The sequence below is a fragment of the Streptomyces sp. NPDC049970 genome (assembly GCF_040660235.1).
In the GTDB taxonomy this organism is placed as follows: Bacteria; Actinomycetota; Actinomycetes; order Streptomycetales; family Streptomycetaceae; genus Streptomyces.
Genome location: NZ_JBFALP010000003.1, coordinates 167999 through 282401, shown reverse-complemented (window position 1 = coordinate 282401; position 114403 = coordinate 167999). Strand labels below are relative to the sequence as shown.

The window sequence follows — 114403 nt, the reverse complement described above, 5'->3', positions numbered from 1 at the left end:
AGGGTTTGCAGTCCCACGGACCATCCCCGTTAGCCGTACCTCACCCGAGGAGCACCGTTGAGCACTGACAATCCCCTACGCGGATCCGGACTCAGATGGAGACGCGGAACCGGCCCGACCACCCGGTCGAAGGCGGTCGCGGGCCTCACCGCGCTGCTGCTGCCGCTCGCCGCGATGGTGGGCCTGGCCTCACCCGCCGAGGCCGCCACCTCCGCGACCGCCACCTACGTCAAGAAGTCGGACTGGGGCAGCGGCTTCGAGGGCCAGTGGACGGTGAAGAACACCGGCACCACCGCCCTCTCATCCTGGACGATCGAGTGGGACTTCCCCTCAGGCACCGCGGCCGGCTCCGCCTGGGACGCCACCGTCACCAGCTCCGGAAACCACTGGACCGCGAAGAACCTCGGCTGGAACGGCACCGTCGCCCCGGGCGCCAGTGTCAGTTTCGGCTTCAACGGCACCGGCACCGGCTCCCCCGCCGGCTGCAAGCTGAACGGCGCCTCCTGTGACGGCGGCGGCAGCGTCCCCGGCGACAACGCCCCGTCGAAGCCCGGCACCCCGACCGCGAGCAACGTGACGGACACCTCGGCGAAGCTCAGCTGGGCCGCCGCCACGGACGACAAGGGCATCAAGAACTACGACGTCCTGCGCGACGGCGCCAAGGTCGCGACCGTCACCACGACGACGTACACCGACAGCGGCCTCACCAAGGGCACCGACTACTCGTACACGGTGCAGGCCCGCGACACCGCCGACCAGACCGGCCCGGTCAGCGCCTCGGTGGCCGTGCGCACCACCGGGACCACCGACCCGGGCCCCGGCACCGGCGACAAGGTCAACCTCGGCTACTTCACCGAGTGGGGCGTCTACGGGCGCAACTACCACGTCAAGAACCTGGTGACCTCGGGCTCCGCCGCGAAGATCACGCACATCAACTACGCCTTCGGCAACGTCCAGAACGGCAAGTGCACCATCGGTGACTCCTACGCCGACTACGACAAGGCCTACACCGCCGACCAGTCGGTCGACGGCGTCGCCGACACGTGGGACCAGCCGCTGCGCGGCAACTTCAACCAGCTGCGCAAGCTGAAGGCCAAGTACCCGCACATCAAGGTCCTCTGGTCGTTCGGTGGCTGGACCTGGTCCGGTGGCTTCCCGCAGGCCGCCCAGAACCCCGCCGCCTTCGCCCAGTCCTGCTACGACCTGGTCGAGGACCCCCGCTGGGCCGATGTCTTCGACGGCATCGACATCGACTGGGAGTACCCCAACGCCTGTGGTCTCACCTGTGACACCAGCGGCCCGGCAGCACTGAAGAACGTCGCCTCCGCCCTGCGGACGAAGTTCGGCGCCAACAACCTGGTCACCGCGGCGATCACCGCGGACGGCTCGACGGGCGGCAAGATCGACGCGGCCGACTACGCCGGCGCCGCCCAGTCCATGAACTGGTACAACGTGATGACGTACGACTTCTTCGGCGCCTTCGCACCCAAGGGCCCGACGGCCCCGCACTCGCCGCTGACCTCGTACACCGGCATCCCGCAGGAGGGCTTCAACTCCGCCGCCGCCATCGCAAAGCTGAAGGCACAGGGCGTCCCGGCCTCGAAGCTGCTCCTGGGCATCGGCTTCTACGGCCGCGGCTGGACCGGCGTCACCCAGTCCGCCCCCGGCGGCACCGCGACCGGTGCGGCCCCGGGCACCTACGAGGCGGGCAACGAGGACTACAAGGTCCTCAAGAACACCTGCCCCGCCACCGGCACGATCGCCGGCACGGCGTACGCCCACTGCGGCACCAACTGGTGGAGCTACGACACCCCGGCGACGATCACGTCCAAGATGGCCTGGGCGAACAGCCAGGGTCTCGGCGGGGCGTTCTTCTGGGAGTTCAGCGGTGACACCGCGAACGGTGAGCTCGTGACCGCGATGGACAACGGCCTCAACTAGCGGCCCCGCAGGAGCCTCGAGCCACCCCCCACGAGGCCGCACCACCCCGGAAAAAGCGCCGGGGAGACAGGTCCGCCCCCTGTCTCCCCGGTTTTCGTATGCTCTGCGGCCCCTCAGAGCCCGGTACTCACCAGGACTCCGTCCGAGGGGACCGGCGACCGCCAGCTACAGCCCCTGCTCAGCCGTGTTCGGCCCTCCCCCGGACTCCGTCCGGGAGGACCCCCAACCAGCGAGCACCCCTGTTCAGGCCACATTGACTCGCTGGCCGGGCGGTGCCGCTTCCAGCCAGGCGAGGAAGCCGGTCAGGGCGTCCTCGCTCATCGCCAGCTCCAGGCGGGTACCCCGGTGGAGGCAGCCGAGCACGACGGAATCCGACAGGAGCGCCAGCTCCTCCTCGCCCTCGGGCAGCCGGCGCGCGACCACCTCGATGGCGGAGCGCTCCAGCCCGCGGCGCGGACGGGGCGAGTAGGAGAAGACCCGGAACCAGTCGACGCGGTCACCGCTGTACCGGGCGACGCCGTACACCCAGCCCTTGCCGGACGGGTCGGGCTCCGGCGGGATGTCCCAGCGCAGACTGCAGTCGAAGGTGCCGCCGGAGCGCTGGATCAGCCGCCTGCGCAGACCGAAGACGAACAGACCCACCGCGACCAGCACGACGACCAGGCCGCCCAGCCACAACGCGAGGACCATCTCCACCGACCTCCTCGCATCGTCGAGTAACGAACACCGAACCGAGCCATACCGGACCGCACCTGCATCGCCTCAGCCGCGACACGGTCTGGATCTCTCCAGCTCGGGCCGCGGCTGAGTCAAAAACTCCTCGTGGGGGCGCTCAGTGCGCCGCCACCGCACGCAGTCGCACGTCCGCGCGGCGCTCGGCGCCGGCGTCCGTGTCGGACTTCGCACGCTCCAGCGCGCGCTCGGCGCGCTGGACGTCGATCTCGTCGGCAAGCTCAGCGATCTCCGCAAGCAGCGAGAGCTTGTTGTCCGCGAACGAGATGAAACCGCCGTGCACAGCGGCGACGACAGTCCCGCCGTCGCTCGTACGGATCGTCACGGGGCCCGATTCCAGCACACCCAGGAGCGGCTGGTGACCGGGCATGACGCCGATGTCGCCGGACGTGGTACGTGCGACAACGAGGGTGGCCTCGCCGGACCAGACACTGCGGTCCGCGGCGACCAGCTCGACATGCAGCTCAGCAGCCAAGGGTGGCTCCTCGGGTCACCACCCGGCGGTCGTGCCGGGTGTCGGTTCGATTCTACGGGGCGTGGTGAGGGGGGCGGGACACACCCACCCCCCTCGGTGAGCCGGAGGCTCAGGAGACGCCGAGCTCCTTGGCGTTGGCCTTGAGGTCCTCGATGCCACCGCACATGAAGAACGCCTGCTCGGGGAAGTGGTCGTACTCCCCGTCACAGATCGCGTTGAACGCGGCGATCGACTCGTCGAGCGGGACGTCCGAACCGTCCAGGCCGGTGAACTGCTTGGCGGCGTGGGTGTTCTGCGACAGGAAGCGCTCGACGCGACGGGCACGGTGGACGACGAGCTTGTCCTCCTCGCCCAGCTCGTCGATACCGAGGATCGCGATGATGTCCTGGAGGTCCTTGTACTTCTGCAGGATCCCCTTGACGCGGCTGGCCGTGTCGTAGTGGTCCTGCGCGATGTAACGCGGGTCCAGGATGCGGGACGTGGAGTCCAGCGGGTCCACGGCCGGGTAGATGCCCTTCTCGGAGATCGGACGGGAGAGAACCGTCGTCGCGTCGAGGTGGGCGAACGTGGTGGCCGGGGCCGGGTCGGTCAGGTCGTCCGCGGGGACGTAGATCGCCTGCATCGAGGTGATCGAGTGACCACGCGTCGAGGTGATGCGCTCCTGGAGCACACCCATCTCGTCGGCCAGGGTCGGCTGGTAACCCACTGCGGACGGCATACGGCCGAGCAGCGTGGAGACCTCGGAACCGGCCTGCGTGAAGCGGAAGATGTTGTCGATGAAGAGCAGCACGTCCTGCTTCTGCACATCGCGGAAGTACTCCGCCATGGTCAGGGCGGACAGCGCGACCCGCAGACGGGTGCCCGGCGGCTCGTCCATCTGGCCGAAGACCAGCGCGGTCTTCTCCAGGACGCCCGAGTCGGTCATCTCGTCGATGAGGTCGTTGCCCTCACGGGTGCGCTCGCCGACACCGGCGAACACCGACACACCGTCGTGCAGCTTCGCCACACGCATGATCATTTCCTGGATGAGGACCGTCTTGCCGACGCCCGCACCACCGAACAGACCGATCTTGCCGCCCTTGACGTACGGGGTCAGCAGGTCGACGACCTTCAGGCCGGTCTCGAACATCTCGGTCTTGGACTCGAGCTGGTCGAAGGCCGGGGCCTTGCGGTGGATCGGCCAGCGCTCGGTGATCTGCGCCTCGGCCTCCGGCTCGTTCAGGATCTGGCCGAGGGTGTTGAACACCTTGCCCTTGGTGATGTCACCGACCGGGACGGTGATACCCGTGCCCGTGTTGGTCACCGGGGCCTGGCGGACCACACCGTCGGTGGGCTGCATCGAGATCGCGCGGACCATGCCGTCACCCAGGTGCTGGGCGACCTCGAGGGTCAGCGTCTTACGAGCGCCGGCCTCGGCCGGGTCGTCGACCTCGATGTGCAGGGCGTTGTAGATCTCCGGCATCGCGTCGACGGGGAACTCCACGTCGACGACCGGGCCGATGACCCGGGCGACGCGGCCCGTGGCAGCGGCCGTCTCAACTGTCGTCGTCATTACTTGTCACTCCCCGCGGACGCGTCGGCCAGCGCACCTGCACCGCCGACGATCTCGCTGATTTCCTGGGTGATTTCGGCCTGGCGGGCCGCGTTGGCAAGCCGGGAGAGACTCTTGATCAGGTCCCCGGCGTTGTCGGTCGCCGACTTCATCGCACGGCGGCGGGCGGCGTGCTCGGAAGCGGCGGCCTGCAGCAGTGCGTTGTAGATGCGGCTCTCGACGTAGCGCGGCAGAAGGGCGTCGAGGACGTCCTCGGCCGACGGCTCGAAGTCGAACAGCGGAAGGATCTCGCCCTTCTCGGTGCTCTCCTGCGCGACCTCGTCGAGCGAGAGCGGCAGCATCCGGCCGTCGACCGCGTTCTGCGTCATCATCGACACGAACTCCGTGAAGACGATGTGCAGCTCGTCGACGCCGCCCTCGGCCGTGTCCTTCTGGATGGACGCGATGAGGGGCTCGGCGATCTTCTTGGCATCCGAGTACTCGGGGCTGTCGGTGAACCCGGTCCACGACTCCGAGACCTTGCGCTCGCGGAAGCCGTAGTAGGCGACACCCTTGCGGCCGACGATGTAGGTGTCGACCTCCTTGCCCTCGGCCGCCAGCCGCTCCCTCAGCCGCTCCGCCGCCTTGATGGCGTTGGAGGAGTAGCCGCCGGCCAGACCGCGGTCGCTCGTGAGGAGCAGGACCGCCGCCCGGGCCGGGGACTCGGCCTCGGTGGTGAGCGGATGGTTGGTGTTCGAGCCGGTCGCCACCGCGGTCACCGCACGGGTGAGCTCGGTCGCGTACGGCATCGACGCCGTCACCTTGCGCTGCGCCTTGACGATGCGCGAGGCGGCGATCATCTCCATCGCCTTGGTGATCTTCTTGGTCGCGGTGACGGCTTGGATGCGGCGCTTGTAAACGCGAAGCTGAGCGCCCATCGATCAGCCCTCGCCCAGGAGCTTGCCGTCCGAGGTCTCGAACTGCTGCTTGAAGGCGGCGATCGCGTCGGCGATCGACTGCAGCGTGTCGTCGGACATCTTGCCGCCCTCGGCGATGCTGGTCAGGAGGTCCTTGCGCTCACGGCGCAGGTACTCCAGCAGCTCACCCTCGAAGCGGCGGATGTCCTCGACCGGGACGTCGTCCATCTTGCCCGTGGTGCCGGCCCAGACGGAGACGACCTGCTCCTCCATCGGGAACGGTGCGTACTGCGGCTGCTTCAGCAGCTCGACCATGCGCTTACCGCGCTCCAGCGACGCCTTGGAAGCCGCGTCCAGGTCGGAACCGAAGGCGGCGAACGCCTCCAGCTCGCGGAACTGGGCGAGGTCCACGCGCAGTCGGCCGGAGACCTGCTTCATGGCCTTGTGCTGGGCGGAGCCACCGACTCGGGAGACCGAGATACCGACGTTGAGCGCCGGACGCTGACCCGCGTTGAACAGGTCGGACTCCAGGAAGCACTGGCCGTCGGTGATGGAGATGACGTTGGTCGGGATGAACGCCGACACGTCGTTCGCCTTGGTCTCGACGATCGGGAGGCCCGTCATCGAACCGGCGCCCATGTCGTCGGAGAGCTTGGCGCAGCGCTCCAGCAGACGCGAGTGCAGGTAGAAGACGTCGCCCGGGTAGGCCTCGCGGCCCGGCGGACGGCGCAGCAGAAGCGACACGGCGCGGTAGGCGTCGGCCTGCTTCGAGAGGTCGTCGAAGATGATGAGGACGTGCTTGCCGTCGTACATCCAGTGCTGGCCGATGGCCGAACCGGTGTACGGCGCCAGGTACTTGAAGCCGGCCGGGTCGGACGCCGGGGCGGCGACGATCGTCGTGTACTCGAGCGCGCCGGCCTCTTCGAGGGCACCGCGCACGGAGGCGATGGTGGAGCCCTTCTGACCGATGGCGACGTAGATGCAGCGCACCTGCTTGTTCACGTCGCCCGAGCGCCAGTTGTCGCGCTGGTTGATGATCGTGTCGACGGCCAGAGCGGTCTTACCCGTCTGGCGGTCGCCGATGATCAGCTGACGCTGGCCGCGGCCGATCGGCACCATGGCGTCGACGGCCTTGTAGCCGGTCTGCATCGGCTCGTGCACCGACTTGCGGACCATGACGCCAGGGGCCTGCAGCTCGAGGGCGCGACGGCCTTCGGTCGCGATCTCGCCGAGACCGTCGATCGGGTTGCCGAGCGGGTCGACGACGCGGCCGAGGTAGCCCTCGCCTACGCCGACGGAGAGCACCTCACCGGTGCGCTGCACCGGCTGGCCCTCCTCGATTCCGCTGAACTCGCCGAGGACGATCGCACCGATCTCGCGCTCCTCGAGGTTGAGGGCGAGACCGAGGGTTCCGTCCTCGAACTTCAGCAGCTCGTTCGCCATGGCGGAGGGAAGACCCTCCACCTTCGCGATGCCGTCGCCGGCAACGCTGACCGTTCCGACCTCCTCGCGCGAGGCCGCGTCCGGCTGGTACGACTGGACAAAGTTATCCAGTGCGTCCCGGATCTCCTCCGGCCGGATCGTGAGCTCCGCCATCTGGGTTCCCTGCTCTCCTTGTTGGGCCCGAAGTTTCTTAAGGGGGTCTGGGGGCGACCCCCAGGAATCTTCTGCAATTTCTGCACGGCCCAACCGGGCCGCTGTTCTTGCTCGTTCAGTTGGTGCTGTGCGGGCGCTGCGCGCTGTCAGCCGGCCATCCTGCGGGTGACCTCTTCGAGGCGCTCCGCGATCGTGCCGTTGATGACCTCGTCACCGACGCGCACCGAGATCCCGCCGAGGACCTCGGGGTCCACGTCCAGGTTCAGGTGCATCTGACGGCCGTAGATCTTCGCCAGCGCGGCGCCGAGGCGCTGCTTCTGGTGGTCGGACAGCGGCACCGCAGAGGTGACGACGGCGACCATGCGGTCCCGGCGCTCCGCGGCGAGCCTGGACAGGGAGTCGAGTCCCGTCTCCAGGCTACGTCCTCGGGGCTGGGTCACGAGGCGCGTGATCACGCGCTCGGTGACCGGCTGGGCCTTGCCGCCGAGCAGGCCGTGGAGCAGCCCGCTCTTGGCGGAGGCCGGAGCCGCCTTGTCGGTCAGGGCCGAGCGCAGTGCCACGTCGGAGGCGACGATCCGGCCGAACCGGAACAGCTCGTCCTCGACGTCGTCGAGCGCACCCGCGCGCTGGGCCGCGGTGAGGTCTGCGGTGTTCGCCAGTTCCTCGACCGAGTCGACCAGGTCACGCGACTGCGACCAGCGTGAGCGGACCATGCCGGAGACCAGGTCCACGGCTTCGCCGCCCACCTGACCGCGCAGCAGTCGTCCGGCCAGCTCGGCCTTGGCCTCGCCGCCCTGCGACGGGTCGGTGAGGACCCGGCGCAGCGACACCTCGCGGTGGAGCAGCGCGGTGACGGCTGCCAGCTCCTCGGCGAGCTTCGCCGCGTCGACCGACGTGGAGTCGGTCAGTGCGTCGAGACGCTCGCGTGCGGCAGCCAGTGCCTCGCGGCTTGCTCCGTTCATCGGACGGCCTCGGCCTTCGCCTCGAGCTCGTCGAGGAAACGGTCGACGGTGCCACTCTGCCGGGCGTGGTCCTCGAGGGACTCGCCGACGAGCTTGCCGGCCAGGGCGGTGGCGAGGGAGCCCACGTCCTGACGCAGCGCGGACGCCGCGGCCTTGCGGTCGGCCTCGATCTGGGTGTGGCCGGCGGCGATGATCTCCTCGCGCTGCCGCTGACCCTCCGCCCTCATCTCCTGGATGATGACGGCACCCTGCTCCTGCGCCTCCTGGCGCAGGCGGGCGGCCTCGTGACGGGCCTCGGCGAGCTGAGCCTTGTACTGCTCAAGAACGCTCTGGGCCTCGGTCTGGGCCGCATCGGCCTTCTCGATACCGCCTTCGATGGCCTCGCGGCGCTCTTCCAGAACCTTGTTGATGTTCGGGAGGAGCTTCTTGGCGAGGAAGCCGAAGACGATGGCGAAGGCGATCAGGCCGATGATGATCTCAGGGATCGCCGGGAGCAGCGGGTTCTGGATCTCTTCCTCGGCCGCCAGCTGTAGGGCGTTCACATCAATGCCTTTCGTCGCATCGGGCAGTCGGAATGCCGCGACTTAGTCGACCGGGTAGACGAAGGGCATGACGAGACCGATCAGGGCGAGCGCCTCACAGAGGACGAAGCCGAGGATCTGGTTCGAGCGGATCAGGCCGGCAGCCTCGGGCTGACGGGCCAGCGCCTGGGTGCCGTTACCGAAGATGATGCCGACGCCGACGCCGGGGCCGATCGCGGCCAGGCCGTAGCCGATGGAACCGAGGTTGCCCGTGATGTTGACGGCGGCGAGGGTCTCAAGAGCGGACATGCCGTTTCTTCCTTCTCTTTCAGAACCGGTGGGGGTTGGCCACCGGACGACTATCGGGGGTGGTGCCGGGCTGCTCAGTGCTCCTTGGCGAGAGCGCCCTGGATGTAGTTGCAGGCCAGAAGGACGAACACGTAGGCCTGCAGCGCCTGGATGAACAGTTCGAAGGCGGTCATCAGGATGGTCATCACGAACGAGACACCCGCGTACGCGATGCCGATGCCGTTCAGCAGGTACCAGCTGGCGATCGTGAAGATCAGCAGCAGCACGTGGCCGGCGAACATGTTGGCGAAGAGTCGCACGGCGTGGGTGAACGGCCGGATCAGGAGGTTCGACATGATCTCGATGAGCATGACGAACGGGAGAGCCGGGCCGATCGACGGGTCGTAGCCGGAGATGTTCTTCCAGCCGCCGACGAAGCCGTGCCGCTTGAAGGTCAGGCTGACCCACAGGATGTACACGATCGCGGCCAGCGCCACCGGGAACCCGATGACCGAGACCACCGGGAACTGGGCGAGCGGAATGATCGCCCAGAGGTTCATGATCCAGATGAAGAAGAACAGCGAGACCATGAGGGGCACGTACTTCTTGCCCTCGCGCTTGCCGAGCGTCTCGTACACCACACCGGTGCGGATGAAGTCGTAACCCGCCTCGGCGACCATCTGGAGCTTTCCGGGCACCACCTTCGGCTTGTTGAAAGCCGCCCAGAAGAAGCCGACGACGACAACGGTGCTCAGGACCGCCAGCAGCATCGGCTTGTTGATCTCGATGCCGCCGACGGTGAACATCGGCTCGAAAACAAAGGAGTGCAGGCCAGGAGCCGGGAAGCCGCATCCGTCGAAGATGTGGCAGTCGGTCTCGAAGGCGAGCACCGTCGTCGGGTCAGCACTCACCGCGGGCTCCTTCAGCGTGGCGCATAGGTACGGCAACCTCGTTGTGTCGGCGCGGCAAGCAGCCGCTGGTCGGCACTGGACTGGTGTTACGGATGGGGGGCGGCTCAGGCATTACGCCTCGAGATGCAGCAGGCGCCGATTTTGATGCCCTCGCCCGCAGTGCCGCAGTTGGCACCGGACGATAGCAGGGTCTCGAACGCTCGCTTATCCCGGCCCTACCCCTCACGTCGAGGACCCCATGTTCTCGGGCTTCCTGCCCGCGGACGAGTCCGGCTCGACGTAGAGGATCTTGGTCGTCATGTGAACACGGATCTGCGCCGCGACCCACACGAGCGTCGCGACCATCACCGATGCGGCGAAGGCCCGCGGGTTGAAGAGCGTCGTGTTCTTGAACGCGGCCACGAAGACGAAGAGCAGCAGGAGTTCGGTCGTGTAGAGCAGGAGCCCCATCGACTGGAACAGATGCGGCATGGACTTCGCGGTGCGCTGCAGAACACCGAGACCGATCCCCATGAAGAGGATCACCACCAGCGCCCCGGCCGCCGCGCCGATCGCTCCCTTGCCGCCGGCGAGCGCAGCGCTGACGGCAACGGTGACGACACCGGCGGCAGCAGTGGGCACGGCGGTGTGGAGGAGAGTCCGGACGTCGTTGGACGGCATGGCGGTTACTCCGCTTTGCAGGGGGTGGTCAGTGGTCGTCAGGGACGAGCGTAGGCCCGGTCCGAGTCGATGCTTCGGGCCAATGGACCGTGCTACTCAGGTCCTTCGGCTCCGTCACCGGGTTCGTGAACGGTATCACAAACTATTTGATGAGGTCTTTACTCAGAAAGTGTGCCAGCTGTCACACTTGAGAGTTACTTCGCGCGTGTGTGCAGAACATCACGGCGCATTGTCTGGTATTGGGCTTCCGCGTCCGATCCTCTAGCGCGACGAGTCGGCGCGGTCCCGATCCGGGAAGCGCGAACGGGGGCCGATCGCGGTCGCTCCGTTGACGCCGGACACACCGACCGCCGCCGGGGGCCGTTCAGGGGTCCGGGAGGCCATCTGCGAGTCCTCCGAACCGTGTTGGCCCTCCGGGGTGCCGTCGGCGTCCTCGTAGTCGTGGCCCGCGCGCCTGCGGCGCCGGTAGCGCGGCGGCACGAAGGCCTCCGCCCAGCGCGGGGCGCGCGGGGTGAAGCGCGGCATGAGCAGGAGGACCAGGCCGACGGCGCTCAGGCCGACGATGACCAGCACGATCCAGAGCGACGCGGAGTGCACGGAGTACCCGACGGCGCCGAACGCGATGAGCGCGGACCAGAAGTACATGATCAGCACGGACCTGCTGTGCGAGTGCCCGATCTCCAACAGCCGGTGGTGCAGGTGCCCGCGGTCGGCCGCGAACGGCGACTGGCCGTTCCAGGTGCGGCGCACGATGGCGAGGATCAGGTCCGCCGCCGGGATCGCGATGATCGTCAGGGGCAGCAGCAGCGGGATGAAGACCGGGAGCATCGCGTGGGTCGCCTGGCGCTCGCTGCCCTCGAAGAGCTTCATGGTGTCCGGGTCGACCTGACCGGTGACGGAGATCGCGCCGGCGGCCAGCACGAGACCGATCAGCATCGACCCGGAGTCCCCCATGAAGATCCGGGCGGGGTGCATGTTGTGCGGCAAGAAGCCGAGGCACATGCCCATCAGGATCGCGGCGAAGAGCGTCGCGGGGGCGGCTGCCTCGATCCCGTACCCGTACCAGAGGCGGTAGGTGTACAGGAAGAACGCCGCGGACGCGATGCACACCATGCCGGCGGCGAGGCCGTCCAGGCCGTCCACGAAGTTGACCGCGTTGATGGTGATCACGACCAGGGCGACCGTGAGCAGGGTGCCCTGCCACTGGGTGAGCGCGACCGTGCCGACACCGGGGATGGGCAGCCACAGGATCGTCAGGCCCTGGATGACCATGACCGCGGCGGCGATCATCTGTCCGCCGAGTTTGATCAGCGCGTCGATCTCGAACTTGTCGTCCAGGACGCCGATCAGCCAGATCATCGCCGCACCGGAGAGCAGCGCCCTGGGTTCGTTGGAGAGTTCGAAGACGCTGTTCAGGTTGAACAGGTGGTCCGCGACGATCAGCCCCGCGCACAGTCCGCCGAACATGGCGATGCCACCGAGCCGGGGTGTCGGTTCTCGGTGCACGTCACGCGCACGGATCGCGGGCATCGCCCCGATCGCGATGGCGAACTTACGCACAGGTCCGGTCAGCAGATAGGTAACCGCTGCCGTGACACAGAGCGTCAGCAGGTAATCACGCACGGGCTGCCCCACAGATTTCGCCGGCCGTCTCAGCCCCACACCCTAGTCTCAAGAGCGAGGACACCGAGCCACGGGTGTTGGTTGCACATACCCGCTTCACACCGCCTACCCGGGGTACGGCGGATTGCGAACGGCCAGTCCGCGCACCCCGGCCCGCAGCCGGCCCGCGTCGCCCTCCTCCCGCACGACGGCGCCGAACAGCGCCGCGATGCTCGCCATGTCGTCCTCGTCCATGCCCTGGGAGGTGACGGCGGCGGTGCCGAGCCGGAGCCCCCGCGTGTCCCCGTAGGGCAGGGCGCAGGTGTCCAGGACCATACCGGCCGCGGCGAGGCGCTCGCGGGCCGTGCGGCCGTCGACACCGAGCGGGGCGGGGTCCGCGACGACGATGTGGGTGTCCGTGCCGCCCGTGGTGATCTCGAAGCCCTCGGACTCCAGGGCGGCCGCCAGCACGCGGGCGTGGGCGACGACCCGATGGGCGTAGACCGCGTAACCGGGGGCCGCCGCCTCTCCGAACGCGACGGCCTTCGCCGCGACCGTGTGCATCTGTGCGCCGCCCTGGGTGAACGGGAACACCGCGCGGTCGATGCGCTCGGCCAGCTCGGCGCCGCAGAGGACCATCCCGCCGCGCGGTCCGCGCAGCACCTTGTGCGTGGTCGCGCACACCACGTCGGCGTACGGCACCGGGCTCGGCGCCGCTCCCCCGGCGATCAGCCCCATCGGGTGGGCGGCGTCCGCGATCAGATAGGCGCCCACCTCGTCGGCGATCTCCCTGAACTGCTCGTAGTCGGGGTGCCGGGGGTAGGAGATCGAGCCGCAGACGATCGCCTTGGGGCGCCGCGCCCTGGCCAGGGCGCGCACCTGCGCGTAGTCGATGAGCCCGCTGTCGGGGTCGACGCCGTATCCGGCGAACTCGAACCAGCGTCCGGAGAAGTTCCCCGGGGCGCCGTGGGTGAGGTGGCCGCCGTACGGGAGCCCCATGGCCAGCACCGTGTCGCCGGGGCGCAGCAGGGCGGCGTACGCGGCGAGGACCGCGGAGGAGCCGGAGTGCGGCTGGACGTTCGCGTGCTCGGCGCCGAACAGCGACGTGGCCCGCCGGATCGCGACGCGTTCGGCGGCGTCCGCCTGTTCGCAGCCGCCGTGGTGCCGGGCGCCGGGGTAGCCCTCGGCGTACTTGTTGGCGAGCGGGGAGCCGAGGGCCGCGAGGACGGCGGGCGAGGTGAAGTTCTCGGCGGCGATCAGCTGGAGGGTGCTCGACTGCCGGCCGGCCTCGGCCAGCAGGACGGCTCCGATCTCGGGGTCCTGGCGGAGCAGGGCACCGAAGTCCTGCGGCATGGCGGTGTCCTGCGGGGAGGGCGGTGACACGGCTGCGGGTGCGGCTGGAGTGGTGACCGGCATCTGACGGCTCCGGGCCTGAGGGAGGGGTGCACTGGCGTCAGATCCAATGTAGGCCCGCCCACGGCCGCCTGCCCGCTCCCGTGCGGGCCTCTACGCCGGTCGGCGCACCCGGCGCGGAGCGTGCGGGTGCGGACCGCGCGGGTGCGGTGGCGGGGGCTCCGGTCGGTGCGGTACGCGGACGGCTCAGTGCGGTGCGCGGACGCCGGTCAGCGCCGTCATCACCGGATCGAGCGCCTGGCTGATCTCGTCGCCGATGGAGCGGAAGAAGGTGATCGGGGCGCCGTACGGGTCGTACACCTCGTCCGCCTCCGCGGTGGGGGCCAGCAGCCAGCCGCGCAGGGCAGCCGCCGCGCGCACCAGGGCCCGGGCGCGCTCGACCACGCCCTCCTCCCGGGCGTCGGGGAGCGTCGCGGTGTCTATGGCCCGCACCAGCCGGGTGAACTCCTTGAGCGTGAAGGTGCGCAGGCCGGCCGAGTGGCCCATGGAGATCACCTGGGCACGGTGGTCCCGGGTGGCGGTGAGGACCAGGTCGGCGCGGATCACGTGCTCGTCGAGGAGCTCCCGGCCGACGAATCCGGAGGCGTCGGCGCCGAAGTCGGCGAGGACGACCTCGGCGTTGGCCTCCATGGGCGCGCCCTCGTGTCCCCAGGTGCCCGCGCTCTCCACGATGAGGCCGCCGCTCAGCGGATCGCCGAGGCGGTCCACGAGGGCATGGCGGGTCAGCCGCTCGGTGATGGGCGAGCGGCAGACGTTGCCGGTGCTGACGTGGAGGATGCGGAAAGTGTCGTGCCGCCCCGCTATGCCACGCCCCTCAGGGGCGGTCAATTGGCCACCTCGAGGTCGGGTACCACCTTGCGGAGCTCCTCGACCGTGAGAGCGCCGGCCCGCAGCAGCACAGGGATCTTCCCGGTGACGTCGACGATCGAGGACGGGACGATCCCGGGGGTCGGGCCGCCGTCGAGGTAGACGGAGACGCTGTCCCCGAGCATCTCCTGGGCGGCGTCGCAGTCCTCGGGAGAGGGGTGTCCGGTGAGGTTGGCGCTGGAGACGGCCATCGGACCGACCTCCGTGAGCAGCTCGATGGCGACCGGGTGCAGGGGCATGCGCACGGCGACGGTGCCGCGGGTGTCGCCGAGGTCCCACTGGAGCGAGGGCTGGTGCTTGGCGACGAGTGTGAGGGCGCCGGGCCAGAACGCGTCGACGAGCTCCCAGGCCTGCTCGGAGAAGTCGGTGACCAGGCCGTGCAGCGTGTTCGGGGAGCCGATCAGGACAGGGGTCGGCATGTTGCGGCCGCGGCCCTTGGCGTCGAGCAGGTCGGCGACCCCCTCGGAGCTGAAGGCGTCCGCACCGATTCCGTAGACGGTGTCGGTGGGCAGCACGACCAGCTCGCCGCGGCGGACGGCCGACGCGGCTTCACGCAGGCCGGTCGTACGGTCGGTCGCGTCGTTGCAGTCGTATCGCCGTGCCATCAGCCGGCCTCCTCGGACATGTACGGATGGGGGTCGCGCGGTGTGGGTGTCCCCGTGGTCACGGCATGGCCTTGCGGGCCGTCGCGAACCGGGGGCGCTTGTTGAGGTCGGGGTGGTCGGCGGCGTCGGCCCAGCCGCGTTCCTCGGTGAAGATCCACGGCACCTGGCCGCCCTGGGTGTCGGCGTGCTCGATGACGACGAGCCCGCCCGGGCGGAGCAGCCGGTGCGCGGTGCGCTCTATGCCACGGATGGTGTCGAGTCCGTCCTCGCCGGAGAAGAGCGCCATCTGCGGGTCGTGGTCGCGTGCCTCGGGCGCCACGTACTCCCACTCGGTGAGCGGGATGTAGGGCGGGTTGGAGATCACCAGGTCGACCTGGCCGTCGAGCTCGGGAAGGGCGCTCAGGGCGTCGCCGCGGTGGACGGTGACCCTGGACCCCTCGGCGTTCTTCCGGGTCCACCTCAGGGCGTCCTCCGAGAGCTCCACGGCGTGCACGCGCGAGCGCGGCACCTCCTGCGCCATGGCGAGCGCGATGGCGCCCGATCCGGTGCAGAGGTCGACGATCAGCGGTTCGACGACGTCCATCGCGCGGACCGCGTCTATCGCCCAGCCGACGACGGACTCGGTCTCCGGGCGGGGGACGAACACACCGGGGCCGACCTGGAGTTCCAGGTAGCGGAAGAAGGCGCGGCCGGTGATGTGCTGGAGCGGCTCGCGGGCCTCGCGGCGCGCGACGGTCTCCCAGTAGCGGGCGTCGAAGTCGGTGTCCGGCACGTGGTGCAGCTCGCCCCGCTTGACCCCGTGCACGAACGCGGCGAGTTCCTCGGCGTCGAATCGCGGTGAGGGGACACCGGCGTCGGCCAGCCGCTGGGTGGCCTGGGCCACCTCGGCGAGCAGCAGGTTCATCGCGGTTCTCCGTACGGGGTCACGGGCGGGGCGGGCGGTGGTGCTTACGCGGCGGCGAGCTTGGCGGCGGAGTCTGCGTCGACGCAGGCCTGGATGACCGCGTCGAGGTCACCGTCGAGCACCTGGTCCAAGTTGTACGCCTTGAAGCCGACGCGGTGGTCCGAGATCCGGTTTTCCGGGAAGTTGTACGTCCTGATCTTCTCGGAACGGTCCACGGTGCGCACCTGGCTGCGGCGCACGTCGGAGGCCTCCTGCTCGGCTGCCTCCTGGGCCGCGGCCAGCAGCCGGGACCGCAGGATGCGCATGGCCTGCTCCTTGTTCTGGAGCTGGCTCTTCTCGTTCTGGCAGGAGGCGACGACGCCGGTCGGCAGGTGCGTGATGCGGACGGCGGAGTCGGTCGTGTTGACGGACTGGCCGCCGGGGCCGGACGAGCGGTAGACGTCGATCCGCAGGTCGTTGGCGTGGATCTCCACGTCGACCTCCTCCGCCTCGGGCGTGACGAGCACTCCGGCGGCCGAGGTGTGGATACGGCCCTGGGACTCGGTGGAGGGCACGCGCTGCACGCGGTGCACGCCGCCCTCGTACTTCATCCGGGCCCACACGCCCTGGCCCGGCTCGGTGGCGCCGTTGCCGCCCTTGGTCTTCACCGCGACCTGGACGTCCTTGTAACCGCCGAGCTCGGACTCGGTGGAGTCGATGATCTCGGTCTTCCAGCCGACGCGCTCGGCGTAGCGCAGGTACATGCGCAGCAGATCGCCGGCGAAGAGGGCGGACTCGTCGCCGCCCGCTCCGGCCTTGATCTCCAGCAGCACGTCCTTGTCGTCGCTGGGGTCGCGCGGGACCAGCAGGAGCCGCAGCTTCTCGGTGATGTCCTCGCGCTGCTTCTCCAGGACCTTGACCTCGGCGACGAAGTCCGGGTCGTCGGCGGCGAACTCGCGGGCGGTCTCGATGTCGTCGCCGGTCTGCTTCCAGGACCGGTACGTGGAGACGATCGGGGTCAGCTCCGCGTAGCGCTTGTTGAGCTTGCGCGCGTTGGCCTGGTCGGCGTGCACCGACGGGTCGGCGAGCTTCTTCTCGAGATCGGCGTGCTCGCCGATCAGTTCCTCGACCGCCTCGAACATCTTCGGGCTCCTGGTTTCTGCGTCATACGTCTGCGGGCCTGCTGGACGGCGTGCTGCCGGTCGTGCGCCGCCGGGGCGCGTCCGGTGGCACAGCCGGAAAAACGCCGGTCCCGGCGCCCGTTGGAGGGCGTCGGGAACCGGCGCAGTGGCTCGCTACTTGCTGGCGGAGCCGGCAGCCTTGCCGAAGCGGGCCTCGAAGCGGGCCACACGGCCGCCGGTGTCGAGGATCTTCTGCTTGCCCGTGTAGAACGGGTGGCACTCGGAGCAGACGTCGGCGCGGATGGCGCCGCCGTCGAGGGTGCTCCGGGTGGTGAACGACGCACCACAGGTGCAGCTGACCTGCGTCTCGACGTACTGGGGGTGAATCTCGCGCTTCAAGGTGTCTCCTAGGTTCGGGAGGGCTCCGGGTCGTTCGCGCGGATTGCGCGTACGTGAACCGGGACCGACGTACCAGTCTGCCAGGACCGGCCGTATCTCCCAAAACGAGGACCCCGCCGTGTGTATTCCCGCGCGTCCGGGGAACGTTCCGCGACCGTTGTGTGACGGAAGGTGCGCGTGCGGCGGAATGTGCCCTACCGGACGACCTTTCCCGCCCCGCCCTTGTCACCCGCCGACTTCGCGGTGGCGGACGCCGGCACCGGCTTGTCCTGCTTCAGCGCCGCCCACACCTGCTGCCCGGCCTTCTTCTGGGGAAGCACGCGGTTGGGGTCCTGCGGGTCGTACTCCACCGGCAGCGTGACCATGTCGACGTTCTTCGAGCCGAGGCCCTTGAGTCCGTTCGCGAAGCCGGTGAGCTTCTTGACCGAGGCCAGTTCGGAGTCGGTGGTGACGGTCCTGGTCGCGGTGTCGGCAAGCCCGAAGAGCGTCTTCGGGTTCGAGAACACCCCGACGCTCTTCGCCTGGTCCATCAGGGCCTTCACGAAGGCCTGCTGGAGCTGGATGCGGCCGAGGTCGCTGCCGTCACCGACGGCGTGGCGGGTCCGGACGAGGCCGAGCGACTGCTCCCCGCTCAGCGTGTGGGGGCCGGGCTTCAGCGCGAGGTGGCTGTCGGGGTCGTCGATCGCCTGTGCGGTGGTGATCTTCACGCCGCCCAGCTCGTCGACCAGCTTCTTGAACCCGGTGAAGTCGACCTCGAGGTAGTGGTCCATGCGGATGCCGGACATCGCCTCGACGGTCTTCACGGCGCAGGCGGGCCCGCCCGCCTGGTAGGCCGAGTTGAACATGGTCTGACGCTCCGCGCCGACCTGCTCACCCGTCGTGTCGCTCGTGCAGGCGGGGCGGTCGACGAGGGTGTCACGCGGGATCGAGACCACGCTCGCGGAGGTGTGGCCCTCGTCGACGTGCACGACCATGGCGGTGTCCGCCCGCGCGGAGCCCTCGTCCTTGCCGTACTCCGAGTTGGCGCCGGAGCGGGAGTCGGAGCCCAGCACGAGGATGTCCTGCGAGCCGTCGTCCACGTCGTCGGGGCGGTCCGTGCCCAGGGCGGCGTTGATGTCGACGCCCTTCAGGTTCCCGTTGAGCGTGTAGTAGGCGTATCCGAGCCCGGATCCTCCGACGACCACGAGGGCGGCGGCGCTCCACAGGGCGACGGTCTTCACGCGGCGCCCTGTGGAGGGCGTCCTCCGGCGGCTGCCGGTGCCGCGTATTCGGCCGGTGCTCCTGCTCTGCTCGCTCATGGGGCTCCCTCGGTCGGCGGTGCTCCCTGGTCCCCTGCCAGGAGATTCAGTCGTGGCTGGCCGGCACTGCGCCGGAGCCGAAGCAGGGAAAAGGGTTGCATACACGCCCGGTCGCCCGACATGGGCGACCGGGCGGCGACGAGTGCCCGCCACGCACCGGGGCGGGGTCCGGGTCACACTTCCCACCTGCGGATTCACGGATCTCACCCCTGCCGCTTCACGGTGCCCGGCCGGTGGTTCCGTTGTGGGCAAGGTCTCCTCGTGCCATGCGATGCCGCGCCGGGCCCCGGACACGGGACCGGCCCCGGACCACATGGGTCCGGGGCCGGTCCGTGTACCCGCCGAGTGAGCCCGGTCAGCCGAGCAGGCTGTACGAACCCCAGCCGACGCCGAGCTTGACTCGTGCCGCAGTGGCGAACGGGACCGTGGCGGAGCCCGTGCTCTTGTAGGCCCAGAGCTCGCCCGCGGTGTCACGGACGATGAAGTCCGCACGGCCGTCGCCCGTCACGTCACCGGTGGTGGCGTACGCGGTGAAGTTCCAGCCGCTGCCGACCTTGACCCGCCCGGAGAACGGGGCGGACGCGGAGCCCGTGCCCTTGTACATCCAGAGCACCGCGCCGGCGTCACGGGCGATCAGGTCAGGCTTGCCGTCGCCGCTGTAGTCGCCCCTGCCGTACACCTGGTAGGTGCTCCAGCCGACGCCGACCCGGACCTTGGGCGCGAACGTGCCGTTGCCACGGCCCGCCCACATCCACAGCGCGCCCGCCGAGTCGTTCGCCGTCAGGTCGACGTAGCCGTCCCCCGTCACGTCGCCGGTGAGCGTGATGTTGCGCAGACTGCCCCAGCCCGGCCCGATCTTGTGGTCCTGGTATGCCTCGGCGGCACTGTCGTAACCCCACCAGTACAGCTCGCCCGCCGAGTTGCGGTAGACGTAGTCCTGGTAGAAGTCGCGGTTCACGTCGGCCTGACGCACCAGGTCGATGCCCTGCCAGTCGCCCACCGACTCACGGTCGCCGACCGAGGTGCCCCGCGAGTAGTAGTTGAAGCCCTCGCCGGTCGACGCGCGGGCGAACAGGTCCGCCCTGTCGTCGAAGTTGAGGTTGGCGTCGTCGATACGCGGGTTCACCTCACCCGCGAACGTGGCGGTCTTGGCGTACACCCCGTAGGCACCCGAGGCAACGCAGTCCGCCACGCCCCAGGAGACGACCCCGGCGATCCGGCCGTTGACCACGAGCGGGCCGCCGGAGTCGCCGTTGCAAGGGGAGACGGTGCCGGCGTCCTGGCCGGTGGCCGCCTGGCCCGCGCACACCATCTTCTCCGCCGTGTACTCGCCGCCGAAGTATCCGGAGCAGGCGGAGTCGGCCTGCACCGGCACGGATGCCTTGAGCAGGACGGGCGAGATGTCGTCACTGGTGGAGCTGGTGCGCCCCCAGCCGTAGACGGTCGCCGGCGTGCCGGTCTTGTAGCGCGCCGTGTCACCGGAGGCCGCGGGCTGAAGCGTCTGGTACGGGAGCGCGGAGCCCAGTGTCAGTACGGCGACGTCGTTGTCGAGGTAGGCGTCGTCGTAGTCGGGGTGGACCCACTGCCGCCAGACACCGGCCACCGTGCCTCCGTGGACGTCACCGGCCTCCGGAAGCCGGGTGGTGCCGCCGAGCACGGCTCCGTTGGACTTCCAGTCGAGCCCGTCCACACAGTGCGCGGCGGTGAGGACCTTCGCGGGGGCCACGAGCGTGCCACCGCAGAAGTAGCCCTCGTCGTCCGCCGTGTCGGTGGTGCCCTTGTCGTCGTAGTAGTGCAGCTGAACCATCCACGGGGCCTCGCCGAGCGTGGCGGCGGTACCTCCGATGATCTTCGGGTCGGCCGACCGTCCGGAAGCCTCGGGTGCGGGCGTGCTGACGGGTTCGCGGGAATCACCGGATTCGCCGCGGGACAGTTGCGCCGCCGAGCCCTTCACGGTGGCCAGGAGTTCCGCCTGCGACGCCGTCGTACGAGGCTGGACGCTCTGCTTCGCCGACGGCTGATGCGCGTCTGCCTGCGCTGGTGCGGCCGACAGGGCCGCGGTGCCCAGGGCGATCGCGGCAACGACCGCGGAGAAGGCCGTGGAGCCCTTCCGTCTGCCAGATGTCACTGAAAAGAATCCCTTCGATCGACCCGGCGCAACGCGATTGCGGCGCCGGGCAGTTGAACTCGAAGGGAGAGAAACTCCCACTGGAATCGCAACACAGTGGGCGTATAGAAAATACGTTCCCCCCCACAAACAGCCTGCTGATAGTACAACGTGAAACTGCCCTCGTCACCGGAGTGACGAGGGCAGTTCCACGAGCCTACTGACGCGGCGTCAGTCGTTGCTGTTGCCGTTACCCGGCGTCGTCTTCTGGATCTGGAGCAGGAACTCCGCGTTGGACTGTGTCTTCTTCATGCGGTCCAGGAGCAGTTCGATGGCCTGCTGCTGGTCGAGGGCGTGAAGCACCCGGCGCAGTTTCCAGACCACGGCCAACTCGTCGCTGCCCAGGAGGATCTCTTCCTTACGGGTGCTGGACGCGTCCACGTCCACCGCCGGGAAGATGCGCTTGTCCGAGAGCTTCCGGTCGAGCTTGAGCTCCATGTTGCCGGTGCCCTTGAACTCCTCGAAGATCACCTCGTCCATGCGCGAGCCGGTCTCGACGAGCGCGGTGGCCAGGATGGTCAGCGAGCCGCCGTCCTCGATGTTGCGCGCTGCACCGAAGAAGCGCTTCGGCGGGTAGAGCGCGGTCGAGTCGACACCACCGGACAGGATGCGGCCGGAAGCGGGCGCCGCCAGGTTGTAGGCGCGGCCCAGACGGGTGATCGAGTCCAGCAGGACCACGACGTCGTGGCCCAGCTCCACGAGGCGCTTCGCGCGCTCGATGGCGAGCTCGGCGACCGTGGTGTGGTCCTCGGCGGGACGGTCGAAGGTCGAGGAGATGACCTCGCCCTTCACCGACCGCTGCATGTCGGTGACCTCTTCCGGACGCTCGTCGACCAGGACGACCATCAGGTGGCACTCGGGGCTGTTGACCGTGATCGCGTTGGCGATGGCCTGCAGGATCATCGTCTTACCGGTCTTCGGCGGGGCCACGATCAGGCCTCGCTGGCCCTTGCCGATCGGGGCGACCATGTCGATGATCCGGGTGGTCAGGACGTTGGAGTCGGTCTCCAGGCGGAGCCGGTCCTGCGGGTACAGCGGCGTCAGCTTCTGGAACTCGGGACGGCCGCGGCCGGTCTCCGGCGCCATGCCGTTGACGGAGTCGAGGCGGACGAGCGCGTTGAACTTCTCGCGGCGCTCGCCGTCCTTGGGCTGGCGCACCGCACCGGTGACGTGGTCACCCTTGCGCAGGCCGTTCTTGCGGACCTGGGCGAGCGAGACGTACACGTCGTTCGGGCCCGGCAGGTAACCGGAGGTCCGGATGAACGCGTAGTTGTCGAGGATGTCCAGGATGCCCGCGACGGGGATCAGGACGTCGTCGTCGGCCACCTGCACGTCGGTCGCGAACTCGTCGCGGCCACGACGGCCGCGGCGGTCGCGGTAGCGGCCCCGGCGGCCGCGCCGGCCACCCTCGTCGTCGTAACCGTCGTCCTGCTGGCCGCCGCCCTGCTGGCCCTGGCCCTGGCCGCCCTGGTTCTGGCCCTGGCCGCCGCCGCCCTGCTGGCCCTGACGGCGTCCGCCGCCCTGCTGGCCCTGGTCGTCGCCCTTGCCGCGCCGGTCGCGCTGGCGGTCGCGGCGGTCACCGCGGTCGCCACGGTCCTGGCGGTCACCGCGCCGGCCGTCCTGGCGGTCGCCACGGCGGCCCTCAGCGGTGTCGGCGGCGGACTCGGCCTTGCCGTCGCCCTTCGCCTCGCCGCGCTCGTCTGCGCGGTCCTGGCGGCCCTCGCCCTTGGGCTCGGTCTTCTGCTCGGCCTGCGGCGCCGTCCTGGACTCGGCCTTGGTCTCGGGGCTGCCCGCCTGCGCGGTGGCACGGCGACGGCGACGCTCGCCCGTGGGCTGGTCGTCGTTGGCCGGCTGGCCGGGGATGTCGATCTGCTGCTGGGCGTCGGCCTTGTCGGCGGACGGCGCGGCTGCGGTCTCGTCACCCGTACGCGACTTGGACGTGGCACGCCGCTTCGGCTTGGTGCCGGCGTCCGCGTCGGCGGAGGGGGCGGCCTTGGAGGCGGGCGCGGAGGAACCTCCCGCCTGCGCCTCCTTGATGACCTCGATCAGCTGGCTCTTGCGCATCCGCGCAGTCCCCTTGATGCCGAGGCCGGACGCGACCTGCTGCAGCTCGGCCAGGACCATGCCATCGAGGCCGGTGCCGGAGCGGCGGCGCCGTGCGGTGGTGCCCGAGGCAGCACCTTCGGCGGGCACGGAGCTGTCGACGTTCTTGTCGGCAGTCACGCCCATCAGATCGGTGGTGTCGCTCACGAAGGGTCCTTCCCTGGAGCGGACGTCGGCCTTCTGGCTCGGCGACCGGTTGTGCTGTCCGACTGCGGTCTGTTGATCGTGTCGATCGCGGACCGTGCCGGGGCGGTGGTCCGCCGGGTACGGCGGAGAGACGAATGTGCGGGGTTCCGGCGCGAGATCCCCCTGCTCGGCCCACTCCTGGACGAGCGAGAGGGTGTCGTGCCGGTTCCGGAGCGTGCTCGAAAGCTCAGGCAGGCTGCTCAGGCAGTCGGGGAGGCTCCCGGAAGAGTGGTGGTCCCGGAAGGGGACACGAAGCAACGCGCCACGAAGACGTCGATTGCTGACTTGAGGTTAACACTACCGGCTCCAACAAACATTCCCCCTCTCATGCACCGGCAATCACGTGCGATTACGCGGCGAGCGGCAGCACGCTCGCACCCGTGGCGTCGAGAGCCAGCCGGTTGGCGGCCCAGCCCTCACCCGCCAGCCGGGCGACCTTGTCGGCCGAGCCCTCCTCCGTCAGCGCGAGCACGGTCGGCCCCGCACCGGAGATGACGGCGGGAACGCCGTCGGCGCGCAGCCTGTTCACCAGTTCCACGGTCTGTGGCATAGCGGGCCCCCGGTACTCCTGGTGGATCCGGTCCTCGGTGGCGGTGAGCAGCAGCTCGGGGCGCCGGGTCAGGGCCTCGACGAGGAGCGCCGCACGGCCGGCGTTCGCCGCCGCGTCCACATGGGGGACGGTGCGCGGCAGCAGGCCACGGGCGGTCTCGGTGAGCACCGGCGTGGCGGGTACGAAGACCACCGGGACCACGGAGTCGGCGGGATCCATCCTGATGGCCCTGGCCGCGCCGCCGTCCATCCAGGCGAGGGTGAATCCGCCGAGGAGACACGCGGCGACGTTGTCGGGGTGGCCCTCGATCTCGGTCGCCAGCTCCAGCAGCGCGGCGTCGTCGAGGCGCGCGTCGCCGCCCGTGGTCACGGCTCGGGCAGCGACGATCCCCGCGCAGATGGCGGCGGACGAGGAGCCGAGGCCACGGCCGTGCGGGATGCGGTTGGCGCAGACGATCTCCAGACCGCGCGGCTGTCCGCCGAGCAGGTCGAATGCGGTGCGCAGTGAGCGCACGAGCAGGTGGTTCTCGTCGCGGGGAAGCGTTTCGGCACCCTCACCCGCGATGTCGACGTGCAGCCCGGAGTCGGCGACCCGGACGACGACGTCGTCGTAGAGCCCCAGCGAGAGGCCGAGGGCGTCGAAGCCCGGGCCCAGGTTGGCGCTGGTTGCGGGGACGCGCACCCGGACGGCGGCGGCTCGGAACGCGGGACCGGCCATCGGTTGGACGACTCTTCCTGTACGGCGGCGGGGATGTTGTGCGGGGTGTTGCGGCAGACGTGGGGTGCCGTGGTGCGAGGAGTGGGGACCCGGCAGTCACGACGGCTGCGCACCGCGGCGCGAGCGGCGGGGCGGGTTGGGTACAGCTTATCGAAGTAGGGTTCCGTGGCGACACAGGGCGCACAGGAGGCGCACGATGCGTGTCGCACACCTCCCATGCGCTGTCCGTCCGGAGCGGGCGGCCCTGCTGTTACGCGAGGCCCAGCTTCTCCGCCGCGGCCACCGCGTCGACGGGGACGGTGACGGGCTGCGGGGCGCCCGCGACGGCCCAGTCGGGGTCCTTGAGACCGTTGCCCGTGACGGTGCAGACGATCTTCTGGCCGGGGTCGACCTTGCCCTCTTCGGCGGCCTTGAGCAGACCGGCCACCGAGGCGGCCGACGCCGGCTCGACGAAGACACCCTCCTGGGAGGCCAGGAGCCGGTAGGCGGACAGGATCTGACGGTCCGTCACCTCGTCGATGAAGCCGCCCGACTCGTCCCGGGCGTCGAGCGCGAACTGCCACGACGCGGGGTTGCCGATGCGGATCGCGGTGGCGATGGTGGCCGGGTCCTTGACGATCTCGCCCCGCACGATGGGTGCGGAACCGGACGCCTGGAAGCCCCACATGCGCGGGGAGCGCGTGGAGAGCGCGTCCTTCGCGTACTCCCTGTAGCCCCTCCAGTAGGCCGTGATGTTGCCCGCGTTGCCCACGGGCAGTACGTGGATGTCGGGGGCGTCGCCGAGCGCGTCGACGATTTCGAACGCCGCGGTCTTCTGCCCCTCGATCCGGACCGGGTTGACCGAATTGACGAGCGCCACCGGGTAGTTGTCCGACAGGCTGCGGGCCAGGTTCAGGCAGTCGTCGAAGTTGCCGTCGACCTGGAGGATCTTCGCGCCGTGGACGAGCGCCTGGCCCATCTTGCCGAGCGCGATCTTGCCCCGCGGCACGAGCACGGCGCAGACCATGCCCGCGCGCACCGCGTACGCGGCGGCGGAGGCGGAGGTGTTGCCGGTGGAGGCGCAGATGACGGCCTGCGCGCCCTCCTCCTTGGCGCGGGTGATCGCCATCGTCATGCCGCGGTCCTTGAACGACCCGGTGGGGTTGGCGCCCTCGACCTTGAGATGCACCTCGCAGCCGGTGCGCTCGGAGAGGACCTGCGCCGGGACGAGCGGCGTACCGCCCTCACGGAGTGTGACGACCGGCGTGGTGCTCGTGACCGGAAGCCGGTCCCGGTACTCCTCGATGATGCCGCGCCACTGGTGGGTGCCCTTGCTGGTCATGGGTCCTTACTCCCCTTCAACACGCATGATGCTGGCGACACCGCGCACGGTGTCCAGCTTGCGGAGCGCCTCGACGGTCCCGGAGAGGGCGGCGTCGTACGCGCGGTGGGTGACGACGACGAGGGACGCCTCGCCGTCCCCGCCCGCCCGTCGTCCGCCGCCACCCTGCTCGGTGGCGCCTTCGTCGCCGCTGCCCGAATATCGGCTCTGCTGTCGGACCGTATCGATGGATACGCCCTGTTCGGCGAAGACCGTCGCGACCTGGGCGAGTACGCCAGGCTTGTCGGCCACGTCGAGACTGATGTGGTAGCGCGTGACCACGTCGCCCATGGGGCTGACCGGCAGGCGCGTGTACGCGGACTCACCGGGGCCGGTGGTCGCTCCGATGATGTTGCGGCACACCGCGACGAGGTCGCCGAGTACCGCCGACGCGGTGGGGGCGCCGCCGGCGCCGGGGCCGTAGAACATCAGCTGCCCGGCGGCCTCGGCCTCGACGAAGACCGCGTTGTACGCCTCGCGGACCGAGGCCAGCGGGTGGCTGAGCGGGATCATCGCGGGGTGCACGCGGGCCGTGACGGATTTGCCGTCGGCGGCGCGCTCGCAGATCGCGAGGAGCTTGACGGTGCAGCCCATACGGCGCGCGGAGGCGATGTCGGCCGCAGTGACCTCGGTGATGCCCTCGCGGTGCACCTCGCCGATCCTCACCCGGGTGTGGAAGGCGATCCCGGCGAGGATCGCGGCCTTCGCGGCGGCGTCGAAGCCCTCGACGTCGGCCGTCGGGTCGGCCTCGGCGTATCCGAGGGCGGTGGCCTCGTCGAGTGCTTCGGAGTAGCCGGCTCCGCTGGTGTCCATCTTGTCGAGGATGAAGTTGGTCGTGCCGTTGACGATGCCGAGCACCCGGTTGACCTTGTCCCCCGCGAGGGACTCGCGCAGCGGACGCACCAGCGGGATGGCGCCCGCCACCGCCGCCTCGTAGTAGAGGTCCCTGCCGTTGCGCTCGGCCGCGGCGTGGAGGGCGGAGCCGTCCTCGGCGAGCAGCGCCTTGTTGGCCGAGACGACGCCCGCGCCGTGCTCGAAGGCGGTCGTGATGAGCGTGCGGGCCGGCTCGATACCGCCGATCACCTCGATGACGACGTCGATGTCCCCCCGTTTGACCAGGGCGGTCGCATCGGTGGTGATCAGTGCGGGGTCGATGCCCTCCCGCACCTTGGAGGGCCGGCGGACGGCCACACCGGCGAGCTCGACCGGCGCGCCGATGCGCGCGGCGAGGTCGTCGGCGTGCGTCGTCATGATGCGCGCCACCTCTGAGCCGACCACTCCACAGCCCAGCAGCGCCACCTTCAGCGGACGCGTACGCATCATCCGACCTCGTTTCTCATACTTCTGATGTGTGGACCAGTCTCACTCACCGGACGGGGGTTTCTGCCACCCGTCCGGATTTTGAGATGCGAATTTCATCAGCCGACATCGAGACGCAGGAGATCTTCCTCCGTCTCGCGCCGGACGATCACCCTCGCCTCCCCGTCACGGACAGCGACGACGGGCGGGCGGAGGGCGTGGTTGTAGTTGCTCGCCATGGAACGGCAGTACGCGCCTGTGGCGGGTACCGCGATCAGGTCGCCGGGGGCCAGGTCGGCGGGCAGGAACGCGTCCTTGACCACGATGTCACCGCTCTCGCAGTGCTTGCCGACCACGCGTACGAGCATCGGCTCGGCCTCGGAGGTGCGCGAGACGAGCGCGACGCTGTACTCGGCGTCGTACAGCGCGGTGCGGATGTTGTCCGACATCCCGCCGTCCACGCTGACGTACGTCCGCAGGCCCTCCAGGGGCTTGATCGTGCCGACCTCGTACAGCGTGAACGCGGTGGGGCCGACGATCGCCCGGCCCGGCTCGACGGAGATCCGCGGGGTGCGCAGCCCTGCGGACTCGCACTCCCGGGTCACGATGTCGCCCAGCGCCTTGGCGATCTCGTGCGGCTCGCGCGGGTCGTCCTCGGACGTGTACGCGATACCGAGGCCGCCGCCGAGGTCGATCTCGGGGAGCTCGACGCCGTGCTCGTCGCGTACCTCGGCGAGCAGCTGGACCACACGCCGCGCGGAGACCTCGAAGCCCGCCATGTCGAAGATCTGCGAGCCGATGTGCGAGTGGATGCCGATGAGCTCCAGGCCGTCCAGGGTGAGCGCCCTGCGGACCGCCTCGGCGGCCTGTCCGTCGGCCAGCGCGATGCCGAACTTCTGGTCCTCGTGCGCGGTGGCGATGAACTCGTGGGTGTGCGCCTCGACGCCGACCGTGACCCGGATCTGCACCCGCTGGCGGGTGCCGAGCCGCTGGGCGATGTGCGAGACGCGGACGATCTCCTGGAAGGAGTCGAGCACGATCCGCCCGACGCCGGCCTCGACAGCCCGCTCGATCTCGGCGACGGTCTTGTTGTTGCCGTGGAAGGCGATGCGCTCGGCGGGCATTCCGGCGCCCAGCGCGGTCGCCAGTTCACCGCCGGAGCACACGTCCAGGTTCAGGCCCTCCTCCGTGAGCCAGCGCACCACGGCGCGCGACAGGAACGCCTTGCCGGCGTAGAACACGTCGGCGTCCGGTCCGAAGGCGTCGGCCCAGGCGCGGCAGCGGGCCCGGAAGTCGCTCTCGTCGAGGAAGTACGCGGGAGTACCGAACTCCTCGGCCAGCCGGGCCACTTCGATCCCTCCGACGGTGAGCGCGCCGTCCGCGTCGCGGGTGACCGTACGGGACCAGACCTTCTCGTCCAGGACGTTCAGGTCGGTGGCCGGCGCCGTGTAGTGGCCCTCGGGAAGGACGTCGGCGTGGCGGGGACCGGCGGGGTGTGCGGATCGGCTCATCGTTCTGCTCTGCTCTCTCGGTTCTCAGAGGTGTTCGGGGGCGCTGACGCCGAGCAGGGACAGGCCGCCTGCGAGCACCGTCCCGGCGGCTTCGGCGAGAGCCTGCCGGGAGCGGTGGGCGGCCGAGGGTTTCTCGTCACCGACGGGGAGCGGCGGGCAGGCGTCGTGGAAGTCGAAGAAGGCGTGCGCGACGGTCTCGAGGTGCCGGGCGAGCCGGTCGGGCGCCTGGTGGCGGGCCGCGGCGGCGAGGACACCGGGGTGGTCGGCGATCGCCGCGTGCAGCGCGGGCGCGTCCACGTCGTCGGCGTACGCGGCGGAGAGGCCGAGCCGCGCCGCCTCCCGCGTGAGGGCGCGGGCACGGGCGTGGGCGTAGCGGACCAGGAAGAGCGGATTGGACTCCACCTGCACGAGGAGGCTGTCGCCGAGGGGTGCGCGGTCGTGTCCGGCGGGCCTCAGCAGGCCCCAGCGGGTGGCGTCGGCCCCCAGCCGCTCCAGCAGCTCGGCGGCCGTGGCCCCGGCGGGAACGGGCCGGGTCTCCGTCAGCGGGAAGGGGGGCCGCCCGTGCGCGTCAGCCTTCACACCGAGGCGCGCCCAGTCGGGGTCGGGCGCCTCCTCACAGGTGGTCCGCACCGGGGCGCCCCGCGCTCGCAGCAGCCTGCTCACCGAGTCGGCCAACACCGCGGCCCGGACCTCGCGCCGGTGGTGGAGCCGTTGGGGCTGCCCGGCGTACTCGGTGCCCCACCCGTACCGGAGGCCCTCGTCCAGCACCTGGCGTACGCGCGCGGAGCGGGCCGCCGCGTCTGCGGCGGCGGCGAGGGTGAAGTTCAGGAAGCCGGGTCCGGTGATCTCGACCCGCCCGATCCCGGGCGCGCCGACGACCCGGTCCCGCAGCAGCGCGGCGACCTCGCGGGCGGGGAGCTCGGCCGGGCCCGCCAGCTGGAGGGCGACGGCGCAGGCGTAGTCACCGGTGCCGCCGGGCCGTGTCCGCTCGACCCGTACGCCGACGGGCACGGGGGCGGACAGGGCACCCTCGTCGACCGCGCGGCGCACAGCGCGCACCACGGTTCGGGAGAGATCTGCGGGGGTCACGGGCCAAGCGTATGGGAGGAAGGGGGGCACTTCGCCAACCGGTTTCGCCATACGGGCAGCGAGCCTCCCGGACACCCGTCCGGCGGCGCGGCTCAGCGGGATCCGCTCGACCCGCGTCACACGGCGGCATCCGCACCCCCGCCGCGCTCCTGGACGCGGGCTCAGCCCGTCGCACTCCCGGCCGTCCCCGCGCCACGCCTGCCGTCGAGCGGCTCGGCACCCCTGCGCTCGGCGAGCCGCCGCACCATGCTCACCAGATCGCTCGGCTCGAACGGCTTCGCCAGGAAGGCGTCGACCCCGGCGGCGACCCCCGAGTCCACCTCGTGGGGCGTGCAGGCGCTCACCACGGCGACGGGAAGATGGCCGGTCCTCGGATCCGCGCGCAGCCGGAGGGCGGTCTGGATTCCGTCGAGCCGGGGCATCACCACGTCCAGCGTGATCACGTCCGGGCGGAACTCGTGCACCAGGTCCAGGCACTCGACGCCGTCGGCCGCGGTCACGACCTCGAAGCCCTCCAGCTCGAGATTGACCCTGATCAGCTGCCGGATGACCTTGTTGTCGTCCACAACAAGCACGCGGCCGTACGCCCCTGACACCCTTCGAGGGTAGGTCGAGCGGAGGAGCCGCGTCCGGGTTTTGCCCACTTCTGCCCGCCGGGGGGCGGCGGGGCAGCCGCTCGGCCCCGCTCCCCGAGCCCCCTCGCACGACTGCCGGGCCAGGCCCCGCACCGGGGCCGAACAGCGGGCCCGCACCGGTGCCGGCGACGCGGAAATACCGGTCCCGGACACCGGCCCGGAGCTGGTAGGGTTTCACTCGTCGCCGCCCAGTGCGGCGGTTTCGCCCCCGTAGCTCAGGGGATAGAGCATCGGCCTCCGGAGCCGGGTGCGCAGGTTCGAATCCTGCCGGGGGCACTTCGCAGGAAGTGCCGAAAAAGACCTTCTGACCAGTGGAAGCACTGAGCAGAGGGTCTTTTTTCCATGCCCCTGATGGAGTGTGCCGGCTGCCGTACATACGGGGACTTCCCTCGCGCCGAGGCCGGGCCGGAGTGGGGGCCGGTCGCCCGCGGATGGTGCCCCCGCCTCGTCACGTCGCGTGATCACGTCCGCCGCCCCCTCGTGGAAGTGGCACTCCCCCGCGTCAACCGTCCAGCCTCTGACACCGCACAGCTCCAGGGCCTCCACGGCCCCGCCGTCACCGGGACCTATGTGGAGCGCGGGATTCGGGTCGTCCGCCTGCCCTCTCCGATCTCGCGCGGGTACGCTGCCCGAAGGCAGCCGGCGGGCCGCGGCGGCGGGCAACTTCCTGTGGATACAGCCCCGTTGCTCCGATGGACGGCTCGCGGTCGGCATCGGCACACCTTCACCTCTCGATGGAGGGCCCATGTTGCGGGTGCACTTCACGTCCGAGGATCTGGCACGGGTCCGGGTGGCCCCGGGGCCGGACTTCCTCTGGGAGATCACCAACAGCGTGCAGACCCTCCAACGCCGTGACGGTGAAAGGGTGTTCGGGGCGTGGCGACGCTGGGCCCGGCCGAGGCTCTCGGGCGGTCGCACGCTGCTGGCGGGCCTGCTGCCGCCGCGCGGCTACTCCCCCGACTTCCTCACTCCCACCGCCGGTGACCGCACCACCCTGCAGGCCGCCCTCGACGTGCTGATGAGCACTCCGCACCCACGGCTGCGCACCGACCTGACCCAGTTGGCGAGCCCTCCGCGACCGCCCGACTGGGTACGTTCCCTGGCCGCGGGCGACGCCGATGCCCTGCGCGGGCTGGGTGACGCCCTCCACACCTACCAGCTGGAGGCGCTGGCCCCGTACTGGCCACGTGTCCAGGCACACATCGACGCGGACCGTGCCGTCCGGCTGTACAGCCTGCTGGACCGCGGCACCGAGGGGCTGCTGGACGGTCTCGGCCCGCAGTTCCGCTGGCGGCCCCCCGTCCTGGAGGTGGCCTATCCCGTCGAACAGCAACTGCGCCTGGAGGGACGGGGTCTGGTGCTCCAGCCGTCGTTCTTCTGCTGGCCCACGCCGACCACCCTCGCGGACGGAGCGCTGCCCCCCGTTCTCGTCTACCCCATCCAGCACGCCACGGACTGGGCCGGCCCCGCCCCCGGCACCGGCGCCGGGCAGGAGCTCGGCCCCCTGGGGCCGCTGATGGGACACACGCGGGCCGGGATTCTGCGCGCGAGCCTGACCGGCTGCTCCACCGTCGAGGCCGCCCGTCTCCTGCGGGTGACCCACCCCGCCGTGAGCCAGCACGTGAACGTCCTGCGCGCGGCCGGTCTGATCACGACGGTCCGCAGGGCCGGGCGGGCCTTCCACGTGGCGACCACCGAGGGCCGCGCGATGCTCGCCCTGGAGGAGCGCGCGCGACTGCGCTGAGGGCTACCGCCTCCCTTGTCCGGGAAGCGGGGGCACCGCCCCAGAAGCACGCACCGGACACTCCCGCCCCGAACAACTGCTCCAATCGGGTGACAGGACGACCTGGAGCTTGTGGCATATGCCTGGCCGTTCGTTACTTGGGGCGCGCCCAACCGATGGGCAGCCCGAATCGCTCGGGGCGCGTGGTGTCCGGGTGAGTTGTCACCCTTCACACGTGGGGAGGGTGCGGCCCTCCGGGATCGCGATGGGCACCCCGAGATGCTGGAACACCGGTCGGCACCGCTTCATGAGGGTGCCGGCTGGTTTCTTTGTGCACCGGACCGACCTCGGTGGCGTACGCCGGTGGGACGGCGGCGCGCGCCGCATCGCACCCTTTGCCCTTTGAATCACTTGATTGACCTCTTGTCAGAAATGCTTCCTTGTGGCGTACTTGAGGTAGCGAACCGGTGGGCCGCCCATCCCATGACCGGGGAATTCGGTAAAGGGCGGTGCCTGCCGGTTCTTCCTTTGTGCGCCTACAGGGGAACTCCGTCGACGGCACAGTTCAGCCGCCCACCCCGCAAGGGCCCTCCGCGACGGCCGGCCCGGCGATCCCCCGGTTCCGCCGTGTGCCCTCTGTCCCGTCCTTCAGCGAGGAGTCTCCTCATGCCCATCTCTCCGAATCAGGGATCCACCGGCGGTGGCACGCTGGTGACCATCACCGGCACGAACCTGTCCGGCACCACCGCCGTCACCTTCGGCGGCAAGCCGGCCACCAGCGTCACCAACGTCTCTCCGACGCAGGTCACCGCGGTCTCGCCGTCCGGCTCCGGCCCGGTAGGCGTGACCATCACGACCCCGGGCGGCACGAGCAACCCGGTTCCGTTCTTCTACGTCGGAGCACCGTTCAAGTCCTCGCTCGGGCCGACCTCCGGCCCACTGGCGGGCACCAACACGGTCACGATCAACGGTGTCGGGCTGGCGACGGCCACCAGCGTGGCCTTCGGAGCCAACACCGCCACGCCGACGGTCGTCTCCGACACCCAGCTCACCGTCACCGTGCCTGCCGGCGCAGTGGCGGGCCCCGTCGGAGTGAGTGTGACCACCGCCGGCGGGACCAACAACGGTCTGACCTACACCTACGTGGACGCTCCCACGGTGGCCACCGTCTCGCCGACCTCCGGGCCGACGTCCGGCGGTACGGGTGTGACCATCACCGGCACCAACCTCGGAAGTACCGAGTCAGTCACCTTCGACGGCAATCCGGCACCCTTCTCCGTGGTGAACTCCACCACGGTCTCGGCGGTGACCCCGCCCGGCGCCGCCGGCGCGGTCGACGTGGTGGTGACGAACGCGGCCGACTCCGACACGGCCACCGACGCGTTCACCTACGTCGCGGCTCCCGGTATCTGACCTCACCCAAGGGTGCCGCCCGGTCCTCACCGGGCGGCACCCTGCCCTGCCCCCGCTTCCGGCGGTGGCCCCGCTCCTACCGCCATCCGGCCATGCGATCCACCGATGGACGGACGGCCCGTCTCCGCCGATGCCCCGGGCGCGGCGGTCCTTCTCTCCCGCCCCGGACCGGAATCCGCGCCGCCCCGGGCCTCCCCCAGGCCGTCACAGGAGGATCCTCATGCCACCCACGATCAGCACCGTCAGTCCGTCGCAGGGGCCCACCACCGGGGGAACCACCGTCACCCTCACCGGGACCGGAATGACGGGGGCGACCGGCGTACGGTTCGGCAGCACCGGCGCCACGTCCTTCACGGTCAACTCCGCCACTCAGATCACGGCTGTAAGCCCGCCGCGCGCCGCCGGTGCGGCGGCGGTGACCATCCTCCATCCGACCGGCAACAGCAATTCGGTGACGTTCACCTACGTCGTGTCACAGGTGCCCGTGGTCACCGGGGTGTCGCCCAGCAGCGGTCCCACGTCGGGCGGTACCGGGGTCACTCTGACGGGCACCGGGTTCACCGGGGCCACGGCGGTCACCTTCGCCGCGGTCGCGGCAACCTCCTTCCTGGTGAACTCGGCCACCCAGATCACCGCTACGACGCCGTCCGGAAGTGCCGGCGCCGCCGTGGTGGCCGTCACGACTCCGGGAGGCACCAACGCCCCGGACGCCTTCTTCTTCTACGCAGCACCGCCCGCCCTCTCCAGCGCCTTCCCCAACGTGGGCCCGGCGGCCGGTGGCGTGGTGGTCACACTGACCGGGAGCAATCTGCTCAACGCCGGGGCCGTCCGCTTCGGCGCCACGGACGCCGCCTCCTTCACAGTGGTGTCCGCGACACAGATCACGGCCACCGCCCCACCGGGGACGGACAGTTCACCGATCACGGTGGTCACCCCGGGTGGCACCAGCAACCCCGTCGCCTTCACCTACGCCGCCCTGCCCACCCTGACGGCACTGGTGCCCACCAGTGGCCCGACCACAGCGGGCACCGTGGTCACTCTTGCGGGAACGAACCTCGCCACGGCCTCGGTCGTCAGATTCGGGGCCACAGCCGTCCCGTTCACCGTCGTGTCGGACACACAGGTCACAGCGGTCGCCCCCGCGGCCCCCGCAGGCCCGGTGGCGGTGACCGTCACCACGGCGGGTGGCACCAGCACCGGGCTGACCTACACACGGGTCGCCGTGCCTGGCATCTGACACCGGCGGCGGAGGACGGAACGCCGCGAGCACCCGACGCGTCCGATTGCTCCGCCCTCACTCAACTGCCGGACGAACCTTCCGGGCCACTGATCCATGCAGGTTACTTGCGGCGCAGCCTCCCTGGAAGGGAGCGACGTCGCCCTAGCGTGAGGGCGCGCGGCGCCCGCGCCCTGCGGGCCCGGCGACACAGCGAGGAGCCGAACCGTTGAGAATCACCCAGCACAGAGGGAAGTTGGTCGTCTCCACAGCCATCGCAGCCATGCTGGCGCTGGCCTCGCCCGCCTGGGCCGTACCGTCGAGCACCACGGTGACGGCCGTTCCGCAGTCCGCCGTGGTAGGTACCACGGTGCAACTGCAGGCGACGGTCGACTGCCCTGCCGACCCCACGGGCGGGCTCGGCGTGACGTTCTTCGACGGCAGCGACGAGCTCGGCACAGTGCCCGTGAACGCCAACGGTCAGGCCGGCTACAGCACCACGTTCACCGTCGTCGGCGCGCACACCATCACCGCCGCCTACAACGGCAACGCTGAGTGCGACGCATCCAACAACACCACGACCGCCCAGGTCACGGCAGCTCCGAATCCGCCCGGTCCAACCCCTGGCTTCTGCCTCCTCAGTTGCGGCGGACTGATCAACTTCACCGTCGGCGACATCACCAACAACATCAACACCTCCACGCACACATACGGGTCCCGGAGCCTCGGGCACCAGCGCTGATCGCGACCGCCCCTGCGGTCAAGGCCGAGGGGGCCGCCCAGGACCGGGCGGCCCCCTCAGCGGGTTGCCTCCCGAGCGTCCTGGTCATCCTTCTTGATCACCCTTGAGGTCCCGGCCGTCCGGGGGCTCCGGTCGACCGGGCGAGCCACCTGAGGGCGCTGTGAGCGCCCGTGGCCCGTTCGGTCCCGGCCGACGGCGCTCGTGCGCCGGCACGTCAGGCAGGGCGGACGGCGGGGCCCGACGGAGCAGAACTCGTCGAGGCCACGAACCCCGCCATGGCCACCGGAGGAGTGGGGCAAGGCCGCACCGTGGGGGCGCGGCCACACACGCGTGCGCCTGATCAGGGTCACGCGCCCGTTCAGTGCGCGACGGCCGGCCCCGGCCGGCGGGGACAGGTCCGCCGGTAAGCCTGAGCTTTCACCGCTTGCTTCCCCGCAGGCCGCCAATCACGCTGATTCCGCTCTCGCACACGAACGGGCACCCCCCACTGCCGCGCCCTCACGGGCCCGCACCCCCAGGAGCTCCCATGCGTAAGAGACTTGTGTCCTCGGCGATCGCGGCGCTGGCCGTGGCAGCACTTCTGCAGCCCGGCATGGCAACGGCGTCCACCGAGCCGTCCGCCACCCCCACCGTGTCCGTACTCGCCCACGACACGAAGGCCGGCACGGCCGTCCTCAGCGGGTTCGACGAGCCGGGCAGCCGGCTGAAGGTCGACGCGGGGCGCACCAAGAGCGCCCACTGGCTCCAGATCGCCTACCAGGTCCAGGAGACCGGGTACTGGTGCGGTCCGGCCGCGACGCGCATCGCCCTCTCCGCCCGGACGGCCCCGCCCAGTCAGGGGGATCTCGCCTGGCAGCTCGGCACCACCGAGGCGGGCACCGACCACATCGGCCAGGTGACCGGCGTACTCAACTCGAACCTGGGCGGGGGCTGGTACGAGACCAAGGAGATGCCGAACGATCCGCCCACCCAGGGCCAGCGTGACCTGCTCTGGAACGACATCGTGTTCGACATCGACCGCAACTACCCGCTGGTGGCCAACATCGTCGCCCCGCCCGGCAACCAGCCGCCCGGGTACCCGTCGGACCAGACGATCTACCACTACTTCACCGTCTTCGGCTACGACGAGGTGGACAGGACCGTCCTCATAGCCGACCCCGCCTCCTTCAGCGGCAACCAGATCTACTGGATCTCCTTCGACCAGCTCGCCACGCTGATCCCGCCGAAGGGCTACTCCGCGTGAATCCGCCTGCCCGCCGTCCCGTCCCGCCGCGCCTCCATCCCCCCAGGAGTTCCCTTTGAGTACGCACAACCCGACCCGCAGGGGTCTCATCAAGGCTCTCGGCGGAGTGACCGCGGCCACCGCCCTCGGCGCGGGAGGCGTCCTGGCTTCGGCGTCGGCGGCCCACGCGGCGGGCGACGGCTTCGGACTCCGCATCGTCGAGCGCGGCGAGAGCGACCCCCGCATGTGGTTCTACCGCTTCGCGACCGACGCCATCGGCTGGAACCCCGCCGTCAACGTCCTGCTTCCCGACGGCTACCACTCCGGCGGACGTTCCTACCCGGTCCTCTACCTGTTCCACGGCGGGGGCACGGGCCAGGACTTCATCACGTTCGACCGAATGGGCATCCGCGCGTGGACGGCCGGCAAGCCGGTCATCGTCGTGATGCCCGACGGCGGCCCGGCGGGCTGGTACTCGAACCCGGTCAGCTCGAACACCGGGGCCCGGAACTGGGAGACCTTCCACATCGCCCAGCTGATCCCGTGGATCGACGCCAACTTCCGTACGTACGCCGAGTACAACGGCCGGGCCGTCTCCGGCTTCTCCATGGGCGGCTTCGGGGCGCTCAAGTACGCGGCCAAGTACTACGGCCACTTCGCCTCGGTGAGCGCCCACTCCGGACCGGCCAGCCTGCGGCGGGACTTCGGCCTGGTCACCCACTGGGCCAACGTCTCCTCCGCGGCCGTGGAACTGGGCGGGGGCACGGTCTACGGAGCGCCACTCTGGGACGAGGCCAGGGTCACCGCCGACAACCCCGTGCAGCGCATCGAGAGCTACCGGAACAAGCGGGTCTTCATGGTCGCCGGCACCAGCCCCGACCCGGTCAACTGGTTCGACACGGTCAACGAGACGCAGGTACTGGCGGGCCAGCGGGAGTTCCGGGCCGGCCTCGGCGCGGCCGGGATCCCCCACGAGTGGCACGAGGTGCCCGGCGGGCACTTCGTACGGCCGGATCTGTTCCAGCGCGACCTGGACGGCATCGTCGCCCGGCTCCGAAAGGCCTAGCGGGGCCGTACGGGCAAGGGCTACGGGGAAGGAACCGCCCCCGTAGCCCAGGTGGTGCCCGGGCGCCCGAAGGACGACGTACGGGTCAGGCCCGCACGACCTGTACGTCGTACTCCGGGATCCAGGCGTTCCGGGTGACCAGGGCCATCCCTTCGGCCTGGGCCTGCGCGACGAGTATCCGGTCGAAGGGGTCGGTGTGCAGTATCGGCAGCCTGCCCGCCCGCACCCCGTGGGCGGCGGTGACCGGCACGCTGACGAGGGGCAGGTCGCGCACCTGCTCGGCCAGGTCCCCCGGGCCCTCGAACTCGCCGAGGAACTGCCTGACGGTGATCTCCCACGGCGACACCGCGCTGAGGTGGACGGCGGGCTCGCTGTCGATCAGGTCCTTGATCCGGTCGGACAGCTGCGGGGCGTCGGCCAGCCACCACATGACCACGCGGGTGTCGAGCAGGAACCTCACGAGCGGACCCCGAACGCTGCGGCGATGCTGGGGCGCGGGTCGTCGAAGGTGTCGGGGACACGGATGTGCCCCCGAAGCGAACCACGGCCCCGTCGACGCGCCGGCACCGGTGGGGACGGCACCTGCGGTACCGGTTCACCTGCCTCGCCGACGACGACGAGCCGACCGCCGATCACCCGCTTCAGCGTGCCCGTGAACCGGGGCCCGGCTTCCCCCACGGGACGCCGACGGCGACGGAACCTCTCCCTCAGCCACCTCATGACGCGCTCACCGGGCCGCCCGTGGGCAGGACCTGACTCCCGGCGGGGCGCAGCACCCCTGCCCCACCCGCGCCTCCCGTCCGCACGGTCACGGCGTCTCCGGCTTGCAGCCGCAGAGCGGGGCCTTCGTCCAGGGCCACGATGACGAAGAGCCCTCCCGAGGCGTACCGCTCACTCCGCACACCGCGCACCGTGCGCCAGGCTCCTCCTCCCACTCGTACGCTCTGACCGGCCCGGACGGTCACCGCCGCGACGTCGGTCTCCCCTTCGCCGGACACGGGGACGATGCCGGGAGCCAACAGCTCGGCCCACACCGTCTTCCCGATACCGGCCCGACGCTCGTCCACACCCCAACGGTGTGCCAGAGCCTCCACGAGCAGCAGCCCGCGCCCTGCCGTGTCCAGCGCACCGGACCGCCGCACCACCGGCCGCCCCTCCCCCGCGTCACTCACCTCCAGGCGCAGCAGCCCTCCCCGCTCCCGGCATCCGATACGTACACCGATCATCCGGTCGCCCGGTGCGGGGACCCGCAGCGCGTTCGTCACCAACTCGGAGAGCACCAACTCCGCTGTCTCTGCCACCGTCTGCTCCGCTCGCCACTCGCCGAGCCTGGCGCGCAGAACGGCTCGCGCTCTCGAAACGCTGCTGCGACTGCGCACCAGCCTGAAGGTGAGTTCGTGAACAGCGGAGGGCTCTGCCATGACGCTGACGCTCCTTGAGGATCCGCGATTTGGGGACCGCGAGCACCGTCCACCTGTGACGTTCGGTGACTCGACCAACACAGAATGCCTGCACACTTCGTACTGGCGCAACGTTGAATGCATTGCTGTCTCTCAATTCACCCCTTCGTGGGTTCCGAAGACACCGAGCACCGAATGCTGGTAGGGAGTGGTGCATGCCATCCGTCAAGCCATCCACCGTTCTCGGGCGCCAACTCGGCGACGAACTACGCCGTTTCCGCGAGCAGGCCGGGTTGTCCACAGCTGAGGCCGCCGAGGTCCTCGACTGCACCAAGGGCAAGATCAGCCGTATCGAGAACGGTCACGTGCCGGTTCGCACACCCGACCTCCTCGCCCTGATGCACGCCTACGCCGTTGTCGAGCTGGACGCACGTGAGCGGTTGGGGTCACTCGCCCGTACCGCCAACAGGCGTCGGCGCGAGGGTTGGTGGCATCAATACGGCTCGGTTCTCGCCGACACCTACCGCGACTACATCGAGATGGAGACGATCTGCGACAGCATCAGGACGTTCCAGGTACAGCTGGTGCCTGGGCTGCTCCAGACTCCGGAGTACGGACGGGCCGTGACAGTCGCCTCCCGGGCGTGGCAGACAGCGGAGGAGATCGACCAGTTCGTACAGGTGCGCCTGGCCAGGCAGCAACGCCTTTCCGGTGAGGACCCGTTGGAACTCTGGGCAGTCCTCGCGGAGGGGGTCCTTCACCAGCAGGTCGGCGGCAAGACCGTGATGCACGGCCAGTTGGAGCACCTGGCGGATCTCGCCGAACGGCCCAACATCACCATCCAGGTGCTGCCGTTCTCACGCGGTGCGCATCCGGGTATGTTCGGCCCGTACCTGTTGTTGAGCTTTCCGCGGGTGTCGGCGCTCGATCTCGTACTGACCGAGACTCCAACCGGCAACATCTGGATGGAACGGGAGTCCGAAGTCTCGCGATATCGCGATCTCTTCGACGACGCTCGCACCTCGGCGTTGCCGCCGACGGACTCACTCAGCCTGATCCGACACCTCACCAAGGAGTACAGACGATGACTCAGGAATGCCGCTTGCTGCCGGACATAGCCATTGCCGCCTGGCGTAGGAGCAGCTACAGCGGAGGGCAGGGCGAGTGCGTCGAGGTGGCCCGCAACCTCCCCCACCTCGTCCCCATCCGCGACAGCAAGCGCCCTGCCGGCCCCGTCATCACCTTCGGTCACGGCGCCTGGCGCGCGTTCGTCGATGAGCTTGCCTGATCTGCGCACCATCGCGCGCGGGTGGTCCCGGATGCTTCCCGGACCGCCCGTCGCATCACCTGCGGAGCGCGGTACGGGCCCCACGCGCTGCCGCGGTGGCAGCAGCGCTCGACATCCCGTCGCGCACCGCCAGCGCCCGGAAATGATGGCGTACCAGCGCCTGGTCGCCGAGCAACAGCGCGTCCGGGGTGTACCCAGGAGCGCCGAGGATGCTCCGTTCCAGGACCGGCAGGTAGTTCCAGCGCACCGCGGGATGCGCTGAGTGCGCGTAGTGGTAGAGGTCGCCGTACGGCAGCCATGTACCGCGTGCCAGCAGGGCCCAGGCCGCGTTGCGCGGGTACAGGCGGAGACAGCGCGCCGCCTCCACCACTGCGGGCGTGCCAGGAACGGTCTCGGCGTCCCACCAGCGGTGTTCGACGAGCAGAGACATCCAAGCGAGCTGCGGATACAGGAGCAGGCGCGGAACGGCATACCCGAACAGTGCCGCCTGCCAGCCCCCGGCCGCGGTGATCACCACGGGTACGGCGACGAAGCCGGCCAGACGCCACCATCGCCCCGTACCGTGCGAGACGTTGTCCGCGATACCACGCACCGTGGATGCGACGCCCCTGGGAGTCAGTGGGAAGACCAAGGCCCCGAGGAAGCGGGAGACTGTGACCCCGGTACACAGACCCGCATCGTGGAGTTCACGGAGGTTGGGATCGGCCCCGGCCACGGTCGCGTTGGGGTGGTGCTCCCGCACATGCCGCTGCCGACGGACCGGGACGGGTACGAAGCCCAACGGGACGTGGACTGCGGCCTCACACAGCACGGTGCCGACCCGGCCACTGCGCGTCAGCACACCGTGGACGGCGAAGTGACTGACCTCTTGCAGATGTCGCAACTTCACCGCACCGGCCGCAGCGGCGGCGGCCCATCCGATGGGGCCGCCTTTCGCGGCCACCAAGCACCAGCCGACCAGCTCGATCCAGTGCCCGGCCAGCAGCAGAGCCGGCGTGACGTTGTTGGCACGCTCGCGTTGCATTGTCCTGATGCCCCGCAGCGTCGTCGGGGTACGGCGGGAGCGCTGGGGACTGAACCACCAGCGGTCCGCCTGCCTTAACGCCATACCAGCCGCGATGACACCGAGTCCCATGACCACGCGTCGCCCCCAAGATGTCCGCTCGACGGACCGAAATCATGGTCGGGCCGTGGCCACCCGTGTGGACAACTCTCAGGTGACTGCGGGGCCCTTCATTGTCATCTCGATCCCGGATTCCTCCAGTACCTTCAGATTCTCGCTGTTCAGAGCGGCGAAGGCATTGACTTCATCAAGAAACACCTCACCGTTGTACTCGACGGGGCCGGCGCCGAGCAGCGTGGACGGATCGAGTTCGGCGGTGTACACCTTGGTGCCGTTGCCCTCCAGGACCGGCTGCCACTGTGCGCCGCCGGTCTGCATCCAGCTGCGGGCCGTCCCGCCCGGATTGCGGACCACAACGGGCTGCCCCGGTTCCACCCGCCCCACGCGCGACAGCACCGCGCGGGAGGCAGCGACACCCGATCCGCACGAAGGGGTCAGACCGGCACCACGTTCGAAGGTGCGGATGAACACCTCGGCCTCGGCGAGCGGACGTACGAAGGAGACGTTGGCGCCGATCGGGAAGGCCTCGGGCGTGTTGGCCACGCGTGTACCGGTGGCCACGAGCTCGGCCTCGTTGTAGGCGTCGTCGAGCACGGTGACCAGGTGCGAGTTCGGCACAGCGAGTGCGGAGACGTGACGCGTCGCGTGATAGGCGGCCAGCGCCTGGTCCACGACGGCACCCCGCGCTCCAGCCACGATCGGTTCGGCCGGGTCGAAGTCGACCGGAGGCAGCTCGACGGAGACCTGCCGGACACCGTGCGGGGTCGTATCGGCGGCGCGGACCGTAAAGGAGTACGGCCCGGTGTGCAGCACGACCTGTTCCGCCTGGTACCGGTCCAGGAGCAGCCGTCCCGCGCCGCGCATGCCGTTGCCGCACAGCAGGGACGGGGAACCGTCGGGGTTGTAGAAGTACGCCTGAGCGGTTCCGTCACCGTTGTCGGCGATGAAGTACACCCCGTCGCCGCCGAGCCCACGGCGACGGTCGCACAGCAGCTGAACAGCTCGAGGAACGTCCGCCTCGGCGAAGTGGTCGCCGGGCGCCCCCTCGACGACGAAGATGTCGTTGAGACTGCCGTGCGTCTTGGTGATCGAGAGCGCCATCGCGTTCCGTCCGTCGTGCCACCGGCCCTCCCGGCCGGAACCAGCTTGATCACGCCAGTCTAAGCGGTACGCCCCGCAGACGCTCAGGCCCCGCTCCCCGGTCCCCGCACGGCCGTCACAGCTGTGCGACGACGGCCCGGACAGCCCCCTCGTCCCAGTGCAGTCCTGTGATCATGGGGCGTACCTGAGCCTCGTAGGTGGTCAGGGCGAACGGGGCGGAGGTCGAGCCGTGGCCCCAGATCGACTCGAACCGGCCCGCCCAGCGCTCGACGCTCTTGAAGTACACGGATGAGCGGCCGCGAAGGTACTCGGCGTCGCCCTGCTCCTCCTCGACCAGCACGGCCGCCTTGGAGACGACGACGAAGTCGATCGCCTGGTCGGCCCGGAGCCGGTCACGGACGGCCAGCGCACACTGCACACCGAGGGAGCGGTGGTGATCGACCAACTGCAGCAGAGAGCGAGCGAAGTCGATCCGTGCCAGATCGTTCGTCCAGCAGATGAACAGCCTCTGCACACTCCCACCGGCCTCGATCAGCCGACGGTTCGCGGCCAGGTACTCACGCCGTACCGTCAGCAGATTCGGGTTGGTGGTCAGATCAGCAGCCAGGACACGCTGCGGCTGCGCCCCTGACTCGATGAGGACACTGAACAACATCACGGACAGGCGAGGAACCTCGGACGCGTACACCTGGAGGTGGCCGTCGGCGATCTCGCCGAAGTCCGCTATCAAGTCACGCTCCAGCCGCGAACGGATCATGGCGAAGTAGCGTGCGTCCGCCATATCTCGGTCATTCGCGCGGCGCAACTGGATGTAGATCCTGCGTAACCACATGTGATTGGCGATCATCAGTAGCAGCAGCACGGTCTCGACCGCGAGCACGATGTTGGTCAGGTGCTTCTGCTGCATCGCCCAGGCAACGACGGGAACGACGAGACCGACGATGCCGACCACAGCGTTGAGCACCTGCGAGGACAGAGCCTCGGCGACCCGGGTCCCCATGTCTCGGCGTGGTGGTGTCGTCATTCTCCGAAGCCCCTCTCGAACGACGGCCGATGCGGTCGCGGAACATGATCCCGGAGTTCCGGCATGCAGGACAAGAGCGCCTGTATCCGCCACACGAACCGCAAGGTCAGTTGACTCAGCAGTTCCGGCTCGGCCGTCAGTCGGACGTGCTCAGACCATGACGATGGGCGGCCGGGAACGGTCCAGGATTCGGCGCCGGAGGTTCGGGGCACCACTCGCGCGGCGGCTCCGCTTAGAACCAGGCGCCCCTGCCCGCACCGGCAAGTACCTCCAACGCTGCGTCGACCTCTTCACCCTCGAGTTCGCAGCGGGCACCACACGGGTCTACGTCCGGTCGACCGTCGAACCGTCCGTGACGCCCCCTCCTGCGGACAAGGCTTTTTGACCTGTGGCGCACGCTGTGAAGGCGCGGGACGCCTCGGGGCGCAGGATCCGGCCCGCGAGGTGCTCGCGACAGTGGTCCGGGCCGCACACAGCGCCGCGGCCCGCGTCGGCCGCCACGCCCTGCCAGGCGCGTGGCGGAGCCCGGGAGTCGTATCCAGCTCCCGGGCCCCTGGGGTTGCCACCCAATTGCGCTTGCCAGCGCGTTTAAGAGTGCGGATCAGTCGTCATACCGTCGCGTTCTGCCTTTGAACTACCGCGCCGTGGAAGAGGCGCAGGCCGGATTCGAACCAGCATTCAACGGTGTTCGTCCGCACTCGGTCGATCTGGCAGTCGGCGGCGATACTGAAGCTGGAGCGAGAGTCTGAGATTGATCGCGGCTGCCTCTGCCATGTTGGGCCACCCCGGCATGTGGTGCCGGGGGGAGGACTCGAACCTCCACCGTTACCGCGTCTTCAGGCTGAACGTCAGTTTCAGCTTGCGCTCATCACGCGAGGCGGATCAGTTCCGCCTCGCGCATGGTGCGCACCCCCACGACTTGGCGCGGGGGCGTTTTTGGGATGCCGCCTCGTGTCCGAGGCCGACGAGCTCGTGCACGGTCAGCCGAACAGGTAGCCGAACACCGCGTCTCCGACTCGCCGGTCGGTGATCTCGGCGCCGTTGGCCTCCTCGCGGGCGAACTTCACCGCGTGCTGGAGCTTCTCGACCCGCTCCACCAGCTCGTTCACCCGCCGCGCCGGAAGCGCACCGGAGAACTTCACGGTCGTCCAGTACCCGATGGGCACGTCCTCGTAGTAGACGTCGACCTGTGCCGGGTGCTTGTCGGTCGCTTCGGCCTTGACGTGGTTGCGCGGGACCTTCTTCGTCCGGATCGTGCGCACCGGGTCCGTCTTCCACCAGTCGGTCGACGGGTCGAGCGACCAGGACTCGGAGGCGTCCAGGACCGGGAGCTTCTTCACGAAGGTGTGGAGGTCGGTGAGCTGCTTCTCCAGGAAGAGCAGATAGCTGACCGGGACATCGCTCACGACCGTACGGCCGTCGACGGTGACGTCCGCGTGAGCCGAGCAGTTGGCCCAGTCCTTCGTCGCGGTCACGTCGAACAGCCGGGTGAGCGACGCGGACATCTCACGCAGCGCCTCTTCGGCCTTGATCTGTACCCGCGTGGACTCGGGCGGCAGTTGCTCGCCCTCCTCGTCCTTCGGCTGGTACGTACGCGAGATGCCGGCCAGCAGCGCGGGCTTCTGGACCTTGTGGTGGGCCGCGGTGATGTCTTGGAGCGACTTGCTCTTGACACCCTTCTCCACGGCGATGATCTGGTTGAGCTTCGTCACTTCGCCCCCTTCGAATGCCAGGAAGCTATCGCACACGGAGTCGATCTTGCATGCGATTAAAGGACGCTGCGGGCCAGCCGGTACCCCAGGTCGTCGATCGCGAACGTCGGGTGGCTCCGGCGGCGGACCGTGGCGCCGCAGCCGCGCTCGGACTCGGCCCAGCCGCCGCCCCGGAAGATGCGGTAGGCGCCGTAGACCTCCTCGTCGTAGACGTCCCAGCACCATTCCCAGACGTTGCCCAGCATGTCGTGCAGTCCCCACGCGTTGGGGGCCTTGCCCCCGACGTCACGGGCCCGGCCGCCGGAGTTGGCGTCGTACCAGGCGATGGCGTCGGTCTCGCCGTAGCGGTATCCGGTGGTGCCCGCCTTGCAGGCGTGCTGCCACTCCGCCTCGGTCGGCAGGCGGTAGCCGTCGGACGTGCGGTCCCAGGCCACCTCGCCGGTCGTCGCGTCACGGGTGTAGGCCGGGGCGAGTCCCGCGCGGGCCGAGGCCGCGTTGCAGGCCTCCACGGCGTCCGGCCAGCTGATGTTCGTGACGGGTTCGGCGCTGCTCGTGGCCGGGGCCGGACCCGTGCCGGTGACGGCACCGTGGAGTTCGGTGGTCACCGGGTACCGGCCGAGCAGGAAGGGCTGGAGTTCCGTCTGCCACCGGGTGCCCCGGCGGTCGTCGCGCAGGTCCACGGTGCCTGCCGGGACGGGGACCATGCAGGAGGCCATCGGGTCGTCGGTGAGCGTGTGCATGGTGGCCTCTCCGTCCGGGGGCGGCTTGGAGGCCACCGTGCACCCATCTTAGGGCTGCCGCCCGGCGCGGTCTGGGCGGCCACCCAGGCGATCGGCCCGCCGGTCGGTGCGTCAACCACCCTGGCTCGCAACAGGGTTCGCCTCAGTCGCGCTCCCCTGTCGGCGCCATGAGCTGTTCCCGCAGCACCCGCTCCGTGGGCGTGAGCGGCAGGTCCGGTCGTAGCCTCTCCGGGTGTCCTTCAGGCGGGCCGGACAGGGACGGAGGGGCCGACGCCCGCGTGGCCGTGGGCAGCAGGGGGCCGCCGAGAGGGAGCCCCAGCCACATCCAGCCGGCCGCCGTGAGCGAGGTGCGGATCTCGTGCAGGGCCCTGCTCACGTATCTCATGCGAGCTGTGCCTCCACGGTGGCGCGAGCCGTCGCGGGGGATTCCGGCCCGCTCCAGGACCAGAGCCTGGACACGGCGTTGAGGTCCAGGTCGTGCCCCTCGGTCCAGATGCGGGCGGCTGCCGTGAGGACGGACTGGCGGTCGGCCTCAGGGGTTCCGGCGCGGGACGGCAGGAGCGGGGTCACGGCGCCCGCGCCCAGGCGGAGCGAGCGGTGCCTCCGGGCGAAGGCGGTGAGTGTCTGGCGGGGGCCGACCTCGATCAGGAGGACGTCGTCGGCGGCCAGCAGCTCGTCGAGACCGTTGCGGAAGTAGACGGTGTCGGTGATCTGGCGGGCCCAGAAGCGCGGGCTGCGGGCCTCGTCGGGGCTCATCAGGGCCCCGGTGTAGCCGGAGTAGAGGGGCAGCCGCGGTTCGCGGAGGGGGATCCGGCGGTAGTCGGCCTCGACGGCGTCGGAGGCCGGGGCCATCGCCGGCGAGTGGAAGGGGCTGGTGGCCGGGACCGTGACGACCGTGTGCCCGTCCTCCTTGAGGCGGGTGGCGACGTCCGTGAGCGGACCCTTCGAACCCGCCAGCATCACCTGCTGGTTGGCGTTGACAGCGGCGACCGCGACATCGGCGGTCAGGTACGGCAGCACCTGCTCCTCGCTCGCGGCGACCGCCAGCATGCCGCCCGCCGGGATCTTCACGGCCTCCCTGACGCGGGCCATCACCATCGCGACCGCGTCACGCAGCGAGACGACTCCGGCGAACGTCGCCGCGACGAGTTCGCCGGCGCTGTGGCCGAGCAGGGCCGTCGGGCGGACGCCCCAGCTGAGGACGAGCCGGCCGAGCGCGTAGTCGACGGCGAAGAGGAGCGGCTGGGCACGGCGTACGTCGTCGATGCCGATGGCGGCGCGGGCCGGGTCGAGCCAGTCGGCGCGGATGCGGGGGCCCTCCTCGCCCATGTACGCGAGGGCCGCGTCGACGGCGGCGGTGAAGACGGGTTCGGTGCCGTAGAGGCCCGCCGCCATCCCGGCGTGCTGGGAGCCCTGGCCGGGGAAGAGCAGGGCGATCGGCCGGGGCCGTGAACCGTCGGTGGTGCGCGCCTGGTGGACCGCGCGGGAGGCCAGCGCGGAGACGCTGACGACGCCGCCGCGGACCGGGCCGGGGGCGGTGCCGCAGGGCACGGCGGTCGGCAGGGCGGGGTAGATCTCGCGGTGCACCCCGCCGAGCATCGGCAGGAGTCCGTCGCGTACCCGGATCTCGTCCTCCGCGTCCCGCCCCGACCAGAGGATCAGCCGGTGGCGGTCCGGGTCGGTGCCGCGCGGGTTCTGGTGCAGGGGGCGCAGGGGCGGGGCGGTGTCCTCGCGGGGCTCGGTGAGGTCGAGCACCCCGAGGACGGAGTCGCCGTCCGCGACGGCCTCGGCGGCACGTTTGACGGCGTACACGGTGATCGTCTGGGGATCGGGCTCACCGAAGCCGGCGACCAGGGCGAGGTCGGCCGTTCCCTCGTGGAGTTCCCGGTGGGCCCGGCGCAGTGCGCGGGCCGGGGTGGGTTCGGTGCGGACGGTGAAGCCCTCGTGCTCGGGGCGCAGGCCGGATTCGATCGCGGCGGCGCCGATGAGGACGACGGTACGGGCGGGGAGGTCCTCGGGGGCGCGTCCGAAGGCGCGCAGCACCGCCGATACGCCGGCGGCGGAGGCGACGACCCGTGCGTGCTGCCGGGGCGCGGAGCCGGGGCTGACGATCAGCCGGCGGACCACCGCACTCTGCGAGGTGAGCGACATGGTTCCTCCTGGTGGGCCGCGGCTCGGGCCCGGTCGGTGCGTGGCCGAGGGCGCTCCGGTGGTCCCCGGTGGGCCGGCGCGGTGTCGGATGCGTACGCCGCGGTGCTGAGCAGTGGGGTGGGGCGGGGTCCCTGTCCGGGCGCGGCCGGGAGTCCGGAGGTGCGGCGGCCGCCGTGGGCCCGTACGGGCTCGGCGCCCGCCGCTCCGGAGGGTGGTGACGGCCGCCCCGCCCCGGGGGGGACGGAAGGCGGAGCGGCCGCGGGGGGCCGGCTCAGGCCGCGGTGGCCTGGCCGGAGTTGATGAGCGCGAGGAGCGCACCCGGGGTCTCGGCGTCGACGACGGCGTCGTCCGGGATCTCGATGCCGTACTCGCGCTGGATCTGGCCGATGACCTGGAGCAGGGCGAGGGAGTCGTAGCCCAGTTCCATGAACGGCGTGTCGATGACGTCGCCGTCGAGGTCGACGCCCTCCTCCTCGCCGGCGCTCTCGCGCAGCATGCGGGTCAGGTCGGCCAGGGTCACTGTGGCGGTCGTGGTGCTCATGGTCGGTGCCGTCCTCTCGGTTGGGCGCATGGATGGTGTCGCCGTACTGGTGGTGCGTGGGGGCTCGTGGGGATCAGTGCGCGCGGCGTACGACAAGGGCCGCGTTGAAGCCGCCGTGACCTCGGGCGAGGACGAGCGCGTTGCGCAGGTGCGCCTCGCGTGCCTCGGTGACCAGGTCGACGGTGTGGGCGGGCGCGGCGGCGGTGACGTTCGCCGTGGGCGGGATGACGCCGTCGCGCAGGGAGAGCAGGGCGGTGGCCACGTCGAGGGCGGCGCCGCCGGCGAGCAGCCGTCCCGTCATCGTCTTGGGAGCGGTGACGGGGACCCCGTTCGGGCCGAACAGCTCGGTGAGGGCACGCGCCTCGGCCCGGTCGAGGTCGGGTACCCCGGAGGCGTCGGCGAAGACGACGTCGATGTCGTCGGCGGCGAGCCCGGCGTCGGCGAGGGCGTTCTCGGCGGCGCGGCGCAGGCCGGGCGGCCGGCCGGTGCCCGGCGCGGGGTCCAGGGTGGCGGCGTATCCGGCGATCTCGCCGTAGACCTTCGCGGCGCCGCGGGTGCGGGCCGAGTCCGCGTCCTCGACGAGCAGGATCGCGCCTCCCTCGCCGGGTACGTATCCGGCCGCCTCCTCGGAGAAGGGCAGATAGGCGCGGGCCGGGTCGTCGACGGTGCTCATCAGGCCGGAGGCGATCTGGGGGACCCAGCCCCAGGGGCAGATGGCCGCGTCGACGCCGCCGGAGATGACGGCCGGGAAGCCCTTGCGGACGTGGCGGCGGGCGTGGCCGAGGGAGTCGATGCCGCCGGCCTGTTCGGTGAGCAGGACTCCGCTGGGCCCGCGGAGCTTGTGGCGGATGGAGATCTGGCCGGTGTTGACGGCGTAGAACCAGGCGAAGGACTGGTAGGCGCTGACGTACTCCTTGCCCTTGCTCCAGAGGTTCTGCAGTTCGCGCTGGCCGAACTCGACGGCGCCTCCGGACGCGGCCGTGACCACGCCGATGCCGTACTCGGGCATGTCGGTGGTGTCGATGCCGGCGTCGGCCAGTGCCCAGTCGGCCGCCGTCAGCGCGAGGCGCGTCATGTGGTCGGTCTGCGGCATGAGCCTGCTGGGGATGTGGTCCTCGGCGACGTAGTCGGAGACCTCACCCGCGATCCGGGAGGGGTACTGGGTGGCGTCGAAGCGGGTGACGGGCCCGAGGCCGGACTCGCCGGCCAGAGTGGCCTTCCAGTAGTCCTCGGTTCCCAGGCCGTTCGGGGCGGTGATGCCCAGGCCGGTCACCACTGCGGTGGTCATGAGGTGCTCCTCTCCGGGCGGGCCAGCACCATGGCGCTCTGGAATCCGCCGAAGCCGCTGCCCACGCTGAGGACCACGTCGGTCTTCTTCTCGCGGGCGGTCAGCGGGATGTAGTCGAGGTCGAGCTCCGGGTCGGGCTCGTGGAGGTTCGCGGTGGGCGGCAGGATGCTGTGCTCCATCGCGAGTGCGCAGGCAGCGATCTCCAGGGAGCCGATGGCGCCCAGCGAGTGACCGATCATGGACTTGATGGAGCTGATCGGGGTGCGGTACGCGTGGTCGCCGAGGCTGCGCTTGAAGGCGCCGGTCTCGTGGCGGTCGTTCATCTTGGTTCCGGAGCCGTGGGCGTTGATGTAGTCGACGGTGTCCGGTGCGAGACGGGCCTCCGCGAGGGCCACGTCGATGGCCTCCGCCATCTCCAGGCCCTCGGGCTTGAGGCCGGTCATGTGGTAGGCGTTGCAGCGGGAGGCGAACCCGGCGATCTCGGCGTAGATGTGGGCGCCGCGCCGCCGCGCGCTCTCCAGCTCCTCCAGGACCAGGATCGCCGCGCCCTCGCCGAGGACCAGGCCGCTGCGGGTCCGGTCGAAGGGCCGGCAGGAGCTCTCCGGGGTGTCGTTGCGCGGGGTGGTGGCGTGGATGGCGTCGAAGCAGGCCGAGGTGATCGGCGAGATCGGGGCCTCCGTGGCGCCGGCGATCATGATGTCGGTGGTGCCCTCGCGGATGAGCTCCACGGCGTGCCCCAGCGAGTCGAGACCGGAGGTGCATCCGGTGGAGACGACCGCGGCGGGGCCCTCCGCTCCTGCCGCCAGGCCGACTTCGGCGGCGATGGAGCTGGGCACGAAGTGGCGGTACAGCTCGGGTACGGCGTACTCGTGGTCCACGTTCCACTTGCGACCGCCGTCGCTGACGACGGCGTACTCGCGCTCCAGGCTGGTGGTGCAGCCGACCGCGCTGCCCACCGCCGTGCCGACCCGGCCGGGGTCGACGGCGGAGAGGTCGATGCCGCTGTCGGCGAGTGCCTCACGGGTGGAGACCACGGCGAACTGGGAGGCCCGGTCGAGGCGGCGGATCTCCTGGTGGGAGAGGCCCGCGGCCAGTGCGTCGAAGTCGCACTCGGCGGCGACCTGCGAGCGGAACGGCGAGGGGTCGTAGAAGGAGATCCTGCGGGTGGCGGTGCGTCCCGCCGTCAGCAGGTCCCAGTACTCCTTGACACCGACCCCACCGGGGGCCACGACGCCCAGGCCGGTGATGGCGACTCTGCGCATGGTCTACCTGACCTTCGACGGGGCCGGATGCGGCTGTGCGCACCTGCCGGTTGGCACTGTGGGGGTCACTGTCGATCCCTTCGTCCATGTGACTGCTGAGCGTGTGACCGCTGGGCGGGCGACCGCCGAGCGTGTACTGCCGAGCGGGTGACCGCCTGGGGTGTGGCTGACGGCCGTTGGGCCGGTTTCGCGCTGTTCCGGGACGGGATACCGGCGGCCGGGGCGGTTCGGGGTGGGAACGCCCCCCGGCCGGCCGAACCGGTCGGCAGCCGGCTCGTAGCGGGCCGCCGTTTCCGATGCAGCCATGGAACGTCTGTGCCCTAGACCGGGACTCGCGTGCTCGTGGACCTGTCGAACCGCACCGCTATGTCGGGATATTGCCGTGCTTACGGGACGGTATTTCGGCCTTCTTCGCGCGCAGCATGGCCAGCGAACGGATCAGGGTCCGCCGTGTGTCACCCGGGTCGATGACGTCGTCGACGAGCCCGCGTTCGGCCGCGTAGTAGGGGTGCATCAGCTCGGTCCTGTACTCGTCGATGCGCTGCGCCCGCAAGGCCTCCGGATCGGCCGAGGCGGCGATCTCGCGGCGGAAGATGACGTTGGCGGCGCCCTCGGCCCCCATCACGGCGATCTCGTTGGTGGGCCAGGCGAACGCCAGGTCGGCGCCGATGGAACGGGAGTCCATGACGATGTACGCGCCGCCGTAGGCCTTGCGCAGGACGAGGGAGATCCGGGGCACGGTCGCGTTGCAGTACGCGTACAGCAGCTTGGCCCCGTGCCGGATGATGCCGTTGTGCTCCTGGTCGACGCCGGGCAGGAACCCGGGTACGTCGACGAGCGTGACCAGCGGGATGTTGAACGAGTCGCACGTCGAGACGAAGCGGGCGGCCTTCTCGCTCGCGTGGATGTCAAGGACCCCGGCCAGGGCCGCGGGCTGGTTGGCGACGATGCCGACCGGGTGGCCGTCGAGACGGGCCAGCGCGCACACGATGTTGGGGGCCCACGCCTCGTGGACCTCGAAGCTCTCGCCGTCGTCGACGATCTCCTCGATCACCGCGCGGACGTCGTAGCTGCGCCCCGGGTCGGCCGGCACCAGGTCGGCGAGGGCGTCGGTCCGGCGGTCGGCGGGGTCGTCGCAGGGCACGGCCGGGGGCATCTCGCGGTTGTTGGACGGCAGGAGCGCGATGAGGAAGCGCACGTCCTCGAGGCAGGTCTCCTCGTCGTCGTACGCGAAGTGGCTGACGCCGGAGACGCTCGCGTGCACGTCCGCGCCGCCCAGGCCGTTGTGGGTGATGCGCTCCCCGGTGACCGCCTGCACGACGTCGGGTCCGGTGATGAACATCTGGGCCGACTCGCGGACCATGAAGACGTAGTCGGTGAGCGCCGGCGAGTAGGCGGCGCCTCCCGCGCACGGGCCGAGCATCACACTGATCTGCGGGATGACGCCGGAGGCCGCGACATTGCGGCGGAAGATGCCCCCGTAGCCCGCCAGGGCCGTGACACCTTCCTGGATACGGGCGCCGGCCCCGTCGTTGAGGCTGACCAGCGGGGCGCCCGCGGCCTCCGCGAGGTCCATGACCTTGTGCACCTTCGCGGCGTGCGCCTCGCCGAGCGCGCCGGCGAAGACCCGGAAGTCGTGGGCGTAGGCGAAGACCGTGCGGCCGTGGACGAGGCCCCAGCCGATCACGACACCGTCGCCGTGGGGTTTGCGCGCCTCCAGGCCGAAGCCGGAGGCCCGGTGCCTGCGCAGCGGCTCGATCTCGGTGAACGTGTCCTCGTCGAAGAGGAGTCCGAGCCGCTCGTGGGCGGTGAGCTTGTTCTTCTCGTGCTGGCGCCGGGTGGCCGCCGGGTCGGGCCCGCGGCTCACCTCCTCCTTCAGCCGGCGCAGTTCGGCGGCGGCTCGTCGCAGGTCGGGGGCGGCCGGAGCGACCGTCAGGTCGTCGAGGATCGTCATTGGCCGAACGTAGGAACGCCGCCTAGAGACGGGCTGGAGAGCCCGTGGGAGGGCAGCGCGCCCCCCGGCCCGGCGGCGCTCAGCCGGAGGCCGGGACCGGGAGGTCGAGAGCCGGGTCGGCGGAGAGAACGGCCTGGTGGAGGCGCTGGAGCCGGGCCGAGGGCTCCAGCCCCAGCTCGTCGACGAGCGTCACGCGCAGCCGCTGGTACGCCTCGAGCGCGCGCCAGGCGCCGCCCGAGCGGTGCAGCGCGGTCATCAGCTGGGCGCAGAAGTTCTCGTGCATGGGGTGCCTGGCGACCAGGACGCGCAGTTCGGGCACGATCTCCGTGTGCCGGCCGAGTATGAGGTCGGCGTCGATACGGCGCTCCAGGGCGGCCATCCGGTCCTCCTCCATGCGGAGGACCTCGAGCTCCAGCACGGTCCCGATGCGTACGTCGACGAGCGCGCAGCCCTTCCACATCCCCAGGGCGCGGCCCAGCAGTTCGGAGGCGGCGTGGTGGTCGCCGGCCTCGTGCGCGGCCCGGCCGGAGGCGGCGAGCTGGCCGAACTCGTGGGCGTCGACCTGGCCCGGCTGCACCTGGAGCAGGTAGCCGCCGTGCTGGGTGATCAGGACGTCCTTGGCCTGGCGCGCGGGGTCGCCGTCGAGCGCGGCCGCGATCTTGCGGCGGAGCTGGAGGATGTAGGTCTGCAGGGTGGTGGCCGCGCTGCGCGGGATGTCCTCGCCCCAGATCTCCTCCATCAGCGTCGCGACGGTGACGACGCGGTCGGACTGCAGGGCGAGCAGGGACAGGATCTGGCGCGGCTTGGCCGCGGTGGGCACGATCGACACCCCGTTCTCACGGGCTGTCAGCGGTCCCAGGACTTTGATCTCCATGATGGCGCCCTCCCTTTCGTGCGCTGTGCGGCCGGCCCGACGGCGGGCCGGCACGGGCTGCGGAGTCTGGAGCGAGCCTGGCACCTGCGGCGATGCGCTCCCAGTGAGGTGGTCACGTGGGCGCACATGAAAATGTCATGCCCCGGTGGTGACACCGGCACTGTGCCGTGCGACTCGGTGGGCCGCAGAATCCTGGCACTCGGCAAACGGCCGGGGGGAACGACAGCACGAACCGCAGTGACACGGACCCTGGAGGGGGAACTCCATGAGCATCACCATGCACGACGCACCGGCCGGCCCGGCCGTCCAGTCGTCTTCCGATCACCGCCTGGCCCTGCTGACGGCTCGTGCGGGGCTGGAGCCCGAACTGGCCCAGCGCTACACGAGTGACCCGGTCTCCGTGCTGGCCGAGTTCGGCCTCACGGCGTCGGAGCCGGTCTACGGGGACGCGTCCGGATACGACGCGTACAGATACGCGACGCCCGGCGCACAGGGCAGAGGCCTGGTCATCGACCACCTGGACCGGCCTGGTGACGCCACGCTCTACGGGTGCTACAGCGGCATGGCGCCGCTGCCCGGGGAAGAGGCCGGGACGGCCCTTGCATGACCAGAACCGGGGGGACGGGCACGGAGCTGCCCGTGGGGTTCAAGAGACATCTGCGGGTGGAGGCGATCGAGGGGGACGCCGTCTACCTGCTGTCCGAACAGGGGACGACAGCCTTGCAGGGCCGTGAGGTTCAGGAGCTCGCGGTTCTGCTGGACGGCACCAGGACGCTGTCCGACGTGCTGCGGGACGCGTCGGCGACACTGCCGCCGGCCACCGCGGCCCGCATGATCGCGGAACTCGCCCGCGCCGATCTCATCGGCTACCACGACCCGGCCGCGGACGCGTCGACCGAGGCGTACTGGGAGTTCGCCGGCATCGACGGCCCGAGCGCCTCTGCCTCGTTCCGTACGACCCCGGTGGAGCTCGTCATCCTCGGCCGGGTGGACCCGGCAGCGGCACGGGCCGAGTGCCTGGCGGCCGGACTGCGGGTGACGGAGCCGAGACAGGGGGGCTCGGCCGCGCTCTCGCTCGTCCTGGTCGACGACTACCTGGACCCGCGCCTCGCCGGGGTCGACGCCCGGCACCGGGCCGTCGGCCGGGCCTGGCTGCCGGCCAAGCCGAGCGGCGCCGAGACCTGGGTGGGGCCGGTGTTCGGCACCCCGGACACCGCGTGCTGGGAGTGCCTGGCCCACCGCCTGCGCGGCCACCGCGCCTCCCGCGCGCCGGTCCTGCACGCCCTCGGCCTCGCCGGGACGGTCCAGGTCCCCGAGGTCTCCTTCGCCCCCGTGCGGGCGCTGGGGCTGCACACCGCGGTGCTGGAGGCGGCGAAGTGGGTGGCGGGCATGCGCTACGACGGGCAGCGGTCGGTCTGCCGGCTGGACGCCCGCACCCTGCACATCGAGCGCCACCGGGTGGACCGCCGCCCGCAGTGCGGCGTATGCGGGGACCCCGGACTCGTCGCGGACCGGGTACGAAGACCCTTCCGCCTGCGGTCGAGTCCGAAGACGCACACCGTGGGCGGCAACCACCGGGCGCAGAGCGCGGAGGCGGTGCTGGCCAGCTACCGGCACCTGGCCGACCCGGTCACCGGGATCGTGTCCGGCCTCGGTCCGGCGCCCGACTCCCCCGAGGGCCTGAACCGGTACGTCGCCGGGCGCAACATGGCCCTGGGCGACAGCCGTTCACTGGCCGGACTGCGCGGCGGCCTGCGGGGGCAGAGCGGCGGCAAGGGGACGACTCCGCAGGAGGCCGAGGTGGGCGCCCTGTGCGAGGCGCTGGAACGTTACTGCGGCACCCGCCAGGGCGATGAGCCCACCGTGCGCGGCACCCTGGCGGGGATCGGCGACACGGCCCTCCACCCCAACGAGTGCCAGCTGTTCGCGGACCGGCAGTTCCGGGACCGCGAGCGCTGGAACTCCGGGCAGTCGCGCTTCCAGCAGATACCCCCGCCCTTCGACCCGGAGGCGCCGGCCGACTGGACCCCGGTCTGGTCCCTCACCTCCGGCACCCAGCGGCTGCTGCCCACCTCCATGCTGTACTTCGGGCCGGGACCGGGCGGCGTGCCGGCCGCGCCGTGGGCCGACTCCAACGGCAACGCGGCGGGCAGCAGTCCGGAGGACGCCGTCGTCCAGGGCTTCCTGGAGGTGGTGGAGCGGGACGCGGTGGCCCTGTGGTGGTACAACCGGACCCGGCAGCCCGCCGTGGACCTGGACGCGTTCGACGAACCGTGGCTCGCCAGGACCCGGCAGGCCTACGCACAGCTCCACCGGGACATCTGGGTACTCGACCTCACCGCCGACTTCGGCATCCCCGTGATGGTCGCGCTGTCCCGGCGCACCCGGGGGGCGGCCCAGGGCATCTCCTTCGGGTTCGGGGCTCATTTCGATCCCCGGCTCGCTCTGCGCCGCGCGGTGACGGAGATGGCGCAACTGCTCCCACCGGGCGGGGAGTCGCCGCCCCGGGCGCATTCGACGGACCCGCAGCTGTCCGCCTGGTGGCGTGAAGCGACCGTGAAGAATCAGCCATACCTTTGCGCGGATCCAGCCGAAAGCGCGCGCACCCCCGGTTCCTACTCCTACGTGGCCAGGGCCGACCTGCGGGAGGACGTGGAGTGGGCCGAAACCCTCGTGCGGGAGAGGGGCCTGGAGATGCTGATTCTGGATCAAACCCGCCCCGACGTGGGACTTCCCGTAGCGAAGGTGATCATTCCGGGGATGCGTCACTTCTGGGCCCGATTCGCCCCCGGCCGCCTGTTCGACACACCGGTGAAACTCGGACGGCTCGAAAGGCCCCTCCGGTACGAAGAATTGAACCCCGTACCGCTGTTCGTCTGAATCCGGCTACCCCCTGCGTCCGCTGGCTCACGGAGAAGCGAAGACATAGCATGCGTCCGCCACTGTTGGTCCTTGGCGAGGAGGCGGCCATGCCGGCGAGGAACATCGCTCCGTTCTCACCCCGGTCGCAGGCGCCCGCGCCCCGGCTGGCCCGCGCGGTCATCGTCGTGGCCCTGCTCTGTTATAGCGCGATGACCGTGCTCAACGTCGTACGCACCCGGCCGCCGACGGGGCAGTTGGTCGCGTGCGTCACGCTCGTCCTGGCGGTGTTCGCCGTACAGCTGGCGGTCTCCTCACCGCAAGCCCGACGGTGGCCGACCGGCCGGAAAGCGCTTGTCCTTTCTGTACAAGTGGTACTCACCTTCACGCCACTCGTCTGGTTCGGCACCAACTGGGGGAGCATGGAGGGCCCGCTCGCCGCCTCGGTGCTGCTGACCCTCCCGGCCCGCTACGCCTGGCCGAGCTACGGGCTGCTGATCGCCTTCATCCCGGTCTACAACGTGCTGGCGGGGGCGACCGTCGACCTGGTCCTGTACTTCACGATCGCCGGCATACTCACGGGTCTCGTCATCTACGGCCTGACCCGCCTGACGGATCTGGTGCACGAGGTGCACGCCACCCGGGAGGAGCTGGCCAGGATGGCGGTGACCCAGGAGCGGCTGAGGTTCGCCCGGGACCTGCACGACCTGCTCGGTTACAGTCTTTCCGCGATCACGCTCAAGGGGGAGCTGATCCAGCGGCTCATCAGCAGCCGTCCGGACAAGGCGCGCGAGGAGACGGTCGCGGTGCTGCGGGTGGCGAGGCAGGCGCTGGCCGACGTGCGGCTGGTGTCCAGCGGTTACCGGGACATGTCGCTGGCCGAGGAGGCCGAGTCCGCGGGGGCGGTGCTCGCCGCCGCGGACATCCGTGCCGACGTCCGGGTGGAGTGCGGGCGACTGCACCCGGTGGTCGACACCGTGCTCGCCACGGCACTGCGCGAGGGGGTGACCAACATCCTGCGGCACAGCGGGGTACGCAACTGCACCATCACGGCGTCCACGGCGGAGGAAACGGTCCGTCTGGAGCTGACCAACGACCAGCCGCACGCGCAGCCCGACGTCTTCTCCGCGCGGTCCGGCGGAAGCGGACTGGAGAACCTGCGCTGCCGGTTCGACGCCGTGGGCGGCGGGCTCAGCGCGGGCCTGCGGGAGGACGGCTGCTTCCACCTGGAGGTGTGGGCGCCGGTCCAGCCGCGCAACCAGGAGGACGAGCTGCTGATCCTCGCGCCGGCGGCCTCCGAGAGAACCGCCGTGGCCTGACCACACCATCTGACCGGGGGTAATGATGCTGGATGTGAGAATCCTCCTCGCCGAGGATGTCCACATGATCCGTGGCGCACTCGTGGCGCTGCTCCAGCTGGAGCCGGATCTGCACGTCGTCGCGGCCGTGGACCGCGGCGACACGATCGTGGCCGCCGCGCTCGCGTCCAAGCCGGACGTGGCAGTGATCGACGTCGACCTCCCCGGCATCGACGGGCTCACGGCGGCAGCCGAGCTCCATGAACAGCTGCCCAGCTGCCGCACGTTGATACTCACCAGCCTCGGGCGGCCCGGAACCCTGCGGCGAGCCCTGTCGGCCCACGTCTCGGGCTTCCTGCTGAAGGACTCGCCGCCGGACCAACTGGCTCTGGCTGTACGGTCGGTGGCTACCGGACGCCGGGTCGTCGATCCGCAACTCGCCCTGACGGCCTGGGACTCGCCGGAGAATCCGCTCTCACCCCGGGAGCTGGAGGTGTTGCGGCTCGCCGCCCGCGGAGCCGACGCCGCCGAGATCGCCGGCTGCCTGTACCTGTCCAAGGGCACGGTCCGCAACTACCTGACGGCGATCGTCGGCAAGCTCGGCGCCCGCAACCGCATCGACGCGATCCGCATCGCGGAGGAGGCCGGCTGGCTGCCGTGACTCCGGCGGGGCGGTTCGGGCAGCACGGGGCGGGCCCAGCAGCGCGTCGAGCATGCCGGCGTCCAGGGTGGTGCCGACCGACAGGTCCGAGAGCTCACCGAAGCCGGTGTCGCACACCGCCACGCTGACGACGTACCCGTCCCCCGCGGGCCGGGTGACGAACTGCCACTCCCCGCCGGGCACGGGCGATCCGTCCGGCCGCACCAGGCGGCTGCTCGCGCCGTCGAGGGCGAAGCCGAACTCGGTGAAGCGGAAGCGCAGCCCCTGGCCGAGGGCCTTGCTGTAGGCCTCCTTGAGCGTCCAGAGCCGCACCATCGTGTCGTTGCGCGCCCCCTCACCGCCGGCGTCCAGCCGCTCCTTCTCGTACGGGGTGCAGGCCTGGCGCTCGGACCCGGTGTGCGCGAGCCGCCGGTCGGCACGCTCCACGTCGACGCCGATGCGGCCCCGGCGCGTGACGCCGACGACCATCATCTCCTCGGTGTGGCTCAGGCTCACGTCGATCTGGTCGCAGCCCCGTACGTACGGCCGCCCGCCCGGCTGGTACGCCAGGTCGACCAGGTCCGGAGCCGTGCCCAGCGCGGCGGCGGCGGCCTGCCGCAGGAACAGCCGGGAGGCGACGAACCGTTCCCGGATGCGCGGCTGGGTGATCGTCTGGTACCGGCGCCAGTCCCGGCCCAGCCGGCGGCGCAGTTCCGCCTCGGTGCCGTCCCCCGGCTGCCAGGCGGGCATCCTCGCGTACAGCACGACGCTGCCGGTGCGGGAGAGTTCCCCGTGGAGTCCGTCCCAGGGCCCGTCCGGGCCTTCGGCGAGCAGCAGGCGTCCCACCCGCGCTCCCACCTCAGGCTCCGGAGAGGGCCGCGGCCAGCGGCCCGGCGTCGAGAGCGGAGATCACCCCTGCCAGATCCACGGCGTCGCTCGCCGGACCCTGGCACACGGGCAGGCAGACGGGACCCCGGGGGCCGCCGCCCATCCGCCGCAGATACGGCGTGAGCACGGCCTGCGGGCCGATCTCGACGACGTGTGTGGGCGTCTGCTGGGCGAGCAGGCTGCGCGCCGCGTCGGCGAACCGGACGGGGGCGGTGATCTGCTCGGTCCAGTACGGGGCGTGCAGCGGCTCGGTGGCGAGCCGGCCGTGCACGGTCGAGTAGAAGGGCACCCGGGCGGCTCCGCCGGGCATCCGCCTGGCGATCGCCTCGAACTTGGCGACGACCGGTGTCATCAGCGGCGAGTGGAAGGCGTGCGACACGGCCAGGTGCCGGCAGCGGATCCCGCGCTCGTCGAGCCGGGCCTCGATGCGCTCCAGGGCCGTCCTGTCGCCCGAGAGCACGATCGCCTTGGCGGCGTTGATGGCGCTGATCCCGACGGCCGGCTCCGCCGCGACGAGTTCGGCGGCCTCGTACGGGGTGACGCAGGTGGCCATCATGCCGCCGCCGGGCGGCAGGTACTGCATGAAGGCGCCCCGCATCGACACCAGCTTCGCCGCGTCGGCCAGGGTGAGGGCCCCCGCCACGGTCGCGGCAGCGAACTCGCCGATGCCGTGGCCCAGGACGGCCACCGGCAGCACCCCGGCCTCCTCCAGGGTCCGGGCGAGGGCGTACTCGACGGCGAACAGGGCGGGCTGGGTCATCGCGGTGCGGTGGACGCCCGGGTCGTCGGCGAGGATCATCTGCACGACCGACTGCCTGGTCCACGGCGTGATCGCCGCGTCAGCCTCGTCCAGGAAGGCGCGGTAGCCGGTCGAGTTCAGGTAGAGCCCGGAGGTCATGCCCGGGTGCTGGGAGCCCTGGCCGGTGAAGACGAAGGCGGCGCGGACCTTGCTGCCGCCCCGGTTCACGTCCCGCATCGCCAGGAAGTCCGCGAGCTGCCGCAGGGTCGGGTACGCCCAGATGTCCTCGGGCTCGATCAGCGAACCGAACTCCTCCTCGATGTCGCCGTAGAGGCTGAGGGCGGCTACGGAGTCGAGGCCCTCAGCCGCGAGCGACACGGTGTCGTCCACCGGCCGGCCGAGGTAGTGGGCGACCCGTTCGGTGAGCCACTCGCGGTGGGCCACCGCGAAGTCGTCGTGCGGGCCCGGGGGTTGGTCCTGCATGGGAGTGCTCCCTGTCTGGCTCTGGGGCGGGGGCGCCCGGTGTGGTGGTCAGGCGAGCGGCGAGCTGTAGAGGTCGTAACTACGGCGGTTGTGCAGCCGGGCCATGGCCTCGTCCAGCACCAGCCGCTCGCAGCCGTCCGGGCGGTCGGGCAGGGGCAGCCCGAGCCGCCTGACGAGCCGGTACAGCACCGCGGTCACCCAGGCGGGAGAGGCCAGGAAGGAGTCGGTGCGCCCGGGGGGCGCGTGCCGCTGCTCGCGCCAGACCCCGAGCACGGCGGCCCCCGCGAGCACCAGGGTGTAGCGGTCCGCGAGGCCGAAGCTGTACGGACTCGACAGGGCCTCCCGGTCGCCCTCCGGCACCTTCTCGAAGGCCTTCTTCAGCTCGACGAGCTCCCCCGTCAGCGCCCTGGCCAGGAAGCGCAGCGACGGCCCGCCCTCCGCCTCCCCGCCCTGTCCTCCGGCCGATTCGAGCAGGTCGGTGCAGGCGACCAGGGTCGCGGCGAGCGGGTCGCCGTCACCGAGCAGCGCCGGCTGGGACAGGTCCAGCGGCGGCAGCGGCTCGTGCGGGCGGAACAGCGCGGGGGGCGGCTCGGGATCGGCGAACCACGCGTGCCGGGCGAAGTACGGCAGCTGCGGAAGGATGCTGACCTGGCGGCCCGCGCTCCCGGCGTGGCCGAGCGAGGTCACCGGCAGGTCCCGCCGCTGCTTCTGGAACATGCCGTACGCGCCGTCCTGGGCGAACGTCTCCTCGCCGAGGACCGAGGACATCTCGTCCATGCTCTCGGCCACCAGCTTGGGGGCCAGGTAGGCGGCGGCCGCCGCGTACGCGCTCATCTGGCGGGGCAGCAGGTGCAGCGCCCTGGTCGCGACCAGGGCGAGGCAGTCGATGACCAGCAGGTCGAGGAAGCCGCCGGTGATCACGTCACGTACGTGCTGCACGTCCAGGGAGGAACGGCCGTCGGCGCGGGTGCGGTCGGCGAACCGTGCGACGGTGCGCAGCGCGGTGTCCGCGCCGGCCAGGACGATGGACGGGATCAGCCCGCGAATGAGGAGCGAGGACCGCAGGGACAGCTCGTAGCCGTCGCCCACGGCACCGAGCACCGCGTCCGACGGCACGGGGCAGTCGGTGATCCGCAGCCCGCCGAACTCCGCGCTGCGCATCCCCGTCGTGGCGCGCCGGGCGAGGTCCTCCACGCGGCCGGCGGGCAGCTCGTCCCGGTCGAGCAGCAGGACCGTGTGGCTGCGGCCTCGCTCCGCGCCCTCGGTGCGGGCGAAGATGACCAGGCCGGTGGCCCGGGAGGCGTTGGCGATGGCGGACTTGCTGCCGTCGAGGACCATGCCGCCGGGGACGGACCGGGCGGTGAACTCGTCGCGGACGAAGTCGTTGCCGTGGGCGACCTCGTGCCGGGCGACGGCGACGCGCCGGCCCTCCAGGAGCAGTCTTGCGGCGTGCCTGCGCTGTTCGGGGCCGCCCGCGGTCCAGACGGGGGCGGAGGCGAAGAAGCAGTTGAGCCCGTAGCCGAAGCCGAGCGAGGCGTCGCGCCGGAAGACGGGGCGCAGGAGGCGGCCGAGCACGTCCATGCGCTCCAGCCGGCCTCCCACGTCCGCGGGGACGAACTCGGCGTTCAGGTCGAACTCGTCCAGTACCCGTTCGGCCTCGGGCAGCACCTCGCCCGCCGCGTCCGCGGCGAGCAGGCCGACCGTGCCGAGCGGGTTGGCGGTGTCGTCGAGGGGGCCGAACGCCTGCTCCAGAGCGTCGATCCGCTCCTCCGATGTGGTCATCGCTGCCTCCCCGCAGCGAGCAGTTCCTCGATCTCGGGCTCGATCCGCTGGTGCAGCGGGGTCAGTTCGCCGCGCAGGAACAGGCGTCGCATGGCGGCCCGTTCGACCTTGCCGCTGGTCGTCCTGCGCACCGTGCCGGGGCGTACGAGCACGACGCCCGAGGTCCGCACCTCGTACTCCTCGCCGAGCCGTCTCTGGACGGCGGTCGCCAGGGCTGCCAGGTCGATGTCGTACCGGCTCCGGGCGCGCAGCTCCTGGACGATGACGACGCGCTCGCGCTCCCCGGGCACCGCGAACGCGGTGGCTGCGCCGAAGAGGCCGCTGACCTGCTGGACGGCGCGTTCCAGGTCCTGCGGGTAGAGGTTGCGCCCGGCGACGACGATCATGTCCTTGAGCCGGCCGGTGACGTGGAGCAGGCCCTCGCTCAGGGCGCCGAGGTCACCGGTGCGGAGGTAGCCGCCGCCGCCTCCCTCGACACGGCAGTCGAAGGCCGCCGCGGTCTCGGCGGGGCGGGCCCAGTAGCCGGAGCCGATGCTCTCGCCCCGGACCCAGATCTCGCCGATCCGGCCGTCCGGCAGCGCACGGCGGGTCTCGGGGTCGACGATGCGCAGCTCCGCGGAGGCCGCGGGGCCGCAGTGCACGAGGGTGCGGGCCCGCCCGGCGGGGGCGGTGAGCACACCGGCCTCGAGCGCGGCGGCGTCGACGGTGCGGGTGGCCGCGGCCGGTGCGGTGGGGGTGCCGGAGACCAGGAGCGTCGCCTCGGCGAGCCCGTAGCAGGGGGTGAGCGCGCCCGGCCGCAGTCCGGCCGGGGCGAATCGCTCGGCGAAGGCGGAGAGCGTGTCCGGGGTGACGGGTTCGCCGCCGTTGACGGCGACCTCCCAGTGGGACAGGTCGAGACCCGCGAGCTGCGAGTCGTTGATCCGGCGGACGCAGAGCTCGTACGCGAAGTCGGGTGCTCCGCTGAGGGTCAGCCCGTAACGCGAGATCGTCTCCAGCCAGTTGGCGGGCCGCTTCACGAAGGAGCCCGGGGTCATGAGCACGGCCGTGCCGCCGAGCCACAGCGCGTGCAGGAGCTGGCCGACGAGCCCCATGTCGTGGTGCAGCGGCAGCCAGCCGCCGACCCGGATCCCCGGCCGGGTGCCGAGCGCCTCGGCGATGGCGCGCTGGTTGGCGAGCAGGCTCCGGTGGGTGATGACCACACCTCGCGGGTCGCGGGTGGACCCCGAGGTGTACTGCAGGTAGGCGACCGTGTCCGGGGCGGCCTCGAAGGGCTCGGCGGACGTGTCGGCGGTGGTCGCGGCGGGCCCGTCGGCCAGGAGGCAGACGACCTGGCCGTGGCCGGTGCGGGCGAGAAGCTGGGAGACCTCGGCGGCCTCCGCGGTGGAGGTGAGGACGCACGCGGCGGCGGAGTCCTTGACGATGCCCGCGACGCGGTCGTCGTGGTGGCCCCGGCCGCCGGGCGGGGCGACGGGGACGGCGACCGCTCCGGCGTACAGGCAGGCCAGGAAGCCGGTGACGAAGAGCGCGCGGGAGCGGTGGGCGAGCAGCACCCGCTCCCCCGGTTCCACGTGGCGGCGCAGGGCGGCGGCCAGGGTGCGGGCGGCACCGTCGAGTTCGCCGTACGTGACGCTCCGCGGGCTCAGGTCGCCGTCCTGCTCGGTGAGGAGGATGAGGGCCTCCCGGTCCGGCGTGCCGGCGGCCTGGGCCTGGATGTGTTCCGTAAAAGTCTGGTGACCGTTCACGCCTCCCCCTCCTGTGCCGTGGCGCCGTCCGACGGGACGGGCCATGGCGGGCTCTGCTGTCGGCGAGGCCGGGGTGTGCCCCTGTAGGGTTCCCCGGTCCCGCCCCCGGATATGCGGCGAACCGCGCTTCACGGCGCGGTCCAGGTGACCGTGGGCCGGTGGCCGCCGCGTTTGACGGTCCATCCCGCGTAGGCGGCCCGGGTCTCGGCGTCCGGTTCCCCGGAGCGCCGGGCCAGGGCGAGCAGTACGGCGGTGACGGCCGCCAGCTCCGCCTCGTCGGGCCGGCCGCGGACCACGGTGATACGCATCGGATTCGCCATGGCAACAGAGTGCGCGCACCTGCTCGAAGCGGGCTCGCGCCCGGGACGTGCGGGAGCCGAGGGCGGGATCCCGTCCTCGGCTCCGGCGGTTCTGGTCGGGTGCTGGTGGCGCTGGTCGCCGTCAGTTCAGGACGCGTTCGTAGGCCACGTGCCGGGTGCGCTCGACGACGACGTCCGCGGTCCGCCGCACCTGCTCGACGAGCGCGAGGCGTCCGCTGTCCGCCAGGGCGCGGTCGCAGTCCTCCGGGTCCTGCCACCACTGCAGACCGGTGTAGACGTCGGGGCGCAGGGTGGAGCGCAGCAGATCGCTGCCGCCGAAGCCGCCGAGCCGTGCGAAGTGCTCGCCGGACTCGGCGAAGTACCGCTCGAAGACCTCACGGTCGCCGAAGACCCTGGCCCGGGTCAGCAGGACGTTCGCCGCCCCGACCACGGCGTCGGCCCTGAGCACCCGCGCCACGCTGACGGCCTGGTCCACCTCGGTGTCGACCAGCGGGCCGAGCTGTCTGACGTGGGCCTGGAAGGTGTCGTCGTGGACGGTGTCCAGGAAGCCTCTCGTGGTCCGCCAGTGCCCGAGGTGGACGTACACCTCGGGGCGCTCGACGAGCTGGACGGTGACGAGGAAGTCGAAGTCCTCGCGTCTGCGCAGGTACTGGGAGTGGTCCCGGAACTCGCGCTCGAACCGCCCGGTGTCGCCCTTGACCTCGAACCTGTTGACCACGGTGAGAGGGGTGTCCTGACTACGACTGTGCACGCGCTTCCTCCGCGAACTGCTTGGCGTGATGCAAGGTGGTGGAACTGTTCGTGCCGAGGGACCTGCGCACCAGCGCCCGCGCCTCGGCAAGGGTGGCCTCGGGTCCCAGCGCGGTGCGTACGCCCTCCGGGTCCAGGGTCACGGTGTGCCACGAGGTGGCCCTGACGGTGCCGTCCCCGAGCGACTCGATCACCCAGCGGCCCGTGTGCCCGGCCATGGCGACCGGGACGCGGAGCTGCTTGTAGACGATGACGTCGCGGTCCTCGAAGCAGACCCGGACCGAGGTGGTGTTGTGCGTCGAGCCGTCCGGGCTGCGGGTGTCCATGTCCATGTGCTGGATGCCCGGTTCGTCCTCGGTGAGGTCGAGCCTGGCCACGTGCGGGAGGCGCTCGGGCCAGAGGTCGGCGCGGTCCAGGAAGGCGTAGACGTCGCCGGCCGCGCCGAAGACGGTCGCGGAGTCGCTGAAGGTGAAGTGGAGTTCCTCGCGGGCCTCGCCCAGTTCGGCGGTGTTCTTGAGGGCGAGGAGCTCGGCACGGCTGTTGCCGTCCACGGCCGCCTCGATGAGTTCCTCCGCCGCCGGGTCGCCGTCCACGGCGCGGTAGTCGTGGAGGAGCGTCACACGCGTGGTGCCGTCCTCCAGCTCCTGGACGCGCCACTCGCCGCCCATGGCCGCGACGGGTGCGGCGGTGACGACCTGGCGGAAGGTGATGGTGCGGGCGGCCGGGTCCAGGAAGCGGCGGGAGGTCCAGGTGCGGACCTTGTCGCCGGCGACGGCCCAGATGCGCAGGAGCTGGTCGCCGCCCTCGGCGGGGGCCTCCTCAAGCACCTCGACGTGCACGGTGGGGCCGAACACCTGGGGCCACTCGGCGACATCGGCCACCAGTGCGTAGACGGCGGCGGCGGAAGCCGCCACGGTGATGGAGTGCTCCGTGACATGGAGTGCTTCGGTCTCGGACGTAGCGGTCGGCGCCACGGCAAACCTTCCCTTCGAACGGTCCGCAGCAGGGCGGATCACAAGGCTGACATGAATTGCTCAAGCGGAACTGGAGAAACGGTGGACCCGCCCCGGGACGGCCGTCAGGCCGCCCAGGCGGGAGTCTCGAGTACGTCGACGACCGCGCAGCCCCAGCTGTAGCCGGCGCCCACGCTGACCAGGACGATCCGGTCGCCGGGGCGGGCCCGGCCGGAGGCCGTCAGGTGGTCGAGGCCGGCGAACTGGTCGCCGGCGCCGAGGTGTCCGACCGTCCGGTTCCACTCCCAGGTGGTGCGACCGGGGTCGATGCCGAACGGCTTGTGGTAGATGGAGTCCAGCCGGCGGCGGCCGAAGTGCGGGAGCACCACCCAGTCGGCGTCGCAGAGTTCGGACCCGGCGTCGGCCAGCGCCTGTTTGATGACGGTCTGCTGGCCGTTGTGGGCGCGGGTGATGGCGTACGAGATCCCGGTCCGGCCGACGAACGCGCGCTTGGCCGCCTCGAAGTCGACGGGCATCCGGTGGCCGAACGGGGCCGTGGTGAACGGGTCGTCGCCGCGGTGCAGCGGCTCCAGTTCGGGGTCCGCGTGCAGTGCGAGCGAGACCAGCCTGGCGAAGCCGCCGCGCCGGGAGAGGACGAGCGAGGTGGCACCGTCGGCGTACGGCGTGCCGGGGTCGGTGTTCCAGCGGTCGATGCCGGGGGCGCAGAAGCGGTCGGCGGTGGTGAGGAGGGCGTCGCTGTGGCCGTGGCCCGCCGTCAGGTAGGCGGTGGCCAGGTCGAGCGCGGCGAGCCCGCCGTTGGACATCTGCCGGATCTCGACGGCCTGGCAGGTGTTGCCGAGCGCCTCGCGCTGGATGTAGGAGGCGACCGGCCACAGGTCCTGCCCCTGGTGGTAGGTGTCCGCGTGCAGCAGCAGATCGACGTCCCCGCCGAGGGTGCCGGACCGCTCCAGCGCGGTCCTGGCGGCGGCCACGGCCATCTCCGCGGCGGATTCGTGGGGCGAGTACGCCACCGACTCCATGCCGGTGGCCGCGGCCACCCGGGGCGGGCAGGCCCCGGAGGCGACGGCGTCGGCGACCGGGATGCGGGAGGGGAGCCGGGTGGAGGTCCCCCGTATGTAGACGTCTTCCAGACGCACTGTCACTCCAAGAGGGGTCGCGGGCTCAGCCCGTGGCGGCGGCCAGCGGCGGGGCGTCCTCGACCCGTCCCGGCGGCCCGTCGAGCAGGACGTAGTGCACGGCGTCGAGGAGCGCGTGCCAGCTGGCCGCCGTGGTGTTGCCGTCCACGCCGACGGTGCCCCAGTGGCGCTGCCCGTCGCGGTAGGAGATGAGCACCCGGGCCGCGGCACCGCTTCCGGTCTCCCCGCTCAGCACCCGCACCCGGTAGTCGACGAGTTCGAGCCGGGCGAGGGCGGGGAAGCAGGGGTCGAGGGCGGTGTGCAGCGCGGTGTCCAGGGCGTTGACCGGGCCGTTTCCGTGGCCGGTCGCGGTGACGGGCCGGCCCTGCACGGTGAGCCGTACCGTGGCCTCGGTGCTGACCTCCCCGCCGCCTGCGCCGGAGACCCCGACGGACCACGACTCGACCTCGAAGGGCCTGGGTCCGCGGCCGCCCGCCAGCTCCTCGCGCAGCAGGAGTTCGAAGGACGCGTCGGCGGACTCGAAGCTGTAGCCGGCGTTCTCCAGCTCCTTCACCCGCGACGCGGCGCGGGCCACTTCGTCGGAGCCCGCTTCGAGGTCGTATCCCAGCTCCCGTGCCTTCAGCTCGATCGACGAGCGCCCGCCCATGTCGGAGACGAGGGTGCGCATCGTGTTGCCGACGAACTCCGGCGTGGTGTGCTGGTAGAGGTCGGGGTCCACGCGCAGCGCGGACGCGTGCAGTCCGGCCTTGTGGGTGAAGGCCGAGCCGCCGATGTAGGGCGCGGCGGCGCTGCCCGGCACCTGGGTCAGCTCGGTGACGGCCCGGCCGGTCGCGGCCAGCCCGCGCAGCTTCTCCAGCGGGACGACCTCCCGGCCGCGCTTGAGCACCAGGTTGGCGATCACAGTGAACAGGTCCGCGTTGCCGCAGCGTTCGCCGTAGCCGTGGGCGGTGCCCTGGGCGTGGACGGCTCCGGCGTCGATCGCGGCCATGGTGTTGGCGACGGCGCAGCCGGTGTCGTTGTGGCAGTGGATGCCGAGCGGCACGCCCGTCAGCGCGAGGGTCTCGGCGACCACGGCGCGCACCTCGTCGGGCAGCGAACCGCCGTTGGTGTCGCACAGGACGACGGTCTCGGCACCGGCCTCGGCCGCCGCGCGCACGACCGCGAGGGCGTACTCGCGGTTGAGCAGGTAGCCGTCGAAGTAGTGCTCGGCGTCGACGAAGACCCGCCGGCCCGCGTGCACCAGGTGTCGCACCGTGCCGCTGATCATGGCGAGGTTCTCGGCGAGCGTGGTGCGCAGGGCGTTGCGCACATGACCGGTGTGGCTCTTGGCCACGAGGGTCACCACCGGGGTCTCCGCCTCCAGCAGGGCACGCACCTGGGGGTCCAGGGAGGCGGGCACGCCGGGCCGCCGGGTGGCGCCGAAGGCGGCGAGCTCGGCGTGCTTCAGGCCGAGCTCGGTGCGCGCCCGGCGGAAGAACTCGGTGTCCTTCGGTACGGCGCCCGGCCAGCCGCCCTCGATGAACCCGACGCCGAGGTCGTCGAGCCGGCGTGCGACGGCGAGCTTGTCCTCGACCGTCAGCACCATGCCTTCCTGCTGGGTGCCGTCGCGCAGGGTCGTGTCGTAGAGCTGGAAGCTCTGCTCAGCCATCGCCGCTCCCTCTGTCTGGATGTCTGCCGGCCGGCCGGGCTGTCCCGGCGGCGGTGGCCGGCTTCTCCGGCTGTGGTCCCCAGGGTCGGGCGGACGCACGGAGGGCCGCTGGAGCCCAGGTCGACCCCGGCCCGCGGCACCGTCGCCGTCCCTCGCCCCGGACCCGGGCGGCGCCGGACGCACGTAGGCGGCCCCGGACGGCGTGGTGCCGTCCGGGGCCGCCGCCCGGTCACCGGTGCGGGGGCGCCGCGGGTCTCAGGAGACCTGGGCGGGCTCGGTGCCCTCCTCCTCGGCGGTCTCCTCGCGCAGCCTGCGGGGCACGGCGAAGAGCAGGAGGAACACCACCACGGTGACCCCGATGAACACCGTCAGCAGGGTCTGGAAACTGGCGGCGAAGGACGTGCCCGTCGCGTCCTTCTGGTAGCCGTCGAGCACGGTGGCGACCTCGGGGGCGCGGAGCGGCTCGGCGGTGCAGCTCGCCGGGACGATCGCGGCGTCCTTCTCACCGGCGCGGTCCACGGCGCAGGTGCGGTAGGCCGTGGCGACGCTCTCCGCCTCGCCGGGGGTGACCCCGGCGGTGGCGACGAGTTCCTTGCGCAGGTCGGGCAGCTGGTCGTCGACGCTCGTACCGGTGTTGCCCACCAGGCCGCCGAAGAAGACCACGCTGACCAGGGCGCCGCCGATCGCGAAGCCCAGCTGGGTGTTGGTGTTGACGAGACCGGAGGCGGAGCCCGCGTCCTTGTGGTCGACCTCGGAGGTCACGATGAGCGGCAGCGGGGTCGCCACCGTGCCGAAGCCCAGGCCGATCAGGAAGAGCGGGATCGCGATGTTCCAGGAGGTGACGTCGCTGCCGTACTCCCCGGCGACCCAGATGTACGCGGCGAGACCGGCGACCAGGACGACGGCGCCGGCCTGCATGGCCTTGCGGCCGAACTTCGGGACCAGGATCATCACGGACGTCGTGGCGGTCAGGAAGGCACCGATGCAGAACGGCAGGCTGGTGAGGCCGGCGCGCATCGGGGACCAGCCCTGGCCGATCTGCATGTAGAGCGTCCACCCGATCGTGAACATGCCCATGCCGGTGTAGAAGATCAGGTTGACCGCGAGGCCCGAGGAGAAGCTGCGGGTACGGAACAGGGCCAGCTCCACGAGCGGCGAACCGTCCTTGCGGGTCTTGCGCTTCTGCCACTGGACGAACCCGACGAGCACCGGGACCGACGCGATCATGGAGACGTAGCCCCAGGCCGGCCAGCCGAGCTCGCGGCCCTGGAGCAGCGGGTAGACGAGCATGACCAGGCCGACGGTGGCCAGGACGACCCCGATGGTGTCCAGCTTGAGCGCCTGGGGCGCCTTGGACTCGGTGATCACCTTGGAGCCGTAGACCAGGCCGAGCAGGCCGATGGGCACGTTGATGAGGAAGATCAGGCGCCAGTCGAGGCCGAACAGGTCCCACTGGACCATCAGGCCGCCGAGGGCGAGCCCGAGGGTGGCCGCGAGACCGCCGACCAGGCCGTGCAGGGCGAAGGCGGTGCCCCGCTCCTTGTTCGAGAAGGTGACGTGGATGATCGACAGCACCTGCGGGATCATGAGACCCGAGAAGGCGCCCTGCAGGACCCGGGACGCCACCAGCTGCCACGGCTCCTGGGCGAGACCGGCCGTCAGGGACATCGCCGTGAACCCGGCGACACCGATCATGAACATCTTCTTGCGGCCGTAGATGTCACCCAGCCGGCCGCCGAGGATCAGCATCAGGGCGAAGGCCAGCTGGTAGCCGACCAGGACCCACTGGATGGCCGAGTAGCCGGCTCCCAGCTCGCGCTGCATGGAGGGGGCCGCGACGTTGGCGATCGTGCCGTCGAGCAGATCCATGAACGCGGAGACGAGCAGCACCAGGAGCGCCGCCCAGCGCTTCGGATCCAGCTTCACCGAGCCGGCATCCGTCTGCTTCCCTTCCACCTCCGTCTCCACGGACGGAGCCTGCTCCGAGGAAATAGCCATGGTGTACCTCTCTGAATCTGGATGCACGGGGGGGTTGGATGTCCCGGAGGGATCCCCTGGGGGCCGGGAGCGGTGAGGTCACGGCCTGCGGCCGTGGGGGTCCACTCCGCAGGATTCCGGTTGCCGGTGGAGTACCGCTGGAGTGCGGCTGAACCGTGGTGCGGGAGCGGCGGGAGCGCTGGCGCGGGCCAGTTGGTGCGGGTGCCGCGCGGCTTCGTCGACGCGCAGTACGGGGGTGACGCAGGCCTCCGTCCCCTCGAAGCGCCGGGCCCAGGTGTCCCGGTCGTGGCGCAGGAACCGGTCGGCGAACGCCCGGCGCAGGGCCGGCCAGCCGTCGCGGTCCGTACGGTCCGGGAGGAGCGCGGGGTCGAGCCCCAGACCGTCCAGGAGGGCGGCGTAGAAGCGGTCCTCCAGGGCGCCGACGGCGACGTGGCCGCCGTCGGCGCAGGCGTAGCAGGTGTAGAACGGCGCGCCGCCGTCGAGCAGGTTGGAGCCGCGCTCGTGGCGCCACTGCCGGGCGTCCGCCATCGCGACGACCATGCCGAGGAGGCTGTTCACACCGTCCACGATCGACGCGTCGACGACCTGGCCGAACCCGGAGGCCCCGCGTTCGTGGAGCGCCGCGAGGACGCCCGCGACCAGGTACATCGCACCGCCGCCGAAGTCGCCCAGCAGGTTCACCGGAGGCACGGGGGGCCCGCCCGCCTGCCCGGTCGCGTACAACGCACCGGTCAGAGCGAGGTAGTTGATGTCGTGGCCGGGGGTGAGGGCGAGCGGGCCGTCCTGCCCCCAGCCGGTCATCCGGGCGTACACGAGCCGGGGGTTGCGCCGAAGGCAGACCTCGGGTCCGATGCCCAGGCGCTCGGCGACCCGCGGCCGGAACCCTTCGACGAGTACGTCGGCGCCGTCCACGAGCCGCAGCAGCTCCCCGGTACCCGCCGGGTCCTTCAGATCGAGGGCGACCGTCTCCCTGCCCCGGTCCAGCTCCCGGTGCCATTCGGCGAACGACCTTCGCCCGTCCGCCCGTTCGACCCTGAGCACCTCGGCTCCCAGGTCGGCGAACATCATGCAGGCGAAGGGGACGGGCCCGATCGCGGAGAGCTCGACGACCTTCAGGCCGTACAGCGGTCCGGCCGCGGTGGATGTGGTCATCGCTGCTCCTCCTGGTCACCGGTCGCGGGCTCGCAGGGTGGGCGTCCGGGCTCGCGTGCGGCACGAGGCGGGGCGGAGTGCGCGGCGCCGGCCGGCGGGTTCCAGCCCGCCTCGAGGGCCGGTCCGTAGCGTCCCGCCGCACAGCGTCAGCTGGACCGGCCCCCTCTCTCAGCCCTGGAGGAAACCCCGCATGAGTACGGCACTCACGCCCTTCCGCGTCGCGTTTCCCGAGGCGGACCTCGACGATCTGAGGGACCGTCTGGCACGCACCCGGTGGCCCGAGGCCGAGACGGTCGACGACTGGTCGCAGGGGGTCCCGCTGGACTACCTGCGGGACCTGGCGGAGCGCTGGCGCACGACCTACGACTGGCGCGCCACCGAGGCCCGGCTGAACGCCCTCCCCCAGTACCGGACCGAGATCGACGGCCTCGGCATCCACTTCCTGCACGTGCGCTCGCCGCATCCGCAGGCGGTTCCCCTGCTGCTGAGCCACGGCTGGCCCGGCTCCGTCGTCGAGTTCCTCGAACTGGTCGGGCCCCTGACCGACCCGGAGGACCCGGCCGACGCCTTCCACGTGGTAGCCCCGTCACTGCCGGGCTACGCGTTCAGCGACAGGCCCGCCGCGACGGGCTGGACCGTGGAGCGCACGGCCGACGCCTGGGCGCAGCTGATGGCGCGCCTGGGGTACGAGCGGTACGCGGCCCACGGCGTCGACTGGGGCTCCTTCCTCACCGGCGCGCTGGGCACGTCGGACGCGGCGCATCTGATGGGCATTCACCTGGTGATGCCGTTCGCCCGGCCGCCCCAGGAGCAGGTGGAGCTGGACGCCCGGGACCTGGCGGGTCTCGCGGCGCTCAAGGAGTTCCAGCTGTCCGAGGGCGGCTACTCGGCCGTGCAGTCCACCCGCCCGCAGACCCTGGGCTACGGGCTCACCGACTCACCGGTGGCCCAGCTGGCCTGGATGGTGGAGAAGTACCGGGCGTGGAGCGACCACGACGGGGACCTGGAGAAGGTGATCCCCGCCGAACGCCTGCTGGACGCGGTCACGCTGGCCTGGCTGGCGGGGACCGGGGCCTCCTCCTCGCGGATCTACTGGGAGAGCCACAACAAGATGGCGCTCGACCGGGTGGACGTCCCCACGGCCTGCTCGGTCTTCCCACGTGACGCGCGGATGCCGCGCGCCTGGTGCGAGCACAGGTTCACGGACCTGCGCCGGTGGACGGACCACGAGCGTGGCGGCCACTTCCCCGCGCTGGAGCAGCCGGAGCTGCTCGTGGACGAGCTGCGCTCCTTCTTCCGGCCGCTTCGCTGACCGTACGGCCGAGGAGGCACCGGCATGACTTCCTGCCCCGTCGGCGCTCACGGTGAGCTGCCCGACTTCCCCTTCCCGGGGTCCGGTTACGACGGCCCCGCCCCGCTCCTGGCGCGGCTCGCCGCCGAACGGCCCGTCCTGCGCGTCGACTGGGCCGGCGGCGGCCACGCCTGGCTGGTGACGCGCCACCAGGACGTGCGCGCCGTGCTGGAGGACACCCGCTTCAGCCGGGCGGCCTCGTACGCACCGGACGCGCCCAGGTTCGGCGGGCTGTTCCAGGCTCCGCCGGGGATGATCGTCTCGCTGGACCCGCCGGACCACACCCGGCTGAGGGACCTGGCCGCGCAGGCCTTCTCGCCGGAACGCGTCGAGTCGATGCGCCCCCGTGTCCGGGAGGTCGCGGGGAGGCTGCTGGACGCGCTGGAGAAGGAGGCGGACGCCGGACCCGTCGATCTGGTCGCCGGCTTCGCCGCTCCGCTGGCGATGACGGTCATCTGCGAACTGCTGGGTGTCCCGGAGGCGGACCGGGACCGCTTCCACTCCTGGGTACGCCGCTTCGCGGACGTCTCCGCTCCCGAGGACGAGTCCGCCGAGGGCGGCAGGCTACTCGGCGGCTACATCGCGGAACTGGTCGCGGCCCGGCTCCGCGAGCCCGCCGACGACGTGCTGTCGGCGCTGGCCGCGGCACGCGCGGGCGAGGACCGGCTGTCCTTCGACGAGCTCGTCGGCCTCGGATTCACCCTGCTCGGCGCAGGCTTCGACTCCTCGGCGGGCCAGATCGGCAACTTCGCCGCCATGCTGCTCGCCCGGCACCCCGAGGTGTGGCGCCGGCTGGGCGAGGAGCCAGGGGAGATCCCGGCCGCCGTCGAGGAGCTGCTGCGCATCGTCAACCTGAACGGCAACGACACCTCGGGCCTGCCCCGTATCGCCCTGGAGGACGTGGACATCGGGGGCACCACGGTGCCGGCAGGTGACGCGGTGTTCCTCGCCTTCGTCACGGCCAACCGGGACCCGGACGTCTTCCCGGGGGGCGCGAGGGCCGACTTCGGCCGTACGCACAATCCGCACCTCGCCTTCGGGCACGGCATCCACCGCTGCCTGGGAGCTCCGCTGGCCCGGCTCGAACTGGCCGTGGCCCTGGAGGAGATGACCCGCCGCTTCCCCGGGGCCGGCCTCGCCGTGCCGGAGGCCGAACTCCCCTGGCGCACGGGCGACGTCAACCACAACCTTTCCCGTCTTCCCCTCCACCTGCGAAGGAGCACCGCATGACCGCCGATCAGCTGCCGGCCACCAGCCGGGAGGTCCGGCTGGCCTCCTACCCCGAGGGCGATGTGACCCTCGACCACTTCGAGCTCGCCGAGTCCGAGCTCTCCGAGCCGGGCGTGGGCCAGGTCGTCGTCCGCAACGACTGGATGACGCTGGGTTCCGTCGCCCGGGACCAGATGAATCCGCACACCACGCTGCCGATCCCGGTGTTCCAGCCGGGGGTCGCCATGTGGGGCCGTACCGTCGGGACGGTCGTGCGCTCCAACAGCCCGGCCCTCGCCGTCGGGGACCTGGTGGAGCACTTCTCCGGCTGGCGCGACTACGCCGTGGGCACCGCCCACGAGTTCTTCAGGCGCGACCGCTCCCTGCTGCCGTCCTCCGAGTACTTCCTGTCCCAGGGGCCGACCGCCTGGCACGGCATGGCGGAGACCGCGCAGGTCACGGAGGGGGACGTCGTCTTCGTCTCCGGCGCCACGAACGGCGTCGGCGCCCTGGCCGGCCAGATCGCCAAGCTGCACGGCGCGGCGAAGGTCATCGGCAGCACCGGGTCCAAGGAGAAGATCGACTTCCTGGTGAAGGAGGTCGGCTTCGACGCGGCCTTCGACTACCACGACGGGCCGGTGGCCCAGCAGCTCGCCGAACTGGCGCCCGAGGGCGTGGACGTCGTCTTCGACAACGTCGGCGGCGAGCAGTTCGAGGCCGCCGTGCAGGTGGCCTCGCGCGGCGCGCGCATCGCCCTGTGCGGGGTGCTCGCCGGCCAGCACGGCGACGACGGCGGCAGCCCCCGGCTCCCCCTGATGTCGGCGATCACCAAGGACCTCACGCTGCGCGGCTTCGCCACCATGCACACCCCGGACCAGATCGACGGCTGGAACGCCCGCTTCGGGGCCTGGCTGGCGGACGGGAAGATCGTCTTCCCGCACACCGTCGTGGAGGGCGGGGTACCCGCGCTCCCCCAGGCGTTCGTGGACCTGCTGGACCGCCGCTACAGCGGCACCGTCCTGGTCAGGCTCGGCGCCTGACACCGCCCCTTCTCCTGGCCGGGTCCGGCGGTCGACGCCGCCGGACCGCCGCAGGTGCCCCGGGTCACGCGGACCCGGGGCACCTGCGGCGTTGCCGTGCGCCCCGGCCGGGCCCGTCGACGGACCCGACCCACCGCACCTTCCGGAAGAGGACAGCCATGGCGGCACCCGCCCCCGACGTACTGGACCACGTACAGCTCAACCGGGCTCTGCTGGCACGCCAGTTGCTCCTGCGGCGCTCGGACCTCGGCGCGGTCGAGGCGGTGGAGCACCTGGTCGGTATGCAGGCCCAGGCGCCCAACCCCCCGTACGTCGGGCTGTGGACCCGGCTGGCGGGGTTCCGGACCCTGGACCTGGCGGCCAGGGTGCAGAGCCGGGAGGTGGTGCGGCTGGCGCTGATGCGCGGGACCATCCACCTGGTGTCCGCCCGGGACTGCCTTCGTCTGCGGCCGGTGCTCGCCGAGTCGCTGGAGCGTTCGCTGAACGGCACCTTCGGCCGGAAGCTCGCGGGCCTCGACCTCGCCGAGGTCGTGGACCTGGGTGTGGAGGCCCTGGAGAAGGAGGCCATGACACTGGGCGCCCTCGGCACCCTGCTCGCCGAGCGGTGGCCCGAGCACGACGCATTCGCGCTGGCCAACGCCGTACGCGGTCTGGTGCCCCTGGTCCAGGTGCCGCCGCGCGGGCTGTGGGGTGAGAGCGGCCAGGCCGCCCACACCACGGCGGTGTCCTGGCTGGGCCGCGAGCCGGACGAGGTGCCGGACCCGGCGGCCGTGGTGGAGCGCTACCTCGCCGCCTTCGGTCCGGCCTCGGTGAAGGACATGCAGGTGTGGTCGGGCATGACCCGCCTGGCGTCCGTGGTCGGGCGGCTGGGCACCCGCCTGCGGGTCTTCCGGGGCACCGACGGGCGCAGGCTCTACGACCTGCCGGAGGCGCCGAGGCCGGGCCCGGGCACCCCGGCGCCGGTGCGCTTCCTGCCGGACTTCGACAACATCCTGCTGTCGCACGCCGACCGCTCCCGCATCATCACCGAGGAGCGGCGCCGACACGTCTTCACGCGGAACGGCCTGATCCGGCCCACCTTCCTGGTGGACGGTTTCGTCGCCGGGATGTGGCGCGTCGACCGGGAGCGCGGGGCGGCCCGGCTGGTCCTCCAGCCCTTCGCCCCGCTCACCCGCCCGGTGCGGGACCGGCTGACCGAGGAGGGGGGCCGGTTGCTCTCCTTCGCGGCGGCGGACAGCGCGTCGGCCGAGGTCGTCTTCGACGGGCACCCCTGAGCCCGGCCGGCGCGGGCCGCGGATGGTCCTGACCTCCACCGACCGGTCGGCGCGGGCCGCCGCACAGCGGCCGCCCCGACCGGGCCTCCCGGGCGCGGGGGTGTGCCGCCCGCGCGCTCCGCGTCCGCTCGACCGGCGCCCCAGCCCGGTTCGGTGTACTGACGGCCCGGCCCCCGCCGCCCCGTCGCCACCACCGGCCGAGAGAGGGAACTCCCATGTCGGACCAGCCTTTTGCCGATAGGACAGTCGTCGTCACCGGAGGAGGCACCGGCATCGGCCGGGCCTCCTCCCTGGCCTTCGCCGGCCTCGGCGCCCGTACCGTCATCATCACCGGCCGCCGCGAGGGCCGGCTCGCCGAAGTCGCCGCCCAGCACCCGGCGATCGTCCCCGTCACCGCCGACGTCACCACGGCGTCCGGGGCGGAGGCCGTCGCCGCCGCCGTCAAGGACCACGGGGGCGCGCTGGACGTCCTGGTGCACAACGCGGGGGTCTTCCGCTTCACGCCCCTCGCCGCCCTGGACCCCGACACCGCGCGGGAGGTCCTGGAGACCAACGTCCTCGGGCCCGTACTGCTGACCCGGGAGCTGCTCCCGCTGCTGAGCACGCCCGGTGGCAGCATCGTGCTGGTGTCCAGCAGGGGCGGGCACAACCCCGGCCCGGAGAGCTCGCTGTACTCGGCGAGCAAGGCGGCCGTGCACAGCTTCACCCGGAGCTGGGCGGCCGAACTGGCCCCGCGGGGCATCCGGGTCAACGCCGTCGCCCCCGGCTTCGTCCGCACGGAGGCCTACCTCGCCAACGGTCTCTCCCCCGAGCAGGTGGAGGGGCTCTTCGCCGGTGTCGCGCAGTCCGTGCCGCTCGGCCGGATCGCGGAGGCGGAGGAGATCGCCACCTGGGTGGCCCGGCTCGCCGAGCCCTCCGACTCCCTCGTCACCGGCCAGATCCTGACCCTGGACGGCGGAATGGACGTGGCCGCACGCTGAGCGCCGTACGTCTCCACCCGCGCACCGCAGGAACAGCCGCACAGCCGTGCGTCGCACCACCCGCGTGTCATCACCTTTACGGACCGGAGAGGATCGATCCCCTGTGACCATCAGTGACCTGGAGTCAGCTGCCCCCGCCGAGGCGGAGGCGGAGACGTTCCCGTACAAGCGCCAGTGCCCGTTCACTCCCCCGCGGGCCTACACCGAGATGGCCGAGAAGGACGTCTCGCAGGTCACGCTGGACGGTTCCGGCCTGCGCATATGGACGGTGACGGGCTATCAGACGATACGTGAGCTGCTCACCGACCCGCGTCTGAGCGCGTCCCGCAAGCACGACAACTTCCCCTTCTACTTCGTCGCGCCGCCGGAGTACCGCACGGAGACGTCCTTCATCGGTTACGACGGCCAGGCCCACAGCAGCACCCGCCGCAAGGCCGCGCTCACCTTCACCCACCGGCAGGTCCAGCGGCTGCGCCCGCGCATCGAGGAGATCGTCGACGACCACCTGGACCAGCTGCTGGCGATGGAGGCCCCGGCCGACTTCCACCGGGTGTTCTCCCTCGCCGTGCCGATGACCGTGATCTGCGAACTGCTCGGCATCCCGCAGGACCAGCACGAGTTCTTCATCAAGCACGGCACCGCGCTGCTCGGCGGGCACAGCTCGACCGAGGAGCGGCAGGCCGCCATCGTCGAGGTGAACGCGTACATCAGCGAGCTGATCCAGCTGAAGAAGAAGGAGCCGGGCGAGGACCTCCTCAGCCGGGCGATGGCCGACTACGAGGCGTCCGGCGAGGAGTACACCGACCGCGACCTGTTCAACATGGTCCGGCTCCTCATGAACGGCGGCCACGAGACGACCGCCAGCCAGATCTCGCTCGGCACCGCCTGCCTGCTGGAGAACCCGGACCAGCTGGAACTCCTGATCAACGACCCGTCCCTGGTCAAGCCCGCGGTGGAGGAGCTGGTGCGGTTCGCGACCATCGGCGACACCGCCGTGCCGCGCGTCGCGCTGGAGGACATCGAGGTCGCCGGCCAGACCATCCGCAAGGGCGACGGCATCCTCTGCCTGGGCCTGGCCGCCAACCGAGATCCGGAGGTCTTCCCCGAGCCGGAGAAGCTCGACATCCGGCGCGGCAGCCGCAAGCACCTCGGGTTCGGGCACGGCGTCCACCACTGCATCGGCGCGGACCTGGCCCGTCTCGAACTGGAGATCGTCTGGGGCAAGCTGTTCCAGCGCGTCCCGACGCTGAAGCTGGCCAAGCCGTTCCTGGAGATCCCCCGCAAGGAGGGCGCCGTGATCTACGGCCTGTGGGAGCTGCCGGTCACCTGGTGACCGGTACGCCGCCGGCCCGGTGCCGGCGGGGAGGACCGGGGCGGTGCCGTCGGATGGCGACGGCACCGCCCCTTCTTCGTGCCCGCCGGCCGCCGTGCCCGCCCGCCACCGGGCACGGCGGAACGCCCGGCCGGATCGTCCCGGCCGGGCGTTCGCCGTCGTGCGTGGCGCTTCGTGCTTCGTGCGTTGAGCGCCGTGCGCGCCTGCCTACGCGTCCGCGGGTACGTCCGGGCGCGGGGTCCGGCCCGGGCAGGAGGAGCGCTCGGCGGGCAGGACACCGTCGACCAGGTAGCGGTGGACCACGGCGTCCACGTGCGGGTTGCCCCCGAGCACGTACACCTCGTGCTCGCCGGAGTCCTCGACGGTGAGCAGGTGGTGCCCGAGCAGCTCGGCCATGGCCACACCGCCGTCGTAGTGGTCCATGGGGTCGCCGTCGGCCTGCACGATCAGTCCCGTCGGGTAGCCCTCGCGGGACAGCTCGGCCGGTTCCTCGGCGGCCTCGAAGGCCCGGAACGCCCCCACCCACGGCGAGGCCCGCAGGACCCCGAAGCCGTACGGGAACCGCTTCCGGAACTCGCGCATGTCCTGGTAGTAGACCTCCAGGTCGGCCGGCCAGGCGTGCTCCAGCGTGATGGCCTCCAGGACACCGATGCGCAGGTCGCCCTCGCTGTCAGCGGGCCGCCAGGTGCCCTGTTCGGCCAGGAGTTCCCGGCAGGCGTCAGGGTCGCCCTCCCCGGCCGCCCGGCGTACTCCGGCGACCAGGACCGCCAGCCCGGCCCAACGGCCCCGGTCGGCGGCCCGGTTGCCCACGGCACCGTCGAACAGGGTGCGCAGGCGTACGGCGTCCTCGGGCAGCGCCTCCAGGGCGGTCACCGCCTCCTCGACGGTGGTGAGGACCTGCTCCGCCGACGCGCCGATGTCGAAGCTGCCGTGCCGCTCGCCGGTCCAGCGGGCCCAGAGGTCGACGTTGCGCTGCACGGCGTCCCCCTGCTGGAGGAACTGCTCGCGCCAGGTCCAGTGCGGGCCGACGCAGGAGTCCAGCACCAGCCGGTCGAGGCCGCCGGGGAAGAGGCTGCCGTACACGGCGCCCACGTAGGCACCGTAGGCGTAGCCGACGAAGCTGATGCGCTCCTCGCCCAGCACCGCGCGGACCACGTCCATGTCGCGGGCGGTGTTACGGGTGCTGATGTGCGGGCGCAGCTCGCCGCCGCCCCGCGCGCAGGCCTCCTCGCGCCGCCGCATGTCCTCGGCGAGCCCGGCGAAGGCGGTGTCCGGCGGGCGGGAGTCGAACGGCTGGGCCGGTACGGCGACTTCCGCGTGCAGCCGGGTCGACTCCCCGATGCCGCGCGGGTCGAAGCCGATGAGGTCGTAGACCTCCTCCAACGGGGTTCCGGCGTACCGGTCGGGCAGCTCCCGGCCGCCGCCCCAGTCGCCGCCGGGGCCCCCGTTGAGGGCCAGCAGGATGCCGCGCCGCCGCACCGGGTCGGTGGCGCGGCGGCGGCTGAGGGCGAGCGTGATCCGCTCGCCCTCCGGGTCGGCGTAGTCGCGGGGGACCTCGATCGTCGCGTGCTCGACCTGGTCCTTGTCGGGTGCGGGCGACCATCGCGGCCGCTGTGTGTGGAAGTGGCTCACCACCGCAAACCTCCGTTCTCGTCAGGCCGCCACCTTCTCGGTGTGGCCTCGAGGAGTGCTGGATCGCTGTCGGACCGGCACGAACAGCGCGGCCACCAGCCCCGCGAAGGCGAAGACCCCGGCGCCGGTGAGGGCGAGGCCGTAGCCGGAGGCGAGCGCGTCGGTGCGGGCCGCTCCCTCCGCCGCTCGGGCGTCGATGCGGGCCGCGGACAGGGCGGCGAGGGTCACCAGGCCGACGGCGCTGCCGAGCTGGCGCGTGGTGTTGAGCAGCCCGGAGGCCAGACCGGCCTGGTGGGAGGGGAGCCCGGCCGTGGCCGCGTTGGTGGTGGCGTTGAGCACGGCGCCCATACCGAGGCCGAGCAGCGTGGCGGGCCCGAGCACGTCTCCGGTGTAGGTCGCGCCGGCGTCCACGGCGGAGAGCCAGAACAGCGCGGTGCCGGACAGCCCGAGGCCGGCGAGCAGGATGGGGCGCGGTCCGGTCCTGGGCACCAGGGAGGCGACGCCCCAGCCGCCGAGCGCGATGCCGAGCGAGAGGGGGAGGTAGCTCAGTCCCGTACGCAGCGGGCTGTAGTGCAGCACCTGCTGCAGCACCAGTGTGAAGAAGTAGAAGGTGCTGAAGAGCGCCGCGATGCCGAAGAAGGCCACCAGGTTGGCGGCGGCGACCGAGCGGTTGCGGAAGACGCCCAGCGGCACCAGGGGGTTGGCGGCGAATCGCGCCTGGATCACGAGGAAGGCGGCCAGCAGCACCCCGCCGCACAGCAGCGGGCCGAGCACCCGGACGGAGCCCCAGCCGTGCACGTGGGACTCGGCGACGCCGTAGACGGCGGCCATGAGGCCGAGGGTGACCGTGACCGCGCCGGGCAGGTCGAGCCCCCGCCCGGCGCCGGTCCGGCGGGGGCGGGTCTCCGGCACGACCCAGCGGACGGTGGCGAACAGGACGAGCCCGATCGGCGCGTTGACCAGGAAGATCCAGCGCCAGGAGAACCAGTGGATGATCACGCCGCCGGCCAGCACGCCGATCGCCCCGGCCGCCCCGGACACGGCGCTCCACCACCCGAACGCCCTTGCCCGAGCGGCCGGTTCGGTGAAGGTGGTGCCCAGCACGGTGAGCGTGGCGGGGGCCATGACGGCCGCTCCTAGGCCCTGGAAGGCGCGGGCGAGCACCAGGGTCACCGGCGCGTCGGCCGCTCCCCCGACCACGCTGGCCAGGGTGAACAGGGCCACGCCGAAGAGGAAGACGCGCCGCTGTCCGAAGAGGTCGGCCAGTCTGCCGCCGAGCAGCAGGAAGCCGCACACCGCCACCGTGTACGCGTTGTTGACCAGTTGCAGATTGTGCTCGTCGAAGTGCAGGTCGCGCGCGATGACGGGCAGCGCCACGTTCACCACCGAGGCGTCCAGCACGTTCATGAACTGGCCCAGGCAGCAGGCGGCGAGTACGAGGGGCAGCCGACGGCCGGCGCCGCCCCTGCCGGGTGGGGAAGCCGTGTCCCGTGTCCGTTCGGTCACTGTCATGCGGGCACGCTGCGCCGGTCCGATCGACCGGGGATCGACCTGCGGTAGCGGCCGGGTCGAGCCCGCCGGAGGGGGTCGAGAGGCGCTCCACCACGCCTGCAGGGAGCTGTCCCAGAGTCCGGTGCCGTACCTCCGCACGGCCGGCCGATATTCCACTAGGAGAGCTCGCCATGGCCAAGATCACCTACAAACATCCGAACGGAACCGTCACCGTCGTCGACGTCGAGGCCCCGAACACGGTCATGCGCGGTGCGAAACTCAACAACGTCGACGGCATCGAGGCCCAGTGCGGCGGCTCCGCCCAGTGCGGGACCTGCCACGTGTACGTCGACCCGGCGAACACCCTGCCGCTGCCCGAGATGGACTCCGTCGAGGACGACGTGCTGTACGGCACCGCCTGCGAGCGTTCGGACCTCAGCCGGCTGAGCTGCCAGCTGCCGGTCTCGGACGCGATCGACGGGCTGCTGGTCCACCTGCCCGAGGCGCAGAGCTGATGGCCGCCGACTCCGTCGTCGTGGCGGGCGCGGGCCAGGCGGGCTTCGAGACCGCCGCCGCACTGCGGAGCCGCGGGTTCCGGGGCCGTGTCACCCTGATCGGGGAGGAGCCGGACCGCCCGGGCCAACGGCCCCCGCTGTCCAAGGGCTACCTCGCGGGCACGGTCTCCGCCGAGGAGATCGCACTGCGTCCGCCGTCTTTCTACACCGACCAGGACATCGAGCTGATGACCGGTCACCGGGTCGCCGCGATCGACCGCGAACGGCGCACCGTGCGGCTGGAGTCGGGGCTGCGCCTGCCCTACGGCGCCCTCGTGCTCGCGACCGGTTGCCGGCCCCGCACGCTTCCGGTGCCCGGTGCGTTCCTGGCCGGTGTGCTGACGCTGCGCGACCTGGCGGACGCGGAGGAGCTGCGGCTGCGGCTGACCGGTCCCGCCCGCAGGATCGTCGTGGTCGGCGCGGGGTTCATCGGCCTGGAGGTCGCGGCCACCGCCAGGCGGCTCGGTCACGAGGTGACGGTCGTGGAGGCGCAGCCCCGGGCCCTGACCCGTGCGCTCACGCCCACCATGTCGGACCGTGTGGTCGCGGAGCACCGCGCCGCCGGGGTCCGTGTGCTGCTGGGCCGCGAGGTGTCGGCGCTGTACGGCGACGAGTCGGGCCGGGTCCAGGTGATGGAGCTGAACGGCGGCGAGCGGATCGCGGCCGAACTCGTCGTCGTGGGCATCGGCGTCGTGCCGCGCACCGAACTGGCGCTCGCCGCGGACCTGACGGTCGGCGACGGCGTCGTGGTCGACGACAGGCTGCGGACCGGCGACCCCGACATCTACGCACTCGGCGACTGCGCCCGCTTCCCCAGCCCCTACGCGGGCCGCCACGTCCGCCTGGAGTCGGTGCAGAACGCCACCGACCAGGCCCGGTGCGTGGCCGCCGCGATCTGCGGGGAGCCGGCGCCGTACACCGCGGTGCCCTGGTTCTGGTCCGAGCAGTACGCCCTGCGGCTCCAGATGGCCGGGCTCACCGCGGACCACGACGAGGCCGTGACCGTGGGCGACGTCGAGGGCGGGCGCTTCTCCGTCTTCTGCTTCCGCGCCGGGCGGCTGGTCGGCACCGAGTCGCTGAACCGCCCCGCCGACCACGGGATCTCCCGGCGGCTGCTGGCGGCGGGCACCGACCTGTCGCCCGACACGGTCCGCCGGCCGGGCTTCGACCTCAAGACCTTCACCCGTCCCCCCACACCTGTTCGGAGCAACGCACACACCCAGGAAAGGCAGACCGTCCATGTCTGAAACCACGACGGCACCCGGGGCCGACGGCGCCCGGCGGCGGGCTCCACGCCCGGCCGCACTCCGCCTGATCGGGATCTGGCTCGCCGTACTCTCCGTCCTGGCCGGGGCCGGCACCGCGACGGCCACCGCGGGTGAGGGGTCAGCCCGCCACGGCAGGCACGTCACCCTGGCCGGCACCTGGGACCTCAGCGTGACGGTGCACTCGCCCGACGGCGACTCGGTCACCGATTCGCGCTTCGTCTTCCTCCCGGACCACCAGCTGACGGTCGTGGGGCCGGTGGACGGCGACGGGGAGCCCCAGTTCGCCGGGGGCGGCTTCTGGAGCGACCGGAGCGACGGCACCTTCACCTTCTACGTCACCCACCCGCCGGGCCCGCCGGGTGCGCCGTACCCCGGCAAGGTCGAGGCGGTCCACCTGGGGCGGATCTCCGGGAAGCACTTCACCTCCTCCGCCCACGCGTTCGTCACGGTCGAGGAGAACGGCCACCCGCAGGGCCCGATCGGCGTCGACGCCACCGCCACCCGGGTACGCACCGCCCGCTGACACCCGGCTCACCCACCGAGCCGCGCCCGCGCCCGGCTCTCCACGAGCCGGGCGCGGGCGCGGCTCGTCCAGGACTCCAGCGGCCCGCACTAGCGTCGGGGCCACCGTGACCACCCGCTCACCCTGTGCAGATGAGAGAGGCGAGACATGACCTCGTTCGACGCTGGAGCCCCCTGCTGGGCCGATGTGACCGTGCCCGACCTGGAGGCCGGCAAGCGCTTCTACGGCGAGCTGTTCGGCTGGACCTTCGGGGCCGGTGCCGAGGAGTTCGGCCACTACACGCCCGCGCTCAAGGACGGCAAGGAAGTGGCCGCGCTCGTCCCCGCCCGGGACGGTGCGCCGGCGGCGTGGAACCTCTACCTGTCCACGCCCGACGTCGAGGCCCTGGCCGTCCGGATCGGTGAGGCCGGGGGCAAGGTGCTCTCGGGTCCCCTCGCGATCGCCGGCGCCGGCACGGTGCTGGTCTCGACCGACCCGGGCGGCGCGGTGTTCGGCGCCTGGCAGGCGGGCACCCGGGACGGCTTCGAGCTGAAGGGCGCCCCGGGCTCGTTCTTCTGGCCGGAGATCTACACCCGCGACAAGGCCGCGGTGGACCCCTTCTACGAGCAGGTGTTCGGCTACGAGGGGCAGCAGATCTCCGAGGGCGAGTTCGACTTCAAGCTCTGGTCGCTGCCGGGGGCGCCGTACCCGGTGGCCGCCCGCCTCCAGATGGGCTCGTACATCCCCGCCGAGGTACCCGCGCACGCCCTGGTGTACTTCTCCGTCGAGGACACGGACGCCGCCGTGGCGACGGTGCGGAAGATGGGCGGGGACGTCAGCCGCGAGCCGTCGGACAGCCCGTTCGGCCGTTCGGCGCTGGTCTCCGACGACCAGGGGGCCAGGTTCGCGCTGATGGGCCCGGTCAAGGACGCCGGCTGACCCGCCGCGGACCGCACGGAACGGTCCCGGCCGCCCGAGGGGTGGCCGGGACCGTTCCGCGTGTACGGCCCCGGGAGGACCCGCTCCGGGCCTGCGGGGGCGGGTGGCCGGGCATGGGGGAGCCGGGCATGCGCGAAGGCCGGTCCCCGCGGCGGCGGGGACCGGCCTTCGGCCACGCTTCGGGTCAGTCGCCCCGGACGACCGGGAGACTGGTCAGCGTGTGGTTGATCTCCCCGGTGTGCCAAGGCAGTTCGCTCTCCGGAACCGCCAGCCTCAGGTTCGGGAAGCGGCGCACGAGGCCCTCGATGGCGATCTCCATCTCCATGCGTCCCAGGTGCTTGCCCAGGCAGTAGTGCATCCCGTGGCCGAAGGAGATGTGCGGGTTGCGCTCCCGGCCGAGGTCGAGGCGGTCGGGCTGGTCGAAGACCTCCGGGTCCCGGTTGGCCGACGCGAGGGAGAGCAGGACCGCGTCGCCCTTGGGGATGGTGACGTCGCCGACCTCGATGTCCTCGGCCGCGATGCGGGGGAAACCCGAGGTGTCGGTCGCGAACAGGTTCACGTGCCGCAGGAGTTCCTCGACGGCCTTGGGGATGCGGGAGTGGTCCTCGACCAGGTACCGCCACTGCTCCTGGTGGTCGACCAGCAGGGCCAGCACCGAGTTCGCCAGCTGGTTGGCCGTGGTGTCGAAGCCCGCGCCGATCAGGGTGAACCCGAAGGTGACCAGCTCCGGCTCGCTGAGGCGGTCGTCGTCGTCGCGGGCCGCGATGAGCTCGGACAGCATGTCGTCCGAGGGGTTGGCGCGCTTCTCCGCGATCAGCCCCACGATGTACTCGCTGAGCTTGCCGAGGGCGTGGAGCGAGGCCTCGCCACCGGCCCGGTCGTCGACGGTGGCGAAGGCGCGCGCCCACTGCTCGAACTCCCGGAGGTCCGCGGCGGGTACGCCGAGGAGCTCGCCGATGACGGTCAGCGGGAGCGGCACCGCGAGCTGCTGGACCAGGTCCACGGTCCCGTCCTTGGCCTCCATGTCGTCCAGCAGCTCGTCCGTGACCCGCTGGACGTTCTCCCGCATCCGCTCGACCCGGCGCATGGTGAAGGCGCCCGCCACCAGCTTGCGCAGCCGGGAGTGCTCGGGGGCGTCCAGCGAGATGATCATCTCCGGCGTGGTGTGCATGGTGCCGCCCACCCGGGGAGCGCCCTCGCCGCAGGCCTGGGCACGGCTGAGCCTGGCGTCGGCGGACAGCCGGCGGACGTCCTCGTAACGGGTGACGAGCCAGGCGTCCACGCCGCCCGCCGTGGGCACCTTCACCACCGGCTGCTCGACGCGCAGCCGGCCGTAGGCGGGCGCGGGGCCCCGGTAGCTGGATCCGCTGAAGGGGAAGGTGTGGGCCACCGGGCAGCCGGTGCCCTGGGGCGCCGTCTCCTGGGTGGCCGTCTCCTGGGTGACTGTCACGATGAAACCTCCGCTTGGCGTTACGGTCGGGGCCAACGTACGTACGGACGATCGAGGCCAGGTCGCCCGCAACTGGAGCGCGCCCGCGCCGCCCGGACCCGAGGACGAAGGGCGCCCGGGACTTCCCCGGACGCCCCACGAGCCCTCGTCGGGTCCGCCTACTCCACCGGGCCGAGCAGCACCGCCGAGTAGTTCTTGCGGGCCGCCGTGTCGTACTGGAGCGCGACGTGGCTGGTCGCGGACGTGGTGTCCCGCCAGAACCGCTGCAGCGCGTGCCCCTCGCCGAGGCCGCCGGTGCCGGCCGCGCCCACCAGGAGTGCGACCGCCTCGCGCAGGCTCTCGGCGGCGTAGGTGGCGTTGCGCTCGTTGCGCGCCATGTGCTCCGGGGTGAACAGCCGCTGGTCCAGGACGTGGGCGTTCTGCTCCACGAGGAGGCGTGCCGCGTCGATGCGGCCGGAGGCTCGGACGAAGGTGAGCTCGGCGGTCTGGTTCCGCCGCCTGCCGGTGACCGATCCGGCCGCGGCCTCCAGGGCCCCGAGCGCGGCGCCGACCACCGGGGCGATGAAGGTGAGTCCGCCGACCGCCTGGAAGGGCACGTTGTGCGAGGGGACACCGGACGTGGAGTTGCGGCCGGTGAGCATGTCCGTCCGGTCGAAGGACAGATGGGCCGGCACGAACACGTCGTCGACGACGACCGTGTGGCTGCCGGTGGCCCGCATCCCGACGCTGTCCCAGGTCTCCAGCACGCTGTACGAACCACGGGGCAGCGTGAAGAAGCGCAGCTGCGGCGGCCCTTCGCCGCCTCCGACGGCGGCGCAGAGCATGACCCAGTCGGCGAAGTCGATCCCGCTGACGTACGCCCACCGGCCGTTGACGCGCCAGCCGCCGTCCGCCGGGGCGGCCCGCCCGGCGGGCATCAGCCCGGTCGCCACGACCGTGTCCGGGCTCGGCCCCCAGAGTGCCTGGTGGCCCTCCTCGGGCAGGTGCGCGGCGAAGCGGGCCGAGTACGCGGCGAGCGAGGCGCACCACGCCGAGGCGGCACAGCCCTGGCCCACGGAGACGACGGCGCGGGTCAGCTCGTCGAAGGAGCCCTCGGCGCCGCCGAACCGCGCGGCGACGAAGTGCCGGGCGAACCCGGCCTCCCGTATCGCGTCGGTGACCTCGTGGGACAGGACGCGTCCGGTGTCCGCGTCACCCGCGTGCAGGGCCGCCAGCAGGCGCAGCCGGTCGGCCGACTCCACGAGCCCGGTCCCGGTGGCGGCCGGGGCCTCGATGACGCCCGTGTCGGCGCTCATGCTCCGGCTCCGTCCGCGACGGCCTGCGCGAAGCGCTCCAGCGTCTCACCCGGGCTCGGCCCGTCGAGCGCCTTGAAGATCCTTTCGGCACCCGGGCCGTGCCCGTCCAGATCGACGTGGGCGAGCGACACCCTGGTGTGCTCCGCGTCGACGGCCTCGAAGTCGACCTCGATCCGGCTGGCCCCGTCGTCCGTGGGGATGGACTGCCAGTTGGGGTCGATCCGCCAGGTCATCGCGACCCGCCGGCCCGGCACCCACTCCAGCACCCGGCCCCAGGCGATCTCGGTGCCCTCCACGTCCCATTCGTAGTAACGCCCGCCCACGCCCGGCTCGAAGGCCAGTCCGGCCCGCTCCTTGCGCACCAGGATGTGGCTCGGCGGCCACCAGTCCGCGGGCCGCTCGGTGAAGACCTTGAAGCACTGGTCTGGCGTCGCCGCCACGGTCACCGACTTCCTGACGTCGGGCAGGGTCTGCGTCTGCTCGGGCACGGGGCCTCCTCGCTCCAGCCGGGTGTCCGCCCGGTCGCCGCATCGAATGGAGCCCACGCTGACCGCCTCCGCTAGGCCGCGTGTCGAGTTCGGCTCGAACAGGTGGCGTCCACCCCGGCTCCACCACCGTCCGAGAACCCCGCAAGGAGACGGGCCCACCGTCGAGCCGACGTGGACCGGACAGCAACGAGCGATGGGGAGAGCACGATGACAGACGCGGTACGACGAGTTGCCTTCGTCACGGGTGCGACCAGCGGGATCGGCCTGGCCGTGACCGAGCTGCTGGCCCGGCGGGGCGTCGCGGTGTTCGGGGTGGCGCGCGGCGCGGAGAGCGTGCGCACCGTGGTCAAGGAACTGCGCGAGGAAGGCCTGGAAGTGGCCGGAACCGTGTGCGACGTGACCTCGCTCGAACAGATCAAGGAGGCCGTACGGGCCGCGGTCGCCGAGTACGGCCGGATCGACATCCTGGTCAACAACGCCGGTCGGGGCGGCGGCGGGGTGACGGCGGAGATCGAGGACTCCCTCTGGGACGACGTGATCGAGACGAACCTGAACGGCACCTTCCGGGTCACGCGCGAGGTCCTGAGCACCGGCCTCATGCGGGACGGCGACTGGGGCCGGATCATCAACATCGCCTCCACCGGCGGCAAGCAGGGCGTCGAGCTGGCCGCGCCGTACTCCGCCTCCAAGCACGGCGTCATCGGCTTCACCAAGGCCGTGGGCAAGGAACTCGCCCCGACCGGCATCACCGTGAACGCCGTCTGCCCCGGCTATGTGGAGACCCCGATGGCCCAGCGCGTGCGCCAGGGCTACGCGGGTCACTACGGGGTGAGCGAGGAGGAGATCCAGGACAAGTTCAACGCCAAGATCCCGCTGGGCCGCTACTCGACCCCCGAGGAGGTCGCGGGGCTCGTCGGCTACCTGGCCTCCGACACCGCCGCGTCGATCACCGCGCAGGCCCTGAACGTGTGCGGCGGGCTCGGCAACTACTGACCCGGACGCCCGACGGGCGGTTCGGCGACCACTGACCTCGACGCCCTGACGGCACGGGCGGAATAGGAGTACCTGACATGACTGCTGTGACCGCCGGCGCACTGCTGGCCGAGCCCGACGCGACCGCGTTCCGTACGGCGATGGGCCGCTTCCCGACGGGCGTCACGCTGCTCACCCAGGGCAGCGGTGACGAGACCATCGTGATGACCCTGAACAGCCTGACCTCGGTCTCGCTCGACCCCATGCTGATCCTGGTCTCCGTGAAGGCGGACGGGCGGATGCGACCGCGGATCTCGCGCGCCGGGAGCTTCGCGGTGAACGTGCTGACCGAGTCGCAGCGCGACCTGGCGCAGGAGTTCTGCCGCCCCGACCGTTCCGAGGGGCGGGCCGCCATGCTGCGGCTCTCCGCCGAGGAGGGCGTCACGGGCAACGCCGTACTCCCCGACGCGGAGGCGTCGTTCGAGTGCGTGCTCGACGCGGAGTACGCCGCCGGGGACCACACGCTCCTCGTCGGCAGGGTCGTCGCCCTGTCCGGCGGCCGCTCGGTCCCCGACCCGCTGCTCTTCCACCAGGGCCGCTTCGGCCGGCTGTCCGCCGCGGAGGCCGCCGCGTGAGCACGGCCACGGCTCCCGTGACGGCCCCGCCCGGTTCGCTGGTCGGGGTCGCCGACGGGGTGTACGCCTTCGTCCAGCCCGAGGGCGGCTGGTGCCTGAACAACGCCGGTCTGGTCGTCGGCCGGGACTCCGCGGTCCTGGTGGACACGGCGGCGACGGAGTCACGCACCCGGCGGCTCCGCGAGGAGGTGGCCCGGATCGTGCCCGCCGGGCCCGACCACGTCGTCAACACGCACTTCCACGGCGACCACACCTTCGGCAACGGGCAGTTCGTCCCCCGGGCGGTGGTCGTGGCGCACGAGGGGACCCGGTCCGACACGGAGGAGGCCGGCCTCGGTCTGCGTCACCTGTGGCCGGACGTGGCGTGGGGCGACACCCCGTTGACCCTGCCCACGCTCACCTTCCGCGACGAACTCACCCTGCACGGCGGCGGGCTGCGCACCGAGCTGCTCCACGTGGGGCCCGCCCACACGGCGAACGACGTCGTGGCGTGGGTGCCCGAGCGGTCCGTCCTGTTCACCGGCGACGTGGTCTGGTCGGGGGTGACGCCGTACGTCCTGATGGGGTCGGTGACGGGTTCGCTGGAGGCCCTGGACCGGCTGCGGGCACTGGAGCCCGCGGTGGTGGTACCCGGACACGGTCCGGTCGGCGGCCCCGAACTCATCGACGCCACCCGCGCGTACCTCGTCCGCCTCCGGGAACTCGCGCGGGACGGTCTGCGGCGTGGCCTGGACCCGCTGCGGGCCGCCCGGGAGGCGGACCCGGGTGCGTTCGGCGGCCTGCTCGACCCCGAGCGGCTGGTCGGCAACCTGCACCGCGCGTACGCGGAGCTCGAGGGCCTGGCCCCCGGTGCCCGCATCGATGTGGCGGCCTCGTTCAAGGAGATGGTCGCCTTCAACGGCGGGCTGCCCGCCTGCCACGCCTGATCGCACACACCGCACATCTCGAAGGAGGATTCGTCGATGGAGACGATGCTGCTGGACCGCGAGACGGTGGAGCCGCCGCCCGTGCCCCTGCCCGCCCTTCCCCTCGCCGTCGTACCCCTGTGGGTACCGCTGCTGCTGGCCGGGGACCCGGACGACGACGGGAGCGAGCCGCACATCTGCCGGGGCATCGACTGAACGGCCGCGACCGCACCCGGTACGTGGACGAGGGGCCCTGCGCGCAGGGCCCCTCGTCCACGTACCGGGTGGGAAGGCGGCTCAGCCGGCGGGCGGGGCCACCGGGGTGTCGCGGTGGATGACCCTCGACCGGGTCAGCAGCCGCCCGTCACGGCGAACCAGCACGTCGTCCACGGTGAACGTCGGCTGGAAGGCCACCTTGCCCTCACGGTCGGTCTGGGTGACCAGCGTGTAGTACGAGACACGCAGGGTGTCCCCGTCCGCCTCGTCGGGCTCGATGATCAGGTGGCCGAACCAGTGGCGTACGGCGATGTCCTGGTAGCGGGGCAGGTTGGCCCGCATACCGGCGACCATCTCCGTCCGGCCGCTCTGGCGCTGCCCACCCGCGTGCACGACCTCCCCGTCGTCCGTGAACGTGTCGGCGAAACCCTCGATGTCCAGGGCGTCGACCCGTCGCATCTGCTGGGCGTAGAAGGTCTGCACCTCCGCATACAGGTCACCGGTGACCTGCTGACGGAGGGTCCCGACCGGCTGAGACATGGCGAACTCCCTTCGCGGCGGCGGCCCTCACGGCTGCCCGCAGTGACCACCAGGCTGCCGGGCGCGGCTGCACTCCCGCTGGAGAGGCGGTCGTGGTGCCTCGTCAGCCGAGCCGGCGGACGGGCGCGCCGTCGAGGTAGGCGCGGATGTCCTCCACCGCGTCCCCGTAGTACGCCGCGTAGTTGGCCCGCGTCACATAGCCCAGGTGCGGGGTCGCCAGGAGCCCCGGGGCGCCGCGCATCGGGTGGTCCGCGGGAAGCGGCTCGACGTCGAACACGTCGACGGCGGCGCCCGCGATCGCCCCTCGGCGCAGGACGTCGAGCAGTGCGTCCTGGTCGACGATCGCCGCCCGCGAGGTGTTGACGAGGTAGCTGCCGGGCTTCATCAGCCCGAGCTCCTTCGCACCCAGCAGCCCCCGGGTGCGGTCGCCGAGCACCAGGTGCACGGAGACGAAGTCACTGGTCTCCAGCAGCTCCTCCTTCGTCGCGGCGAAGCCCACGCCGGCCTCCTCGGCCCGCTCCGGCGTCAGGTTTTCGCTCCAGGCCACCACGTCCATGCCGAAGGCGAGACCGACCTGGGCGACCCTGCTGCCGATCTTCCCCAGGCCGAGGAGTCCGAGCCTGCGACGGTGCAGGTCGGCGCCCACGGTCGACTGCCAGCGGCCGCCGTCCCGAAGGGCGTTGGCCTCGGTGACGATGCCGCGTGCCAGCCCGAGCAGCAGTGCCCAGGTCAGCTCGACGGGCGGGGTCGCCGTGCTCGCGGTGCCGCAGACGGTGACCCCGTGCCGTTCGGCGGCGGCGTGGTCGATGGACGTATTGCGCATGCCGGAGGCGACGATCAGCCGGAGCCGGGGCAGCCGCTCGATCAGCGTCGCGGGGAAGGGCACCCGCTCCCGCAGGGTGACGACGATGTCGAAGTCGGCGAGCTGGTCGACGAGTTCGTCCTCGGTGGCGCGGTGCTCGGCGAAGGTGACCACCTCGACGTCGTCGGCGACGGGCGACCAGTCGGCGGCGGTGGCCGCCACGGACTGGTAGTCGTCGAGCACGGCACAGCGGAGTTCCATGATGTGTTCCCCTTCGGCGGCGGCACTGCGGCGGCACGGGAAATCTACCGGCCGCGTCGCGCGCTCACGCCTCCCGCCAGGCCTCCCTGTTCCGCGCGACGTCGTAGACCCGCTCGACCTGCGTGGCGGTGAGCACGCCCGTCAGCGGGGCGAGCGCCGACACCTCCCGCTCCCGGCAGACGCGGACGCCGGCCGGGGTGGCGACCACCTCCAGCGCGGTCACACCGGTGAACAGCAGCACGGTCCCGACGGGCACGTCGAAGGAGCAGTGGGCCGCGAGCGCCTCCCCGGCCCGCCGGGCCCCGGGGCTCGCCCCGAGCTCGTACGGCCGCGGGTCGCCGTCGTCGATCCGCAGGGTGCCGTCGTCGATCCGTACCGAGGCCCCGGGGTGGTGTTCGGTGCTCACCGCGAACACGCCGCCCGGCCCGATGAGCAGGTGTCCGATCCAGGTGCCGTCGGGCAGCGGCACGGAGTGCAGCACCCGCCAGCCGTGCCGCGTCAGCCGCCTGAGCTCGGCCCCGGCACGCCGCTCCCCCGCCAGCGCGGTCCGGCGCGGGTCGGCCTCCTTGTTCCGGCGCAGCACCCCGGTGGCCGCGCGTGCGAGCGTGCCGGCGGCGGACTCGCCCAGCAGCTCCCGGAGTTCCTCACCGGCCCGCCGTGCCGCGAGGTCGCTCGCGGGCGTCAGGGCCGGCAGGGCGGCGGACCCCCCGGGCCGCTCGGCCCCGGCAACTCCACCCGGCTCCGGCAGGGCATCCGGTGCGGGCGTGGCTTGCGGTGCGGCGGCCTCCGGAGGGGGCGGGGACTGCGGTGCGGCGGCCTTCGGCCCGGGCGGGGGCTCCGGCGGGGACTCCCGTCCGGGCGGCGGCTGCGGTGCGGGTGCCTGCTCCGCGACCGGTACGGGCTCTGCCTGCGGGGCGGGCGTGTGCTCCGCGTCCGGCGCGGCCTCCCGCTCCGTCCCGGGCGCGGGCAGGGGTTCCGCGTCCGGCGCGGCCACACGTTTCCGCATCCCCCGCATGGGAGGGATGCGCGGGACCTGCGGCGGGGGCGTCGGCGCCGGCTGCTCCTCCGGTGCGTCCTCGCCGAGGAGGGACGGCATGTCCGGGACCTGGCGGGCGAGCGCGTCCAGCACGGCGTCCCGGTAACGGGGGTGCAGGACCGTGATGGTGCCGTTGCCCAGGTCCGCCCATCCGATCGCGGTGCCGTCCGGGAGATTCACATAGAGCCGGTCGTGCCCGAAGAGCTGCCATGACGTGACCTTGAGATCCTGCATCGTGCCCCCTCTGTTCACCGCTCCGGCGTCCTGTCTCCCCCAGCGTGTACGGCGGCCGGGCCGTCGGACAGGGCGCAGAGCGGGCGCGCGGAATCGGGACCACGGCATTCCGGAGCCGGTCCGGGGACGATGTGCCCCGGACCGGCTCCGGTCGCCCGGTCGGACCAGGGGGGAGCCCCGGTGCCGGACAGGCGTCCATCATGGCCCTCGCTTCGCCCCTGACCTCGGAAACGGTCGTTTCGTCACCTGTACGGGCGGCTTCGACCACAAGATCGATCCGCTGTACGACCGCCCCCGCCCCGGATCCGGGTACGCGGGGCGACGGGACCGCAGGGGCCGCCGCGTCCCGCCGGACCGACGCCGCCGACCGCCGACCAGGCGCACGGGCACCGACCGGCGTGGCACGGCCGCCCGGGCACGACCGCTGCGGCGCGGGCGTGCCTCAGGCCGAGGTCCGCTTGCGCCCGCCCGAGGCGGTCTTCTTCGCCGGCGCCGCCTTCTTCGCCGCCGGCGTCTTCCGCTGTGCGGTCGCGTCCGCCGTGGCCGTCCCGGCCGGGGTCTTCTTCGCCGCCGTCCGCTTGGCGGGCGCCTTCTTCTTGGCGGGCGCCTTCTTCGCCGCGGACTCCGCCGTCCCGGTCCTCTTGCGGGCTCCCCCGGCGCGCGCCGTCTCCTTCGCACCGCCGCCGCCGTCACCGCTGCCCGGGCGGGGCTTGCGGCCCTCGATCGGGTGGACCTCCGCGTGCCCGCCGTCCTCCCGTTCCTCCTTGGACTCCTCGGCCGCCCGGACACTGCTCTCCAGCGCCGCCATCAGGTCGATCACCTTGCCCCCGGTCTCCTCCGCCGCCTCCTCCGCGACGGGCTCACCGGCGGCCTTCGCGGCGACCAGCTGCTCGACCGCCTCCCGGTAGTCGTCGTGGAGCGTGTCCAGGTCGGTCTCACCCAGGGTGTTCATCAGGGCGTCCGCCAGGTCGAGTTCGGCGTCGCGGATCCTGACCGAGGAGTCCGGGGCCACCTCCTCGGGGGAGCGGATCTCGTCCGGCCACAGCAGGCCGTGCATCGCGATCACCTCGCCGGTCACCCGCAGCATGCCCAGCCGTTCGCGGCCGCGCAGCGCGTACTTCGCGACGGCGACCTTCCCGCTGCGCCTCAGTGCCTCGCGCAGCAGGGCGTAGGGCTTGGCGGCGGGGACCCCGTTGGCCTGGAGGTAGTACGCCGAGTCCAGCTGGAGCGGGTCGATCGCCGAGGAGGCCACGAACCCCTCGATCTCGATCGTCTTCGCCGTGGGGAGCGGGAGCGAGGCGAGGTCCTCGTCGGTCACCGGGACGACCGTGCCGTCCGCGTCCTCGTACGCCTTGACCGTCTCGGAGGGGGTCACCTCCTCCTCGTCCAGCTCGCAGACCTTGCGGTACCGGATCCGGCCGCCGTCGGCGAGGTGGATCTGCCGGAAGGAGACGGCGTGGTTCTCGGTGGCGTTCATGAGCTTGACCGGGATGCTGACCAGTCCGAAGGAGATGGAGCCGTTCCAGATGGACCTCACCGTTCACCCCTTACGGGCGTAATGAACATATAGGTACGTTTTCGTGTGATTCTTATCGTATGACGCCGATCACGGAGGTGGAGGGGCGGCGCCTGGCCCTCAGCAATCTCGACAAGGTGCTGTACCCGGCCACCGGGACCACCAAGGGCGAGGTGCTGCACTACTACGCGGCCACGGCGGCGGGCGTGATGCTCCCGCACCTGCGCGACCGCCCGCTGTCCTTCCTGAGGTACCCGGACGGGCCGGAGGGGCTCCGGTTCTTCACCAAGAACCCGCCGCCCGGTACACCCGACTGGGTGCGGACCGCCCCCGTGCCACGCCACGACGAACCGGATGCCAGACAGGTGCTCGTACAGGACCTGCCCTCGCTGATGTGGGCGGCGAACCTGGTGGTGGAGTTCCACACCCCCCAGTGGCGTCAGGACTCCCCCGGCGTCGCCGACCTGATGGTGTTCGACCTGGACCCCGGGCCGCCCGCGAGCATCGTCGAGTGCTGCACCGTGGCCCTGTGGCTGCGCGAACGCCTGGCGGCCGACGGCCTGTCCTCGTACGGGAAGACCTCAGGCTCCAAGGGGCTGCACCTGCTCGCCCCGCTGGAGCCGACGCCCTCCGACGAGGTGACGGCCTACGCGAAGGAGCTGGCGGTCGAGGCCCAGCGCGCCCTGCCCGAACTGGCCGTGCACCGGATGACCCGCGCGCTGCGCCCGGGGAAGGTGTTCGTGGACTTCAGCCAGAACGCCGCGGCGAAGACCACCGCCGCCCCGTACACGCTGCGCGCGAAAGGGGGCCCGGCCGTCTCCGCGCCGGTCACCTGGGACGAGATCGAGGCGTGCGGGGACCCCGCGGAGCTGGTCTTCCTCGCCGGCGGCATGGGCGCGCGGCTGGAACGGTACGGAGATCTCCTCGCCCCGCTGAACGATCCGGGGCGGGCCCGCCCCCTGCCCGGCCACTGAGCGGGACAGGGCGCACACAGCCTGTTCACAGCGCTGCGGGGTGTGGTGAGGAATGCGCGCAATTGCAGGGTGGATTGTCATGACCGTGGTGCAGACTCTGCCCAGACGCTGCTTCGCGGACGCGGTTTCCGGGGAGCGGAGGCAAGACACGGGGAGGGTGTGGCGTGTTCGCGGGGATCGACGAGGTGGAGTGGGCCTCGATGGAGCACGCCTACGGCCCGGCGGACGACGTGCCGGGCCTCCTGTACGGCCTCGCTTCGGCCGAGCCGGCCGACCGGGAGAGCGCGCTGGACGGGATGTACGGCGCGGTCCACCACCAGGGCGACGTGTACGCCTGCACGCTCGCCTGCATCCCGTTCCTCTTCGAGCTGGCCGTGGATCCGGGCATACGGGACCGGGGCGGCATCGTCGAACTCCTCACGAGCATCGGCGGCATCGACCTCGACGAGACCGAGGAGGACGAACTGGCGGAGCTGGACGAGGACGAGATCGAGGGGGTCGCGAACTACGCCATGGCGGCCGCCGCCGTCTCCGCGGGCTCCTCGGTGTTCTTCGAGCTCGTCGCCGACGAGGACCCCGGGGTGCGGCTCGCCGCACCGCTGGCCCTCGCCACGCTGCACGGCAGGCCGGCCCAGGTGCTCGCCCTGCTGCGGGAGCGGCTGCCGGTGGAGACGGACGACGAGGTGCGGCTCGCGCTCGTCGAGGCCGCCGGCCGGATCGCCCTGCGCCACCGGCCGCTGGCGGCGCGGGCGACGGACTGGCTGAGCCGGCTCGCCGCGGAGGCCCACCCGCCCGGGCTTCGGCTCGCGGCGCTGGCCCAGCTGGCCAGGTGCGCGCCGGACGCGCTGCCCGGCGACGTGGTGCGGGTCGTGTCGGGGCTGCTGCGCGAGCTGCGCTCCCGGCCCGCCGTCGCCGGCCCCCCGGCGGTGCCGGCACCGGGCGCGGACGACACGGCCTGCGACCGGACCGCCGCGTCGACCCTGGTGGGACAGCTGAGGGCGCTGTCCGCCGAGGAGTCCGCCGGCCGCAGCACCCCGTGGGCCGCCGATCTGCTGCGGACCCTGCACAGCGGCCTGGACGACCGGGTCGGGGACCGTACGGCGCTGCTGGCGGACCAGCTGAACAGCCCGGACCCGTGGCAGCGCATCGACGCCGTGCGGATGAGCGGCGGGCTGATACGGGCCTGGCGCGGTTCGTACGAGGACCTGGTGCGGCTGGTCGGCGTACAGCTGGCCGATCCGGAGCCCCGGCTGGCCGACGCCGCCTCGCACGTGCTCGAGGAGCTCTTCGACCTGGCCGCTCCGGCGGCCGACGCCCTGGCGGCACGGGTCGCGGCGGACCCCGGGGCCTGGGTGAAGGAGTGGGCGAGCGGGCCGCCCGGCCTCGGCTCGTCGGTGAAGGCCCTGGCCAGGCTGGGTGACGCCCGGGTGCTGCCCGCACTGGAGGCCGCCCTGGAGCGGCCCGAGGTCCCGCACGACGTGGGGTTCGCGATCGGGCACCTGGGGGCCGCGGCGGTGCCGCTCGCCGGGGTGCTGCGGCGCAGGCTCGGCGAGGTCGGTCTCGACGAGGGGGCGTACGACCGGGCGAGTCCGCTGCTCGGCGGGCTGACGGCCCTGCGGGCGGGCGAGGCCGCGCCGGAGGTGCTGCGAGTGCTGCGGGGGGCGCCCGAGTACCGGGGCGAGTGGCTGCGTACGGCCGCGCTGCGGGCGCTGGGCTCGTTCGGGCCCGCGGCCCGGTGCGCCGAGCCCGAGCTTCGGCGGCTGATCCGCCGGCCAGGGACGGCCGTGGCGACGGAGGCGGCAGAGGCGCTGTGGGCCGTCACCGGGGACACCGAGGCGGTACTCCCGGTGCTGGCCGAGGGCCTGCGCACGGAGCAGGTGCACGACTGCAGGGCGGCGGCGAGCGCGCTGGGAGCGCTGGGCAGGCGTGCCGAGGTGGTGGCGCCGCGGCTGCGCGCCCTGCTGGAGCACGACGAACTCTGGCTCCGGGTCGAGGCGGCGATCTCGCTGTGGAAGGTCTCCGGCGGTACCGGCGAAGTCGTGCCGGTGCTCCTCTCGGCCTGGGAGAGGAACCGTCACGTCAAAGTCCGGGTCGCGGAATGCCTGGCGCGGATGGGGCCCGTTGGTGCAGGGTCGGACGCGGCACGCGTGCTGCGCGCCGAGCTCCTGTCCGTACGCCGCCACAACGCGATGGACGGCGGCTACGGCAGTCACGACACTTATGAGGACGAGAAGCTGCTGGCGCTCTGCCGGCGCGCTCTTCGGGAAGACACGGGGAAAGGAACCACATCATGATCATCTTCGGTACGCGGGGCTACCTCTACCAACTGGCGGTCCTGACGATGGTGTGCGGCTGGTGCGGCAACCCCGCCGCGCACACCCTGCGCAAGCGGGTCACCAAGTTCACGCTGTTCTTCGTCCCGCTCTTCCCCTTCTCCACGAAGTACGCGACGCAGTGCACCTTCTGCGGCGGGGAGCGGCAGATACCGAAGGAGCAGGCGGAGCAGCTGCTGGCCCAGGCGGCCCACGGCGGGCAGGACGGCAACCAGGCCGGCGCCCCGCAGCAGCAGCCCGGCTACGCGCCTCCCGGCCAGAACCCCTACCAGCGCTGAGCCGGTCCCCGTACACCCGCCGAGAGGTGCCACGAAGCTGACATAAGGGAAATAACACCCGCCGCTTGCTACGTTGCGGTGCATGACCGCAACGACGGCGGAGGCACGCCCGCCCGAGCTACGCCTGCCCAAGCGGCGCGGGGTCGAGCTCTCGCTCCTGATCGGGGCCGTGCTCATCTCCGTCTACGGCTACGCGGCCGTCGGCCTCGCCCGGAGCAACGCCGTGCCCCCGGACGTCGCCGGGTACGGCGCCGGTCTCGGCCTCCTCGCCCTGCTCGCCCACCTCGCGGTCCGCTTCCGCGCCCCGTTCGCCGATCCGCTGCTGCTGCCCATCGCGGTCCTGCTCAACGGGCTGGGCCTGGTGCTGATCTACCGCCTCGACCTGGAGACCCCGAACGACCAGGCCGCGACGACCCAGCTGATCTGGTCCACGCTCGGGGTGGCCTTCTTCATCGCCGTCGTCGTCGTCCTGCGCGACCACCGGGTGCTCCAGCGGTACGCGTACATGTCGGTGGCGGCGGCGCTGGTGCTGATGATCGTGCCGATCTTCTTCCCCGCCGTGAACGGCGCGAAGATCTGGATCCGGGTCGGCGGACTCTCCTTCCAGCCGGGGGAGTTCGCCAAGATCCTGCTGGCCGTCTTCTTCGCCGCGTACCTGGCCGCGAACCGCAACGCGCTCGCGTACACCGGGCGCAGGATCTGGAAGCTCCAGCTCCCCACCGGCCGGGTGCTGGGCCCGATCGTCGCGATCTGGCTGCTCAGCGTCGGCGTCCTCGTCCTCGAACGGGACCTCGGCACCTCGCTGCTCTTCTTCGGCCTCTTCGTGATCATGCTGTACGTGGCCACCGGCCGGACCGGGTGGATCGCCGTCGGCCTGCTTCTCGCCGCGGCGGGCGCCTTCGCCGTCGGCTCGTTCGAACCCCATGTGCACAGCCGGGTGGAGGACTGGCTCGACCCGTACGCCACGATCGACGCCGGCCAGGGGCCGAGCCAGCTCGCCCAGTCACTCTTCGCGTTCGCGGCGGGCGGGATGCTCGGCACCGGCCTCGGGCTGGGCCACTCCATCCTCATCGGCTTCGCGGCCAAGTCCGACTTCATCCTGGCCACCGCGGGCGAGGAGCTCGGCCTGGCCGGCCTCACCGCGGTCTTCATGCTGTACGCCCTGCTGGTGGCCCGCGGCTTCCGCGCCGGTCTGGCGCTGCGCGACCCCTTCGGACGGCTGCTGTCGATCGGACTCGCCTCGATCCTGGCGCTCCAGGTCTTCGTGATCGCCGGCGGGGTGATGGGGCTGATCCCGCTGACCGGAATGGCGATGCCGTTCCTGGCACAGGGCGGTTCGTCCGTCGTCACCAACTGGATCATCGTGGCCCTGCTCATCCGGGTCAGCGACGTGGCACGTACTCCCGACCCGGGCACACCGGCCGCCACGGAAGCGGAGGAACAGTGATCAGGTACATCCGGCGGGCCGCCGGATTCTGTCTGCTCCTGCTGGTCGCCCTGCTGGCGAACGCCGCCCGCGTCCAGCTGTTCGAGGCCGACGAGCTCAACTCCAACTCCGCCAACCGCCGTACGACCATCGACCGTTACGACGAGCCGCGGGGGAACATCCTGGTGGGCGAGGAGTCCGTCACCGGTTCCGAGGACACCGGGCAGCAGCTCGCCTTCGAGCGCACCTACCGGCACGGCCCGCTGTACGCGCCGGTGACCGGCTACGCCTCCCAGACCTACGGCACCACGCTGCTGGAGAACGCCGAGGACGGCATCCTCTCCGGGACCGACCCGATCCTGGCCCCGCTCCCCCTCTGGGGCGACATCACCCGCAGCCGGCAGCCGGGCGGCGACGTCGTGACCACCATCGACGGCTCGATGCAGCGGGCGGCGTACGAGGGCCTGGACGGCAGGCGCGGGGCGGTCGCGGCCCTCGACCCGACCACCGGCCGGATCCTGGCGCTGGTCTCCTCGCCCTCGTACGACCCGGAGGTCCTGTCGGGCACGGGCTCCTCGGTCACAGACGCCTGGGCGCGCCTGAACCGCGCCCCGAGCCAGCCGATGCTCAACCGGGCGATCCGGCAGACCTATCCGCCAGGATCCGCCTTCAAGATCGTGACGGCGGCGGCGGCGCTGGACGCGCGGGTGGTCACCGATCCGGACGCGGACACGGACACCCCGTCCCCGTACGTCCTGCCGGGCACCTCGACCGTGCTGCCCAACGAGGCGAGGGGCTGCGAGAAGGCGTCCCTGGCGGAGGCGATCCGGGTCTCCTGCAACACCGTGCTGGCGCACCTCGGGGTCGAGGTGGGGCTGGAGGGGATGCTGGACGCGGTGGAGAGGTTCGGGTTCAACGACAACGACCTGAAGATCCCCTCCAGGGTGGCCCGGAGCAACTTCGACTCCGACATGAGCGACGACCAGCTGGCCCAGTCGTCCATCGGGCAGTTCGACACCTCGGCGACCCCGCTCCAGATGGCGATGGTGGCCTCGGCGGTGGCGAACGGCGGCGAACTGATGCGCCCCCGGCTGGTGGACCGGGTGACCACCGACGACGGCGACACGGTCCGCCAGCAGGGCAACGACTCGTACCACCGGGCGATGAACCCGGCGACGGCCCAGCAGCTCCAGCGGATGATGGTCGACGTCGTGGACGACGGGACCGGTGCGAACGCGGCGATCGACGGAGTCACCGTCGGCGGCAAGACGGGCACCGCGCAGCACGGCGTCGACAACTCGGGCATCCCCTACGCCTGGTTCATCTCCTGGGCGCAGGCGCCGGACTCGGGCCGCCCCGCGGTCGCCGTCGCCGTGGTCGTGGAGGACGCGGCGGCGGACCGGGCCGACATCAGCGGCGGCGGCAACGCGGCCCCGATCGCGCGGGCGGTGATGGAGGCGGCGCTGGAGGGCCGGGGCTGACGCCACGGCATCGGCCGGTCCCGGGCGCCCGCGACCCGACCCGGCCGGAGGCCCGCCGCGCGGTGCGCCCGGAGCCCGCCGCGGAGCGCACGCGTCCCGTGCCCCCGGCCGGGGGACCCGCGCGGCCCCCCGGTGACGCCGGGCAGAGCGGCCGCCTCACCCCTGCGCGCGGCCCTCCGATATCGCGTCCGCGACCTCCGCCACCCGCGCCCGCTCCTCCGCTGCGAAGCGGTCCCGGTCCAGTTGCTCCGCCATCTCCTCGTCCTGGGCCATCAGCAGGTCGAGGTTCGAGTCGCCCAGCTCCAGGACTCCCATGTCGACGTAGGCCTTCTGGAGCCGTTCGCCCCAGAGGCCGATGTCCTTGACGCAGGGGACGATCCGGCTGAACAGCAGCTTGCGGAAGAGCTGCAGGTACTCCGAGTGCTCGGAGAGCTCCTTGGCCTCCTGCTTCCCGATGCCGAAGTTCTCCAGGACCTCGACACCGCTGAGCCGGTCGCGCATCAGGTAGCAGCCCTCGATGACGAACTCCTCGCGCTCGCGCAGTTCGGCGTCGCTCAGCTGCTTGTAGTAGTCGCGCAGCGCCATCCGCCCGAAGGCGACGTGGCGGGCCTCGTCCTGCATGACGTACGCGAGGATCTGCTTGGGCAGCGGCTTGGTCGTGGTGTCGCGGATCATGCCGAACGCGGCGAGCGCGAGCCCTTCGATGAGGACCTGCATGCCGAGGTAGGGCATGTCCCAGCGGGAGTCGCGCAGGGTGTCGCCGAGCAGCCCCTGGAGGTTGTCGTTGACCGGGTAGAGCATCCCGATCTTCTCGTGCAGGAAGCGGCCGTAGATCTCCGCGTGCCGCGCCTCGTCCATCGTCTGCGTCGCCGAGTAGAACTTCGCGTCCAGGTCGGGGACCGACTCCACGATCCGGGCGGCGCAGACCATCGCGCCCTGCTCGCCGTGCAGGAACTGGCTGAACTGCCAGGAGGTGTAGTGCTTGCGCAGCTCGCCGCGGTCGCGCTCGGTCATCTTGGCCCAGTGCGGCGTCCCGTGGAGCGTGAGGGCCTCGTCCGGGGTGCCGAGGGGGTCGGTGGGGTCGACCTCCAGACTCCAGTCGATGCGCTTGTTGCCGTCCCACTGCTTGTCCTTGCCCTTCTGGTACAGGGCGAGGAGGCGTTCGCGGCCGTCGTCGTAGTCCCAGCTGAAGCGAGCGGCACCCGTGGCTGGGACCTGCCATGTGGGAGCCGGGGGCGGGGTGATGTAGAGGTCGTGTGTCGACACGGACAGCTCCTTCGCCTGGCGAGGATCGTATGTTCCGTGGTGCTGGAGTCAGTTGGCAGGTTCACACGTTGGTAGACGCGCGGTCAACAAGTCGTGCGCCAGGGATTGACTGCCTTGCTGACAGGCAGTCTCATAATCCTGAGCAGAGAACTGACCGCCGGTAACCCATGTGCGAGGTGCCCACAGCCATGACGACAGTGACCGAAGAGGACATCCAGGCGCTGCGTGACGCGCTCGGCCCGCTCAAGGACCGCGAACAGGTCGCGGCCCGGCTGCTGGAGGCCTCCGCCAAGCACTCCTTCGACCCGGACACCGAACTCGACTGGGACTCCGCCGTGGAGGACGGCAAGTGGTTCTGGCCGCCCGAGCTCGTCTCCCTCTACGACACCCCGCTGTGGCGGAAGATGTCGCAGGACCAGCGGCAGGAGCTGGCACGCCACGAGGCGGCGTCGCTGGCCTCGCTCGGCATCTGGTTCGAGATCATCCTCATGCAGCTGCTCGTCCGGCACATCTACGACAAGTCCGTGACCAGCAAGCACGTCCGCTACGCCCTCACCGAGATAGCCGACGAGTGCCGGCACTCGATGATGTTCGCCCGCATGATCGAGTGGGGCGGGGCCCCCGCGTACCCGGTGCCGCCGCGCTACCACAACCTGGCGCGGGTCCTGAAGACCATCTCCACCACGCCCGGTTCGTTCGCCGCGACCCTCCTCGGCGAGGAGATCCTGGACTGGATGCAGCGGCTCACCTTCCCCGACGAGCGCGTCCAGCCGCTCGTACGCGGAGTGACCCGCATCCACGTCGTCGAGGAGGCCAGGCATGTGCGCTACGCCCGTGAGGAGTTGCGCCGCCAGATGGTGACCGCGCCCTCCTGGGAGCGGCGTATGACGAGGCTGAGCTGCGGGGAGGCGGCGCGCGTCTTCTCGGTGTGCTTCGTCAACCCGCAGGTGTACGACAACGTCGGCCTGAACCGCCACGAGGCCGTCGCCCAGGTGAAGGCGAGCGGGCACCGGGCGGAGGTCATGCAGACGGGGGCGAAGCGGCTCACGGACTTCTTCGACGACATCGGGGTGCTCAACGGAGTGGGGCGCAGGCTGTGGAAGAGCTCGGGACTGCTGGCCTGAACGGCGCGGGCGGTGCCCCCGGCCGCCGGACCCCGCTCCCCGGCCCGGCCCGTTCCGGACGAAAGGCCCTAGGCTTCGGAGTATGACCTCCGCACCCGCAGCACCACCGGCCCGCGCCTACCGACGGCTCGGTGTCGAGGAGCGCCGCGCCCAACTGCTCGGTGCGGCGCTCACGCTCTTCGCCCACCGGGCGCCGGACGACGTGTCGATCGACGAGGTGGCGGCAGCGGCCGGGGTCTCCCGGCCGCTGGTCTACCGCTACTTCCCGGGCGGCAGGCAGCAGTTGTACGAGGCCGCGCTCGGGTCGGCCGCCGACCAGCTCACGCTCTGCTTCGCGGAGCCCGCCGCCGGGCCGCCGACCGAGCGGGTGGGCCGGGTCCTGGACCGCTATCTCGGCTTCGTCGACCAGCACGACGCCGGTTTCAGCGCACTGCTGCGCGGCGGCAGCGTGGCGGAGACCTCGCGCACGACGACGATCGTGGACGGGGTGCGGCGCTCGGCGGCCGAGCAGATCCTCCTCCACCTGGGCCGTGGCACGGGCCCGGGGCAGCAGCCCGCCGGATCCCGGCTGCGGATGATGGTGCGCACCTGGATCGCCGCCGTGGAGGCGGCGTCCCTGATCTGGCTCGACGAGGAGAAGCTGCCGTCGGCCGCCGAGCTGCGGAGCTGGCTGGTCGACCATCTGATCGCCCTGCTCGCGGCGACCGCGGCCTCGGACGAGGAGACCGCGTGCGTGGTGGCGGAGCTGCTGGCCCAGGAGACGGCCGACGGCCCCGCGGGACGGCTGGCGGCGCTGATCGTCCCGGTCGCGGGGCACGCGGCGCACCTGCTGCCGCCGGCCTGACACCGCCTGGGTCAGACTGGCCCGGTGAAAAGCGAGAACACGTCCTTCCGCGGCGGCCCCCTGGACGGGCGCGTGCTGCCCATCCTCCTCGGGCCCACCGGCCATCCGCCCAAGTGGTACGAGGTCCCGGTGCCGGACGCCGACGGCGGTCCCGCCACCGTCCACGCCTACCGGCGCACCCCGGCGGGCTACTCGAAGCGCCTCGGCCTCCAGCGCGGCTGGGTGTACGAGTACGCCCCCGGCGGCCGGGAGCGGTTCACGCCCAAGTGGCCCTGGGGAAGGCCCCGCAGCGGGTCCTGAGCCTCAACTCGGGCCCCCGCCCGTAAGATCGACGGTCAGGTGCCGAGGGCACGGTCACAAGGGGGGTGCGCCATGCAGGCGCTGCGTCAGGACGATCCACGCCGCTTCGGTCCGTACACCGTGCTGGCCCGCCTCCGGGAGAGCGCGAGCGCGGTGCACTTCCTGGCCCGTGGTGCGGACGGTGACGGCCTCGCGGTGGTGACCGCCGCACGGCCCGGCCTGGCCTCGGTACCCGCCTTCCGGCGCCGCTTCGCCTCCGAGGCACGCACCGCCGAGCGGGTGGCCGGCGGCTGGGTGCAGCCGCCCCTCGCCCTGCCGGAGGACGACGACCTCTGGACGGCGGCGGAGTACGTCCCCGCGCTGACCCTCGCCGAGGCGATCGGGCTGGCCGGTCCGCTCCCGGAGCGTGCGGTGCGGATACTGGGCGCCGGCCTGGCCGAGACCCTCTCGCGGGTGCACGCCACCGGGACCGTGCTCCAGGGACTCGCGCCGGAGACCGTGCTGCTGGCCGAGGACGGTCCCCGGCTCACCGCCTTCGGGCCTTTGGGCGCGGCGGCATCGGCCGAGGCCGGGGAGGGCGGCCGGCTCTCCGTCCGGCTCGGCTACCTCACCCCGGAGCAGGTCGAGGGCGCGGAGGTGGGCCCCGCGTCCGACCTGTTCGTCCTGGGTCTGCTCCTGGCGTACGCGGCGACCGGCACGACCCCGCTCGCCGACGGCCCCGTGGACGAGGCCGCCGAGCGCATCGCGCACGGGCCGGCGGAGCTCGGTTCCGTGCCGGACGAGTTGCGCGCGCTGATCGCGGGTTGCCTGGCGAAGGATCCGGCCGCCCGGCCGAGCGCGGGGTCCGTCGCCGCGGACTTGGCACTGGAGGGCGCCGCCGGTCTCGCCAAGGGTGGCTGGCTGCCCGGCCCCCTGTCGGCCGCGGTGACGGAGCAGGCGCTGTCGGCACGGGCTCTGGAAGCCCCCGGCGATCCGGAGGAGGACGAGGCGGCGGCACAGGCGGCCACCCGCTCGGTCCCGGCCGGAGACCGGGGCGAGCACGGCGGGGACGTCGGCGAGGACAGCCAGACCACCCGCTTCCTCGGGACCGTGGCACCCCGGCCGCAGGCCGACCGGGCGGCGACCCAGCCGGCCCTCCCACGTGAGGCGACCGCCCCGGTACCGCCGCGGCCGCCGGCCCTCCCGGCCGCACCCGCACAGCCCTACCCGTACGCCCTTCCCGCCGCCGCGCCTGCGGTCACCGCACCGTTCCCGTACACCGCGCCGGCGCCGTCGCCCGCCCCGGCCACCGGCCGGCGGGCGCTGCTCACCACGGTCGGCGCCGGGGTGGCCGGGCTGGTCCTCGGCGGCGCCGCCGTGGCCGCCTTCGGGTCCGACGACAGCGGGTCCGCCGACGACAAGCCCGCGCCCGAGCCCCGGCCCACACTGCCGGGCCAGGCCCCCGAGCCGCGCTGGATCCACCGCCGGCCGGCCGCCGCGCCGGCCCCGCTGACCGCGGGCGTGTGGCGGGACACCCTGCTGGTCCTGACGGACACGGCCGGTGCCACCGCCGTCGACCTCCGGACGGGGCGGGAGGTCTGGCAGCGCGCGGACGCCGCCGGGGCCCAGACGGTGCTGCCGGCCGGGAAGGGCCTCTGCCTCCTGGTGGGCCCGACCGAGCTCCTGTGGCTGTCGTCCGAGGACGGGCGGGTCGTGCACCGGGTCCGCCTGCTGGACCAGTTCACCGGCGTACCGAACATGAAGGTGGCGCCCGTCACCGGCCTGTCCGGGGACGTCCTCTGGTTCACCGGGTCCAACACGGTCACCGTCAAGGCGCCGAAGCCGAAGAAGGGCAAGAAGCCCGGCAAGGACACCCAGGTGGCCAAGGCCTGGTTCTTCGCGTACGACGTCGTCCGGCGCAAGGAACTGTGGCGCGTCGCCGTCCCCGCCGGCCGGGCACCCGGCACCCCCGCCTACCGGCTGACCGCCGTCCGGGAGGCCGACATCGTCGTACGCCAGGACGCCGCCACGCTCACCCCCGCCGACGTCACCGCAGGCAAGGGAAGGGCCCTCTTCCGCTGCTTCGAGCGCGCCACGGGGAAACTGCTGTGGACCCGGCAGTTCGGCGCGGTCGCCCCCGCGGGCGCGGCCGCGGGCGACGAGGACGGCAGGCTGTACGGCGCGGTGGGCGACGACCTGCTGGCGTTCGACACCGCGACCGGAAAACCGGTCTGGACACTGAACGGCACCGCGTCCTCGGTCTTCGGCACGCCTGTGCCGGCCGGGACCGTACTGCACACCACGAACCGCAACCAGGAGGTCGGCGCGGTCGAGAAGGCGACCGGACGGCTCGTCTGGCGGCGGTCCACGGAGGTGCCGCTCGGCGGGGGCAACCCGGTCCTCACCCTCGGAGGGGGCGGGAGGACGCTGTTCGCCGCGGACGCCACGCAGGTGACCGCGTTCGGCGCGGCGGACGGGCGCAGGCTCTGGAAGTTCCAGGACATCGGCGCCCAGGACCCGAAGGGCGCCACGGTCGCCGCGCCGTACCGGGTGCTGACTGCCGGGAAGACCGCCGTCGTCCAGCGCGAGCGGGCCTTCTACGCCTTCCCCGTGGAGTGACTTGCCGGCGTCCACCGTTCGGGGCGTCCTCCGGACGGCACGCCGGACGGTCCTTGCATCACCCGGCGGCGAGTGACCGGATGGACCAGATCCGAGCACTTGTGGGGTAGTCCGATTAATTCGGTGCGGCCCCTGTCGACGGAGATGATGTCGTGTCACTCAGGTTCGCGCGTACCCTCTGCACCGCGGCGCTGGCCGCGGTCGTCGCAGCCTCCCCCGCGGTCGCCGAACCGTCACGGCCCTCGGCACCGGATCCGTCCCCGGCCCCCGCACCGGCCGCCGGGGCGCCACAGGGCGTCGCCGGGCTCCTGAGGCAGCTTCAGACTCTCTACCAGGGGGCCGAGGAGGCCGGCGAGCTCTACAACGGCACCGCCGAGGAGCTGAGGAAACGGACCGCCGAGGCGGCGAAGCTGAGCAGGGAGACCACCGGGGCGCGCGCCGCCCTGGACTCCGGTCGCCGGGCGGCGGGACGGCTGGCCCGCGACCAGTACCAGGGGCGCACCGACTTCTCCGTGTACCTGCGGCTGCTGCTCGCCGACGACCCCTCGCAAGCCCTTGAACAGGGCCACGTCGTCGAACGCCTCCAGGCGGGACGGGCCGCCGTGGTCGACCGGCTGACCGGGGCGGAGAGGCACGCCGAGGTCCTGGCCGCCAGGTCCCGGGCGGTGCTCGACCGGCAGCGGATCCTGGCCGCCCGGCAGAAGAAGCAGCGCGACACGGTCCGGTCCCGGCTGGCGGGCATCGAGTCGATGCTGGCCTCGCTGTCGAAGGAGCAACTGGCCGCGCTGGAAGCACTGGAACGGAAGAACGTCGGCGAGGCCCAGAAGGCGCTGACCGCGTCGGGGGCGCTCAGCTCGGTCAGGCCGCCCTCGCCGGGGGGCGGGGAAGCCGTGCGGTACGCGGTAGGACAGATCGGCAAGCCGTACGTCTGGGGCGCCGAGGGACCGGAGTCCTACGACTGCTCCGGCCTCACCTCGCAGGCCTGGTCCGCCGCGGGACGGGAGATCCCGCGTACCTCGCAGGAACAGTGGCGGCAGCTCCAAAAGGTGCCGGTCGCCTCGCTGCGCCCCGGCGACCTGGTGGTCTACTTCCCGAAGGCCACGCACGTCGCGCTCTACATCGGCGACGGGCTCGTGGTGCAGGCGCCCCGGCCCGGTGCCACGGTGAAGGTCTCGCCGCTCGCCTCGAACCCGCTGCTGGGCGCCGTCCGCCCCGACCCGGACGACGCGCCGCTGAGCGCGTACACGCTGCCGGAACTGCCCGACGACGCGACGGCGGGGGCGGACACGGGGTACGACGCGCCCGAGGCATGAGAAACCGGGCCGCCCCGCCCGTCCGCACCCGCAGGACGGAAGGGGGCGACCCGGTCGCCGTGCCCGCGGGGTGTCAGCCCCGCGCGCCCGAGATCTCCGCGAGGTACGCGTTCGTCTTCTCCGGTTCGAAGAAGAAGTTGTCGAAGTCCGCGGGGTTGTCGAACCCGTTGGCGAACCGGTCGGCGGCGGGCTGGAGCTGGCCGGCCGCGCCGATGAGGTTCAGGACGTGCTCCGGCGGCGGGCCGAGCATCGCGTTCGTCCACTTCACGACGTGCTGCGTGTTCTCCCAGTGCCGCTCGAAGGTGGCCTCCATCCACGCCGCGTCGAACTCCCGGTCGCCGTGGTCGAGGATCGAGTGCAGGTAGGAGTGGGCGCACTTGGACGCGGTGTTGGAGCCCTGCCCGGTGATCGGGTCGTTGGCGACGACCACGTCCCCCACGCCGAGGACCAGACCGCCGCCGGGCAGCCGGCCGACGGGCTTGCGCACGGTCGGGGCGTAACGCCCCGCCAGCGTGGCGTTGGCGTCGGTCAGCTCGACCTTGGTGGCGCGCGCGTATTCCCACGGGGTGAACTTCTCCATGAGCTCCAGCGTCTTGGCGAGGTGCTCCGAGGGGTCCTTGATTCCCTGGAAGGCGTCGAGCGGACCGCCCGGGACGCCCTCCCAGAACAGGATGTCCGCACGGCCCGACGTCGTCAGGGTCGGCATGACGAAGAGCTCGCCGACGCCAGGTACCAGGTTGCAGCGGACCGCCTCGAAGTCCGGGTGCTCGGGGCGCGGTCCCATGCCGTGGACGTAGGAGACGGCCAGCGCGCGCTGCGGGGCGTCGTAAGGCGAACGCGAGGCGTCGCGGCCGAACATGGAGACCAGCTCGCCCTTGCCGGCCGAGACCATCACCAGGTCGTAGGTGCGGGAGAAGTAGTCCAGGTCGGAGACGGCCGCGCCGTGGATGACGAGCTGGCCGCCGCGCTGGGCGAAGGTGTCCATCCAGCCGGCCATCTTCACGCGCTGGTCGACCGACTGCGCGTAGCCGTCGAGCTTGCCCACCCAGTCGATGACACGGGAGGAGTCGGGTCCGGCCACCGAGACCCCGAGGCCGTCGATCCGCGGGGCCTGCGACTCCCAGAAGTTGAGCTGGAGGTCGCGCTCGTGCTGGAGAGCCGTCCGGAACATGCACTGCGTCGACATGACCCGGCCGGACCGGATCTCGTCCGCCGTGCGGTTGGACATCAGTGTGACTTCGTAGCCGTTGGACTGAAGTCCGAGGGCCAGTTGGAGCCCGGACTGGCCGGCTCCCACTATGAGTATCTTCCGCATCGCGGTTCTCCGTTACGTGTGCTGGGTGCGTTGACGGTTACGCGGGCGTGACGTCGAGTGCGTGGCGCACCAGGGTGAGCAGCGACTCGACGACCGTGATCCTGTTACGCGCATCCATGATCACAACAGGCACGTGGGGCGCCACGCTCAGGGCCTCCCTGACGTCGCCCTCGTCGTAACCGGTCGTGCCCTCGAAGTGGTTGACGGCCACGATGTACGGAAGTCCGCAGCTCTCGAAGTAGTCGAGGGCCGGGAAGCAGTCGGCGAGGCGCCGGGTGTCGGCCAGGACGACGGCGCCGATCGCACCGCGCACCAGGTCGTCCCACATGAACCAGAAGCGCTGCTGACCGGGGGTGCCGAAGACGTAGAGGACGAGGTCCTCGTCCAGGGTGAGACGGCCGAAGTCCATCGCCACGGTGGTGGTGACCTTGTCGGGCGTGGCCGTGAGGTCGTCCGTCTCCTCGCTGGCCTGGGTCATCATCGCTTCGGTCAGCAGCGGGGTTATCTCGGAGACCGCCCCGACGAAGGTCGTCTTGCCCACGCCGAACCCGCCCGCGACCACGATCTTGGTCGCGATCGGCGCGCGCGTGTGGTCGAGCTGCCAGGCCTGCACCGGCTCGTCGGTCTGCTCGCGCCGGCCCGGCTGACGCGGAGTGAAGAGCGGCGCCTCAGAGACGACGGAGTCCATCGAGCACCCTTTCGAGCAGTGCGCGGTCGGGCTGGCCGGCGCCGTGACCGGTCCCGTACACGCGGATCTTTCCCTGGTCGGCCAAGTCGCTGAGCAGCACCCGGACCACGCCGAGCGGCATCTTCAGCAGGGCCGAGATCTCCGCGACCGTACGCATACGGCGGCAGAGCTCGACGATCGCGCGGAGCTCGGGCATGACCCGCGAGGCGAGATTGCCTCCTGTCAGCTCCCTGCGCTCCTCGGGCGCCTCGAGGGCCGCGACGAACGTCTCCACGAGCAGCACGTGGCCGAAGCGGGTGCGCCCTCCGGTCAGGGAGTACGGGCGCACCCGTGCGACCTTGCGGTCGCCGCCCCGGACCGGGAGTTTTCGTACGGGTTCAGCAGCTGACGTCACTGGGTGCTCTCCATCGATTTGCGCAGCTCACTGCGGAGTTCGGGGGTGAGTACGTGTCCGGCGCGGCCGACGAAGAGCGCCATGTGGTAGGCGACGACGCTCATGTCGCAGTCGGGGGTGGCGTGCACACCGAGCAGGGAGCCGTCACTGATCGACATGACGAAGCAGCTGCCCTCGTCCATGGCGACCATCGTCTGCTTGACGCCACCGCCGTCCATCAGCTTCGCGGCACCGATCGTGAGCGACCCGATGCCGGAGACGATGGTGGCGAGATCGGCACTGGAGCCCCGGGGGCCGCGTCGGCCTCCCGCCGCCTTGGCCTCGGCGAGGCCGGGGTCGGAGGAGAGGAGCATCAGTCCGTCGGACGAGACGACGGTGACCGAGTGGACCCCGGGGACCTCGTCCACGAGATTGCTGAGCAACCAGTGAAGGTTGCGGGCCTCGGTGCTCAGACCGAATGTGCTGGGCGCAGTCAACTGCGTGCCTCCTCGACTGTGTCCCCCGTCTCATCGATTCGACCGTCGGTATGGTCGGTCAGCTCATTGTGGTCGCTCTGTGGGCCGCTTCCGGCGAACTCCGTCTCGACGTCGCGCCGCCCGTCCTTGGCACCCTGGTGGAATCCGCCGAGCCTGCGGCGCAGGGCTTCCTTGTCGAGACCGCCCTTGCGCTCGGCGGGCGCGGCGGGCGGCGGCGCCGTGACCTTCGGGGTGCGCTTGGGCAGCCCCTTGTCGGTGAGGCGCTCGGGCACGGGTGCCGGGTCGGGCACCTCCTCGCCGAGTCCGGTCAGCGGCTGCCGGGGACCCGGGAGGGCGTCGGCGGCCGGGGCGGCCACGGGGCCCGCGGCGGGATCCGGGGCAGCCGCGGGGCTCGCGTCGGCGGTGCGCTCATGGCTGTCGGGACCTATGGCGTACGGACCGGACGCGTCCTTCTGCACGGGCAGCCGGACCTGCATCGTCGTCTCGGCCTCGGACTCCGCGGGGACCTCGGCTTCCGGCCCTGCCGGGGCGGGTGCCTCGGGAGCGGGCTCCGGCTTCCTCGCTTCGGTGCCGGCCGCGCGCGCGGTCTCCTCGGCGGCCGCGATCAGCGGGTCCGCCGCGGGGAGCCCGGAACGCGTGGGCAGGGCGTTGGAGTTGGCCTCGGCGACCGAGCCCGGCAGATTCAGCGCGGGCGCTTCGCCGGGCAGCTGCACGGGCGGCGGGGACGCCGCGGGAGGCTCCTTGGGCAGCAGGGCCTGCGGAAGGACGACGACCGCTGTCACCCCGCTCCCCTTCTGCTCGCGCAGCTCGACGCGCACGCCGTGGCGGGCGGCGAGCAGAGAGGTCACCTGGAGTCCAAGGCCCGCCCCGTCCGCTGCCTGCTCCCCGGCCTCGAACGACGCCGGGTCGGCCAGCCTGGCATTCAGCTCGCCCATCCGGACCGCCGACATGCCGATGCCCTTGTCCTGGACCGAGAGCATCACCTCTCCGGTCTCCAGCAGCCAGCCGGACAGCTCGACATGGGAGTCGGGCGGGGAGAAGGAGGTGGCGTTCTCCAGGAGTTCGGCGACCAGGTGGCTCAG

Annotated in this window: 102 protein-coding genes, 1 tRNA gene and 1 pseudogene (1 of these 104 only partly in view); 38 read left to right on the top strand and 66 right to left on the bottom strand. The window is 71.7% G+C overall.

The features are described 5' to 3' along the window. The first annotated feature begins 57 nt into the window (after positions 1 to 57). Complete coding sequence (locus tag AB0I83_RS07555; protein ID WP_363303935.1) at positions 58 to 1941, top strand: glycoside hydrolase family 18 chitinase; 1884 nt, start codon at positions 58 to 60, stop codon at positions 1939 to 1941. Positions 1942 to 2184: 243 nt separating this feature from the next. On the opposite strand, the gene AB0I83_RS07550 is transcribed toward AB0I83_RS07555, so the two are convergent. From AB0I83_RS07550 to AB0I83_RS07425, 26 genes are all read right to left on the bottom strand, one after another. Further along, positions 2185 to 2631 carry a DUF2550 domain-containing protein gene (locus tag AB0I83_RS07550; protein WP_356531214.1) on the bottom strand — a complete coding sequence of 149 codons (447 nt, stop codon included), beginning with the start codon at positions 2629 to 2631 and terminating at the stop codon, positions 2185 to 2187. Positions 2632 to 2773: 142 nt separating this feature from the next. Continuing rightward, positions 2774 to 3148 carry a F0F1 ATP synthase subunit epsilon gene (locus AB0I83_RS07545; RefSeq protein ID WP_014154046.1) on the bottom strand — a complete coding sequence of 125 codons (375 nt, stop codon included), beginning with the start codon at positions 3146 to 3148 and terminating at the stop codon, positions 2774 to 2776. Between the two features lie 109 nt (positions 3149 to 3257). Next, positions 3258 to 4700 carry a F0F1 ATP synthase subunit beta gene (gene atpD, locus AB0I83_RS07540; RefSeq protein ID WP_356530883.1) on the bottom strand — a complete coding sequence of 481 codons (1443 nt, stop codon included), beginning with the start codon at positions 4698 to 4700 and terminating at the stop codon, positions 3258 to 3260. Beyond that, the gene (locus AB0I83_RS07535; protein WP_356530882.1) at positions 4700 to 5617 is read right to left on the bottom strand and encodes a F0F1 ATP synthase subunit gamma; all 918 of its coding nucleotides are present in this window, start codon (positions 5615 to 5617) and stop codon (positions 4700 to 4702) included. Before AB0I83_RS07535 ends, atpD begins: the two co-directional genes overlap by 1 nt. Positions 5618 to 5620: 3 nt before the next feature. After that, positions 5621 to 7192 carry a F0F1 ATP synthase subunit alpha gene (gene atpA, locus AB0I83_RS07530; protein WP_356530880.1) on the bottom strand — a complete coding sequence of 524 codons (1572 nt, stop codon included), beginning with the start codon at positions 7190 to 7192 and terminating at the stop codon, positions 5621 to 5623. Between the two features lie 146 nt (positions 7193 to 7338). Further along, complete coding sequence (locus tag AB0I83_RS07525; protein WP_356530878.1) at positions 7339 to 8154, bottom strand: F0F1 ATP synthase subunit delta; 816 nt, start codon at positions 8152 to 8154, stop codon at positions 7339 to 7341. After that, positions 8151 to 8696: a F0F1 ATP synthase subunit B gene (locus AB0I83_RS07520; protein ID WP_356530876.1), complete on the bottom strand. Its 546-nt coding sequence runs from the start codon at positions 8694 to 8696 to the stop codon at positions 8151 to 8153. Before AB0I83_RS07520 ends, AB0I83_RS07525 begins: the two co-directional genes overlap by 4 nt. Before the next feature lie 42 nt (positions 8697 to 8738). Continuing rightward, on the bottom strand, positions 8739 to 8984 hold the full coding sequence (gene atpE / locus AB0I83_RS07515) for an ATP synthase F0 subunit C (protein ID WP_014048348.1): 246 nt from the start codon (positions 8982 to 8984) through the stop codon (positions 8739 to 8741). A gap of 74 nt (positions 8985 to 9058) precedes the next feature. Then, a complete protein-coding gene (gene atpB / locus AB0I83_RS07510; RefSeq protein ID WP_356530873.1) occupies positions 9059 to 9874 on the bottom strand; it encodes a F0F1 ATP synthase subunit A in 816 nt (271 codons plus the stop codon). A 222-nt stretch (positions 9875 to 10096) separates the two neighbouring features. After that, positions 10097 to 10534 carry a hypothetical protein gene (locus AB0I83_RS07505; RefSeq protein ID WP_356530871.1) on the bottom strand — a complete coding sequence of 146 codons (438 nt, stop codon included), beginning with the start codon at positions 10532 to 10534 and terminating at the stop codon, positions 10097 to 10099. Between the two features lie 261 nt (positions 10535 to 10795). Then, positions 10796 to 12169 (bottom strand): MraY family glycosyltransferase, encoded by a 1374-nt coding sequence (locus tag AB0I83_RS07500; protein WP_363303933.1) that lies wholly within the window; start codon positions 12167 to 12169, stop codon positions 10796 to 10798. Positions 12170 to 12262: 93 nt separating this feature from the next. Continuing rightward, positions 12263 to 13552 (bottom strand): serine hydroxymethyltransferase, encoded by a 1290-nt coding sequence (gene glyA / locus AB0I83_RS07495; protein WP_363303932.1) that lies wholly within the window; start codon positions 13550 to 13552, stop codon positions 12263 to 12265. A 183-nt stretch (positions 13553 to 13735) separates the two neighbouring features. Continuing rightward, a complete protein-coding gene (locus AB0I83_RS07490; RefSeq protein ID WP_356530867.1) occupies positions 13736 to 14377 on the bottom strand; it encodes a protein-tyrosine-phosphatase in 642 nt (213 codons plus the stop codon). Further along, entirely contained in the window at positions 14374 to 15021 is a 648-nt protein-coding gene (locus AB0I83_RS07485; RefSeq protein WP_203182475.1) for an L-threonylcarbamoyladenylate synthase, read from the bottom strand. The genes AB0I83_RS07490 and AB0I83_RS07485 overlap by 4 nt, the downstream gene beginning before the upstream one ends. A 58-nt stretch (positions 15022 to 15079) precedes the next feature. Next, on the bottom strand, positions 15080 to 15925 hold the full coding sequence (gene prmC, locus AB0I83_RS07480) for a peptide chain release factor N(5)-glutamine methyltransferase (RefSeq protein WP_356530864.1): 846 nt from the start codon (positions 15923 to 15925) through the stop codon (positions 15080 to 15082). Between the two features lie 44 nt (positions 15926 to 15969). Beyond that, the gene (prfA, locus tag AB0I83_RS07475; protein WP_356530862.1) at positions 15970 to 17046 is read right to left on the bottom strand and encodes a peptide chain release factor 1; all 1077 of its coding nucleotides are present in this window, start codon (positions 17044 to 17046) and stop codon (positions 15970 to 15972) included. Between the two features lie 153 nt (positions 17047 to 17199). Continuing rightward, positions 17200 to 17424 carry a 50S ribosomal protein L31 gene (gene rpmE, locus AB0I83_RS07470; RefSeq protein WP_031091482.1) on the bottom strand — a complete coding sequence of 75 codons (225 nt, stop codon included), beginning with the start codon at positions 17422 to 17424 and terminating at the stop codon, positions 17200 to 17202. A gap of 194 nt (positions 17425 to 17618) precedes the next feature. Further along, entirely contained in the window at positions 17619 to 18722 is a 1104-nt protein-coding gene (locus AB0I83_RS07465; RefSeq protein WP_363303931.1) for an LCP family protein, read from the bottom strand. 355 nt (positions 18723 to 19077) lie between these two features. After that, entirely contained in the window at positions 19078 to 20850 is a 1773-nt protein-coding gene (locus AB0I83_RS07460; RefSeq protein ID WP_363303929.1) for a trypsin-like serine protease, read from the bottom strand. Between the two features lie 210 nt (positions 20851 to 21060). Further along, a complete protein-coding gene (rho, locus tag AB0I83_RS07455) occupies positions 21061 to 23139 on the bottom strand; it encodes a transcription termination factor Rho (RefSeq protein WP_363303928.1) in 2079 nt (692 codons plus the stop codon). A gap of 388 nt (positions 23140 to 23527) precedes the next feature. Beyond that, positions 23528 to 24445, bottom strand: coding sequence for a homoserine kinase (gene thrB, locus AB0I83_RS07450; RefSeq protein ID WP_356535891.1), 918 nt, complete (start codon positions 24443 to 24445; stop codon positions 23528 to 23530). A gap of 250 nt (positions 24446 to 24695) precedes the next feature. After that, positions 24696 to 25766, bottom strand: a complete 1071-nt coding sequence (gene thrC / locus AB0I83_RS07445; protein ID WP_363303927.1) for a threonine synthase — start codon at positions 25764 to 25766, stop codon at positions 24696 to 24698. A gap of 6 nt (positions 25767 to 25772) precedes the next feature. Then, a complete protein-coding gene (locus AB0I83_RS07440; RefSeq protein ID WP_363303926.1) occupies positions 25773 to 27128 on the bottom strand; it encodes a homoserine dehydrogenase in 1356 nt (451 codons plus the stop codon). A gap of 95 nt (positions 27129 to 27223) precedes the next feature. Beyond that, entirely contained in the window at positions 27224 to 28615 is a 1392-nt protein-coding gene (gene lysA, locus AB0I83_RS07435) for a diaminopimelate decarboxylase (RefSeq protein WP_356535888.1), read from the bottom strand. Positions 28616 to 28639: 24 nt separating this feature from the next. Beyond that, entirely contained in the window at positions 28640 to 29704 is a 1065-nt protein-coding gene (gene nrtL, locus AB0I83_RS07430) for an ArgS-related anticodon-binding protein NrtL (protein WP_363303925.1), read from the bottom strand. A 161-nt stretch (positions 29705 to 29865) separates the two neighbouring features. Continuing rightward, positions 29866 to 30348 (bottom strand): response regulator, encoded by a 483-nt coding sequence (locus tag AB0I83_RS07425; protein WP_356839584.1) that lies wholly within the window; start codon positions 30346 to 30348, stop codon positions 29866 to 29868. Positions 30349 to 30543: 195 nt separating this feature from the next. Between AB0I83_RS07425 and AB0I83_RS07420 the strand changes: the two genes are divergently transcribed. The 7 genes from AB0I83_RS07420 (at position 30544) to AB0I83_RS07390 (ending at position 37721) form a co-directional block, all read left to right on the top strand. Continuing rightward, positions 30544 to 30615 (top strand) — tRNA-Arg (locus AB0I83_RS07420). 469 nt (positions 30616 to 31084) lie between these two features. Further along, positions 31085 to 32083: a winged helix-turn-helix domain-containing protein gene (locus AB0I83_RS07415; protein ID WP_363303924.1), complete on the top strand. Its 999-nt coding sequence runs from the start codon at positions 31085 to 31087 to the stop codon at positions 32081 to 32083. A gap of 645 nt (positions 32084 to 32728) precedes the next feature. Then, positions 32729 to 33475 (top strand): IPT/TIG domain-containing protein, encoded by a 747-nt coding sequence (locus tag AB0I83_RS07410; RefSeq protein WP_363303923.1) that lies wholly within the window; start codon positions 32729 to 32731, stop codon positions 33473 to 33475. Between the two features lie 220 nt (positions 33476 to 33695). Next, the gene (locus tag AB0I83_RS07405; protein WP_363303922.1) at positions 33696 to 34712 is read left to right on the top strand and encodes an IPT/TIG domain-containing protein; all 1017 of its coding nucleotides are present in this window, start codon (positions 33696 to 33698) and stop codon (positions 34710 to 34712) included. A gap of 208 nt (positions 34713 to 34920) precedes the next feature. Then, positions 34921 to 35433 carry an Ig-like domain-containing protein gene (locus AB0I83_RS07400; RefSeq protein WP_363303921.1) on the top strand — a complete coding sequence of 171 codons (513 nt, stop codon included), beginning with the start codon at positions 34921 to 34923 and terminating at the stop codon, positions 35431 to 35433. A gap of 526 nt (positions 35434 to 35959) precedes the next feature. Then, positions 35960 to 36676 carry a C39 family peptidase gene (locus AB0I83_RS07395; RefSeq protein ID WP_363303920.1) on the top strand — a complete coding sequence of 239 codons (717 nt, stop codon included), beginning with the start codon at positions 35960 to 35962 and terminating at the stop codon, positions 36674 to 36676. A gap of 55 nt (positions 36677 to 36731) precedes the next feature. Beyond that, positions 36732 to 37721 carry an esterase family protein gene (locus tag AB0I83_RS07390; protein WP_363303919.1) on the top strand — a complete coding sequence of 330 codons (990 nt, stop codon included), beginning with the start codon at positions 36732 to 36734 and terminating at the stop codon, positions 37719 to 37721. Positions 37722 to 37806: 85 nt separating this feature from the next. Here AB0I83_RS07390 and AB0I83_RS07385 read toward each other — a convergent pair whose 3' ends face one another. Next, positions 37807 to 38181 carry a type II toxin-antitoxin system VapC family toxin gene (locus tag AB0I83_RS07385; RefSeq protein ID WP_356535879.1) on the bottom strand — a complete coding sequence of 125 codons (375 nt, stop codon included), beginning with the start codon at positions 38179 to 38181 and terminating at the stop codon, positions 37807 to 37809. A 256-nt stretch (positions 38182 to 38437) separates the two neighbouring features. Further along, complete coding sequence (locus AB0I83_RS07380) at positions 38438 to 39142, bottom strand: ATP-binding protein (protein WP_363303918.1); 705 nt, start codon at positions 39140 to 39142, stop codon at positions 38438 to 38440. Positions 39143 to 39336: 194 nt separating this feature from the next. Between AB0I83_RS07380 and AB0I83_RS07375 the strand changes: the two genes are divergently transcribed. Both AB0I83_RS07375 and AB0I83_RS07370 read left to right on the top strand, forming a co-directional pair. Continuing rightward, a complete protein-coding gene (locus AB0I83_RS07375) occupies positions 39337 to 40209 on the top strand; it encodes a helix-turn-helix transcriptional regulator (RefSeq protein WP_363303917.1) in 873 nt (290 codons plus the stop codon). Continuing rightward, the gene (locus AB0I83_RS07370) at positions 40206 to 40409 is read left to right on the top strand and encodes a DUF397 domain-containing protein (RefSeq protein ID WP_363303916.1); all 204 of its coding nucleotides are present in this window, start codon (positions 40206 to 40208) and stop codon (positions 40407 to 40409) included. The genes AB0I83_RS07375 and AB0I83_RS07370 overlap by 4 nt, the downstream gene beginning before the upstream one ends. 55 nt (positions 40410 to 40464) lie before the next feature. On the opposite strand, the gene AB0I83_RS07365 is transcribed toward AB0I83_RS07370, so the two are convergent. From AB0I83_RS07365 to AB0I83_RS07310, 12 genes are all read right to left on the bottom strand, one after another. Continuing rightward, positions 40465 to 41433, bottom strand: a complete 969-nt coding sequence (locus tag AB0I83_RS07365) for a fatty acid desaturase (protein ID WP_363303915.1) — start codon at positions 41431 to 41433, stop codon at positions 40465 to 40467. 189 nt (positions 41434 to 41622) lie between these two features. Beyond that, positions 41623 to 42633, bottom strand: coding sequence for a diaminopimelate epimerase (gene dapF / locus AB0I83_RS07360; protein ID WP_356839578.1), 1011 nt, complete (start codon positions 42631 to 42633; stop codon positions 41623 to 41625). Between the two features lie 115 nt (positions 42634 to 42748). After that, entirely contained in the window at positions 42749 to 43657 is a 909-nt protein-coding gene (locus AB0I83_RS07355; RefSeq protein ID WP_356535873.1) for a hypothetical protein, read from the bottom strand. A 980-nt stretch (positions 43658 to 44637) separates the two neighbouring features. Beyond that, on the bottom strand, positions 44638 to 45369 hold the full coding sequence (locus AB0I83_RS07350) for a hypothetical protein (protein WP_356839576.1): 732 nt from the start codon (positions 45367 to 45369) through the stop codon (positions 44638 to 44640). 56 nt (positions 45370 to 45425) lie between these two features. Beyond that, entirely contained in the window at positions 45426 to 46109 is a 684-nt protein-coding gene (locus AB0I83_RS07345; RefSeq protein ID WP_356535871.1) for an SUMF1/EgtB/PvdO family nonheme iron enzyme, read from the bottom strand. Positions 46110 to 46251: 142 nt separating this feature from the next. Next, positions 46252 to 46494, bottom strand: a complete 243-nt coding sequence (locus AB0I83_RS07340; RefSeq protein WP_363303914.1) for a DUF6059 family protein — start codon at positions 46492 to 46494, stop codon at positions 46252 to 46254. Continuing rightward, entirely contained in the window at positions 46491 to 48260 is a 1770-nt protein-coding gene (locus AB0I83_RS07335; protein ID WP_356535869.1) for an acyltransferase domain-containing protein, read from the bottom strand. Before AB0I83_RS07335 ends, AB0I83_RS07340 begins: the two co-directional genes overlap by 4 nt. 271 nt (positions 48261 to 48531) lie before the next feature. Next, positions 48532 to 48801, bottom strand: a complete 270-nt coding sequence (locus AB0I83_RS07330) for an acyl carrier protein (RefSeq protein WP_356535868.1) — start codon at positions 48799 to 48801, stop codon at positions 48532 to 48534. 73 nt (positions 48802 to 48874) lie between these two features. Next, complete coding sequence (locus AB0I83_RS07325; RefSeq protein ID WP_356535867.1) at positions 48875 to 50089, bottom strand: ketosynthase chain-length factor; 1215 nt, start codon at positions 50087 to 50089, stop codon at positions 48875 to 48877. Next, a complete protein-coding gene (locus AB0I83_RS07320; protein WP_356535866.1) occupies positions 50086 to 51351 on the bottom strand; it encodes a beta-ketoacyl-[acyl-carrier-protein] synthase family protein in 1266 nt (421 codons plus the stop codon). The genes AB0I83_RS07325 and AB0I83_RS07320 overlap by 4 nt, the downstream gene beginning before the upstream one ends. A 364-nt stretch (positions 51352 to 51715) precedes the next feature. Beyond that, positions 51716 to 53305, bottom strand: coding sequence for an acyl-CoA carboxylase subunit beta (locus AB0I83_RS07315; RefSeq protein ID WP_356839570.1), 1590 nt, complete (start codon positions 53303 to 53305; stop codon positions 51716 to 51718). A 79-nt stretch (positions 53306 to 53384) separates the two neighbouring features. Further along, positions 53385 to 54179 carry an AfsR/SARP family transcriptional regulator gene (locus AB0I83_RS07310; protein WP_356535864.1) on the bottom strand — a complete coding sequence of 265 codons (795 nt, stop codon included), beginning with the start codon at positions 54177 to 54179 and terminating at the stop codon, positions 53385 to 53387. 265 nt (positions 54180 to 54444) lie between these two features. On the opposite strand from AB0I83_RS07310, the gene AB0I83_RS07305 reads away from it, so the two are divergent. The 4 genes from AB0I83_RS07305 to AB0I83_RS07290 all read left to right on the top strand — a co-directional run bounded on the left by AB0I83_RS07305 (position 54445) and on the right by AB0I83_RS07290 (position 58997). Beyond that, on the top strand, positions 54445 to 54786 hold the full coding sequence (locus tag AB0I83_RS07305) for a hypothetical protein (protein WP_356535863.1): 342 nt from the start codon (positions 54445 to 54447) through the stop codon (positions 54784 to 54786). Then, positions 54783 to 57059, top strand: a complete 2277-nt coding sequence (locus tag AB0I83_RS07300) for a TOMM precursor leader peptide-binding protein (RefSeq protein ID WP_363303913.1) — start codon at positions 54783 to 54785, stop codon at positions 57057 to 57059. The genes AB0I83_RS07305 and AB0I83_RS07300 overlap by 4 nt, the downstream gene beginning before the upstream one ends. Before the next feature lie 89 nt (positions 57060 to 57148). After that, a complete protein-coding gene (locus AB0I83_RS07295) occupies positions 57149 to 58357 on the top strand; it encodes a histidine kinase (protein WP_363303912.1) in 1209 nt (402 codons plus the stop codon). A gap of 25 nt (positions 58358 to 58382) precedes the next feature. Then, complete coding sequence (locus tag AB0I83_RS07290) at positions 58383 to 58997, top strand: response regulator transcription factor (protein WP_356535860.1); 615 nt, start codon at positions 58383 to 58385, stop codon at positions 58995 to 58997. A gap of 132 nt (positions 58998 to 59129) precedes the next feature. Here AB0I83_RS07290 and AB0I83_RS07285 read toward each other — a convergent pair. The 11 genes and pseudogenes from AB0I83_RS07285 to AB0I83_RS07235 all read right to left on the bottom strand — a co-directional run. After that, positions 59130 to 59465, bottom strand: a pseudogene (locus tag AB0I83_RS07285) (4'-phosphopantetheinyl transferase superfamily protein); the annotation flags it as partial. 370 nt (positions 59466 to 59835) lie between these two features. Next, positions 59836 to 61086 carry an acyltransferase domain-containing protein gene (locus AB0I83_RS07280; RefSeq protein ID WP_356839567.1) on the bottom strand — a complete coding sequence of 417 codons (1251 nt, stop codon included), beginning with the start codon at positions 61084 to 61086 and terminating at the stop codon, positions 59836 to 59838. Between the two features lie 48 nt (positions 61087 to 61134). Next, positions 61135 to 62868: an acyl-CoA dehydrogenase gene (locus tag AB0I83_RS07275; RefSeq protein WP_356535858.1), complete on the bottom strand. Its 1734-nt coding sequence runs from the start codon at positions 62866 to 62868 to the stop codon at positions 61135 to 61137. Then, on the bottom strand, positions 62865 to 64610 hold the full coding sequence (locus AB0I83_RS07270) for a fatty acyl-AMP ligase (RefSeq protein WP_363303911.1): 1746 nt from the start codon (positions 64608 to 64610) through the stop codon (positions 62865 to 62867). The genes AB0I83_RS07275 and AB0I83_RS07270 overlap by 4 nt, the downstream gene beginning before the upstream one ends. A gap of 128 nt (positions 64611 to 64738) precedes the next feature. Further along, positions 64739 to 64930 carry an acyl-CoA carboxylase subunit epsilon gene (locus AB0I83_RS07265; RefSeq protein ID WP_356535856.1) on the bottom strand — a complete coding sequence of 64 codons (192 nt, stop codon included), beginning with the start codon at positions 64928 to 64930 and terminating at the stop codon, positions 64739 to 64741. A 121-nt stretch (positions 64931 to 65051) separates the two neighbouring features. Continuing rightward, the gene (locus AB0I83_RS07260) at positions 65052 to 65681 is read right to left on the bottom strand and encodes a hypothetical protein (protein WP_356535855.1); all 630 of its coding nucleotides are present in this window, start codon (positions 65679 to 65681) and stop codon (positions 65052 to 65054) included. Continuing rightward, positions 65668 to 66654 carry an aromatase/cyclase gene (locus AB0I83_RS07255; protein ID WP_356535854.1) on the bottom strand — a complete coding sequence of 329 codons (987 nt, stop codon included), beginning with the start codon at positions 66652 to 66654 and terminating at the stop codon, positions 65668 to 65670. The genes AB0I83_RS07260 and AB0I83_RS07255 overlap by 14 nt, the downstream gene beginning before the upstream one ends. Positions 66655 to 66758: 104 nt before the next feature. Then, entirely contained in the window at positions 66759 to 67790 is a 1032-nt protein-coding gene (locus tag AB0I83_RS07250) for a ketoacyl-ACP synthase III family protein (protein WP_363303910.1), read from the bottom strand. A 25-nt stretch (positions 67791 to 67815) separates the two neighbouring features. Further along, positions 67816 to 69438 carry a citramalate synthase gene (gene cimA, locus AB0I83_RS07245; RefSeq protein ID WP_356535852.1) on the bottom strand — a complete coding sequence of 541 codons (1623 nt, stop codon included), beginning with the start codon at positions 69436 to 69438 and terminating at the stop codon, positions 67816 to 67818. A 255-nt stretch (positions 69439 to 69693) separates the two neighbouring features. Further along, positions 69694 to 71436 (bottom strand): MFS transporter, encoded by a 1743-nt coding sequence (locus AB0I83_RS07240; protein WP_356839563.1) that lies wholly within the window; start codon positions 71434 to 71436, stop codon positions 69694 to 69696. A 78-nt stretch (positions 71437 to 71514) separates the two neighbouring features. Then, positions 71515 to 72588 (bottom strand): CaiB/BaiF CoA-transferase family protein, encoded by a 1074-nt coding sequence (locus AB0I83_RS07235; protein WP_363303909.1) that lies wholly within the window; start codon positions 72586 to 72588, stop codon positions 71515 to 71517. A 190-nt stretch (positions 72589 to 72778) separates the two neighbouring features. On the opposite strand from AB0I83_RS07235, the gene AB0I83_RS07230 reads away from it, so the two are divergent. The 6 genes from AB0I83_RS07230 to AB0I83_RS07205 all read left to right on the top strand — a co-directional run bounded on the left by AB0I83_RS07230 (position 72779) and on the right by AB0I83_RS07205 (position 79775). Next, on the top strand, positions 72779 to 73900 hold the full coding sequence (locus AB0I83_RS07230; protein WP_356535849.1) for an epoxide hydrolase family protein: 1122 nt from the start codon (positions 72779 to 72781) through the stop codon (positions 73898 to 73900). Positions 73901 to 73924: 24 nt separating this feature from the next. Beyond that, positions 73925 to 75169: a cytochrome P450 gene (locus AB0I83_RS07225; protein ID WP_363303907.1), complete on the top strand. Its 1245-nt coding sequence runs from the start codon at positions 73925 to 73927 to the stop codon at positions 75167 to 75169. Further along, positions 75166 to 76188, top strand: a complete 1023-nt coding sequence (locus AB0I83_RS07220) for an NADP-dependent oxidoreductase (protein ID WP_363303905.1) — start codon at positions 75166 to 75168, stop codon at positions 76186 to 76188. Before AB0I83_RS07225 ends, AB0I83_RS07220 begins: the two co-directional genes overlap by 4 nt. 158 nt (positions 76189 to 76346) lie before the next feature. Then, positions 76347 to 77462, top strand: coding sequence for a winged helix DNA-binding domain-containing protein (locus AB0I83_RS07215; protein ID WP_363303904.1), 1116 nt, complete (start codon positions 76347 to 76349; stop codon positions 77460 to 77462). Positions 77463 to 77677: 215 nt separating this feature from the next. Next, positions 77678 to 78442: an SDR family oxidoreductase gene (locus AB0I83_RS07210; RefSeq protein WP_363303903.1), complete on the top strand. Its 765-nt coding sequence runs from the start codon at positions 77678 to 77680 to the stop codon at positions 78440 to 78442. Between the two features lie 103 nt (positions 78443 to 78545). Then, a complete protein-coding gene (locus AB0I83_RS07205) occupies positions 78546 to 79775 on the top strand; it encodes a cytochrome P450 (RefSeq protein ID WP_356535844.1) in 1230 nt (409 codons plus the stop codon). A 207-nt stretch (positions 79776 to 79982) separates the two neighbouring features. On the opposite strand, the gene AB0I83_RS07200 is transcribed toward AB0I83_RS07205, so the two are convergent. Continuing rightward, entirely contained in the window at positions 79983 to 81407 is a 1425-nt protein-coding gene (locus AB0I83_RS07200; protein ID WP_363303902.1) for an alpha/beta fold hydrolase, read from the bottom strand. A gap of 21 nt (positions 81408 to 81428) precedes the next feature. Then, complete coding sequence (locus AB0I83_RS07195) at positions 81429 to 82919, bottom strand: MFS transporter (protein ID WP_356839557.1); 1491 nt, start codon at positions 82917 to 82919, stop codon at positions 81429 to 81431. A 170-nt stretch (positions 82920 to 83089) separates the two neighbouring features. Here AB0I83_RS07195 and AB0I83_RS07190 point away from each other — a divergent pair, with 170 nt between their 5' ends. The 4 genes from AB0I83_RS07190 (at position 83090) to AB0I83_RS07175 (ending at position 86161) form a co-directional block, all read left to right on the top strand. Next, on the top strand, positions 83090 to 83413 hold the full coding sequence (locus AB0I83_RS07190; RefSeq protein ID WP_356535841.1) for a 2Fe-2S iron-sulfur cluster-binding protein: 324 nt from the start codon (positions 83090 to 83092) through the stop codon (positions 83411 to 83413). Beyond that, positions 83413 to 84699 (top strand): FAD-dependent oxidoreductase, encoded by a 1287-nt coding sequence (locus AB0I83_RS07185; protein ID WP_363303901.1) that lies wholly within the window; start codon positions 83413 to 83415, stop codon positions 84697 to 84699. Before AB0I83_RS07190 ends, AB0I83_RS07185 begins: the two co-directional genes overlap by 1 nt. Next, on the top strand, positions 84692 to 85243 hold the full coding sequence (locus tag AB0I83_RS07180) for a hypothetical protein (protein WP_356535839.1): 552 nt from the start codon (positions 84692 to 84694) through the stop codon (positions 85241 to 85243). Before AB0I83_RS07185 ends, AB0I83_RS07180 begins: the two co-directional genes overlap by 8 nt. A gap of 147 nt (positions 85244 to 85390) precedes the next feature. Further along, complete coding sequence (locus tag AB0I83_RS07175) at positions 85391 to 86161, top strand: VOC family protein (RefSeq protein ID WP_356535838.1); 771 nt, start codon at positions 85391 to 85393, stop codon at positions 86159 to 86161. A 184-nt stretch (positions 86162 to 86345) separates the two neighbouring features. On the opposite strand, the gene AB0I83_RS07170 is transcribed toward AB0I83_RS07175, so the two are convergent. The 3 genes from AB0I83_RS07170 to AB0I83_RS07160 all read right to left on the bottom strand — a co-directional run bounded on the left by AB0I83_RS07170 (position 86346) and on the right by AB0I83_RS07160 (position 89394). Next, a complete protein-coding gene (locus AB0I83_RS07170; RefSeq protein WP_356535837.1) occupies positions 86346 to 87611 on the bottom strand; it encodes a cytochrome P450 in 1266 nt (421 codons plus the stop codon). Between the two features lie 158 nt (positions 87612 to 87769). Next, positions 87770 to 88906 carry a hydrolase gene (locus AB0I83_RS07165; protein ID WP_356535836.1) on the bottom strand — a complete coding sequence of 379 codons (1137 nt, stop codon included), beginning with the start codon at positions 88904 to 88906 and terminating at the stop codon, positions 87770 to 87772. Beyond that, positions 88903 to 89394, bottom strand: a complete 492-nt coding sequence (locus tag AB0I83_RS07160) for an SRPBCC family protein (protein ID WP_356535835.1) — start codon at positions 89392 to 89394, stop codon at positions 88903 to 88905. Before AB0I83_RS07160 ends, AB0I83_RS07165 begins: the two co-directional genes overlap by 4 nt. A 207-nt stretch (positions 89395 to 89601) precedes the next feature. Between AB0I83_RS07160 and AB0I83_RS07155 the strand changes: the two genes are divergently transcribed. The 4 genes from AB0I83_RS07155 (at position 89602) to AB0I83_RS07140 (ending at position 92122) form a co-directional block, all read left to right on the top strand. Then, positions 89602 to 90387 (top strand): SDR family NAD(P)-dependent oxidoreductase, encoded by a 786-nt coding sequence (locus tag AB0I83_RS07155; RefSeq protein ID WP_356535834.1) that lies wholly within the window; start codon positions 89602 to 89604, stop codon positions 90385 to 90387. A 77-nt stretch (positions 90388 to 90464) separates the two neighbouring features. Then, the gene (locus AB0I83_RS07150) at positions 90465 to 91001 is read left to right on the top strand and encodes a flavin reductase family protein (protein ID WP_363303899.1); all 537 of its coding nucleotides are present in this window, start codon (positions 90465 to 90467) and stop codon (positions 90999 to 91001) included. Then, on the top strand, positions 90998 to 91927 hold the full coding sequence (locus AB0I83_RS07145) for an MBL fold metallo-hydrolase (RefSeq protein WP_363303897.1): 930 nt from the start codon (positions 90998 to 91000) through the stop codon (positions 91925 to 91927). The genes AB0I83_RS07150 and AB0I83_RS07145 overlap by 4 nt, the downstream gene beginning before the upstream one ends. Positions 91928 to 91963: 36 nt before the next feature. Beyond that, entirely contained in the window at positions 91964 to 92122 is a 159-nt protein-coding gene (locus AB0I83_RS07140; protein WP_356535831.1) for a hypothetical protein, read from the top strand. A gap of 81 nt (positions 92123 to 92203) precedes the next feature. Here the strand turns inward: AB0I83_RS07140 and AB0I83_RS07135 are convergent, their stop codons facing one another. The 4 genes from AB0I83_RS07135 to AB0I83_RS07120 all read right to left on the bottom strand — a co-directional run bounded on the left by AB0I83_RS07135 (position 92204) and on the right by AB0I83_RS07120 (position 96532). Beyond that, positions 92204 to 92662: a nuclear transport factor 2 family protein gene (locus tag AB0I83_RS07135; RefSeq protein ID WP_356534147.1), complete on the bottom strand. Its 459-nt coding sequence runs from the start codon at positions 92660 to 92662 to the stop codon at positions 92204 to 92206. Positions 92663 to 92765: 103 nt separating this feature from the next. Further along, the gene (locus AB0I83_RS07130; RefSeq protein ID WP_363303896.1) at positions 92766 to 93725 is read right to left on the bottom strand and encodes a D-2-hydroxyacid dehydrogenase family protein; all 960 of its coding nucleotides are present in this window, start codon (positions 93723 to 93725) and stop codon (positions 92766 to 92768) included. Positions 93726 to 93789: 64 nt separating this feature from the next. Then, positions 93790 to 94995 (bottom strand): nuclease-related domain-containing protein, encoded by a 1206-nt coding sequence (locus tag AB0I83_RS07125; RefSeq protein ID WP_363303895.1) that lies wholly within the window; start codon positions 94993 to 94995, stop codon positions 93790 to 93792. A 442-nt stretch (positions 94996 to 95437) separates the two neighbouring features. Further along, positions 95438 to 96532, bottom strand: a complete 1095-nt coding sequence (locus AB0I83_RS07120; RefSeq protein ID WP_363303894.1) for a Ku protein — start codon at positions 96530 to 96532, stop codon at positions 95438 to 95440. 59 nt (positions 96533 to 96591) lie between these two features. Between AB0I83_RS07120 and ligD the strand changes: the two genes are divergently transcribed. The 5 genes from ligD to AB0I83_RS07095 all read left to right on the top strand — a co-directional run bounded on the left by ligD (position 96592) and on the right by AB0I83_RS07095 (position 103003). Then, on the top strand, positions 96592 to 97485 hold the full coding sequence (gene ligD, locus AB0I83_RS07115; RefSeq protein WP_363303893.1) for a non-homologous end-joining DNA ligase: 894 nt from the start codon (positions 96592 to 96594) through the stop codon (positions 97483 to 97485). 164 nt (positions 97486 to 97649) lie between these two features. Continuing rightward, entirely contained in the window at positions 97650 to 99779 is a 2130-nt protein-coding gene (locus tag AB0I83_RS07110; RefSeq protein ID WP_363303892.1) for a HEAT repeat domain-containing protein, read from the top strand. Beyond that, positions 99776 to 100096, top strand: a complete 321-nt coding sequence (locus AB0I83_RS07105) for a zinc-ribbon domain-containing protein (protein ID WP_356534157.1) — start codon at positions 99776 to 99778, stop codon at positions 100094 to 100096. The genes AB0I83_RS07110 and AB0I83_RS07105 overlap by 4 nt, the downstream gene beginning before the upstream one ends. A gap of 82 nt (positions 100097 to 100178) precedes the next feature. Next, positions 100179 to 101543: an FtsW/RodA/SpoVE family cell cycle protein gene (locus AB0I83_RS07100; protein WP_356534158.1), complete on the top strand. Its 1365-nt coding sequence runs from the start codon at positions 100179 to 100181 to the stop codon at positions 101541 to 101543. Beyond that, positions 101540 to 103003: a penicillin-binding protein 2 gene (locus AB0I83_RS07095; RefSeq protein WP_363303891.1), complete on the top strand. Its 1464-nt coding sequence runs from the start codon at positions 101540 to 101542 to the stop codon at positions 103001 to 103003. Before AB0I83_RS07100 ends, AB0I83_RS07095 begins: the two co-directional genes overlap by 4 nt. 156 nt (positions 103004 to 103159) lie before the next feature. On the opposite strand, the gene AB0I83_RS07090 is transcribed toward AB0I83_RS07095, so the two are convergent. Next, positions 103160 to 104269, bottom strand: a complete 1110-nt coding sequence (locus AB0I83_RS07090; protein ID WP_363303890.1) for a ferritin-like domain-containing protein — start codon at positions 104267 to 104269, stop codon at positions 103160 to 103162. 188 nt (positions 104270 to 104457) lie between these two features. Here AB0I83_RS07090 and AB0I83_RS07085 point away from each other — a divergent pair, with 188 nt between their 5' ends. From AB0I83_RS07085 to AB0I83_RS07065, 5 genes are all read left to right on the top strand, one after another. Beyond that, positions 104458 to 105393, top strand: coding sequence for a diiron oxygenase (locus tag AB0I83_RS07085; protein WP_356534163.1), 936 nt, complete (start codon positions 104458 to 104460; stop codon positions 105391 to 105393). Positions 105394 to 105475: 82 nt separating this feature from the next. Next, positions 105476 to 106237 carry a TetR/AcrR family transcriptional regulator gene (locus AB0I83_RS07080; RefSeq protein ID WP_356534165.1) on the top strand — a complete coding sequence of 254 codons (762 nt, stop codon included), beginning with the start codon at positions 105476 to 105478 and terminating at the stop codon, positions 106235 to 106237. A 24-nt stretch (positions 106238 to 106261) separates the two neighbouring features. Then, positions 106262 to 106537 (top strand): hypothetical protein, encoded by a 276-nt coding sequence (locus tag AB0I83_RS07075; RefSeq protein WP_363303889.1) that lies wholly within the window; start codon positions 106262 to 106264, stop codon positions 106535 to 106537. A gap of 72 nt (positions 106538 to 106609) precedes the next feature. Beyond that, positions 106610 to 109135, top strand: coding sequence for a PQQ-binding-like beta-propeller repeat protein (locus AB0I83_RS07070; protein WP_363303888.1), 2526 nt, complete (start codon positions 106610 to 106612; stop codon positions 109133 to 109135). 152 nt (positions 109136 to 109287) lie between these two features. After that, complete coding sequence (locus tag AB0I83_RS07065; protein ID WP_363303887.1) at positions 109288 to 110448, top strand: C40 family peptidase; 1161 nt, start codon at positions 109288 to 109290, stop codon at positions 110446 to 110448. Between the two features lie 73 nt (positions 110449 to 110521). On the opposite strand, the gene AB0I83_RS07060 is transcribed toward AB0I83_RS07065, so the two are convergent. The 5 genes in view from AB0I83_RS07060 to AB0I83_RS07040 are tightly spaced (at most 37 nt apart) and all read right to left on the bottom strand, a layout consistent with a single transcriptional unit that may run on beyond the window. Continuing rightward, a complete protein-coding gene (locus AB0I83_RS07060) occupies positions 110522 to 111763 on the bottom strand; it encodes a styrene monooxygenase/indole monooxygenase family protein (protein WP_356841374.1) in 1242 nt (413 codons plus the stop codon). Positions 111764 to 111800: 37 nt separating this feature from the next. Further along, the gene (locus tag AB0I83_RS07055; RefSeq protein ID WP_363303886.1) at positions 111801 to 112451 is read right to left on the bottom strand and encodes an ATP/GTP-binding protein; all 651 of its coding nucleotides are present in this window, start codon (positions 112449 to 112451) and stop codon (positions 111801 to 111803) included. Then, the gene (locus AB0I83_RS07050) at positions 112432 to 112845 is read right to left on the bottom strand and encodes a DUF742 domain-containing protein (protein WP_356534184.1); all 414 of its coding nucleotides are present in this window, start codon (positions 112843 to 112845) and stop codon (positions 112432 to 112434) included. The genes AB0I83_RS07055 and AB0I83_RS07050 overlap by 20 nt, the downstream gene beginning before the upstream one ends. Then, positions 112842 to 113321 carry a roadblock/LC7 domain-containing protein gene (locus AB0I83_RS07045; protein WP_356534185.1) on the bottom strand — a complete coding sequence of 160 codons (480 nt, stop codon included), beginning with the start codon at positions 113319 to 113321 and terminating at the stop codon, positions 112842 to 112844. The genes AB0I83_RS07050 and AB0I83_RS07045 overlap by 4 nt, the downstream gene beginning before the upstream one ends. Next, positions 113318 to 114403: the final stretch of a nitrate- and nitrite sensing domain-containing protein gene (locus tag AB0I83_RS07040; RefSeq protein WP_363303885.1), read on the bottom strand. Its footprint extends 1746 nt past the window's final position; 1086 of the gene's 2832 nt are visible here — the last part of the coding sequence; the start codon falls outside the window, past its right edge — the gene reads right to left on this strand; it ends in the stop codon at positions 113318 to 113320. Before AB0I83_RS07040 ends, AB0I83_RS07045 begins: the two co-directional genes overlap by 4 nt.

Bases quoted from the DNA above. Each gene is read 5' to 3' on its own strand.
- AB0I83_RS07080 (WP_356534165.1), top strand. From the start codon at position 105,476: ATGACCTCCGCACCCGCAGCACCACCGGCCCGCGCCTACCGACGGCTC.
- AB0I83_RS07375 (WP_363303917.1), top strand. From the start codon at position 39,337: ATGCCATCCGTCAAGCCATCCACCGTTCTCGGGCGCCAACTCGGCGAC.
- AB0I83_RS07410 (WP_363303923.1), top strand. From the start codon at position 32,729: ATGCCCATCTCTCCGAATCAGGGATCCACCGGCGGTGGCACGCTGGTG.
- AB0I83_RS07335 (WP_356535869.1), bottom strand. From the start codon at position 48,260: ATGTCGCTCACCTCGCAGAGTGCGGTGGTCCGCCGGCTGATCGTCAGC.
- dapF (WP_356839578.1), bottom strand. From the start codon at position 42,633: ATGGCGCTCTCGATCACCAAGACGCACGGCAGTCTCAACGACATCTTC.
- AB0I83_RS07280 (WP_356839567.1), bottom strand. From the start codon at position 61,086: ATGCAGGACCAACCCCCGGGCCCGCACGACGACTTCGCGGTGGCCCAC.
- AB0I83_RS07125 (WP_363303895.1), bottom strand. From the start codon at position 94,995: ATGCAGGATCTCAAGGTCACGTCATGGCAGCTCTTCGGGCACGACCGG.
- lysA (WP_356535888.1), bottom strand. From the start codon at position 28,615: ATGAGCCGATCCGCACACCCCGCCGGTCCCCGCCACGCCGACGTCCTT.
- AB0I83_RS07225 (WP_363303907.1), top strand. From the start codon at position 73,925: ATGACTTCCTGCCCCGTCGGCGCTCACGGTGAGCTGCCCGACTTCCCC.
- AB0I83_RS07070 (WP_363303888.1), top strand. From the start codon at position 106,610: ATGCAGGCGCTGCGTCAGGACGATCCACGCCGCTTCGGTCCGTACACC.
- AB0I83_RS07505 (WP_356530871.1), bottom strand. From the start codon at position 10,534: ATGCCGTCCAACGACGTCCGGACTCTCCTCCACACCGCCGTGCCCACT.
- AB0I83_RS07465 (WP_363303931.1), bottom strand. From the start codon at position 18,722: ATGAGCGAGCAGAGCAGGAGCACCGGCCGAATACGCGGCACCGGCAGC.
- atpD (WP_356530883.1), bottom strand. From the start codon at position 4,700: ATGACGACGACAGTTGAGACGGCCGCTGCCACGGGCCGCGTCGCCCGG.
- AB0I83_RS07235 (WP_363303909.1), bottom strand. From the start codon at position 72,588: ATGACCACATCCACCGCGGCCGGACCGCTGTACGGCCTGAAGGTCGTC.
- AB0I83_RS07415 (WP_363303924.1), top strand. From the start codon at position 31,085: ATGTTGCGGGTGCACTTCACGTCCGAGGATCTGGCACGGGTCCGGGTG.
- AB0I83_RS07535 (WP_356530882.1), bottom strand. From the start codon at position 5,617: ATGGGCGCTCAGCTTCGCGTTTACAAGCGCCGCATCCAAGCCGTCACC.
- AB0I83_RS07550 (WP_356531214.1), bottom strand. From the start codon at position 2,631: ATGGTCCTCGCGTTGTGGCTGGGCGGCCTGGTCGTCGTGCTGGTCGCG.
- AB0I83_RS07100 (WP_356534158.1), top strand. From the start codon at position 100,179: ATGACCGCAACGACGGCGGAGGCACGCCCGCCCGAGCTACGCCTGCCC.
- AB0I83_RS07195 (WP_356839557.1), bottom strand. From the start codon at position 82,919: ATGACAGTGACCGAACGGACACGGGACACGGCTTCCCCACCCGGCAGG.
- AB0I83_RS07345 (WP_356535871.1), bottom strand. From the start codon at position 46,109: ATGCACACGCTCACCGACGACCCGATGGCCTCCTGCATGGTCCCCGTC.
- AB0I83_RS07130 (WP_363303896.1), bottom strand. From the start codon at position 93,725: ATGGAACTCCGCTGTGCCGTGCTCGACGACTACCAGTCCGTGGCGGCC.
- AB0I83_RS07150 (WP_363303899.1), top strand. From the start codon at position 90,465: ATGACTGCTGTGACCGCCGGCGCACTGCTGGCCGAGCCCGACGCGACC.
- AB0I83_RS07220 (WP_363303905.1), top strand. From the start codon at position 75,166: ATGACCGCCGATCAGCTGCCGGCCACCAGCCGGGAGGTCCGGCTGGCC.
- AB0I83_RS07310 (WP_356535864.1), bottom strand. From the start codon at position 54,179: ATGGAGATCAAAGTCCTGGGACCGCTGACAGCCCGTGAGAACGGGGTG.
- AB0I83_RS07060 (WP_356841374.1), bottom strand. From the start codon at position 111,763: ATGCGGAAGATACTCATAGTGGGAGCCGGCCAGTCCGGGCTCCAACTG.
- prfA (WP_356530862.1), bottom strand. From the start codon at position 17,046: ATGTTCGAGGCGGTCGAGGAACTGATCGGCGAGCACGCCGATCTCGAG.
- glyA (WP_363303932.1), bottom strand. From the start codon at position 13,552: ATGCCGGTCACCACTCCAGCCGCACCCGCAGCCGTGTCACCGCCCTCC.
- AB0I83_RS07405 (WP_363303922.1), top strand. From the start codon at position 33,696: ATGCCACCCACGATCAGCACCGTCAGTCCGTCGCAGGGGCCCACCACC.
- AB0I83_RS07135 (WP_356534147.1), bottom strand. From the start codon at position 92,662: ATGTCTCAGCCGGTCGGGACCCTCCGTCAGCAGGTCACCGGTGACCTG.
- AB0I83_RS07315 (WP_356839570.1), bottom strand. From the start codon at position 53,305: ATGACGATCCTCGACGACCTGACGGTCGCTCCGGCCGCCCCCGACCTG.
- AB0I83_RS07230 (WP_356535849.1), top strand. From the start codon at position 72,779: ATGAGTACGGCACTCACGCCCTTCCGCGTCGCGTTTCCCGAGGCGGAC.
- AB0I83_RS07265 (WP_356535856.1), bottom strand. From the start codon at position 64,930: ATGGCGAATCCGATGCGTATCACCGTGGTCCGCGGCCGGCCCGACGAG.
- AB0I83_RS07395 (WP_363303920.1), top strand. From the start codon at position 35,960: ATGCGTAAGAGACTTGTGTCCTCGGCGATCGCGGCGCTGGCCGTGGCA.
- AB0I83_RS07365 (WP_363303915.1), bottom strand. From the start codon at position 41,433: ATGCAACGCGAGCGTGCCAACAACGTCACGCCGGCTCTGCTGCTGGCC.
- AB0I83_RS07290 (WP_356535860.1), top strand. From the start codon at position 58,383: ATGCTGGATGTGAGAATCCTCCTCGCCGAGGATGTCCACATGATCCGT.
- atpE (WP_014048348.1), bottom strand. From the start codon at position 8,984: ATGTCCGCTCTTGAGACCCTCGCCGCCGTCAACATCACGGGCAACCTC.
- AB0I83_RS07440 (WP_363303926.1), bottom strand. From the start codon at position 27,128: ATGATGCGTACGCGTCCGCTGAAGGTGGCGCTGCTGGGCTGTGGAGTG.
- AB0I83_RS07300 (WP_363303913.1), top strand. From the start codon at position 54,783: ATGACCAGAACCGGGGGGACGGGCACGGAGCTGCCCGTGGGGTTCAAG.
- atpA (WP_356530880.1), bottom strand. From the start codon at position 7,192: ATGGCGGAGCTCACGATCCGGCCGGAGGAGATCCGGGACGCACTGGAT.
- AB0I83_RS07175 (WP_356535838.1), top strand. From the start codon at position 85,391: ATGACCTCGTTCGACGCTGGAGCCCCCTGCTGGGCCGATGTGACCGTG.
- AB0I83_RS07210 (WP_363303903.1), top strand. From the start codon at position 77,678: ATGTCGGACCAGCCTTTTGCCGATAGGACAGTCGTCGTCACCGGAGGA.
- cimA (WP_356535852.1), bottom strand. From the start codon at position 69,438: ATGGCTGAGCAGAGCTTCCAGCTCTACGACACGACCCTGCGCGACGGC.
- AB0I83_RS07215 (WP_363303904.1), top strand. From the start codon at position 76,347: ATGGCGGCACCCGCCCCCGACGTACTGGACCACGTACAGCTCAACCGG.
- AB0I83_RS07320 (WP_356535866.1), bottom strand. From the start codon at position 51,351: ATGCGCAGAGTCGCCATCACCGGCCTGGGCGTCGTGGCCCCCGGTGGG.
- AB0I83_RS07305 (WP_356535863.1), top strand. From the start codon at position 54,445: ATGAGCATCACCATGCACGACGCACCGGCCGGCCCGGCCGTCCAGTCG.
- AB0I83_RS07105 (WP_356534157.1), top strand. From the start codon at position 99,776: ATGATCATCTTCGGTACGCGGGGCTACCTCTACCAACTGGCGGTCCTG.
- AB0I83_RS07330 (WP_356535868.1), bottom strand. From the start codon at position 48,801: ATGAGCACCACGACCGCCACAGTGACCCTGGCCGACCTGACCCGCATG.
- AB0I83_RS07525 (WP_356530878.1), bottom strand. From the start codon at position 8,154: ATGAACGGAGCAAGCCGCGAGGCACTGGCTGCCGCACGCGAGCGTCTC.
- AB0I83_RS07340 (WP_363303914.1), bottom strand. From the start codon at position 46,494: ATGAGATACGTGAGCAGGGCCCTGCACGAGATCCGCACCTCGCTCACG.
- AB0I83_RS07180 (WP_356535839.1), top strand. From the start codon at position 84,692: ATGTCTGAAACCACGACGGCACCCGGGGCCGACGGCGCCCGGCGGCGG.
- AB0I83_RS07240 (WP_356839563.1), bottom strand. From the start codon at position 71,436: ATGGCTATTTCCTCGGAGCAGGCTCCGTCCGTGGAGACGGAGGTGGAA.
- thrC (WP_363303927.1), bottom strand. From the start codon at position 25,766: ATGACCAGCAAGGGCACCCACCAGTGGCGCGGCATCATCGAGGAGTAC.
- ligD (WP_363303893.1), top strand. From the start codon at position 96,592: ATGACGCCGATCACGGAGGTGGAGGGGCGGCGCCTGGCCCTCAGCAAT.
- AB0I83_RS07485 (WP_203182475.1), bottom strand. From the start codon at position 15,021: ATGGCACGGCGATACGACTGCAACGACGCGACCGACCGTACGACCGGC.
- AB0I83_RS07295 (WP_363303912.1), top strand. From the start codon at position 57,149: ATGCCGGCGAGGAACATCGCTCCGTTCTCACCCCGGTCGCAGGCGCCC.
- AB0I83_RS07140 (WP_356535831.1), top strand. From the start codon at position 91,964: ATGGAGACGATGCTGCTGGACCGCGAGACGGTGGAGCCGCCGCCCGTG.
- AB0I83_RS07370 (WP_363303916.1), top strand. From the start codon at position 40,206: ATGACTCAGGAATGCCGCTTGCTGCCGGACATAGCCATTGCCGCCTGG.
- AB0I83_RS07380 (WP_363303918.1), bottom strand. From the start codon at position 39,142: ATGGCAGAGCCCTCCGCTGTTCACGAACTCACCTTCAGGCTGGTGCGC.
- AB0I83_RS07165 (WP_356535836.1), bottom strand. From the start codon at position 88,906: ATGAGCGCCGACACGGGCGTCATCGAGGCCCCGGCCGCCACCGGGACC.
- prmC (WP_356530864.1), bottom strand. From the start codon at position 15,925: ATGAACCTGCTGCTCGCCGAGGTGGCCCAGGCCACCCAGCGGCTGGCC.
- AB0I83_RS07155 (WP_356535834.1), top strand. From the start codon at position 89,602: ATGACAGACGCGGTACGACGAGTTGCCTTCGTCACGGGTGCGACCAGC.
- thrB (WP_356535891.1), bottom strand. From the start codon at position 24,445: ATGGCCGGTCCCGCGTTCCGAGCCGCCGCCGTCCGGGTGCGCGTCCCC.
- AB0I83_RS07325 (WP_356535867.1), bottom strand. From the start codon at position 50,089: ATGACCACCGCAGTGGTGACCGGCCTGGGCATCACCGCCCCGAACGGC.
- AB0I83_RS07355 (WP_356535873.1), bottom strand. From the start codon at position 43,657: ATGACGACACCACCACGCCGAGACATGGGGACCCGGGTCGCCGAGGCT.
- AB0I83_RS07190 (WP_356535841.1), top strand. From the start codon at position 83,090: ATGGCCAAGATCACCTACAAACATCCGAACGGAACCGTCACCGTCGTC.
- AB0I83_RS07055 (WP_363303886.1), bottom strand. From the start codon at position 112,451: ATGGACTCCGTCGTCTCTGAGGCGCCGCTCTTCACTCCGCGTCAGCCG.
- AB0I83_RS07085 (WP_356534163.1), top strand. From the start codon at position 104,458: ATGACGACAGTGACCGAAGAGGACATCCAGGCGCTGCGTGACGCGCTC.
- AB0I83_RS07275 (WP_356535858.1), bottom strand. From the start codon at position 62,868: ATGACCACATCGGAGGAGCGGATCGACGCTCTGGAGCAGGCGTTCGGC.
- AB0I83_RS07185 (WP_363303901.1), top strand. From the start codon at position 83,413: ATGGCCGCCGACTCCGTCGTCGTGGCGGGCGCGGGCCAGGCGGGCTTC.